At 70.1% G+C, this 82,819-nt stretch carries 77 protein-coding genes, 8 pseudogenes and 1 riboswitch (1 of these 86 running past the window's edge); of the genes and pseudogenes, 40 read left to right on the top strand and 45 right to left on the bottom strand.

Annotated elements, in window-relative coordinates; all coding sequences use genetic code 11:
• Together ACZ68L_RS27700 and ACZ68L_RS27705 are read left to right on the top strand one after the other, a co-directional pair.
• Positions 1-541: the 3' portion of a DUF4158 domain-containing protein gene (locus tag ACZ68L_RS27700; RefSeq protein ID WP_469581702.1), read on the top strand. The gene continues 359 nt to the left of window position 1, outside the view; 541 of the gene's 900 nt are visible here — the last part of the coding sequence; its start codon lies beyond the left edge, outside the window; the stop codon is at positions 539-541.
• Between the two features lie 34 nt (positions 542-575).
• Positions 576-2,087 (top strand): transposase, encoded by a 1,512-nt coding sequence (locus ACZ68L_RS27705; RefSeq protein ID WP_469581704.1) that lies wholly within the window; start codon positions 576-578, stop codon positions 2,085-2,087.
• Positions 2,088-2,159: 72 nt separating this feature from the next.
• Here the strand turns inward: ACZ68L_RS27705 and ACZ68L_RS27710 are convergent, their stop codons facing one another.
• The gene (locus ACZ68L_RS27710) at positions 2,160-3,497 is read right to left on the bottom strand and encodes an MFS transporter (RefSeq protein ID WP_469581706.1); all 1,338 of its coding nucleotides are present in this window, start codon (positions 3,495-3,497) and stop codon (positions 2,160-2,162) included.
• Positions 3,494-4,159, bottom strand: coding sequence for an ArsR/SmtB family transcription factor (locus ACZ68L_RS27715; protein ID WP_469581708.1), 666 nt, complete (start codon positions 4,157-4,159; stop codon positions 3,494-3,496). Before ACZ68L_RS27715 ends, ACZ68L_RS27710 begins: the two co-directional genes overlap by 4 nt.
• Positions 4,160-4,391: 232 nt before the next feature.
• On the opposite strand from ACZ68L_RS27715, the gene ACZ68L_RS27720 reads away from it, so the two are divergent.
• Positions 4,392-5,081 carry a recombinase family protein gene (locus tag ACZ68L_RS27720; RefSeq protein WP_469581711.1) on the top strand — a complete coding sequence of 230 codons (690 nt, stop codon included), beginning with the start codon at positions 4,392-4,394 and terminating at the stop codon, positions 5,079-5,081.
• Positions 5,082-5,327: 246 nt separating this feature from the next.
• Here ACZ68L_RS27720 and ACZ68L_RS27725 read toward each other — a convergent pair whose 3' ends face one another.
• On the bottom strand, positions 5,328-6,200 hold the full coding sequence (locus ACZ68L_RS27725) for an undecaprenyl-diphosphate phosphatase (RefSeq protein ID WP_469581714.1): 873 nt from the start codon (positions 6,198-6,200) through the stop codon (positions 5,328-5,330).
• A 215-nt stretch (positions 6,201-6,415) separates the two neighbouring features.
• A complete protein-coding gene (locus ACZ68L_RS27730; protein ID WP_469581716.1) occupies positions 6,416-7,129 on the bottom strand; it encodes a TVP38/TMEM64 family protein in 714 nt (237 codons plus the stop codon).
• Positions 7,130-7,320: 191 nt separating this feature from the next.
• Here ACZ68L_RS27730 and ACZ68L_RS27735 point away from each other — a divergent pair, with 191 nt between their 5' ends.
• From ACZ68L_RS27735 to ACZ68L_RS27750, 4 genes are all read left to right on the top strand, one after another.
• Positions 7,321-7,461 carry a hypothetical protein gene (locus ACZ68L_RS27735; RefSeq protein WP_469581718.1) on the top strand — a complete coding sequence of 47 codons (141 nt, stop codon included), beginning with the start codon at positions 7,321-7,323 and terminating at the stop codon, positions 7,459-7,461.
• Positions 7,462-7,553: 92 nt separating this feature from the next.
• On the top strand, positions 7,554-8,723 hold the full coding sequence (gene tuf / locus ACZ68L_RS27740; protein ID WP_469581721.1) for an elongation factor Tu: 1,170 nt from the start codon (positions 7,554-7,556) through the stop codon (positions 8,721-8,723).
• Positions 8,724-9,243: 520 nt separating this feature from the next.
• On the top strand, positions 9,244-9,435 hold the full coding sequence (locus tag ACZ68L_RS27745) for a hypothetical protein (RefSeq protein ID WP_469581723.1): 192 nt from the start codon (positions 9,244-9,246) through the stop codon (positions 9,433-9,435).
• A gap of 22 nt (positions 9,436-9,457) precedes the next feature.
• Positions 9,458-10,303: a spermidine synthase gene (locus ACZ68L_RS27750; protein WP_469581725.1), complete on the top strand. Its 846-nt coding sequence runs from the start codon at positions 9,458-9,460 to the stop codon at positions 10,301-10,303.
• Positions 10,304-10,463: 160 nt separating this feature from the next.
• Here ACZ68L_RS27750 and ACZ68L_RS27755 read toward each other — a convergent pair.
• Both ACZ68L_RS27755 and ACZ68L_RS27760 read right to left on the bottom strand, forming a co-directional pair.
• Positions 10,464-10,619: pseudogene (locus ACZ68L_RS27755) on the bottom strand (MFS transporter); the annotation flags it as partial.
• Between the two features lie 63 nt (positions 10,620-10,682).
• On the bottom strand, positions 10,683-11,738 hold the full coding sequence (locus ACZ68L_RS27760) for a DUF8017 domain-containing protein (protein ID WP_469581728.1): 1,056 nt from the start codon (positions 11,736-11,738) through the stop codon (positions 10,683-10,685).
• Positions 11,739-11,892: 154 nt separating this feature from the next.
• On the opposite strand from ACZ68L_RS27760, the gene ACZ68L_RS27765 reads away from it, so the two are divergent.
• Both ACZ68L_RS27765 and ACZ68L_RS27770 read left to right on the top strand, forming a co-directional pair.
• Entirely contained in the window at positions 11,893-12,330 is a 438-nt protein-coding gene (locus tag ACZ68L_RS27765) for a DUF4442 domain-containing protein (protein ID WP_469581898.1), read from the top strand.
• 160 nt (positions 12,331-12,490) lie between these two features.
• Positions 12,491-13,150 carry a DedA family protein gene (locus ACZ68L_RS27770; protein WP_469581732.1) on the top strand — a complete coding sequence of 220 codons (660 nt, stop codon included), beginning with the start codon at positions 12,491-12,493 and terminating at the stop codon, positions 13,148-13,150.
• Positions 13,151-13,238: 88 nt separating this feature from the next.
• Here the strand turns inward: ACZ68L_RS27770 and ACZ68L_RS27775 are convergent, their stop codons facing one another.
• Positions 13,239-13,769 carry a gamma carbonic anhydrase family protein gene (locus tag ACZ68L_RS27775; protein ID WP_469581734.1) on the bottom strand — a complete coding sequence of 177 codons (531 nt, stop codon included), beginning with the start codon at positions 13,767-13,769 and terminating at the stop codon, positions 13,239-13,241.
• A gap of 153 nt (positions 13,770-13,922) precedes the next feature.
• Here ACZ68L_RS27775 and ACZ68L_RS27780 point away from each other — a divergent pair, with 153 nt between their 5' ends.
• The gene (locus tag ACZ68L_RS27780) at positions 13,923-14,678 is read left to right on the top strand and encodes an acyltransferase (protein ID WP_469581737.1); all 756 of its coding nucleotides are present in this window, start codon (positions 13,923-13,925) and stop codon (positions 14,676-14,678) included.
• A 20-nt stretch (positions 14,679-14,698) separates the two neighbouring features.
• Here ACZ68L_RS27780 and ACZ68L_RS27785 read toward each other — a convergent pair whose 3' ends face one another.
• Positions 14,699-15,565 (bottom strand): EamA family transporter, encoded by an 867-nt coding sequence (locus ACZ68L_RS27785; protein WP_469581740.1) that lies wholly within the window; start codon positions 15,563-15,565, stop codon positions 14,699-14,701.
• 92 nt (positions 15,566-15,657) lie between these two features.
• Between ACZ68L_RS27785 and ACZ68L_RS27790 the strand changes: the two genes are divergently transcribed.
• Entirely contained in the window at positions 15,658-16,230 is a 573-nt protein-coding gene (locus ACZ68L_RS27790; RefSeq protein ID WP_469581743.1) for a helix-turn-helix domain-containing protein, read from the top strand.
• 44 nt (positions 16,231-16,274) lie between these two features.
• The gene (locus ACZ68L_RS27795; RefSeq protein ID WP_469581745.1) at positions 16,275-16,835 is read left to right on the top strand and encodes a YbaK/EbsC family protein; all 561 of its coding nucleotides are present in this window, start codon (positions 16,275-16,277) and stop codon (positions 16,833-16,835) included.
• A 2-nt stretch (positions 16,836-16,837) separates the two neighbouring features.
• Here the strand turns inward: ACZ68L_RS27795 and ACZ68L_RS27800 are convergent, their stop codons facing one another.
• Together ACZ68L_RS27800 and ACZ68L_RS27805 are read right to left on the bottom strand one after the other, a co-directional pair.
• Positions 16,838-17,695: an AAC(3) family N-acetyltransferase gene (locus tag ACZ68L_RS27800; RefSeq protein ID WP_469581748.1), complete on the bottom strand. Its 858-nt coding sequence runs from the start codon at positions 17,693-17,695 to the stop codon at positions 16,838-16,840.
• Positions 17,696-17,768: 73 nt separating this feature from the next.
• The gene (locus ACZ68L_RS27805; protein WP_469581751.1) at positions 17,769-18,179 is read right to left on the bottom strand and encodes a CoA-binding protein; all 411 of its coding nucleotides are present in this window, start codon (positions 18,177-18,179) and stop codon (positions 17,769-17,771) included.
• Between the two features lie 58 nt (positions 18,180-18,237).
• Here ACZ68L_RS27805 and ACZ68L_RS27810 point away from each other — a divergent pair, with 58 nt between their 5' ends.
• The 4 genes from ACZ68L_RS27810 to ACZ68L_RS27825 all read left to right on the top strand — a co-directional run bounded on the left by ACZ68L_RS27810 (position 18,238) and on the right by ACZ68L_RS27825 (position 24,408).
• Positions 18,238-18,864: a YigZ family protein gene (locus ACZ68L_RS27810; protein WP_469581753.1), complete on the top strand. Its 627-nt coding sequence runs from the start codon at positions 18,238-18,240 to the stop codon at positions 18,862-18,864.
• An 82-nt stretch (positions 18,865-18,946) separates the two neighbouring features.
• Positions 18,947-19,894, top strand: a complete 948-nt coding sequence (locus ACZ68L_RS27815; RefSeq protein ID WP_469581755.1) for an ornithine cyclodeaminase family protein — start codon at positions 18,947-18,949, stop codon at positions 19,892-19,894.
• Positions 19,895-20,071: 177 nt separating this feature from the next.
• Positions 20,072-21,238, top strand: a complete 1,167-nt coding sequence (locus ACZ68L_RS27820) for an exonuclease SbcCD subunit D (RefSeq protein WP_469581758.1) — start codon at positions 20,072-20,074, stop codon at positions 21,236-21,238.
• A complete protein-coding gene (locus ACZ68L_RS27825) occupies positions 21,235-24,408 on the top strand; it encodes an AAA family ATPase (RefSeq protein WP_469581760.1) in 3,174 nt (1,057 codons plus the stop codon). Before ACZ68L_RS27820 ends, ACZ68L_RS27825 begins: the two co-directional genes overlap by 4 nt.
• On the opposite strand, the gene ACZ68L_RS27830 is transcribed toward ACZ68L_RS27825, so the two are convergent.
• Positions 24,398-24,844, bottom strand: coding sequence for an Lrp/AsnC family transcriptional regulator (locus tag ACZ68L_RS27830; RefSeq protein ID WP_469581762.1), 447 nt, complete (start codon positions 24,842-24,844; stop codon positions 24,398-24,400). The two genes, ACZ68L_RS27825 and ACZ68L_RS27830, sit on opposite strands and share 11 nt — an antisense overlap.
• 94 nt (positions 24,845-24,938) lie before the next feature.
• Between ACZ68L_RS27830 and ACZ68L_RS27835 the strand changes: the two genes are divergently transcribed.
• Positions 24,939-25,424 carry a rhodanese-like domain-containing protein gene (locus ACZ68L_RS27835; RefSeq protein WP_469581765.1) on the top strand — a complete coding sequence of 162 codons (486 nt, stop codon included), beginning with the start codon at positions 24,939-24,941 and terminating at the stop codon, positions 25,422-25,424.
• 103 nt (positions 25,425-25,527) lie between these two features.
• On the opposite strand, the gene ACZ68L_RS27840 is transcribed toward ACZ68L_RS27835, so the two are convergent.
• Positions 25,528-27,213 carry a DUF885 domain-containing protein gene (locus tag ACZ68L_RS27840; protein WP_469581768.1) on the bottom strand — a complete coding sequence of 562 codons (1,686 nt, stop codon included), beginning with the start codon at positions 27,211-27,213 and terminating at the stop codon, positions 25,528-25,530.
• 48 nt (positions 27,214-27,261) lie between these two features.
• Positions 27,262-27,759 (bottom strand): Lrp/AsnC family transcriptional regulator, encoded by a 498-nt coding sequence (locus ACZ68L_RS27845; RefSeq protein WP_469581771.1) that lies wholly within the window; start codon positions 27,757-27,759, stop codon positions 27,262-27,264.
• A 59-nt stretch (positions 27,760-27,818) separates the two neighbouring features.
• On the opposite strand from ACZ68L_RS27845, the gene ACZ68L_RS27850 reads away from it, so the two are divergent.
• A complete protein-coding gene (locus ACZ68L_RS27850; protein WP_469581773.1) occupies positions 27,819-28,973 on the top strand; it encodes a trans-sulfuration enzyme family protein in 1,155 nt (384 codons plus the stop codon).
• Positions 28,974-29,210: 237 nt separating this feature from the next.
• Here the strand turns inward: ACZ68L_RS27850 and ACZ68L_RS27855 are convergent, their stop codons facing one another.
• From ACZ68L_RS27855 to ACZ68L_RS27875, 5 genes and pseudogenes are all read right to left on the bottom strand, one after another.
• Positions 29,211-30,647 (bottom strand): GNAT family N-acetyltransferase, encoded by a 1,437-nt coding sequence (locus ACZ68L_RS27855; RefSeq protein ID WP_469581902.1) that lies wholly within the window; start codon positions 30,645-30,647, stop codon positions 29,211-29,213.
• A gap of 457 nt (positions 30,648-31,104) precedes the next feature.
• Positions 31,105-31,953, bottom strand: a complete 849-nt coding sequence (locus tag ACZ68L_RS27860; protein WP_469581776.1) for a hypothetical protein — start codon at positions 31,951-31,953, stop codon at positions 31,105-31,107.
• A pseudogene (locus ACZ68L_RS27865) lies at positions 31,952-32,122 on the bottom strand (SWIM zinc finger family protein); the annotation flags it as partial. The gene ACZ68L_RS27860 and the pseudogene ACZ68L_RS27865, both read right to left, overlap by 2 nt.
• A gap of 95 nt (positions 32,123-32,217) precedes the next feature.
• Positions 32,218-33,798, bottom strand: coding sequence for an alkaline phosphatase D family protein (locus ACZ68L_RS27870; RefSeq protein WP_469581779.1), 1,581 nt, complete (start codon positions 33,796-33,798; stop codon positions 32,218-32,220).
• 298 nt (positions 33,799-34,096) lie between these two features.
• Positions 34,097-34,927, bottom strand: a complete 831-nt coding sequence (locus ACZ68L_RS27875; protein ID WP_469581781.1) for an alpha/beta fold hydrolase — start codon at positions 34,925-34,927, stop codon at positions 34,097-34,099.
• 154 nt (positions 34,928-35,081) lie between these two features.
• Here ACZ68L_RS27875 and ACZ68L_RS27880 point away from each other — a divergent pair, with 154 nt between their 5' ends.
• A complete protein-coding gene (locus tag ACZ68L_RS27880) occupies positions 35,082-35,966 on the top strand; it encodes an RNA polymerase sigma-70 factor (RefSeq protein ID WP_469581784.1) in 885 nt (294 codons plus the stop codon).
• A gap of 307 nt (positions 35,967-36,273) precedes the next feature.
• The gene (locus ACZ68L_RS27885; RefSeq protein ID WP_469581787.1) at positions 36,274-37,041 is read left to right on the top strand and encodes a GntR family transcriptional regulator; all 768 of its coding nucleotides are present in this window, start codon (positions 36,274-36,276) and stop codon (positions 37,039-37,041) included.
• A gap of 49 nt (positions 37,042-37,090) precedes the next feature.
• On the opposite strand, the gene ACZ68L_RS27890 is transcribed toward ACZ68L_RS27885, so the two are convergent.
• From ACZ68L_RS27890 to ACZ68L_RS27900, 3 genes are all read right to left on the bottom strand, one after another.
• Positions 37,091-38,248, bottom strand: a complete 1,158-nt coding sequence (locus ACZ68L_RS27890; protein ID WP_469581790.1) for an ROK family protein — start codon at positions 38,246-38,248, stop codon at positions 37,091-37,093.
• Between the two features lie 100 nt (positions 38,249-38,348).
• Entirely contained in the window at positions 38,349-38,999 is a 651-nt protein-coding gene (locus tag ACZ68L_RS27895; RefSeq protein ID WP_469581793.1) for a response regulator, read from the bottom strand.
• A gap of 4 nt (positions 39,000-39,003) precedes the next feature.
• Positions 39,004-40,176, bottom strand: coding sequence for a sensor histidine kinase (locus tag ACZ68L_RS27900; protein WP_469581795.1), 1,173 nt, complete (start codon positions 40,174-40,176; stop codon positions 39,004-39,006).
• Between the two features lie 108 nt (positions 40,177-40,284).
• Here ACZ68L_RS27900 and ACZ68L_RS27905 point away from each other — a divergent pair, with 108 nt between their 5' ends.
• The 3 genes from ACZ68L_RS27905 (at position 40,285) to ACZ68L_RS27915 (ending at position 42,499) form a co-directional block, all read left to right on the top strand.
• Positions 40,285-41,223 carry an ABC transporter ATP-binding protein gene (locus ACZ68L_RS27905; RefSeq protein ID WP_469581798.1) on the top strand — a complete coding sequence of 313 codons (939 nt, stop codon included), beginning with the start codon at positions 40,285-40,287 and terminating at the stop codon, positions 41,221-41,223.
• 2 nt (positions 41,224-41,225) lie between these two features.
• Positions 41,226-41,963 (top strand): ABC transporter permease, encoded by a 738-nt coding sequence (locus ACZ68L_RS27910; RefSeq protein WP_469581800.1) that lies wholly within the window; start codon positions 41,226-41,228, stop codon positions 41,961-41,963.
• Positions 41,964-42,061: 98 nt separating this feature from the next.
• On the top strand, positions 42,062-42,499 hold the full coding sequence (locus ACZ68L_RS27915; RefSeq protein WP_469581803.1) for a hypothetical protein: 438 nt from the start codon (positions 42,062-42,064) through the stop codon (positions 42,497-42,499).
• Between the two features lie 231 nt (positions 42,500-42,730).
• Here the strand turns inward: ACZ68L_RS27915 and mug are convergent, their stop codons facing one another.
• Together mug and purB are read right to left on the bottom strand one after the other, a co-directional pair.
• Positions 42,731-43,294: a G/U mismatch-specific DNA glycosylase gene (gene mug, locus ACZ68L_RS27920; protein ID WP_469581806.1), complete on the bottom strand. Its 564-nt coding sequence runs from the start codon at positions 43,292-43,294 to the stop codon at positions 42,731-42,733.
• Between the two features lie 19 nt (positions 43,295-43,313).
• Positions 43,314-44,756 carry an adenylosuccinate lyase gene (gene purB / locus ACZ68L_RS27925; RefSeq protein WP_469581809.1) on the bottom strand — a complete coding sequence of 481 codons (1,443 nt, stop codon included), beginning with the start codon at positions 44,754-44,756 and terminating at the stop codon, positions 43,314-43,316.
• Between the two features lie 1,277 nt (positions 44,757-46,033).
• Here purB and ACZ68L_RS27930 point away from each other — a divergent pair.
• From ACZ68L_RS27930 to ACZ68L_RS27940, 3 genes and pseudogenes are all read left to right on the top strand, one after another.
• A pseudogene (locus ACZ68L_RS27930) lies at positions 46,034-47,328 on the top strand (transposase).
• Positions 47,329-47,396: 68 nt separating this feature from the next.
• A pseudogene (locus ACZ68L_RS27935) lies at positions 47,397-47,537 on the top strand (hypothetical protein); the annotation flags it as partial.
• 77 nt (positions 47,538-47,614) lie between these two features.
• The gene (locus ACZ68L_RS27940) at positions 47,615-47,767 is read left to right on the top strand and encodes a zinc-binding dehydrogenase (protein WP_469581905.1); all 153 of its coding nucleotides are present in this window, start codon (positions 47,615-47,617) and stop codon (positions 47,765-47,767) included.
• A gap of 1,016 nt (positions 47,768-48,783) precedes the next feature.
• On the opposite strand, the gene ACZ68L_RS27945 is transcribed toward ACZ68L_RS27940, so the two are convergent.
• Positions 48,784-50,376: an ISL3 family transposase gene (locus tag ACZ68L_RS27945; protein WP_469581812.1), complete on the bottom strand. Its 1,593-nt coding sequence runs from the start codon at positions 50,374-50,376 to the stop codon at positions 48,784-48,786.
• Positions 50,377-50,679: 303 nt separating this feature from the next.
• Here ACZ68L_RS27945 and ACZ68L_RS27950 point away from each other — a divergent pair.
• Positions 50,680-50,856, top strand: a pseudogene (locus ACZ68L_RS27950) (HAD domain-containing protein); the annotation flags it as partial.
• 82 nt (positions 50,857-50,938) lie between these two features.
• Here ACZ68L_RS27950 and ACZ68L_RS27955 read toward each other — a convergent pair.
• Positions 50,939-51,889: an SDR family NAD(P)-dependent oxidoreductase gene (locus tag ACZ68L_RS27955; protein WP_469581814.1), complete on the bottom strand. Its 951-nt coding sequence runs from the start codon at positions 51,887-51,889 to the stop codon at positions 50,939-50,941.
• A gap of 208 nt (positions 51,890-52,097) precedes the next feature.
• Here ACZ68L_RS27955 and ACZ68L_RS27960 point away from each other — a divergent pair, with 208 nt between their 5' ends.
• The 3 genes from ACZ68L_RS27960 to ACZ68L_RS27970 all read left to right on the top strand — a co-directional run bounded on the left by ACZ68L_RS27960 (position 52,098) and on the right by ACZ68L_RS27970 (position 53,801).
• The gene (locus ACZ68L_RS27960) at positions 52,098-52,895 is read left to right on the top strand and encodes an ATP-dependent DNA ligase (protein ID WP_469581817.1); all 798 of its coding nucleotides are present in this window, start codon (positions 52,098-52,100) and stop codon (positions 52,893-52,895) included.
• A 231-nt stretch (positions 52,896-53,126) separates the two neighbouring features.
• Positions 53,127-53,417, top strand: coding sequence for a hypothetical protein (locus ACZ68L_RS27965; protein WP_469581908.1), 291 nt, complete (start codon positions 53,127-53,129; stop codon positions 53,415-53,417).
• 186 nt (positions 53,418-53,603) lie between these two features.
• Positions 53,604-53,801 (top strand): hypothetical protein, encoded by a 198-nt coding sequence (locus ACZ68L_RS27970; protein ID WP_469581820.1) that lies wholly within the window; start codon positions 53,604-53,606, stop codon positions 53,799-53,801.
• Between the two features lie 14 nt (positions 53,802-53,815).
• Here ACZ68L_RS27970 and ACZ68L_RS27975 read toward each other — a convergent pair.
• Positions 53,816-54,729: pseudogene (locus tag ACZ68L_RS27975) on the bottom strand (IS982 family transposase).
• Positions 54,730-54,863: 134 nt separating this feature from the next.
• Between ACZ68L_RS27975 and ACZ68L_RS27980 the strand changes: the two are divergent.
• The gene (locus ACZ68L_RS27980; RefSeq protein ID WP_469581911.1) at positions 54,864-55,286 is read left to right on the top strand and encodes a pentapeptide repeat-containing protein; all 423 of its coding nucleotides are present in this window, start codon (positions 54,864-54,866) and stop codon (positions 55,284-55,286) included.
• Between the two features lie 96 nt (positions 55,287-55,382).
• Here ACZ68L_RS27980 and ACZ68L_RS27985 read toward each other — a convergent pair whose 3' ends face one another.
• Positions 55,383-56,198 carry an SAM-dependent methyltransferase gene (locus ACZ68L_RS27985; protein WP_469581823.1) on the bottom strand — a complete coding sequence of 272 codons (816 nt, stop codon included), beginning with the start codon at positions 56,196-56,198 and terminating at the stop codon, positions 55,383-55,385.
• Positions 56,199-56,952: 754 nt separating this feature from the next.
• On the opposite strand from ACZ68L_RS27985, the pseudogene ACZ68L_RS27990 reads away from it, so the two are divergent.
• Positions 56,953-57,294: pseudogene (locus tag ACZ68L_RS27990) on the top strand (site-specific integrase); the annotation flags it as partial.
• Between the two features lie 96 nt (positions 57,295-57,390).
• On the opposite strand, the gene ACZ68L_RS27995 reads toward ACZ68L_RS27990, so the two are convergent.
• The 6 genes from ACZ68L_RS27995 to ACZ68L_RS28020 all read right to left on the bottom strand — a co-directional run bounded on the left by ACZ68L_RS27995 (position 57,391) and on the right by ACZ68L_RS28020 (position 65,077).
• Positions 57,391-58,239 carry an SGNH/GDSL hydrolase family protein gene (locus tag ACZ68L_RS27995; protein WP_469581826.1) on the bottom strand — a complete coding sequence of 283 codons (849 nt, stop codon included), beginning with the start codon at positions 58,237-58,239 and terminating at the stop codon, positions 57,391-57,393.
• 162 nt (positions 58,240-58,401) lie between these two features.
• A complete protein-coding gene (locus ACZ68L_RS28000; RefSeq protein WP_469581829.1) occupies positions 58,402-59,058 on the bottom strand; it encodes a LysE family translocator in 657 nt (218 codons plus the stop codon).
• 235 nt (positions 59,059-59,293) lie between these two features.
• Positions 59,294-60,313 (bottom strand): hemolysin family protein, encoded by a 1,020-nt coding sequence (locus tag ACZ68L_RS28005; protein ID WP_469581832.1) that lies wholly within the window; start codon positions 60,311-60,313, stop codon positions 59,294-59,296.
• Entirely contained in the window at positions 60,310-61,644 is a 1,335-nt protein-coding gene (locus ACZ68L_RS28010; protein WP_469581835.1) for a hemolysin family protein, read from the bottom strand. The genes ACZ68L_RS28005 and ACZ68L_RS28010 overlap by 4 nt, the downstream gene beginning before the upstream one ends.
• A 175-nt stretch (positions 61,645-61,819) precedes the next feature.
• Positions 61,820-62,245, bottom strand: a complete 426-nt coding sequence (locus tag ACZ68L_RS28015; protein ID WP_469581838.1) for a GNAT family N-acetyltransferase — start codon at positions 62,243-62,245, stop codon at positions 61,820-61,822.
• A 147-nt stretch (positions 62,246-62,392) separates the two neighbouring features.
• A complete protein-coding gene (locus ACZ68L_RS28020; RefSeq protein WP_469581841.1) occupies positions 62,393-65,077 on the bottom strand; it encodes a SpoIIE family protein phosphatase in 2,685 nt (894 codons plus the stop codon).
• A 449-nt stretch (positions 65,078-65,526) separates the two neighbouring features.
• Here ACZ68L_RS28020 and ACZ68L_RS28025 point away from each other — a divergent pair, with 449 nt between their 5' ends.
• On the top strand, positions 65,527-65,754 hold the full coding sequence (locus tag ACZ68L_RS28025) for a hypothetical protein (RefSeq protein WP_030921856.1): 228 nt from the start codon (positions 65,527-65,529) through the stop codon (positions 65,752-65,754).
• A complete protein-coding gene (locus ACZ68L_RS28030) occupies positions 65,751-66,122 on the top strand; it encodes a fic family toxin-antitoxin system, toxin component (RefSeq protein WP_469581843.1) in 372 nt (123 codons plus the stop codon). Before ACZ68L_RS28025 ends, ACZ68L_RS28030 begins: the two co-directional genes overlap by 4 nt.
• A 78-nt stretch (positions 66,123-66,200) precedes the next feature.
• On the opposite strand, the gene ACZ68L_RS28035 is transcribed toward ACZ68L_RS28030, so the two are convergent.
• The 4 genes from ACZ68L_RS28035 to bioB all read right to left on the bottom strand — a co-directional run bounded on the left by ACZ68L_RS28035 (position 66,201) and on the right by bioB (position 70,124).
• A complete protein-coding gene (locus ACZ68L_RS28035) occupies positions 66,201-66,875 on the bottom strand; it encodes a class I SAM-dependent methyltransferase (protein WP_469581846.1) in 675 nt (224 codons plus the stop codon).
• A 94-nt stretch (positions 66,876-66,969) separates the two neighbouring features.
• Positions 66,970-67,659 (bottom strand): dethiobiotin synthase, encoded by a 690-nt coding sequence (gene bioD, locus ACZ68L_RS28040; RefSeq protein ID WP_469581849.1) that lies wholly within the window; start codon positions 67,657-67,659, stop codon positions 66,970-66,972.
• 1 nt (position 67,660) lies between these two features.
• A complete protein-coding gene (locus ACZ68L_RS28045) occupies positions 67,661-68,965 on the bottom strand; it encodes an adenosylmethionine--8-amino-7-oxononanoate transaminase (RefSeq protein ID WP_469581851.1) in 1,305 nt (434 codons plus the stop codon).
• Positions 68,958-70,124: a biotin synthase BioB gene (gene bioB, locus ACZ68L_RS28050; RefSeq protein WP_469581854.1), complete on the bottom strand. Its 1,167-nt coding sequence runs from the start codon at positions 70,122-70,124 to the stop codon at positions 68,958-68,960. The genes ACZ68L_RS28045 and bioB overlap by 8 nt, the downstream gene beginning before the upstream one ends.
• A gap of 142 nt (positions 70,125-70,266) precedes the next feature.
• Between bioB and ACZ68L_RS28055 the strand changes: the two genes are divergently transcribed.
• On the top strand, positions 70,267-71,409 hold the full coding sequence (locus ACZ68L_RS28055) for an 8-amino-7-oxononanoate synthase (RefSeq protein ID WP_469581857.1): 1,143 nt from the start codon (positions 70,267-70,269) through the stop codon (positions 71,407-71,409).
• 164 nt (positions 71,410-71,573) lie between these two features.
• Here the strand turns inward: ACZ68L_RS28055 and ACZ68L_RS28060 are convergent, their stop codons facing one another.
• Positions 71,574-71,780, bottom strand: coding sequence for a DUF397 domain-containing protein (locus ACZ68L_RS28060; RefSeq protein WP_469581861.1), 207 nt, complete (start codon positions 71,778-71,780; stop codon positions 71,574-71,576).
• Positions 71,781-71,805: 25 nt separating this feature from the next.
• Positions 71,806-72,666, bottom strand: a complete 861-nt coding sequence (locus tag ACZ68L_RS28065; protein WP_469581864.1) for a helix-turn-helix domain-containing protein — start codon at positions 72,664-72,666, stop codon at positions 71,806-71,808.
• A 204-nt stretch (positions 72,667-72,870) separates the two neighbouring features.
• On the opposite strand from ACZ68L_RS28065, the gene ACZ68L_RS28070 reads away from it, so the two are divergent.
• On the top strand, positions 72,871-73,302 hold the full coding sequence (locus tag ACZ68L_RS28070) for an ATP-binding protein (protein WP_469581867.1): 432 nt from the start codon (positions 72,871-72,873) through the stop codon (positions 73,300-73,302).
• Between the two features lie 368 nt (positions 73,303-73,670).
• Here ACZ68L_RS28070 and ACZ68L_RS28075 read toward each other — a convergent pair whose 3' ends face one another.
• The 3 genes from ACZ68L_RS28075 to ACZ68L_RS28085 all read right to left on the bottom strand — a co-directional run bounded on the left by ACZ68L_RS28075 (position 73,671) and on the right by ACZ68L_RS28085 (position 75,671).
• Entirely contained in the window at positions 73,671-74,144 is a 474-nt protein-coding gene (locus tag ACZ68L_RS28075) for a C40 family peptidase (protein ID WP_469581871.1), read from the bottom strand.
• Between the two features lie 3 nt (positions 74,145-74,147).
• A riboswitch (cyclic di-AMP (ydaO/yuaA leader) is annotated at positions 74,148-74,320 on the bottom strand.
• A gap of 399 nt (positions 74,321-74,719) precedes the next feature.
• A complete protein-coding gene (locus tag ACZ68L_RS28080) occupies positions 74,720-75,028 on the bottom strand; it encodes a hypothetical protein (protein WP_469581874.1) in 309 nt (102 codons plus the stop codon).
• 7 nt (positions 75,029-75,035) lie between these two features.
• A complete protein-coding gene (locus tag ACZ68L_RS28085; RefSeq protein ID WP_469581914.1) occupies positions 75,036-75,671 on the bottom strand; it encodes an ATP-dependent Clp protease proteolytic subunit in 636 nt (211 codons plus the stop codon).
• A 117-nt stretch (positions 75,672-75,788) separates the two neighbouring features.
• Between ACZ68L_RS28085 and ACZ68L_RS28090 the strand changes: the two genes are divergently transcribed.
• From ACZ68L_RS28090 to ACZ68L_RS28100, 3 genes and pseudogenes are all read left to right on the top strand, one after another.
• Positions 75,789-76,073, top strand: coding sequence for a type II toxin-antitoxin system Phd/YefM family antitoxin (locus ACZ68L_RS28090; protein ID WP_469581877.1), 285 nt, complete (start codon positions 75,789-75,791; stop codon positions 76,071-76,073).
• 901 nt (positions 76,074-76,974) lie between these two features.
• A pseudogene (locus ACZ68L_RS28095) lies at positions 76,975-77,747 on the top strand (urease accessory protein UreD).
• A gap of 157 nt (positions 77,748-77,904) precedes the next feature.
• Positions 77,905-79,482 carry an alpha/beta hydrolase gene (locus tag ACZ68L_RS28100; RefSeq protein ID WP_469581880.1) on the top strand — a complete coding sequence of 526 codons (1,578 nt, stop codon included), beginning with the start codon at positions 77,905-77,907 and terminating at the stop codon, positions 79,480-79,482.
• Between the two features lie 75 nt (positions 79,483-79,557).
• Here the strand turns inward: ACZ68L_RS28100 and ACZ68L_RS28105 are convergent, their stop codons facing one another.
• Both ACZ68L_RS28105 and ACZ68L_RS28110 read right to left on the bottom strand, forming a co-directional pair.
• Entirely contained in the window at positions 79,558-80,607 is a 1,050-nt protein-coding gene (locus ACZ68L_RS28105) for an NAD-dependent epimerase/dehydratase family protein (RefSeq protein WP_469581883.1), read from the bottom strand.
• A gap of 64 nt (positions 80,608-80,671) precedes the next feature.
• Positions 80,672-81,391: a lysophospholipid acyltransferase family protein gene (locus ACZ68L_RS28110; RefSeq protein WP_469581885.1), complete on the bottom strand. Its 720-nt coding sequence runs from the start codon at positions 81,389-81,391 to the stop codon at positions 80,672-80,674.
• 424 nt (positions 81,392-81,815) lie between these two features.
• On the opposite strand from ACZ68L_RS28110, the gene ACZ68L_RS28115 reads away from it, so the two are divergent.
• Positions 81,816-82,406: an HAD domain-containing protein gene (locus tag ACZ68L_RS28115; protein ID WP_469581919.1), complete on the top strand. Its 591-nt coding sequence runs from the start codon at positions 81,816-81,818 to the stop codon at positions 82,404-82,406.
• 45 nt (positions 82,407-82,451) lie between these two features.
• Here ACZ68L_RS28115 and ACZ68L_RS28120 read toward each other — a convergent pair whose 3' ends face one another.
• Complete coding sequence (locus ACZ68L_RS28120; RefSeq protein ID WP_469581887.1) at positions 82,452-82,724, bottom strand: superinfection immunity protein; 273 nt, start codon at positions 82,722-82,724, stop codon at positions 82,452-82,454.
• Between the last annotated feature and the right edge of the window lie 95 nt (positions 82,725-82,819).

Here is an 82,819-nt window from a genome sequence, read left to right on the forward strand (position 1 = left end):
GGAGTACCTGGCAGAGCACGTCGCGCACAGGGAACGCAGGCCCGAGCAGGTCCGGGTGGAACTGCTGGCGCGTTGCCGCACGGAGAGCATCGAGCCGCCCACGACGGGCCGGTGCGACCGCATTGTGGCGGCTGCCCTGCGGACGGCTGAGGAGTCGCTGACTGTTCTGATTTCCTCGCGGCTGACCGCGGAGAGCGTGGAGCGGATCGTGGCCTTGGTGTCGGGTGGCACCGACGACCAGGACGACGACGGAACCGCGGGCGGCGGCGCGGAGGGCGAGGACGCGCCGCCGGTGCTGGCGAAGGTCAAGGAAGCGCCGGGCAACGTGAGCCTGGAGACGATGCTCACCGAGATCGACAAGCTGCTGGCGGTGCGGGCGATCGGTCTGCCACGGGATCTGTTCATCGACGTCGCGCCGAAGGTCGTGTCCGGCTGGCGGGCGCATGGTCTACGAGGTCGGCGCCTTCCAGGCCCTGCGCGACCAGCTCAAGTGCAAGGAGATCTGGGTGGTCGGCGCCGACAAATAACGCAACCCGGATGAGGACCTGCCGCAGGATTTCGAGGCCCGGCGGGCGGTGAACTACCGGGAGCTGCGCAAGCCACTGGACGCCGCGGTGTTCGTCGACGAGCTGCGCGAGCAGATGACGGCCGAACTGACCCTGCTCCACGACAAGATGCCCAAGCTGTCCTGGCTGGACATCGCGGAACGGAAGTCCGGGGCGATCCGGCTCACGGCGGCCGAGGCCCAGCCCGAGCCGCGCAACTTGCGCAGGGTCAAGGGCGAGGTACAGAGGCGGTGGGGCATCGTGCCGCTCGTCGACATGCTGAAGGAAGCGGTGCTGCGGAGCGGCTGCCTGGACGCGGTCACCTCCGTCTCCGGCGGCGGCAGCCTCTCGCCGGAGGTGCTGGCCGAAGGCCTGCTGCTGGTGATCTACGCCTACGGCACGAACACCGGGATCAAGGCCGTCGCCTCCGGCGGCCACGGCCCCACCGAGGACGAACTGCGCTACGTGCGCCGCCGGTACCTGTCGGCGGAGGCCGCCCGCGCCATCGCCGTCCAGATCGCGAACGCCACCTTCGCCGCCCGCAGCACCGAGCTGTGGGGCCAGGGCTCCACAGCGGTCGCCTCCGACTCCACCCACGTGCGCGCCTACGACCAGAACCTGTTCACCGAGTGGCACTCGCGCTACGGCGGTCGGGGGGTGCTCATCTACTGGCACGTGGAGAAGAAGTCGCTGGCCATCCACTCCCAACTGATCAGCTGCACCGCCTCGGAGGTCGCCGCGATGATCGAGGGCGCCTTGCGGCACGGCACCACCATGGACGTCGAGGCCAACTACACAGACAGTCATGGCCAGTCGGAAATCGGGTTCGGCATCACGACGCTGCTGAACTTCGACCTCCTGCCGCGCATCAAGCGGATCAACAAGGTAAAGCTGTACCCGCCCGTGGCCGGCGAGCCGGACGCCTACCCGCAGCTGACCCCGGCGCTGACCCGCCCGATCCGCTGGGAACTCATCACCCAGCAGTGCGACCAGATGATCAAGTATGCGACCGCGATCCGGACCCGTACCGCCTCCACCGAGGCGATCCTGCGCCGCTTCAGCCGCAACGCCTCCCACCCCACCTACGCGGCGATGCTGGAGGTCGGCCGCGCCCAGAGGACCATCTTCGTGGCCCGCTACCTGCGGCTGCGGGACCTCCAGCGGGAGATCGAGGAGGGCCTGAACGTCATGGAATCCTCCAACGGCGCCAACTCCGTGATCGCCTACGGCAAGGGCGGGGAGATCGCCTCGAACCGGCGCGACGAGCAGGAGATGTTCGTACTGTGCCTGCGGATTCTGCAATCGGCCCTGGTCTACGTGAACACCCTGATACTTCAGGACATCCTCGGTGAACCGGAGTGGGCCGACTTCCTTACGCCTGCCGACCGGCGCGGCCTGACCCCGCTGTTCTGGTCGCACGTGCGTCCGTACGGGGAGGTCAACCTCGACATGGACACCCGCCTCGACCTTGCTGCGGTCAAACTTCCGGGTCCGCGAGTTCCGACGGACGCCGCCGACCAGCAGTCATCTGAGCGTGCGTGAAGCGTGGGCGAGGTCAGAAGGAGCGTTGAGAGGGAGGAGAAGGCCAGATGGTCCGCCTCCCTCCCGTAAAGGTTATGTCGCTACATTTGCACTGTCCTGTGAGGCGTCTTCCTTGGAATGCGGCTTCAGGACGCCCCGCCCGCGCGTTCGGTCTATCTCGCGCCATTCCGGCCGCAGTCCAGCCAGATTCGTGGTGAGGAAGTACGCAACCCCGCAGGTGAGCAGCACCGGCACGAGTCCGACAGCGGTCACCGCCGCCCCGGCGATCAGTCCGCCGAGAGGGATACCGGCCCACGCCAGCGAGTCACCGAGCGCGTTGACCCGGCCCAGCATCCGGCGCGGCACCCGCTCGACGAGGACGGCCCCCAGCACTGGGTTGACGAAGCCGGCACCGAACCCACTGACCGCGAAGACGGCCAGTACCACCCCCAGTGGGGCGTCGAAGGCGAGGATCAGGAACCTCGGTGCCCCGGCCAGCAGGAAGCCAGTGAGAACCACCACCCGCCGCCGCAGCCGGTGCGCGACCACTGCGGCGATCAGGCTCCCGCCGACCCCCGCGGCCCCCATCATGCTGCCCATCAGGCCGATCGCGGTCGGCCCGTTGCCGGACTCCTTGGCCCAGACGGGTACGAGCACCGAAGTGATCGCCGCGTCCAGCAGGTTGGTGATGCCGACCATGACGATGACGGTGAGCAGCAGCGGCTCACCGCGCAGGAAGGTGAAGCCCTCGCCGAACCGCCGCCAGTAGCCCGGTCCCGTCTCCCCGGCCGGCGAGGGGGCTTCCTCGGCCGCGTGCCCCATGCCGCGAGGCAGCGCGAGTTTGATGATCACCGATCCGAGGGCGAAGCAGCCCGCGTTGACGGCGAGCCCCGTCAGGGGACCGAGCAGTGCCACCAGGGATCCGCCGACCGCCAGACCGACGGTAGAGGCGAGCCGCTCGATCACGCCGGACAGACCGGTGGCCCGCTCCAGCGGCACCCGGCCACGTTCGGCTGCCTCCGGGACCATCACCTCCTTGGCCAGGTCGCCGGGTCCCCGGGCCGCGCCGATCAGCGCGACCAGGACCAGCAGAAGGGGAAAGGAGAGCAGGTTCAGGGTGTGGAGCAGGGGAACTGCGGCGGCGGCGGTCGCGCTGGCCAGATCGGTGGTCCAGGAAATGGCCCGCGGGCCGATCCGGTCCACCAGCGGTCCGGTGAACGCCTTGACCACCACGTAGGGAGTCATCTCGCAGAAGGCGACCAGTCCGGTCTGGGTGGCGCTGCCGGTGGTGACGAGGACGAACCAGGGCAGTGCCACAACGGAGATCCGGGTGCCGGTCAGCGATACGGCCATGGCCGCCAGCACTCCGCCCAGCGGCCGTAAGGACCTCTTGCCGGGTATGCCGTCGGCCTCCGAGGCGTCGTCGGTCATGACGTCGGGCTTCCTTCCGCTTCCTGAGGGCCAGAAGGGAGCGACGACGCGGCAGGCGCATCCAGTTCGGGCAGGATCTGCGTGATCACGGCGACCCGTTCGGCTCCCTCGGGGGCACTTGCCGCCGAATCCGGGTCGTCTCGCCGGTAGCGCGTGATGACTTCCGTCAACTCACGTTCCAGGGCGGCGGCTTCCTCGGGCGTGAGCCGAAGGGCCCAGTCGCTCATGTCGAAGGTGTTCCGCCATGCGCCGGGCATCGTCTGAAGCCCGTTCAGGGTCTGCTGCGTGCGCAGGGTGTAGATGGCGGCGACGGACTGCAGGTAGGCCAGTGCGGCCTCGGGCTCCCGCTCGGCCAGCTCCGGATCGTTGAACCAGGTCGTCCGATGCACCGAACGCCACCAGCGCTCTCGCGCGTTGCCGCGTTCGGTGTCCTCCTCGACGAAACCGGCCGCGCCGAGCTGCCGGAGGTGGTAGCTGGCCGTACCGGAATTCACGCCCAGCCGCTCCGCGAGGCGGGTGGCAGTCGACGGGCCGTACTTCCGCAGCAGCCCGACCAACTGCACGCGCACCGGATGCGCCAGGGCACGCAGCCCCTTGGCATCCAGGACAACCGAGTCCTCTTCAACGTTCGGGCCATCCGGCCTCTCCACTGCATCAGCCATGCAACACACCGTAGTCCGCAAAGGGTTCTTCGCAAAGGGTTCTTCGCGAAGAACCCTTTGCGGTTCAGCTCGCTTGCGATGTGCCGCTGCTCATCTATCGACCGATTGATGCGCAAGATCGGTAAGCGGCAGTGCGCGGCCGGATCGACGCCGGATCATGCCCATAAAACGGTGTCAGAAAGTCGATGTGCTCAAGAACTTGAGGAGCACCGTTTTCTGTACGATCTGGCGGGTGCAGCCACCCCAGGACGACGACACCGCCGATCTCCTCGCCCCCGTCCCGGCCGTACGGACCGGTGGCCTTGTGGGATACGGACGCGTGTCCGCCAAGGGGCAGTTGCTCGACCGGCAGGTCCACGCGCTCACCGAAGCAGGGTGCATCCGGATCTTCGCCGACAAGAAGTCCGGCAGGAACGCCGAGCGCGAGGAGCTATGGAAGGCCCTCGACTTCCTCCGCGAGGGCGACACCCTCGTCGTCCCGTCGCTGGACCGGCTCGGCCGCTCTCTCCAGGACCTCATCGCCATCGTGTCCGGCCTGCGGAAGCGCGGCGTCGGCTTCACCTCGCTGCACGAGGCGCTCGACACGACGACGCCCGGCGGGCGCCTGGTCTTCCATGTTTTCGCGGCCCTCGCGGAGTTCATCCGCGAACTCATCGTCCAGGGCACCAACGAGGGCCTGGACGCTGCCCGCGCCCGAGGTGCCCGGCTCGGCCGCCCGCCGGCCATGACCGACGAACAGGTACGTCACGCCCGCGACCTGCTCGCCCGCCCGGAGAACACCGTCACCTCGATCGCGAAGCTCCTCGGGGTCTCCCGCAACACCATCTACAACTACGTGCCCGAACTGAAGGGCGGCCGTCTCGCGCTCGCCGAGGCGACCAACACGGCAGAACTGCCCCGACCCTCCAGGTCAAAGGACTGATCACCGCCGTTTGCGGCTGGTGACACGGTTCTTACCAGCACCCCAAAAGACCGGACCGTACACAGCGGCGGCAGCGCCTACGTGCCCCGCCGATGCCGACCTGCTTCCCGAAAGCTACATCTGGGCCGACCACCAACTCGACGCGGAGCAGACCGAGGCTCTCGGCACAAGCTGACACCGCCGGACATCAGCAGGGCGAACGCTGCCTGAGGCGACACTGGCACCGAGCCCTGGAGCGATCCCCGGCTACCCCGCGGACTCGCCCGCGTGCGGGCTCAGCACCCCGGCCGCCACCAGCGCGAACAGAACCAGCCCGAGAAGCACGCGGTAGATGACGAACGGCATGAAGCTCTTGGTCGTGATGAACTTCATGAACCAGGCGATGACGGCATAGCCGACGCCGAACGCGATGAGTGTGGCGAAGATGGTCGGCCCCCAGGACACATGTCCCTGCCCCGCGTCCTTCAGCTCGAAGACTCCCGAGGCCAGCACCGCCGGGATCGCCAGCAGGAAGGAGTAGCGGGCCGCCGCCTCGCGGGTGTAGCCCATCAGCAGACCGCCGCTGATGGTGGCGCCGGAGCGGGAGACACCCGGAATCAGCGCCATCGCCTGGCAGAAACCGAAGATCAGGCCGTCCTTGACCCCGAGTTCCTTGAGCGTCTTGCGCTCCTTGCTGGCCCGGTGCCTGCCGCCCGCCTCGTCGCGGGCGGCGAGCCGGTCAGCGATGCCCAGGACGATGCCCATCACGATCAACGTGGTGGCGATCAGCCGCAGATCCCGGAAAGGGCCCTCGATCTGGTCCTTGAAGGTCACGCCCAGCACACCGATGGGGATCGAGCCGACGATGACCAGCCAGCCCATCTGTGCGTCGTGGTCGCTCCGCATGGACCGGTCGACCAGCGAACGGAACCAGGCCGAGACGATCCGGACGATGTCTTTGCGGAAGTAGATGAGGACTGCCGCCTCCGTGCCGATCTGGGTGATGGCGGTGAACGCCGCACCCGGGTCGTGCCAGCCGGCGAACGCCGCGGTGAGCCGCAGATGCGCGCTGGAGGAGATCGGCAGGAACTCGGTCAGTCCCTGAACGAGGCCCAGGACGAACGATTCGAACCAGCTCATGGGGCTTTGGCCATCCCGGAGGTGATCGTGCATCGGCCGACGGCCGTGAGAGCCGTCGGCAGCGTGCGGATGTGGAGTCGAATGAGGGCAGGGCCGTGCCGCGCCCGGAGATCTTCGGTCGGTCGCGGGCAGGGTATCGCCCTCAGATGAACAGCATTACGCGTACCCCTGCGCCGCCCACCGCACCACTGCCCGCCACCTCCGCGCGTACCGGATCACTCGGCGGCGAGGCGGTGGCGCTTGCGCCAGGCGACGACGGCCGCGCCGACCCCCGTCAGCACGATGAACCCCGTGGCGGCCAGGAACGCGGGCGACGTCGGTGACGAGGCCTCGCTGCCCGCGACGACATACGCGGCGGTGTTCGGGACCGAGCCGAGCCCCGTGGCCATCAGGAACGGCGAATACCGCATGCGTGAGACCGCCGCGCAGTAGTTGGCCGCGGCGAACGGCACACCGGGAAACAGCCGCAAGGCCAGCATCGAGCGGAATCCGTGCCGGCTCAACTGGCCGTCCGCCGCCTTGAGCCAGCGCCCGCGCAGCAGCGTACGGAGCGCGTCCTGCCCCAGTACCCGGCCCAGCGCGAACGAGATGCCCGCGCCGAGCACCGTGCCCGCCAGCGCGGCGGCCAGCCCCGACTGCGAACCGAACAGCGCACCGGCGGCGAGATTGAGCAACGGCCGCGGCACGAAGGCCACGGTGCACACGCCGTATGCGACGCCGAACAGCACGACCGCGGCGGCGCCCCCGCTCAGCCGGGTGGGCCAGCCGGTGGCGAGCAGCCGTTGGGGATCGAGGAGCAGCGTGGTCGCCGCGGCGCCCAGCAGCACCGCCACGAGCAGCGAGAACCGGGACCAGGGCGAGAGCAGAGCCCTCGTGCAGCGCACGGCGAGGCCAGTGGCGGGCCGGGCGGCGGGGACGGGGTCGAGCATGCGGGGAGACTAACCGACGCCCGTGCGCGATCGCCGCAATGCGAACGATACGTACAGGGTGACCCGCGCCGATGTCGTGAGTGCGACGCGGCCGAGACGCCGGAGCGGAGGCCGAACTCCCGTGTGCGCCCGCGCCGTCCGCGCCGGAAAACCATTCGACGTCACCATGTTCCTCGGCCATCATCGGAGCCATGTTCCGGTACGCCTTCCTCGCAGCGTCGTCCGCAGTCGCGGACGCGCCGAAGGCTGCCGTGAGCCCCGTCACCGCAGCGGCAGTCGTCGCAGCAGCGTTCACCGCTGCCGCAGCGTCCATCGGCGGCGCCCGAAGCTGACCCTCCCCCGACAGTCCGGCGGACCCCGCAAGGGGAGGGTCGGCGGGGCCCTGGGGTCTTCTCACTCAGCTTCGAATTCCAAGGAACGAGCCATGCCCAAGACGGCATACGTGCGCACCAAGCCCCACCTCAACATCGGCACCATGGGCCACGTCGACCATGGCAAGACCACCCTGACCGCGGCCATCACCAAGGTCCTCAGCGACCGCGGAACCGGGACGTACGTTCCGTTCGACCGGATCGACCGGGCGCCGGAGGAGACGCAGCGCGGCATCACCATCAACATCGCGCACGTCGAGTACGAGACCGACACCCGTCACTACGCGCATGTCGACATGCCGGGGCACGCCGACTACATCAAGAACATGGTCACCGGCGCCGCCCAGCTCGACGGGGCGATCCTCGTCGTGTCCGCGCTCGACGGCATCATGCCGCAGACCGCCGAGCACGTACTGCTCGCCCGCCAAGTGGGCGTCGACCACATCGTCGTCGCCCTCAACAAGGCTGACGCGGGCGACCCGGAGCTCATCGACCTCGTCGAGCTGGAGGTCCGCGAGCTGCTCTCCGCGCACGGCTACGGCGGCGACGCCGTCCCCGTCGTCCGGGTGTCGGGCCTCAAGGCCCTGGAGGGCGACCCGCGCTGGACCTCGGCCGTCGAGGCGCTGCTGGACGCCGTCGACACGTATGTGCCGATGCCGGTCCGCTACACGGACGCGCCGTTCCTGCTGTCGGTGGAGAACGTCCTGACCATCACCGGCCGGGGCACCGTCGTCACCGGGGCCGTCGAGCGCGGCACCGTGCGGGTGGGCGACCGGGTGTCGGTGCTGGGGCCGGACATCGAGACGGTCGTCACCGGCCTGGAGACCTTCGGGAAGCCGATGGAGTCCGCCGAGGCCGGCGACAACGTAGCCCTGCTGCTGCGCGGCGTGGAGCGTGACCGGGTCCGCCGCGGCCATGTGGTGGCGGCGCCCGGCAGCGTGACGCCGAGCCGCCGCTTCACGGCGCAGGTGTACGTCCTGTCGGCGCGGGAGGGCGGCCGGACCACCCCGGTCACGACCGGCTACCGACCGCAGTTCTACATCCGCACCGCGGACGTCGTCGGAGACGTCGACCTCGGCGCGGTGGCGGTGGCGCGCCCCGGTGACACGGTCGACCTGACCGTCGAACTGGGCCGTGACGTCCCGCTGGAGACCGGACTCGGCTTCGCGATCCGCGAGGGCGGCCGCACCGTCGGCGCGGGCACCGTCACCGGACTGCTCTGAGACGTGCCGCACCGGGGGCCCGCCTCCCGTACCCCACGGGAGGCGGGCCCGATCCTTGCGCAAGACTGACGGCATGGCAGGAACGGCACTGGTGCTCGGTGCCTGCGATGTCAGCAGCAGCGCCTGGGAGACCGGAATTCTCCACGGGCTCGCGAAGGCGGGCGTGGGCCTAAGGGCTGTCCCGTCATCCCTGGCAGGCGCGCGACGACAGCTACTTCCCCAAGCTCTCGGCTGCGCTCGAACAGGGGAGGCCCCATCCTCGCCGCGTTGTCGGAACATCCGCATACATCCAGTATGCGGACGTCCCTCCGCCTTGCGATGCACCGCATCTGACGCCGCGCGCTGATCCACCACGGATTGCGGGACAGCCCTTAGGCGGCGTCGACGTGATCACCGGCAGCTCGGCGGACGTTCCTGGATCGACGGAGGAGCGCATGCCACGGCCGACGCCCGTCTCGCCGAGGGCTACGGGCGTGTCTTCGTCATCGCTCCGACGGCCAGCGGCAGCAAGGCCATCGTCTTGCCGTGCTCGCAGGCGGCCGAGCTCGCCGCGAAGGGCGCCCGCGTGGAGGTCATCACCCCGGACGCGGCGGCGAAGAAGGCCTTCGGCCGCAACCCCCTCGACCCGGCCTGCCGGGCCGCGGCGGCCCGCGCCGGGCTTGCGCGGTCGGCCGCGCACACCGAAGCCGTCGCCGCGGTCATGAGCGGCTGATCGTTCACCGCACAATGGGGGAGTGAACGAGTCGATACCCGTCATCAGGGACGTGGACCAGGGCACCGCCAGGCTCCTGCCGGACGTCGACCGGGACAGGGCCTGGCTGCTCACCGTCGACGGCGCACCCCAGTCGTACGTCGACCTCGATGCGCCGGACCATCTCGAATTCGAGTACGTACGACGCCTCGCGCACGTCGTGGACTGCGCCGCGGCACCGGGCGCACCGCTGGATGTCCTGCACCTCGGCGGCGGCGCGCTCACCCTGCCCCGCTATGTGGCGGCGACCAGGCCGGGCTCTCGCCAGGACGTCGCCGAGGCCGACCTCGGGCTCCTCGCCCTGGTCGCCGAGCGGCTGCCGCTCCCCGACGGCAGCGGGATCGCCGTGCACGGCGAGGACGCGCGCAGCCGGCTGGAACGGACGCCGCCCGGGTCTCTCGACGTCCTGGTCGCGGATGTCTTCGGCGGCTCCCGGGTACCCGCCCACCTCACCACCGTCGAGTACGCCGGGGCCGCGCGCCGTGCGCTGCGCGACGGCGGGACGTACGCCGCCAACCTCGCGGACGGCGCGCCGTTCGACTTCCTCCGCTCCCAGCTGGCCACCTTCGCGGCCGTCTTCGAGGAGTTCGCGCTGATCGCCGAACCGGCGGTGCTGCGCGGCCGGCGCTTCGGCAACGTCCTCCTCGTCGCGTCCCGAAGCCCCATCGACACCGCGACGCTGACCCGCCGCTGCGCCGCCGACGCCTTCCCGGCCAGGGTCGAGCACGGCCCGGCGCTGGACCGGCTCACCGGCGCCGCCCGGCCGGTCGGGGACGGCGAGGCGGTCGCCTCACCCGAGCCGCCCGACGGAGCCTTCGGCATCGGCTGAGGGCGGCCGCGGAGCCTGGCCGCCACCACCTCGGTGGTGGCGGCGCGGGTCGGATCGCGTACCTCGGGCACGAACAGCACGGCGCCGGTGACCAGGACGATCAAGGCCGCGCGGCCCCCCAGGGCCTGACTGCCACCGACCAGGGCCTTGACCGGACCGAGTCGCCGCCGTCACCGCCCGACTCCAGAACGGCGAACGCCGCCGCGATCAGCGCGCCATGGGTGCCCAGGCCCGTGATGATCGCGGCGGTGGTCAGAAGCCGATAGTCGCGCCCGGGGTGGCGCCGAGGGGGAGCGGGGGCGGAAGCGTCAGTCACCAGGGGACCATCGCCGCCGCGACCCCACCGTGCCGACTGCTTTCCCGGCGGCGGTGGTGAGGGTCAGGAGGACGGGGCGACGTCCACCAGCCGCACGGTGCTCAGGATCTGCTGGATCGTCGCGTCCGGGAGTTCGCCCTTGACGTTGTGGGCTCCGTAGAGGACCCAGGAAGCGAAGTCGCCCTGCTTGTTCCTGAAGGTGAAGGCGATCGTCTTGCCGTCGCTGTCACACTTCTTCCGCTTCGTGACGTTCGGGGCGGTGGCTGTGACCACCTGGCCGGTGAGACCCGACTTGGTGGTGTACTGCTTGGCCTCGGTGAACTTGATGGTGCTCTCCGGCATGTGCTGCGCGTAGGCGGCCCACGCCCAGGTACCGGCCTCGCTGTGGGCGTTCTTGGCGGCGTCGGTGGCGCCTTGGGCGCCCCTGGTGCCGGCGCTGGCCAGGCTCATGTCCTCCTCCTTGTCGGAGTCGGCCACGCACCACTTGCTCCGGTAGTGCGACGGTGCGGAGAAACCGATGAGGGGCGAGCCGTCACCCTTCTTCTCGTCCTCGAAGTACGAGAACGTGCCGGGAGACCTGACCTCCCAGTCCCCGGGCACGTCGAACTGCGTGCCCCACTTGGGGTTGGTGACGACCTTCCAGCCGGCGATCAGGGGCTTGGCGTCCCCGTCGGTGCCGCGCGGGTTCGCCTCGGACGAGGACTCGGAGTCGGACGGCTTGGCGGGCGCCGAGGAGTTCTTGTCGTCCGCGACGTCCTTGCCCTTGTTGTCGTCCTTGTTCATCACGACGACACCGGTGACCACGGCAGCCACGACGACGGCGGTGGCCGCGACGATCGCGACGGCGGTGGTCTTCTTCCTTCCGCCGTCCGGCTGCGGACCACCGGGCGGACCGGGGACCGCGTACTGCGGCACGGTCGGCTGCTGGTACGGGTTCGGCTGCGGGTAGCCGGGCTGCTGGCCCTGCTGCGGATACCCCGGTTGCTGTCCGGGATGACCCTGCTGATACCCCGGCTGCTGATAGGGATTCGGCTGCTGGTACCCCGGCTGCTGATACGGGTTCTGGTTCTGGTCCTGCGGGTTCTGCTCGCCCCCGGGCGGCTGCTGTCCTGGCCACATGGCGAGTAACGATAGAGGGGCGGTGACCGCTGGGCCATGCCCGCCCCCCGTGAGCGGAGGGTGAAGGCGGCGACCAGGTGAGGGGGCATGGGGATCCCGCGGATGGCCAAATCCATTTACTGGTGAGTAACATCTGGTCATGAGCGCTGAACAGATGACCGTCGGCGAGATGCTCGCCGCGACGGTTCCGATGGCCCGGACCCTCAATCTCGAATTCCTGGAGACGACCGCTGAGCGCGCGGTGGTCCGTCTGCCGGACCAGGCCGACTACCACAACCACCTCGCCGGACCTCACGCCGGTGCGATGTTCACGCTCGCGGAATCGGCGAGCGGCGCGATCGTCATCGCCGCCTTCGGCGACCAGCTGTCACGCGCCGTACCGCTGGCGGTGAAGGCGGAGATCGCTTACCGGAAACTGGCCAAGGGCGTCGTCACGGCGACGGCCACCCTCGGTCGCCCGGTGGCCGACGTCGTCGCCGAACTGGACGAGGGCAAGCGGCCCGAGTTCCCCGTGCTCGTCGAGATCCGGCGCGCGGACGGCGCGGTGACCGGTGAGATGACGGTCGTCTGGACGCTGCGCCCCAACGCCTGATCCCGGGCGGCTCCCCGAAGGGCCGACCGCGCACCCCCACCTGGGCGAGCGCGGCGGCCCTTCGTGCTGTCCGGGCCGATGGCGGGCCAGGTAGCATTCCCGCCGTGCGCCGAGGAGTTGACCGGCGAGCCACGAGACATCATCACGGGAGGAACCAGCGTTGCACATCCAGGAGTGGCTGGAGACCGTTCCCGCGGTCAGCGTGTACGTCCTGGTGGGCGTCGTCATCGGACTTGAGAGCCTCGGCATTCCGCTGCCGGGTGAGATCGTCCTGGTCAGCGCCGCACTCCTGGCGGCCGGGCACGACGGGATCAACCCATGGGTCCTCGGGGCCTGTGCCTCGGCCGGCGCGGTCATCGGTGACTCGATCGGATATGCCATCGGCCGCAAGGGCGGACGGCCGCTCCTGGCCCGGCTCGGCGGGAAGTTCCCCAAGCACTTCGGTGAGAGCCAGATCGCCATGGCGGAGCGGTCGTTCCAGAAGTGGGGCATGTGGGCGGTGTTCTTCGGCCGCTTCGTCGCACTGCTGCGCATCTTCGCGGGGCCCCTGGCCGGCGTGCTGCACATGCCGTACTGGAGGTTCCTGATCGCGAACGTGCTCGGCGGCATCGTCTGGGCCGGCGGCACCACGGCCGTCGTCTACTCGGTGGGCGTCGTCGCCGAGGCCTGGCTCAAGCGGTTCTCCTACCTCGGCCTGGTGGTCGCGGTCCTGATCGGTGTGAGCTCGATGCTGATCCTGAAGAGCCGGGCCAAGAAGGCGGCGGCACAGTCGTCGGCCGCACCCGCGCCCGACGCGGGGGCCGTGCCGGCCGGGGACTGACCGGCGGCGAACTGCCGACCGGACGGCGGGGATGCCGACCGATGGCGAGGCGGGCCGGCGGAACCGTCCGCCGCGCCCTCGGCCCCGTTCAGCTCTCGTGTGCCTGTCGGTGCGCCTTGGCGAGCTCCACGTAGCCGACCGCGTTGAGCTTGATGCCTTCGAGCTCCTCCTCGGTCAGCTGCCGCTTGACCTTGGCGGGGACGCCCGCGACGAGCGATCCCGGCGGCACCTGCATCCCCTGCGGGACCAGTGCCTGCGCCGCGATCAGTGAACCGGCCCCGATGCGGGCACCGTTGAGGACGGTGGACCCCATGCCGACCAGAACGTCGTCCTCGATGGTGCACCCGTGGAGCACGGCGTTGTGCCCGACGGAGACACGCGCGCCGACCGTGATGGGGAACCCGGGGTCCACGTGAACACTGCAGTTGTCCTGGATGTTGCTGTCGGCGCCGATGGAGATGGGACCGCAGTCGGCGCGCAGTACGGCGTGGTACCAGACGCTGGAGCCCGCGGCCATCGTGATCTCACCGATCACGACCGACGTCGGTGCGGTGAAGGCATCCGCATCGATGATCGGCTCCTTGCCGCCCATTCCGGTGATCAACGCCTGCTCTGACATCGCCCGTTCCTCCGTGCTCAGGTGTGGTGCGGTCGCGGTCGTCCGATCGCTCAGGGGAACGGTATGCGACGGGCGGCGGGCTGCCGCCGAGTGGGGTGAACATCACAGGAGGTCGCGGTGATCGTGCCGGGCGCCGCCGACTACCGTGGGCGAGTGCCGAAGAACAGGAACACGTTCTCTTCCCTCGCCGCCTGGCGGCGGCGCGCCCTGTCCAGAGCCGTCCACCGCGGCTGGCGCCGGCTGCAGGAGTCGGGCGCGGTCACCGCGGAACACCCCGGCCCACTGCGGTTCGGCCGGATCGGCGCGGGCACCCGGCTGGCCTTCCCGCAGGGCACCGTCTTCGGGGAGCCGTGGATCGAGCTCGGCGCCCACTGCGTGATCGGTGAACAGGTCACGCTGACCGCCGGACTCATGCCCGACCTGGATCTCGGCCCGGAGCCGATCCTGACCCTGGGGGACGGAGTGGTGCTCGGTCGTGGCAGCCATGTCGTCGCCGACACCAAGGTGACCATCGGCTCGGACACCTACTGCGGACCGTATGTCTACATCACGTCCACGAACCACAGTTACGACGATCCGCACGAGCCGGTCGGCAAGCAGTGGCCCCGCATGGAGCCCGTCTCCATCGGACCGGGCTGCTGGATCGGCACCGGAGCGGTGATCCTCCCGGGGGCCACGCTCGGGCGCAACGTGGTGGTCGCGGCGGGGGCGGTGGTGCGGGGGGAGGTGCCCGACCGGGCGGTGGTGGCCGGCGCTCCCGCTCGTGTGGTGCGCAGCTGGGATCAGGAGAAGGGCTGGCAGCCGCCGCTGCGTACACCGGCCCCGGTGCCGATCCCGTCGGGTGTCACGCCCGAGCAGCTCCTCGCCCTGGCGGAGCCGGGCGAGGCGTCGGGCCCGTCGGGGGACTGAGGCGGTCGGGATCCGGTGCCTCAGCCGGTTGCCAGCAGCACCGTGCCGACCAGGGCGAGGCCGGCCCCGGCCGCCTGTACCCCGCGCAGCCGTTCCTTGAGCACTCCGCGCGCGGCCAGGGCCGTGACCACGGGGTAGAGCGAGGCGAGCACGGCGGCCACGGTGACCGGGCCGTGCTGTGCGGCCAACGAGTACGTGCCGTTGGCCGCGACATCCGCGAGCCCGACGAACGCCAGGGCGGGCAGCGCGGCCGACACCGCGGCACCCCCGCCCTCCTCCGGCAGCGCGCGTGCCCCGCGGCGCACCGATGCGTACAGGGCCGTACCGCCCACCGCGATATTGGTGAGGCGCTGGACGAAGAGTGCCAGGAAGAGTCCGGTGACGTCGGTGGACGCCTCCGCGATCAAGGACATCACCGACCCGAAGCCGAACGCGGCCACCAGCGTCAGCAGCACTGCCCGGCGCTGCACGGGCGCCCCGCGCAACTGCGGACCGCCGGCCAGCACGATGCCCACCACGGCGACGGCGACGCCCGCGAACTGCAGCAGTCCCGGTCGTTCCCCGACGATGATCCCGACGCTCACCGGCACGGCGACACCCAGTGATCCCAGCGGGGAGACCACGCCCATCGGGCCGAGTGCCAGGGCCTTGTAGAAGCTCAGCATCGCGACCGGTCCGACTGCCCCGGCGGCGACGGCGAACCAGAGCCGCGGTCCCGCCTCGCTCCAGCCGCCGGTCGCGATCACGAGGGCGCCCAGCACCACGGCGGCCACGGTCTGCGAGACGACCACCACGGTGAGCGCGGGCGTGCGTCGAGTGAGCAGCCCGCCGCCGAAGTCGGCCAACCCCCAGAGCAGGCTGGTGGCCAAGGCGAACACTGCTGTCATTGCATGCCTCGCAGTACAGTGCGGTGAACAGTGGGTGCACCACACCGTAGTGCAGTATTTTCGACCCTGTCATCCAAAATATTGGACGGAATGTGTCTGACCTCGATCAGCTCACCCAGTCGCTCGCGCGCAATCTGAAGCGCTGGCGCGGGGAACGCGGCTTCACTCTGGACGCACTCGCCGCCCGTGCCGGGGTCAGCCGCGGCATGATCATCCAGATCGAGCAGGCCCGCACCAACCCGAGCGTCGGCACCACGGTCAAGCTCGCCGACGCGCTGGGCGTCAGCATCACCACCCTGCTCGACTACGAGCAGGGCTCACCGGTGCGGCTGGTGCCCGAGAACCAGGCGGTACGCATGTGGTCGACGGAGGCGGGCAGTTCGACCACCCTGCTCGTCGGTACGGAGGCCAGGGGGCCTCTCGAACTCTGGTCGTGGCGCCTGATGCCGGGCGACGGCAGTGCCTCCGACCCGCACCCCGAAGGCACCGTCGAGCTGCTCCACGTCACCGCGGGCGAGCTCACCCTGGTCGTCGACGGGACCTCGTACGCCGTACCCGCCGGCAGCTCCGCCACCTTCGAGGCGCACCACCCGCACGCCTACCGCAACGACGGCTCGGAGCCCGCCGAGATCACCATGGCGGTGTCCATCCCGCCCGTACGGTGAGACGCCCGGCCGACGGCCTGCGGGACGCTGTTAGCGTGGCGCGCATGCGCGCACCCATCGGATCCTTCGAGGACGCCGGTCCGGCGGCCGACCGCCTCGACCTGCTCACCCCGCCCGTCGCCGCCGCCGTGAGCGAGGGCTGGGGCGGTGTCCCCGCCGAGCAGATCATTCATGTCGACACGGATCCGGCCATCGCCGACACGGCGGTCTTCGTCGAGCACCACGGTGCGGAGCTGCTCGACCGGTCGGCCAACTGCGTCGTGGTGGCGGGCAAGCGCGGTGGCGAGGTGACACTGGCGGCCTGCCTCGTCCTCTCCCACTCCCGCGTCGACGTGAACGGTGCGGTCCGCAAGCACCTCGGCGCCCGCAAGGCGTCCTTCGCACCGATGGACACGGCGGTCGGCGAGACCGGCATGGAGTACGGCGGAATCACGCCCATCGGACTCCCGGCCGCATGGCCGCTGCTGATCGATCCCGCCGTCGTCGACGAGGCATGGGTCCTGATCGGCAGCGGCAGCCGACGGGGCAAGCTGATCGTCCCGGGCAAGGCACTGGCGGCGCTGCCGGGAGCGGTGGTCGTCGAGGGACTGGGCGTCCGGGGCTGAGCTCAGCGGGGCGCGCGGCCGGTCGCCCGGACCGGTACGCCGCCCCGGTGCGACGGCAGCCAGCGGGACGCGAAGTCGACGGCGTCGGTGATGCGGAAGAGACGGCTCGTCGACGAGCCCACAGGACCGGTGCGCACGGCCGCGCCGTCGTCCGCGCGGGCGAAGTCCGCTCCCAGGGCCGCGAAGTCGCTGTCGTCCAGCGCGACGTCCTCGTACTCCCACCATTGGCGCCGTCCCGCAGCGGTCACCACACAGCGGTAGGTGCGGCGGAGCGGGGCTGGCATCCGGTACTCACCGAGATGGAACGCGGTGCAGGTGTCGAACCCGGTGCCCAGCAGCAGCACTTGGGCCCGCAGTTCGTAGAGGCGGGCCAGTGGGGAGTCCTCGCCGAGATGGCAGTCGGGGCGGTGGTGCGCCAGCAGCTCCCGGGCCGAGGGACCGAGCGCGGCGAAGGACGTCTGGGGATGGTCGCTGCGGGCGGCCCCCTCGGTGAGCCGTACGGTCTCCGCGAGACGTCCCATCGACGGTGCGGGCGAGGCCGCCGGGTCGAAGGGCGGCATGCTCGCACGCACGGCCTCCCGGGCCCGCTCGGTGAGAGCGCGCACGCGGTCGAGGTAGTGCGCGGAGGTGTCGGAGTTCTCCGGGGTGAACGCCGGAACGACGAGTGTGCCGCGCACTCCGAGGGCGTCCCGCAACGCATCGACCACCGCCCCGGCCCCGCCGCTCACCGACCCCACCGCACGCATCGACGCGTGCACCAGCAGAACGCCGTTCCGCTCCACGCCCAGATCGGTCAGTTGCCCGGACAGCCCGGCGAGGCCGTGGCGGAGGGTCGTCGCACGCGCAGTCGTAGTACCCACAGCCCGTCATTCTCCCAGCTGGGCGCCGGATGTGACACCACGCACATCCGCACGGGAGACGGTTGTGCCGCCGCTACCGGTCCAGCGCGGGAATCTCGATCGCGGGACACCGGTCCATGACCATGTCGAGCCCGGCCGCGCGCGTGCGTTCGTACGCTTCGGTGTCGACCACCCCGAGCTGGAACCAGACCGCCTTCGCCCCGGCCGCCACCGCCTCGTCGGCCACAGCGCCCGCCAGTTCGCTGTTGACGAAGACGTCCACCACATCGACCGGGAACGGTATGTCGGCCAGCGAGGCATAGCCCTCCTCGCCATGGACCCGCTCCGCCTTCGGGTGCACCGGGACCACGCGCTTGCCGAAGCGCTGAAGCACCTCGGCGACGCCGTAGGCCGCGCGCGACCGGTTGTCCGACAGGCCCACCACGGCCCAGGTCTCGCCCGAGTCCCGGAGAATCCTGCTGATCGTCTCTGCGTCCGCGTACATGATCCGGACAACGGACGGGGGCCCGGGACCATTCCCGGCCGGGGCATAGGGTGGCCGGATGCAGGAGCAGTACCGGACCGTCGCCCGAGCGGGCGCGCACGAGACCGAGATCAATCGGTCGCGCTTCATCTGCGCGCTCGCCCCCGCCGCCACCGAGCAGGAGGCGCAGGACTTCGTCGCACGCGTCCGCAGGGAACACCCGACCGCCACCCACAACTGCTTCGCCTACGTGATCGGCGCCGACGCCTCCGTGCAGAAGGCGAGCGACGACGGAGAACCCGGTGGCACCGCCGGCGTACCCATGCTGCAGATGCTGACGCGCCGGGAGATGCGATACGTCGTCGCCGTCGTCACCCGCTACTACGGCGGTGTGAAGCTCGGCGCGGGCGGACTGATCCGGGCGTACGGAGGAGTGGTCGGCGAGGCCCTCGACGAACTCGGCACCGTCACCCGCCGGCGGTTCCGCCTCGCGACGATCACCGTCGGCCATCAGCGTGCCGGCAAGCTGGAGAACGATCTCCGAGCCACCGGACGGACCGTGCGCGAGGTCCGCTACGCGGAGGCCGTCGTCATCGAGATCGGGCTGCCGGAAGCCGACGTGGAGTCGTTCCGCGGCTGGCTGGCCGACGCCACAGCGGGCGAGGCCGAGCTGGAGCTGGGGGGCGAGGCGTACGAGGACGCGTGACCGGACCTGTCCGCACGCTTCCACAACGCTCCGCGGCAGGGGCATCTGCGGGCCGTGACCGGCCGCACCGGACAATGGGCCCATGACCCGTCTCCTGACCAGCAGTGACCTTCTGGCCGTGCTCGATCCGGAAGCCACCCTGGCGGCCCTGCGGGAGGGCTTTCGCCACGCCGGCCCCCCGACGGTCGCCGGGCAGCGCGTGCGCACGGATCTGCCGTTCCCGGGCACGGCGACGGCTCTCATTCCCGGACTGCTGCCCGGCATCGACGCGTACACCGTCAAGGTCAACGCCAAGTTCCCCGGCGCCCGGCCGGCGCTGCGCGGTGTGGTCTGTCTGCACAGCGGCCGGGACGGCGAACTCCTCGCCCTTCTCGACTCCGCCACCGTCACGGCTTGGCGCACCGGACTGGCCGCGGCCCTCGGCACGCACGTCCTCGCCGTACCCGACCCCACGGGCGAAGCGGTGCTGGGCATCGTCGGCGCGGGGGCACAGGCCGAGATCATGGTTCGCGGACTACGGAGTCTGCGCAGCTTCCGCGAACTCGTGGTGCACGACATCGATCCGGAACGCGCCACACGATTCGCCACCCGGCATCACGGCCGGGTCCTCGGCTCGGCGGCCGGGATCGCCGCGGTCGCCGATGTCGTCCTGCTCTCCACCTGGTCCCGCACACCCCTGCTGAGCCTCGCCGACAGTCGCCCCGGGCAGCATTTCACCGCGCCCGGCGCCGATGAGCCCGGCAAGCAGGAACTCTCCGCCGATCTGTTCGCCTCCGCCCTCCTCGTCGTCGACGACCGCGAACAGGCTGCGGCGACGGGTGCCCTGGCCGCGGCGGGGCTTTTGGCCACGGCCGCGGACGCCACCCTCGGTGAGCTGCTCGGCGGCGCCCATCCCGGCCGTACCCCGGGCACGAGCCGCTCCGTCTACGCACCCGTCGGGCTCCCCTGGCAGGACCTCGCCGTCGCCTGGGCCGCGTACCGCCGGGCGGAACAGCTCTCCGTCGGAACGCGGATCGATCTTCTGGCCTGAAGGCCACGGCGGCGGTCGGTGGTGATGGGACACTGTGGTCGGTGAGGAAAGAGGGGCTCACCGCCGTTGATGTGGCCGATGCGGACAACGAGGTCCGCGCCGGACGGACCGAGCACGGCGCGACAGACCCGGGCCCCGGGGGTGGAGGAAGAGAACAATGCAGGCCGGAGCCGGCTCTTGAGGATTCTGCACACGTCGGACTGGCACCTGGGGCGGTCGTTCCACCGGGTCTCCCTGCTCGAAGCCCAGGCCGCCTACCTGGACCATCTCGTGGCGGCGGTGCGCGCGCACGAGGTGGACGTGGTCCTCGTCGCGGGTGATGTGTACGACAGGGCCGTCCCTCCGCTGTCCGCGGTCGAGCTCTTCGACGACGCGCTGCACCGGCTCGCCGCCGCCGGTGTGCCCACCGTGATGATCTCCGGGAACCACGACTCGGCACGCAGGCTGGGCGTCGGCGCGGGGCTGATCGGGCGGGCCGGAATCCATCTGCGTACCGACCCCGCCCACTGCGCCACCCCTGTCGTCCTGCCCGACGCCCACGGCGATGTGGCGTTCTACGGGCTGCCGTACCTGGAACCGGCCCTGGTGAAGGACGTCTTCAAGGCGGAGCGTGCCGGGCACGAGGCGGTGCTGACCGCCGCCATGGACCGGGTCCGCGCCGACCTCGCGAGCCGCCCCGACACCACCCGGTCCGTGGTGCTCGCCCATGCCTTCGTCGCGGGCGGCGAGCCCAGCGACAGCGAACGCGACATCACCGTCGGCGGGGTGGCCGCCGTGCCCGCCGGAGTCTTCGACGGCGTCGACTACGTCGCACTCGGACACCTGCACGGCTGCCAGACGGTCACCGACCGGGTCCGCTACTCGGGCTCGCCGCTGGCGTACTCCTTCTCCGAGGTCGCCCACCGCAAGACGATGTGGCTGATCGACCTCGACGCCTCGGGCACGATCGCCGCCGAGCGCATCGACTGTCCGGTGCCCCGTCCGCTCGCCAGGCTCAGGGGCCGCCTCGACACCCTCGTCGACGACCCCGCGCTGGAACGGCACCGGGAATCCTGGGTGGAGGCCACCCTCACCGACCCGGTGCGTCCGGTCGAGCCGATGGCCCGCCTCGTCGAGCGGTTCCCGCACACACTCAGCCTCGTCTTCGAACCCGACCGGGCCCCCGACGACCCGCTCGCCTCGTACGCACAGCGCCTCAAGGGGCGCGACGACCAGCAGATCGCGGAGGACTTCGTGGCGCATGTGCGGGGCGGGTCCGCAGCGGATGAGCAGGAGCGCGCGGTACTGCGCGGCGCGTTCGACCACGTACGGGTGGACGACGGCGTGCGCGAGGTGAACCGTTGAGACTCCACCGGCTCACCCTCACCGCCTTCGGACCGTTCGGTGTCACCCAGGACATCGACTTCGACGCCCTCTCCTCGGCCGGGATCTTTCTGCTGCACGGGCCGACCGGAGCCGGCAAGACCTCGGTCCTGGACGCCGTCTGTTACGGCCTGTACGGCGCGGTGCCCGGCGCCCGCCAGAGCCCCGGCACCTCGCTGCGCAGCGACCACGCCCCCGCGGACCTCCCCACCGAGGTCAAGCTGGAACTGACCGTCGGCGGACGGCGCCTCGAAGTCACCCGGCGCCCCGCACAGCCCCGCCCCAAGAAGAAGGGCAGCGGCTTCACGACGGAGAAGGCCCAGAGCTGGCTCCGCGCATACGACCCCGACGACGGCTGGCGGCAGCTGAGCCGCTCGCACCAGGAGATCGGCGAGGAGATCACCCAGCTCATCGGCATGAGCCGGGACCAGTTCTGCCAGGTGGTCCTGCTCCCGCAGGGCGACTTCGCGCGCTTTCTGCGTGCCGATGCCGAGGCGCGCGGCAAACTGCTCGGCAGGCTCTTCGACACCCGCCGTTTCGCCGCCGTCGAGGAGCGCCTGACCGAACTGCGCCGCACTGCCGAAGCACAGGTGCGGGCCGGGGACGAACGCGTTCTCGCGGTTGCCCAGCGGATCGCCCAGGCCGCCGGTCCGGCCGCGCGTGAATCGCCGCTGCCCGACATCCAGCCCGGCGAACCGGGGCTGGCCGACGGCGTGCTGGCGTGGGCCGCCACGGCCCGTAGCGCCGCCCGGGAACGGCTCGACATCGCCGCGGCCGTGCTGACCACGGCCGACGACCGGCGGACGGCCGCCCGACTGGCCCTCGACGCTGAACGCGAACTCGCCGGCCTCCAGCGGCGGTACGAGGAGACGCGGCGCCGCGCCACCGCACTCGAAGCCGGCCGCCCTGACCACGACCGGCACCGGGACCGGCTCGCGCAGGCCCGCGCAGCCGACCTCGTGGCCCCCGCGCTGGAGCTGCGGGACGAGGCCGAGCGCGCCTACCGCACGGTCCGTGAGGCCCGTGACCGCGCTCGTTCGCTGCTGCCCGACACGCTGGCCGACGCCGGTGCCGAACACCTGGCGGAGCTGGAGCGAAAGCTCCGGCAGGAGCTCGGCGGGCTCGACGCCGCACAGCGCGCCGAGCGGCGCGGCGCGGAGATCGATGCCGAGCGGGCCGGACTGGAGCGCCAGGCCCGCGCGGACGACGAACTGATCCACGAGGCGAAGGGCCGGCTGGCCGACTGGGAATCCATCCGGTACGACCTGCGGGCCCGCATCGAGGAGGCCCAGGAGGCGGCGACCCGCGCCGAACACCTCGCCGGCCGCCTGGAGCCGGCCCGCGCACGGCTGGACGCCGCCCGCCGCCGCGACGCGCTCGCCGTCGAGGCGTCGGCCGCCGCCGAGCGGCTTGCCGTGGCCCGTGAGCGGGCCGCAGGCGCCCACGAGTCGTGGCTGGAGCTGCGCGAACGACGACTGCGCGACATCGCGGCGGAGCTGGCCGCCGAGCTGGTGGACGGCGAGGACTGCAAGGTCTGCGGCTCGGCCGAGCACCCCAGGCCCGCACGCGCGGCCGACGGCCATGTCGACCGGGCGACCGAGGAGAGGGCGCTGGACGCCTACCGGCGGGCCGAAGAGGCGCGCACGGAGGCGGACCGGGAGCTGGGGGTCGTACGCGAGAAGCACATGACGGCCCGCGCCGCCGCACAGTCCGTGGTGCCGCAGCCCAGGGACGGCGCCGACGTCGCAGAACCCGCCAGGATTGCCGCTGCCGGTTCGGCCGCGTCCGGGGCGGTGGCCGGAGCCGAGGCGATGGACGACGGTGCGGGCCGTTGTGAGCAGCCCCCTCCGGGTTCGGCCGCCGAGCCCGCCATCGACCCCACGGTCGTCGAGCTCGGCACCCTCGTCGACGATCTGACACGCCGGCATGCCGACGCGCACCGGACGGCGGCCGGTATGCACGCGGCGCGTGAGGCCCTCGCGGTCGCCGAGCGGGAACAGGCCGAGCGTCTTGAGGGTCTGCGGCTGGCCGAGCGCCGGGCTGCGGCCCGCACCTCTCTGCGGGAGGGCCTGGACCGTGAACAGGCTTCGCTGGAGGCGGAGTTGGTGAACGCCCGGGGTGACTGCGGCAGTGTCGCCAAGCATGCCGCCCTGCTGGAGCGCCGGGTCGGTCTGCTGGCCGAGGCCGCCGGGGCGGTACGCGAGGAGGAGACGGCCGCACTGCGAAGCAAGGAGGCCGACGGCCGGCTCGCGGACGCCGCGTTCCGGGCCGGGTTCGCCACCCCGCAGGCCGCTGCCGCCAACCTCCTCACCGATACCGGGCAACGCGAACTCCAGCGTCTCGTCGACGCCTGGCAGTCCGAGTCGGCCGCGGTAGCCGACCGACTGGCCGAGACCGCGACCCGTACCGCCGCGGAGAGCCTCCCGGCCGCGGTGGATGTCGCCGAGGCCGCGTACGACACGGCCGAGAGGCTGCTGCGGGACGCCTCCGCGACGCTGGCCGCCGCACGCGAGCGCTGCGCCGAACTGGGCAGGCTGTCGCGCGCCGTCGCCGACGAGGTGCGCGGGCTCGGTCCGCTGCGCGAGGAGTACGACCGGGTCGCACGGCTGGCCGGGCTCACCGCGGGTACGTCCGCGGACAACGAACGCAAGATGCGGCTGGAGTCGTACGTGCTCGCGGCCCGGCTCGAACAGGTCGCATCGGCCGCCACCGCACGGCTGCAGCGGATGTCCGCCGGCCGCTACACGCTGGTCCACTCCGACGCCCGCACCGGCGGCCGCAGATCGGGCCTCGGCCTGCATGTCGTCGACGCCTGGACCGGACGCGAGCGCGACACGGCGACGCTCTCGGGCGGCGAGACGTTCTTCGCCTCGCTCGCCCTCGCGCTCGGCCTCGCCGATGTCGTCACGGACGAGGCCGGCGGCGTACGGCTGGACACCCTGTTCATCGACGAGGGCTTCGGCAGCCTGGACGACCAGACCCTCGACGAGGTGCTCGACGTACTGGACTCGCTGCGCGAGCGGGACCGCAGCGTCGGCATCGTCAGCCATGTCGCGGATCTGCGCCGCCGCATCCCCGCTCAGCTCGAAGTGGTGAAGGAGCGGCACGGATCGGCGGTACGGCACCGCACACCGGGGGCGGTCAGCGGCTGACGGCACGCCGGGGGAGCGGGGAGGAGTAGACGACGCTCGTGGTCACGGAGCCGAGCGCGCCGATCTTCCCCGAGATCTCCTCCAGATGACGCATCGAGCGGGCGGTGACCTTCAGTACAAAGCAGTCGTCGCCGGTGACATGGTGGGCCTCCACGATCTCCGGAGTCGTACCGAGCAGGTCGTGGAACGGCTTGTAATGGCCGTTCGGGTAGCGCAGCCGTACGAGAGCGAGAATCGGCAGCCCCAGCCGCTCCGGGTCGACCACTGCGGTGTAGCCGCTGATCACCCCGGCCTCCTCCAGTCTGCGCACCCGCTCGGTCACGGCGCTCGGGGACATCGCCACCTCCCGCGCCAGCTCGGCGAACGTCGCACGGCCCGCGCGTTGCAGGACATCGAGGATGCGCCAGTCCGTGGCGTCCGGGGAATACTCGGTCATGCCCGGAAGACAACAGGGAAATCACCGGCGGATCAAGAGTTGTGCCGGGGATCTCGTCTTCCAGGGAAAGGGCACCGACCATAGATTTCTGAGCATGACAACCCAACCCACCACCGCGGCCAACTCCGTCCTCCGTGTCCCGCCGGCCTCCCCGGCCGCGGCAGCCGCCCACTTCGGCGCCTCGCTCGCCTTTCACACCGATGTCTCCGACGTCGAGGCCGCGCTCTCGGCCGACGGCGACCCCGGCTTCGCACTCCTCGACTCGCGCTCCACCGCCTCCTGGGACCAGGGGCACGTCCCCGGCGCCGTCCATCTGCCGACCGCCCTCATCCCGGCACAGGCCCGGAACCTTCTCGACCCGGCCGTGCCCGTGGTCACCTACTGCTGGGGACCCGGCTGCAACGGCGCGGCGCGTGCCGCGCTCGCCCTCGCCGAACTCGGCTACCAGGTCAAGGAGATGCTCGGCGGCTTCGAGTACTGGGTCCGGGAGGGCTTCGAGTTCGAGACCTGGGACGGGCATGCGCGGCGTGACGCCGACCCGCTCACCGCACCGGTCGACTCCGGCGACTGCGGCTGCTGACCGGCCGGACCGGGGAAGTGCCCCCTCCCGCCCGCTCCCGTCCGGGCGTTCCATGGCGGGGGGACGCGCGTGCGGGAGGGGCCGGGAAGGGGCGGGAGCGGAGTCAGAGCCTGGACAGTTCGTCCACGAGGTCGTCGAGCCCGAGCGGCCCCTGCGACAGCGCGGCCATGTGCCAGGCCTTGGCGTCGAACGCGTCACCGTGTGCCTTGCGGGCGTTCTCCCGCCCGAGCAGCCAGGCGCGTTCGCCCAGCTTGTAGCCGATGGCCTGCCCCGGCATCGAGAGATAGCGGGTGAGCTCGCTCTCCACGAAGTCGGCCGGACGGCCGCTGTGGTTGCCGAAGAACTCCTGGGCCAGCTCGGGAGTCCACCTCTCACCGGGGTGGAAGGGGGAGTCCTCGGGGATCTCCATCGCGGCGTGCATGCCGATGTCCACGATCACCCGGCAGGCCCGCATCATCTGCGCGTCCAGATAGCCGAGCCGGCGCTCGGCGTCCGGCAGGAAGCCCAGCTCGTCCATGAGCCGCTCCGCGTACAGCGCCCAGCCTTCCAGGTTGGCGCTGACGCCGCCGATCGACGCCTGGTAGCGGGAGAGGCTGTCGGCGACATGAGTCCACTGGGCGATCTGCAGGTGATGGCCCGGCACGCCTTCGTGATACCAGGTGGAGACCAGGTCGTAGACCGGGAAGCGGGTCTCCCCCATGGTGGGCAGCCAGGTGCGGCCGGGACGTGAGAAGTCCTCGGACGGCCCGGTGTAGTAGGGGGCCGCGGCGCCGCCCGGCGGGGCGATGCGGGACTCCACCTTCCGTACCCTTTCGGCGAGTTCGAAGTGCGTGCCGTCGAGCGCCTCGATCGCCTCGTCCATCAGGCCTTGCAGCCAGGCCTGGACCTCGTCGACACCCTCGATGTGCTTGCCGTGCACATCGAGATGGGCCAGCGCCTCCCAGGGACCGGCGCCGGGCAGGACCTTCTCGGCCTCGGTCCTCATCTCGGCGAGCAGCCGGTGGTACTCGGACCAGCCGTACGCGTACGCCTCGTCGAGATCCAGGTCGGTGCCGTTGAAGTAGCGCGACCAGCGTGCGTACCGCTCACGGCCCACCGTGTCCGGTGCGCCCTCGACCGCGGGGGCGTACACCTCGCGCATCCAGTCGCGCAGTGCCGCGACGGACTCGGTGGCCCGCCGGGCGCCGTCGTCCAGATCGGTACGCAGCGCGGCAGGGCCGGCGGCCGCGAACGCCTGGAAGAAACCCGTTCCGTCGGTGGCGGCCCACTCGTCGAGCTGGTCGATGAAGGTGGCGGTGGCCCGCGGCCCGCCGTACAGCCGGCGTTCCAGACCGAGCGCGAGCGACTCGCGGTAGCCCTCCAGCGCGGCCGGAACGGCGCGCAGCCTGTCCACGACCGCCGCCCAGTCCTCGTCGGTCTCGGTGGGCGTCACCGTGAACACCTCACGGACGCTGTGCGCCGGGGAGGAGATGTTGGAGACCGCGCGCAGCCCCTCGTCGGCTTCGTGGACGGCGAGTTCCGCCGTGAGGCGCTCGCGCAGGAGGCGTCCGCAGCGACGCTCGGCATCGCTGTCCGCGCCGGGCAGCCGCTCGGCGGCGTCGAGCTTCGCCAGGGTGGCGCGGGCGAGTTCGGCCACTGCTTCCTGCCCCGAGGGGGAGAAGTCGGGAAGGCGGCGCGAGCTCTCCGCGACACCGAGATAGGTGCCGGCGATCGGGTCGAGTTCGATGAACGCGTCGACGTAGGCGTCGGCGACTTGGCGGGGCAGCGCGCTGCTGGGAATGTCTGACATGCGGACATCCTCGTACGGCGGAGGCCTCCGCGTCACCATCATCCTGACTCAGGGGCCTGTCCCGGCCGGTCCGACGGTCGGTGGCAGCAGCGGTCCGCACTCCCACTGCTGAAATATCAGGCGGGTCTCGACCCGGGCCACTTCGCGGCGCGAGGTGAATTCGTCCAGCACCAGTCGCTGCAGATCCGCGGTGTCGGTGACCGCGACATGGACCAGGTAGTCGTCCGGCCCGGTCAGATGGAAGAGCGCGCGGGACTCGGGCAGCGACCTGATGCGTTCGACGAACGGCCCGATGAGCTCTCTGCGGTGCGGACGGACCTGCACGGAGAGCAGCGCCTCCAGGCCGCGGCCGAGCCGCGCCGGGTCCAGACGGAGTTGGTGGCCGAGAATGACGCCGGAGCGGCGCAGCCTGGCCACCCGGTCCAGACAGGTCGACGGTGCGACACCGACCTCGGCGGCCAGCTCGCGGTAAGTGGTCCGGGCATCGTTCTGCAGCAGCCGCAGAATGTGCAGATCCACCGGGTCCAGAACGACGGAATCGGCCATCTGTCGAACGTAGCACGGGACATGCGCATGAAGGCCCGATGTTTGTTCAGAGTGGTGTCATGGACACAGAAGCCTCGACGGCGCCCCGGACGACATCCCGGTCCAGGGCGCTGGCCACCGAAGCCGTGCACGCGGGCCGCGACGATCTCGCGGCGCTCGGCCTGCACGCCCCGCCGATCGACCTGTCCACCACGTACCCCTCGTACGACTCCAGGGGTGAGGCCGAGCGGATCGACACCTTCGCCGCCACCGGCGCCAGACTTGAGGGCCCGCCCGTCTACGCGCGACTGGACAATCCGACGACCACCCGTTTCGAGACCGCGCTCGCACGACTCGAAGGCACCGAGAGCGCCGTGTCGTTCGCCAGCGGAATGGCGGCGCTCACCGCTGTCCTGCTGGTCCGGGCGAGCATGGGGCTGCGCCACGTGGTAGCCGTCCGTCCGCTCTACGGCTGTAGCGACCACCTTCTCGGCGCCGGTCTGCTGGGCACCGAAGTGACCTGGACCGACCCGGCGGGCATCGCGGAGGCGATCCGTCCGGACACCGGGCTGGTGATGGTGGAGACGCCCGCCAATCCGACACTTGCCGAGGCCGACATCCGTGCCGTCGCGCACTCCTGCGGCTCCGTGCCGCTGCTCGTCGACAACACTTTCGCCACCCCCGTACTGCAGCGGCCCGTCGAGCACGGCGCACGGATCGTGCTGCACAGCGCGACCAAGTACCTCGGTGGGCACGGCGATGTGATGGGCGGCGTCGTCGCCTGTGACGAGGAGTTCGCGGCCCGGCTGCGGCAGGTGCGCTTCGCCACCGGCGGGGTGCTGCACCCCATGGCGGGGTATCTGCTGCTGCGCGGCCTCGCCACACTTCCGGTGCGGGTACGGGCCGCTTCCGCCAGCGCCGCCGAACTGTCGCGCAGACTGACGGTCGATCCACGCATCGCCCGGGTGCACTATCCGAAGCTGGGCGGGGCGATGGTCTCGTTCGAGGTGTACGGGGATCCACACCAGGTGATTTCGGCCGTACGGCTCATCACACCCGCGGTCAGCCTCGGAAGTGTCGACACCCTGATCCAGCATCCGGCCTCCATCAGCCACCGCATCGTGGACGAGGGGGACCGGCAGGCATCCGGCGTCGGGGACCGGCTGCTGCGCATGTCGGTCGGGCTGGAGGACGTCGAGGACCTGTGGGCCGACCTGTGCCAGGCACTGAGCTGACGGGACGAGACGTATCCGTGGGCGAGCCGTAAGGGACGGGGATTGCGGAAGCGGGCTCTGAGGGGCGGGTCCGGTTCCGGGACCGGGGCCTTCGGACGGAGATTTCGGGTTCGGTGGTCCCGGGTCCGGAGATCTTCGGATCGATGGCCCGGGGTTCGCAGGCGCCGGGTTTGGAGGCCTCGGGGTTCGTAAACCTCGGGTTTGGATGCCTCGGGCCGGAATTCCCGCGTCGGGAGGTCAGCGACCAGCCTGTTCGTACGGTGGCAGCGAACGGACCGGGGCCGCGTCCAGTCGGGCGGTGACGACGAGCGTGCCCTCCTCGATCTGGTAGTCCAGCGGCAGGGACAGCGCCCGCATGGCCGCGGCCATGCCGATGTTGGACGCCTGGGTGACGGCGTACACGCTCTCGCAGCCCGCCTCGATGGCGAGCGCCACCAGACGGCCGAGGAGCTCGGAGCCGATCCCGCGGCGCTGCCACTCGTCCTCCACCAGGAGAGCCACCTCGGTCTCGTCGCCGTCCCAGAGGAGATGGCCGAGGGCGACCAGTCGGCCAGAGGCCGTCTCCACGGCCAGGGTGCGGCCGAACCGGGGACTCAGCAGGTTGTCGAGGTAGCGGTCCGCGTCGTGGACAGGGCCGTGATAGCGCAGCCGCAGCGTCTGCTCGGAGCAGCGGTCGTGCATGGCGCGCGCTGCTTCGAGATCGCTGCGATCCACCCGGCGCACGGTGATCTCGTTGCCCTCGGGGAGGGTCAGTACGTGCTCGCCGCGCGGTACGCGGGGACCGAGCCGGGCATCCAGTTCGACCAGGGCGCGGGCTCGGGCGAATTCGGTCGGCGTGAACGGAAGGTAGGGCCGCTCGACGGTGATGACGCCTCCGGACGGGTCGCGCAGCCGCATCACCGTCTCCTCCAGCACGCCCTCGACGGGCGCCGTCTCACCGGTGGAGCGGCCGGTGATCGAGACTGCGGGCAGCGAGTGGATGGTGCAGCGGCCCAGCAGCTGACGCAGAGCGAGGGGGAGTTCGGCCGCGTCCAGGGCCGTGCGCGTGGCGAGGCCCAGGACGCGGGTCGGAGCGTCCACCAGGTCGTGCGCGTCGGCCCGCTCGATCCACGTCGAGCCACCCCCCGCGGCGGAGATCGTCCGGCTCAGCTGCTGGGCCTGAAGGGATGAGGGCGCACGCAGCAGAAACTCGTCGACGGTGCCCTGCGCCAGCGGGTGCGTCTGCAGGGTGAGGATGTCGATCCGGTGCTGGGCCAGTGCCGTGCACAGCTCGGCCAGACTGCCCGGGGCGTCCCGCACGGTGGTACGCATCCGCCACAGCACCGTGTCCTCGGGGAACCGGGCCCGGCCCGCGGCGGTGGGTGCGGTCACGAGCGTGTTCGCGGCGGGGGTGGTGCGGTGGGACGGGGCCGCGCCGTCGCTGTCGCTGTCCGTGATGGGGTCGACGGCGGTCGGAGGCGGAGCGTGGCTGTGCCGCCGCGCCCACCAGGTGTGGAAAGCGGCTGTCACGGCCAGGGCCACGGCGGAGGCGATCAAGAGATACGGTCCGTCCGGCTGGTGTCCGATCAGGTTGGCGATCGCGTCGGCCACCGCGACCGCGGTGAACAGCGCGGCGAGTTCGGTCACGTCCCGCCGCCAGTGGTGGGAGCGGCGGGCGGACTTGGCGGATGTCACATCAGTCATGCCAGCACTGTGACGGAGCGGTGTTGCCTGACCACGAACGCTTTGTGACTGATGGGTTAAGTGTGGATCTGGTCCTCTATCGTCGGTTTTGGCGGATTATTGTCTTGATCAATTGCGGATCGACCGGTAAGGGGTCCTGCTGGCCGGGGCCGTGCGGCGGGGGTGGGGCCGGGGGCGTGCGGCGGGGGTTACGGCAGCTTCCGTCCGGGCCCGCTTCGAGAAGCATCGCGCCCGGACGGTAGTCATCGGTCGGGACGGCGCTGGTCCGACCCGGTCCGACCCGGTCCGGTTCGGGCGCGACCCATCGGACCCGGGCAGGACCCTGCGGGTTACGCCACGGTGTCCTCGCCGGCCTCGCCTCGCCTGGCCGCGCGGTCACGCCGGGCCGCACCAGCCACGCTGGCCGCACCGGTCACGCCGGTCATGCTGGTCACACCGGCCGCACCGGTCACGCCGATTTCTGTCGGTCCGGAGTCCGACGGTCCTGACCCGTCGGCGCGAAGGTCATCGGTCCGGAGCCTGCCGGTTCGGCTGCCTGCTCCCAGGCCGTCTTCAGGCGCATCGCTTGACGTACCAGCTGCGAGGATCCGCCACGCGCGGCCACTTCGGTGAGGCCGGGTATCGGCTCCGAGCTCAGCGGACCACAGTGCTCCACGCACTCGGCGGCCACGGAGACCAGGTTGCTCAGCCCGCGAGGCGCCTTCTCCTGAGCGAGCAGCCCCGGCAGCACGGGGGCCAGTACGGAGAGCACCATCCGGTATGCGCCCGTGGCGGCCGCGGTACGGGCGGAGTCCGCGAGCCGGTTGGGCTTCACCAGCTTGTGGTCGAGGAGGACTGCCAGGTCCTGGCCGACCGATGCCGCGTCCAGCCGGCCTTGGGTCGCGAGCATCAGCAGGGCGTCCACCGCCGACAACCGGTCCTCCGGATGGCGGGCCCCCAGTCCGTATGCCACGGACAAATGGATGGCCTCGGGGGCGGCCGGCCCGCCGAGTTCGACGAGCCCGGGCAACGGTTCGGTCGTGCCGCGCAATTCGTCCGTCGCGCAGGTCGCTGTGGTCGGCAGCAGCCACGCGGCCAGTGTTTCGCCGTCCTCGGGCAGCGTGGCGAGCCACGTACCCGAGTGGTCGCCCCAGTGGTGACAAACGCGGTGGTCCGGTGAATGCGGATGGCCGAGCCAGTGAAAGGAACGGGGGAACTCCTGCTGGATGACCGGGCGTTCCTCGCTCGCCATCAGGACGCGTCGCGTCCAGTCGGTCGGTTCCCGCAGCGGCCGGCCCTGTGTCGAGGCACTGCCCATCTCCAGATCGAAGCGGAACGCGCGCGGCGATCCTCGGTGAGGTGAGGAACCCGGAGAAGAACCGGGGGTGGGGCTCGGTGCCCCGCGGCGTGAGGCCACCGGCGGTCTCCAGACCGAGGAGCCGCCCGGTCTGCGAGGACTCCAGTGCCGACGGGCGTGAGTAGGCCAATGCCTGAACGGATTCGGGTCATGCAAGAACCGTAGAACCCACCACTGACAATCGGCCCCGGCCCACTGCGCGGGGCCGATCGGCGGTGAGCCGGTTCACTGTCCGACGAGCCCCGGCCGCAACACCTTGCTGAACAGCACGGAACCGCCCTGGGCCCGCAGCCGGACGGTCAACTCGCCGCTGTCGCCGTCGATGTCGACCTCGCCGAAGAACTGCGGGGACTCCATCGGCGACACGTTGGCACGGTCGGGTGCCCGCACGAAGACCTGGTCGGGACCGAACGTCGCATCGAGCGCGTTGGCCGGGAACTGGCCGGCCGCGAGCGGTCCGGACACGAACTCCCAGAACGGCGCGAAGTCCCTGAACGCCGCACGCTCGGGCCCGTAGTGCTGCGCCGATGTGTAGTGCACATCGGCCGTCAGCCAGACCGTGCCGGTGATCCGCCGGTGCTTGATGTGGCGGAGCAGTTCAGCGATCTGGAGTTCACGGCCGAGCGGTGCTCCGGGATCGCCCTGGGCGACCGCTTCGAAGTCCGTGGCGCCGTCTGTGACCACCAGTCCGAGCGGCATGTCCGCGGCGATCACCTTCCACACCGCGCGGGACCGCGACAGCTCGTGCTTGAGCCAGCGGAGCTGCTGGGCGCCGAGGATGCCGGTGGTGTCGTCGGGCTGTCGGCCGGGGGAGTTGGCGTTTCGGAAGGACCGCATGTCGAGGACGAACACGTCGAGCAGCGGTCCGTGCCGCACCACGCGGTGCACCCGGCCCTCGTTCGCCGAGGCACGCAGCGTGGACACCGGGAAGTACTCGCGGAACGCCCGCATGGACCGGGCCGCCAGCAGGTCGACGTTCTTCTCGGTGTAGCGGGGGTCGTCGAGGATCTGCCCGGGATACCAGTTGTTGCGCACCTCGTGGTCGTCCCACTGAATGATCGAGGGCACCTGTGCGTTGAACTCGCGGAGATTGTGGTCGAGCAGGTTGTAGCGGAAGTTTCCGCGGTACTCGGCAAGGGTCTCGGCGACCTTCGACTTCTCAGGGGTGGTGATATTGCGCCAGACACGCCCGTCGGGCAGGGGCACGCTCGGCTCGATCACCCCGTCCGCGTAGATGTTGTCGCCACTGCACAGAAAGAAGTCAGGGTCCAGGCGACGCATCTCGTCGTACACCACATAGCCGCCGATGTCCGGGTTGATGCCCCAGCCCTGGCCGGCGATATCGCCGGACCACAGGAAACGCACCCCGTCCCGGCGGCGGGCGGGCGAGGTCCGGAAGGTTCCGTACACCGGCTCGCCGCTGCGGTGGGGGTCCCCGGGATCCGTGAGCGTCACCCGGTAGTGCACCTGCTCGCCCGGCGGCAGCCCGTAGAGCGGTGTGGTCCCGGTGAAGTCGGTACCGGAACCGACCAGTGGACCGTGCCACGTACGGGACCGGCGGAAGGACTCCGTCGCCGATGTCTCCACGACCATCCGGGCCGGACGGTCCGACCGTACCCAGACCAGCGCGGACGACGCGGTGACGTCGCCGACCTGCACACCCCATGCGGCGCGCGGCCGGCCGGACAGGGCGAGGGCGGGGGCCGCGGCGCCCGCCACGGGAAGTGCGAGCGCGGCCGATGCGGCGAGCGAACCGCGCAGCACACCGCGGCGGTCGAGGGACGGAATACGCGGACGGTACGACATCGAGGCGCCTCCGGGGCAATGATCGGCGGACGACGGGTGGCTGGTCGACCGACCCCACCTTCGTGCCCGTCGACGGCGCACACACCAACCTCAGATGAACACCCGGCCGCGGCCCCGACCGATGTCCTGTCCTTCCGCATCCCGCTGGGCCGCTGCCGGCGGCCGGACAGCCGGTGCGATGTCCTGGCGATGGATGCGCGTAGTGGACGTCATGGAAGTGGGCCCCGGACCGGGCCACCCGGCTGCCCGTCGGCGTTCCTCGCACGGCGCGGCTCGGACATGCGGCGGGGGCGCCGATTCAGCGGCTGGTGTCGAGAACCACGCGGGCCACGAGCGCCGGGTCGTCGTTCATCGGAACATGTCCGCAACCCGGCAGTCGGACCAGTCGCGCGCCGGGAATGGTGTGCTTGGCCCTGATTCCCTGACGGCGCAGCAGAATCCGATCCCGGCTGCCCCAGGCGATGGTCACGGGCAGCCCCGGCACATCGTCGGTGAACGAGACAGTCCGCCCGACGACAAGTGTCTGACGGAAACCGGTCGCCTCACGCAGGGCGACGGTCTCGGCGACCACCGCGCCGGGTGAACGGCGGCCGGGCCGGGCGTAGATGGTGCTGGTCAGGGCCGCGCGTCCGGCCGAACTGCGAGAGAGCCGTTCGATCACCGGCATTGGCATCGACAGTGCGCCCTGCCGCATCGCCCGCAGCGTTCCGAACGCATAGCGGCGCTCGCTCTCCGTCCAGAACCCGGCGGGCGACAGAGCCGTCACCGACCGCACGAGCTTCTGCCTGCCCAACTCCAGCGCCAGCAGCCCGCCGAGCGAATTGCCCGCGACGTGGGGCCGGTCCAGACCGACTGTCTCGCAGAACGCCCCGAGCACGGGGACCACGCTCGCCAGATCGTAGGGAACGGCGCCGGGCAGCCCCGGGGAGGCGCCGAAGCCCGGTAGGTCCACGGCAACCACATCCCGTTCCGCGGTCAGGGCGGACAGCACCGGATCCCAGGCCTGACGGTGGTGGCCGATCCCGTGCAGCAGGAGCAACGGCTCTCCGGAGCCACTCCGTCCATACGCCACGGACACGGTCCGGGGCCCTCGCGGCGAGTCGACGCTGAACGAGACCGTGGTGGCCATGCTGGTGCTCCCGGGGTGATCCGGCATGAATGAGCCATGCCTGAGGGCGACTTAGACGTCTCGTCAATAACAATTACCGCTCGGTAGCTTGCAGTTCAAGGGGGCTGGGCGATTCGTGCTGGACAGGGTGCGACGCGTCGGCTGGGATGGAGGGGTGACAGGCGATACTGCGACCGACGTCTTTGAGGGCCACCGTCCCGTGCTCACCGGGGTCGCCTACCGCATGCTGGGTGGGATCGCCGACGCCGAGGATGTGGTGCAGGAGGCGTGGCTGCGCTGGTCGTCCGCCTCGCGCGAGGGCGTACGGGAGCCGCGCGCCTTCCTTGTGAGGGTCGTCACCCGCCTGGCCATCGACCGACTGCGGCAGGTGCAGTCGCGGCGTGAGTCGTACGTCGGGCCGTGGCTGCCGGAGCCTCTCGTCACCGACTTCGGCCCGGCCGTACCCGATACCGCGGAACGGGCCGTTCTCGCCGACTCCGTATCGGTCGCCGTGCTGGTCGTTCTCGAATCGCTGTCACCATTGGAACGGGCCGTCTTCGTCCTGCGCGAGGCATTCGGCTTCCCGTACGCCGAGATCGCCGCCGCCCTGGATCGGTCCGAGACGGCGGTGCGCCAGCTCGCGGGACGTGCGCGGCGCCACGTCGAGGAGCGCAAACCGCGTTACGACGTCGACCCGGCCCGGCGCCGTGACCTCACGGAGCGGTTCCTCGCCGCGGCGGCGGGTGGCGACATCAAGGAGCTGCTGGCGCTGCTGGCACCTGATGTGCGGCTCGTCGGGGACAGCGGCGGAAAATCCAAGGGGCCGCTGCGGATCATCGAGAGTGCCGACAAGGTCGGCCGCTTCCTGTTCGCCGTCGCCCAGGATCAGCTCCCGGACCTCGGCTTCCGGTTCCTGGAGCTCAATGGCGGGCCGGGCCTCCTGCTGCTCTCAGGTGGAAAGCCCGACTCTGTCTTCCAGGTGGACATCAGGAACGGACTCATTCAGTCCGTATATGTCGTGCGCAACCCCGACAAGCTCGTCGGTCTGGCCGCAGAGTAGCCGGATTCCCCGGCCTTTCGGCGCGCTCGCAATCGGCGCGATTTCCTCCGGTTCGCCGGCAGGAATACCTGCCGCCTCCTGCCCGGAGCCCCGCCTCCCGTCCCGTCGTGACGCGTTGTGCTGCGGGCGGCTCACGGCACCACGAACGTCCTGTGAACGCTCTGCGGCAGAGGCCCGTTTCGCTGCGTGACCGATGGAGGATTGGTCTTGACCAAGGGGGTGTCCCGTCCTATGGTCTCAACGTTAAGACAGGAACCTTTAATAAATAACGTCGCGGAAAAGCCGCTGGGCGATTGCGGAGGACAGGGTGGGGACCACGCAGCTGGAAACGGTGCAGGAGCCGAAGTACTGGCACCTCAAGACCGTGCTCAGTGAGGCACTCGACTCGGACTTTGCGGTGGGCGAGATCCTGCCCAACGAGCGCGAGCTCGCCGCCCGGTTCGGTGTCGCCCGAGCCACGCTCCGGCAGGCTCTGGAGCAGCTCGAACTCGAAGGCAGGCTCCAGCGTCGCCGCGGCGTCGGGACCACCGTCGCCCCGCCGCGCGTGGGGGTCGCGGTCTCCACGGCACAACGGGACTGGTCCGGTGGCGGCACCGGCGAGACATGGCAGCCCGTGGACTGCACGACAGCGCTCGCACCGGCGTCGGTGGCGGCGGTGCTCGACGTGGACCCCGACGAGCCGGTGCACATCGTCCGCAGGATCCGGGTCACTCACGGACAGGCCGTCGCGGCGGAACTCCTGTACGTCCCGTCGTCGTCCGTGCCCGACCTCTCCGCGATCGACGCCCCCTCCGGCCCTGCCCGGGCCCGCAGCGTCCTGCGTGAACTGCACCGTCTCGGACTCGACGGCCAGGACCGTTCGGTGGAGCTCGGCTCGGCGCGCGTGGACGACGCCAAGGAGCTGGACCGGCTTCCCGGCGCCCCCGTGCTCGTCGTCACCACCCGCTACCTCGTGGCCGGTGGCACGGCAGCACTCTCCGTCGCCACCTACCGGGCCGACACGTGCCGGCTCACCTTCGGTGATTCGGGCGACCTGGAGATCAGCCATCACAACGAGGAGCGCCAGGCCTCCTGAGCCCTGCCGGCTCCACCTGTCCGCGATGTACACGTACGGCCCGTCGCACTCAGCGGCGGGCCGTCACCGTGCCCTCCACCGCGAAGAGCTGCTCCTCGACATGGCCGAGAGCCAGCCGCAGGGCGCCCGTGGCCACAGCCGCCTCGCCGAGCAGCGACAACGTGACCCGGGGCGGCCGAAGACAGTACCGGGCCAGCTCATGGCGGAGCGGGTCCAGGACGCCGTCCAACCCCGCGGCCCAACCGCCGATCACCACCAGCTCCGGGTCCAGCGCCAGCGCCAGCGCCGCGACATCGTGCACCAGACGCTGGATGAACCGCTCGACCGCGGCCTGAGCCCGGACATCGCCACGCCGTGCCTCCGCGAACACGGTGGCAACCGCGGGCTCGTCCAGCGGGTCCAGTGGGGTGTCCGTCGTGGACAGAAGCTTTTCGGGTGTCGCCTCACGGCCGAGGAGGTGCAGGGCGCCGATCTCACCCGCCGCCCCACCGAAACCACGGTGCAGCCGTCCGCCGATGAGGGAACCGGCCCCCGGGCTCAGCCCCGCCAGGACGAACACGATGTCGTCGGACTCGGTGGCCGCCCCCTTCCAGTGCTCCGCGACCGCCGCGGCATTGGCGTCGTTCTCCACGAGGACAGGGCAGCGGAAGGAGCGTCTCAGCCGCTCACCCAGTGCCAGACCCGTCCAGCCCGGCAGCGCGGTGCCCAGCCGGACCGTCCCGTCGGCCTCCACGATGCCCGGACTGCCGACCCCGACCGCACGCAGACTGCTCCGGGCCACACCGGTCCGCCGCAGCACATCGGCGACCACGGCCCTGACCTTGTCGAGCCGGTCGTTGGTGCAGGCCGTCTCCGACACCTCGCGTGAGCCCGCCCCGATGATCCGGCCGTCCAGGCCCGACAGCAGAGCGGAGATCCGATGCGGTCCGATCTCGATACCGAGCAGATGCCCTGCCTCGGCACGGAAGCGGAACCGGCGGGCCGGCCGCCCCTGACGTCGCGTCCCACCGTCGTCGGGAACCGACTCGACGACCAGTCCGGCCTCGAAGAGCCCCTCCATGACGCCCTCGACCGTGGGTCGGGACAGACCGGTGATCCGGGTGAGATCCGTGAGGGTCGGGGAGTCGGCGCCCCGGAGGGCGTGCAGAACCACCGCGGAATTGATCCGTCGCAGCAGCGACGGATCCCCACCGGTCAGCCGGCCCACGGTGTGTCCTCCCAGCTCGTGCGCATGTCAGCGGGATCGTACTCGCTGCCCGGGTGCAGGGCGACTGCGGGCGGGTACGGGCACGCGGAGGCGACGGTGATCAGCTCGGAGCGACGAAGCCGGACTCGTACGCGGCGATCACCGCTTGGGTACGATCCCTCGCACCCAACTTTGCGAGTACGGCGCTGACATGGGTCTTCACCGTCTCGACACCGATCACGAGCTTCGTGGCGATCTCCGCATTCGACAGTCCGCGGGCCATCAGCCGCAGCACGGCAGCCTCCCGCTCGGTGAGCGAAGCCCGTTCCATGGCGGCCCGTGCCTTGCTCGTTCCGTACTCCGCGGCAAGTTGCCGGACCGCCGCGGGGAACAACAACGACTCGCCCTCCGCGACCAGTCGCACCGCATGCACGATCTCGGCGGGGCGGGCACGTTTGAGGAGAAAGCCGTCCGCTCCGGCCCTGAGCGCCTCGTACACGTACTCATCGTTTTCGAAGGTGGTGACCACCAGGATCTTCGGCGGATCCGGTACGGTCCGCAGCACCACCCGGGTCGCCTCGATGCCATCCATCAGCGGCATCCTGACATCCATGGCCACTACATCGGGGCGTAGCCGACGCAGCAACGGGATCACCGCGGCACCGTCGCCCGCCTCGCCCACCACTTCGATATCGGGCTGGGCCTCAAGCACCGCACGCAGCCCCGCGCGGACGAGAGGCTCGTCGTCGACCAGAAGAACGGTAACCGGCATCCGGTCAGCCTAGGCCGTTCAACGGAAGACTTGCGTGCACTCTCCATTCGCCGTCGTACGGACCTGTCTTGGCGTTCCCGCCCAGCAGCGCGGCACGCTCGCGGATGCCCCGCAGCCCGCTCCCACCGCCCGGCGCACCCAGAGAATCAGTGAGTGGATTGGTCACCTCCATCTCCAGCCGGCCGTTCGTGACGCTGATCCGCACCCGGACGGGAACCGCGCCGGAGTGACGGAGCACATTGGTGAGGGATTCCTGAAGGATGCGGTACCCCTCGCGGGAGACAGCTCCCGGAACCTGCTCCAGCGGACCGGAAACGCTCGCATCGATCTTCGCCCCCGAACCGCGCGCGGAGTCCAGGAGCCGGTCCGCTTCCGCGAGCGTCGGCCGCTGCCCCACCGGTGTTCCCGATTCGCGCAGTACCCGCAGAACCCGCTCCAGATCGTCGAGTGCGTCCCTTCCGGTCTCCTCGATCGCGGCCAGTGCCCGCTCGGTGAAATCCGGATCGTTGGCCGCGCGGGCCGCGCCCGCCTGTACGACCGCGACCGTCAACGCGTGCCCGATCGAGTCATGCAGTTCCCGTGCGATGCGATTGCGCTCCAGCAACTGCTCGGTGCGCTCCTCCAGAGCGGTCAACCGCTGCACCGGCGAGGGACCGAGGAGTCGACGGGCGGTCGCAGTGATCAGCTCTCCGCTCGCCGCGACCACGGCAAGCAGCACCAGGATGGGCAGAGGTGCCAACAGGGCGTACCACCAGTGCGGCTCCACTCCGCGGACCAGCCATTCGCCGCTCGGGCCTGCGCCCGCTGCGGTGAGGACGAGGTCAGCTGCGGTCGCCGGCAGCCACACCGTTGCGAGCCCCATGCCGACGCAGAGCAGCAGTCGTATCTCCAGCCACAACACGGTTCGCCAGCGATCCGTCCAAGTGGCGGCAGCGCTTGTGGAGATCGCCGCGTGAGGGTTGCCCCGCTCCGCAGGTGTGAGCAGGAGCTGTGCCTGAACACCCTCGGCCAGCCGCATGGCGGGCAACAATCCCACTGGCACAGCGAAGACCATGGGCGCCCACGGTGTGTCCGGGGAGATGAACAGCCACACGCTGCAGACCGCCCCCGGGATGAGGAGATGCAGCCACCGGCTGTAGGTGGCAGAGGTGGCCAGTGGGCGGAGAAGGCGGAACATGCTGCCATCGTGTCAGTCCGCCCGGCCCGGGCGGCTCCCCCGAGCGGGGGAGATGATCCCCACCTCCGGGGGAGGCCAGGCACCGGGCGCGACAGCGAGGCTGAGGACATGACCAGCATCGACGTCCATGAGCTCACAAAGGAATACGGCATGACCCGCGCCGTGGACTGCCTCACATTCAGCGTGCGACCCGGCCGCGTCACCGGCTTTCTCGGCCCGAACGGTGCCGGGAAGTCCACCACCATGCGACTCGTTCTCGGCCTGGACCGGCCCACCGGCGGCACCGCCACGATCGGCGGACAGCCCTACGCCACACTCGACGATCCGCTGCGTCGGGTGGGCGCCCTACTCGATGCCCAGGCCGCCCATGGCTCGCGGACCGCGCGGAACCACTTGCTGGCCCTTGCAGTCAGCAACGGCATGGGTGCGCGCAGAGTGGAAAAAGTGCTTGAGGAGGCAGGCCTCGGCGCGGTCGGCGGAACGCGCATCAAGACGTTCTCACTCGGTATGCGGCAGCGGCTGGGCATAGCGGCCGCCCTGCTCGGTGACCCGGAGATCGTGATGCTGGACGAGCCGTCGAACGGGCTGGATCCGGAAGGCATCATCTGGATCCGCGAGCTGATGAAGCGGCTCGCCCGAGAGGGGCGCACGGTCCTGGTCTCCAGCCATCTGATGAACGAGACGTCATCGTTCGCCGACCACCTGGTGGTCCTCGGCCGGGGCCGGCTCCTCGCCGACCTGTCGATGCAGGATTTCCTCGACTCCCGCAGCCGGCCCCGAGTACGGGTGCGAACGACCGAGTCCACTCGGCTGCGTGATGTCCTGATCCGCAAGGGATATGAGCCCGCGCAGGGCGACGACGGCCGTTGGAGCATCGAGGGCGCCAGGGCCGGGGAGATCGGTGCGATAGCCGCCGCCGAAGGTATTGCCGTCCTTGAACTCATCGACGAACAGGCCACGTTGGAACAGGCCTACCTCGACCTCACCTCCGGCGCCATGGAATTCGCGTCCGCGGGGACCTCATCCACCAACCGTCAGGAGGCCTGACCATGTCGACCACCGCAGTGCTGCGTTCCGAGTGGATCAAGATCAGATCGGTGCGGTCCGTCGCCGGATCCTTGATAGCGGTCCCGCTCGTGACGCTTGCCATCACGGTGCTCGCATTCGCCACCGTCGGCCAGGCAGAGGCGGACAACGCGGACGCCGAGCCGCTCTTCAACGCCTTCTACGCATTGAACTTCGGCCAGATCGCGGCCATCAGCTTCGGGGCAACTGCGATCTCTTCCGAGTACCTCAACGGTGCCCTGAGGACCTCGCTCGCCGCCGTGCCCAGCCGCAATCTCTTCTACGCGGCCAAGATGGCTCTCGTCGGTGCGCCGGCACTCGTCGTCGGCCTTGTCGCCAGCTTCAGCGCCTTCCTGGTGGGACAGATGTTCATGGGGGAGTACGCGATCGGTCTGGGGGAGCCGGGTGCCCTGCGGGCGGCCTTCGGCGGAGGGATTTATCTGGCCCTGATGGCCCTGTTCGCAGCCGGATTGACGGTGCTGCTCCGCAGCACCGTGGCCGTGCTCAGCCTGCTCATTCCGTTCATCCTCATCGTCTCCTTCGTGATTGGAGACGTCGCAGGTGGCGCGGCACAGTATCTGCCCGACCGGGCAGGACAGTTGGTGCTCCACCAGAACCCAGAGGGCAGTCTCGGACCGTGGAGCGGACTCGCGGTGGCAGCGGCGTGGGCAGTGGCTGCACTGCTGGCAGGCTGGTGGGCGATCCGGCGCAGGGACGCATAGCCCGCTGCCACATCCTCAAGGCGTAGCAAGACGGCTGAAAGCCCCTCAAAGCTCATGACGCGGAGCGGCTTGTCAGTGCTGGGAGGTTTACTGACGGCATGACCACCGCACTTCACCTCCGTCTCATCGACGGGATGCGCACCCGGGACTTTCCCGCGGAGCGCATCCGGTCAGGATCGGGAGTCAGTGGGCCCGGTTATCACACAGCGTCCTTGCACGCGGACATCGAGCACTGGAACGACGACGAGGTAGGGCGACTGGCGCATCGGGCCCAGTGCCTCGCGGAGCATGACGCGCTGCTGACGCTGCTCACCGTCTGCTGGGGGGAGCCCCAGACGATCAGTCTGTGGAGTGCGCAGGAGCGGATGATGGCCGGTGAGGAGATTCCGGAGGCGTGGGCCGAGACGATTGCGGGCTGCGAGTACCTCCAGCTCTGGCGGATCGAGGACCGATGGGTTGCCATGGGTCTCTACCTGGAGGAGGAAGGCCCCGGTTGCGAGCTGAGCGTTGTGGTGACGGAGATCGATCCGCCGTGACATGAGCAGACTGCTGCCCGCTGAGACAGAACGCGGCAGCCGTCCACTGCGTCCGGTTCGGGTGTCCGCCACCTGCGGACGGGCCCCTGTCACCAACTTTCCGCGACGGCCAACTTTCCGCGACAGCCCCGCCGCCGCTTGCCGTGATGGGCCAGGCATCAGCCCTCTGCCAGTGTCACAACCACAAACAGACGGCCACCGGCGCGAAACCGCCGTGCAGGCGCTCGGGCGTCAGGTTCCTTCGGTGGTGCTGATGCCGCCGCATTCGACAGAGGCGCGGAGGCGTCCGTACTCCTCCGCCATCGTCTGGACGGTCCAGTGGGCATTCAGACCGCTGGGGTTGGGGAGGACCCAGACACGGGTGCCGGCGATCACGTGGTCCTGTGAACCGATCCGGGCGGTTCGCCTGCCGAAGGCCGTGCGGTACGCGGTGACCCCCACGACCGCCAGCCACTGCGGCTTCAACTCCTCGACCTTGGCCGCGAGGATCTGTCCGCCCTCGCGGAACTCGTCGGCGGACAGTTCGTCCGCTCGTGCGGTTGCGCGGGCGACGACGTTGGTGATGCCCAGGCCGTATCGAAGCAGTTCGGTCTGCTCTGCCGGCTTCAGCTGCCGTGAGGTGAAGCCGGACCGGTGGAGTACGGGCCAGAAGCGATTGCCGGGGTGGGCGAAGTGGTGGCCGGTCGCCCCGGTCATCAGGCTTGGGTTGATCCCGCAGAACAGCACACGCAGGCCGCCCGCGACCACATCGGGAACGGTGCGGTCACGGGCGGCTCGGAGCTCTTCGGAGGTCATCCGGCTATGGCGCCGGGCGTCAGAGGATGGAGCCAGGCGTGTACCCGGCGGCCTCGGGATGCTGCTCGATGATCTCTTCGATGCGGGAGATCAGCGCGGTGACCTGGTCACCCGCCGCTCCTGTGAAGGAGAGCTTGTCGGCCATCAGCGCGTCCAGCTGTGCGCGGTCCAGCGGGATGCGGTCGTCGGCCGCCAGTTTGTCGAGCAGCTCGTTGCGCTCGGCGCCCTGCTCACGCATGGCCAGGGCCGAGGCGACAGCGTTCTCCTTGATCGCCTCGTGGGCGACCTCGCGGCCGACACCGGCGCGCACCGCACCCATCAGAACCTTGGTCGTGGCGAGGAACGGCAGGTAGCGGTCTAGCTCGCGGGCGACGACGGCCGGGAACGCGCCGAACTCGTCGAGCACCGTCAGGAAGGTCTCCAGCAGACCGTCGAACGCGAAGAACGCGTCCGGGAGCGCCACCCGGCGGACCACGGAGCAGGACACGTCGCCCTCGTTCCACTGATCGCCCGCAAGTTCGCCGGTCATCGACGCGTAGCCGCGCAGGATGACCATCAGGCCATTGACGCGCTCACAGGAGCGGGTGTTCATCTTGTGCGGCATCGCGGACGAGCCGACCTGGCCGGGCTTGAAGCCCTCGGTCACCAGCTCGTGCCCGGCCATGAGACGGATCGTCTTCGCGACGGACGAGGGCGCCGCGGCGAGCTGCACCAGTGCGGTCACGACGTCGTAGTCGAGCGAGCGCGGATAGACCTGCCCGACCGACGTGAAGGCCTGCGCGAAGCCGAGGTGTGAGGCGATGCGCTGTTCGAGGTCGGCGAGCTTTCCGGCGTCGCCACCCAGCAGATCGAGCATGTCCTGGGCCGTGCCCACGGGGCCCTTGATGCCACGCAACGGGTAGCGACCCAGGAGGTTGTCGAGCCGCCCGTAGGCGACCAGGAGCTCGTCCGCCGCAGTCGCGAAGCGCTTGCCGAGCGTGGTCGCCTGCGCGGCGACGTTGTGGGAGCGGCCGGCCATCACCAGCTCGCGGTACTCGCCCGCCAGCCTGCCGAGCCGGGCCAGGACCGCCACCGTGCGGTCGCGCATCAGTTCCAGAGAGAGTCGGATCTGGAGCTGTTCGACGTTCTCGGTGAGGTCCCGGGAGGTCATGCCCTTGTGGACCTGCTCATGGCCGGCGAGGGCGTTGAACTCCTCGATCCGGGCCTTGACGTCGTGACGGGTGACCTTCTCGCGCTCGGCGATCGAGGCCAGGTCGACCTGGTCGACGACACGTTCGTAATCGGTGAGGGCGGCGTCCGGCACCTCGATCCCGAGGTCCTTCTGAGCGCGCAGCACCGCCAGCCACAGCTGACGCTCCAGCTTCACCTTCTGCTCGGGGGACCAGAGGACGGCCAGCTCCGTGGAGGCGTAGCGGCCGGCCAGGACATTGGGGATGCGAGGCTTCGCAGACACAGCAGTCACGTGTGCAGAGCTTACCTGTCGTCTTCAGCGGTTCGTGAGCGTCCACCAGGTCCATGAGGTCCAGGTCAGAGGCTCCTGGACCACCGTCTCACACACAGCGTGTGAGACACGAGTGAGACGAAACGGCCCCGGGCCGGTGATTCCAGCACCGCCGGGGCCTTGAGGCGAAACCCTTCTGATCAGGGGAGCCGAACCCATGCAAGACCGTAGCCTGAGCGCCGAGCTGGGCGGCCTCCTTGCGGCTGTCCTCGAAGCACTCGCCATGCCTGCTTGCGTCGGCCACAAGAAGACGTCCGTCCACATCCCGACCGCGTCGTGCACGCCCGGGTCGCCCTGGAGGGGGTCCAACAGAGCGACGACTTTGGTTGGTCTGCGGACTACCTGCGGGCCTGTCGTGCCGAGCACCCCTCCTCTGGGCACTGCCACTGGGGTGCTGCGGGGAAGGAGACAGGCAGGCCGATGAGCGCGCCGCGCACCATCACGGTGCCGGCCCTTGACCATGGCCTGGTCACCTCACCTGTCCGGCTTGGTGTACCGGCCACACCGAGTACCCGGTCGAGTGCCGGGCCGTCCTCGCCCGCGCCGGCGCCGAGGGCGTCATGACCCAAGACGGCGAACTGCTCCACTTTCGCGGAGCTGGTGCAGTACCCGTACGGTCGGTGCGCCCGCCGGCACGTCGGTGTCTACGTCGAACTGTTCGGGTTCGCCCGGACACTGGCACCCGGCCGAGCTGGACGCGCCGGCCGCGGCGCTCGTCGACCACTCTGCGCAGTTGCGGGCCCTCGCTCGCCATCTCAGCCCCCTCGGTGTTGCCGAGGGGACCAGTGAAGCGGATCGACGCGGTCGCCGCTCTCACGGCCGCGGCCGTGAGCGTTGTCCTCACTGGTGCCGGATTCTGGCAGAGCGCGTGAGACGACGAAGCCCCGGCGGACTACGACGGCGTGCAGCATCCGGAGAGGGCACCGTTGTGCTCCGGCTCACCGCTTTCGAGCACGCAGAGCAACGATGCAGTGACGACACGTGTCGTGCGGGCGATGCGCAGCACGCGGCACGGGGACTCCCTGCGGCGAACCGGGTTGTAGCCCTTCGTCGGCGAGAACCCCAACGCCCTGGAAGTGTCCTCCCGGTTCGGCCCCAGGTGGCGCGGATGTGCGAAGAGCTGTGCTGGGTGCCCTGCACCTCGTTAGCCTCGCCGTTTCGTTTGGGGACGGCGACTGTTGGGGCGGAAACGCGAAAATGCCTTCCTGACCTGGGACGATGAACCTTGCTGAGGGGTTCTGTCGGTCCAGGCGGAGGGCACTTTCTACGTGCAGGCTATCGGGTTGCGTCCCAAGATCCAGGTCAGTGCCGATGGTTCGGGGGTGGTCGGTCATGCCGGGGCACGGTTACTGGCTGATCTCGCTGATGCCACAGGGCTCACCGCCGCGTACTCCACCGCGCTCAGGCCGCTTCGGCCGCGTGGGACCGGACATGATCCGGGCTGGACCGCCACCGGCCTGGCGGTGATGCTCGCCGATGGCGGCGAGGCCATCGCAGACCTGGCCGCGCTGCGGGACCAGGCAGAGGTGTTCGGCGCTGTCGCCTCGACACCAACGGCCTGGCGGCTGCTCGCCGACACCGACTCAGGACACTGGCTTCTGTGCGCTCGGCCCGTGCCCATGCCCGGGAAGTCACCTGGCTGCAGGCCGCCGAGCACGGTGAGGGCATACCCGCAGTCCGGACCGCGGGACGCACGCTGCCCGGCCCGGTCCTGGGAACGCCGGCGCCAACACCGCCACCGACCACATCGCGGTTTTCGGCCAGGCACTCGCGCAGATCCCCGACGCCCACCGGCACGGCACCGACATCCTGGTCCGCACCGACAGCGCCGGATCCGCGAAAGCCTTCCTCGTCCACGTCCGTGACATGCGGCAACAAGGAGTCCGTACCTTCTTCTCGGTCGGATACGCCATCACCGAGCCGGTCTGCCGCGCTGTCCGGGCCATACCCGACCGCCTCTGGCATCCTGCCCTCAACCAGGACGGGACACTGCGAGAGGGAGCCGAGACCGCCGAGCTGACCGGCATGGCCGACCTGGACGGCTACCCGGCCGGCACCCGCATCATCGTGCGCCGCGAACGACCGCACCCCGGAGCCCCACTGCCACTGTGCGACCAGGACGAGGGCCTGCGGCATCAGGTGTTCCTCACCGACGCCCCGCACGCCGGTGGCGGTTCCGCCCAGTTCCTGGAGGTCCGTCACCGCGGGCATGCCACTGTCGAGGACCGCCCGGTGCGGCAAGACCACCGGCTTCGGCCGCTTCCCCTCCCGCGACTTCAGTATCAACGCTGTCCGGCTCGGACTCAGCCTCACAGCGATCGATCTGGTCGCCTGGATGCGCGTCCTGCTGCTTGACGGCGAACGCGCGGCTGCCGGGCCGAAGAAACTCCGCTACCGGCTGCTGCACGTCGCCGCCCGCCTCACCCACGGCGGCCGCCGTCTGTGCTTGCGGATATCAGCAACCTGGCCCTGGAGACACGAACTAGCCACGGCCTTCCACCACCTTGCCGCACTACCCCGTCCCGCCGACTGACCAGCAAACCCCTGACCGCCCTGACCCGAAAGACTTTGGAGTACCCGACCCCGCGCCGGGACTCCGGCATGCCCAAGCAACGAAATCACCCCGCCCACCCGACAACAGACGAACAGCGGCGTCTCATCACCCCAACCGAATCGGCGAGGCTAGTGCTCGGCCTGGAGGGCGCGGGAACGGTCGAAGCGCTCGGCGAGGGCGTCACCGAGCTCGCCGTGGGGCAGCGCGTCGCCTGGGAGGACACCCCGGGAAGCTATGCGAGCACTACCTCGCGACGCGCGAGGGGCTGTTGGAGCGGGTCGACGCGGTGCTGGGCTGGATCGAGGAGGGCGTGCTCGACATCCGTATCGGCGGCCGTTATCCGCTGGTCAAGGCGGCCGAGGCCCACACCGACCTCGCCTCCCGTCGCACCACCGGAAAGCTGCTCCTGATCCCCTGACCGGCATGCGGCGGCCCGCATCGCATGGTGCGGGCCGCCGCCGCAGGCAGGCACGATAGGCGCGAATCTGTGCGCACGGCGATGCTGCGGCCCTGCGACTGGCGTCGTGGTGCGGCGAGTTCCGAAGAGATGCAGCAGACGTGGGTGAGGCTTTTGTGACCACTGCCGGGAACACTGTGGAGGACCCCGGCGACACCATCCTGACCTCCGTCGGGGCGATCCTCGTCGCCAACTTCCCCCTCGCGCCGGGACCGTGGCTTCCCGCGCACAGCCACACTCACCACCAGTTGGCCTGGACCCGCAGCGGCGTGCTGGGCATCGGCGTCGCGGACGACTACTGGGTCCTGCCGCCCAACCGGGCGGTGTGGGTGCCGGCCGGAGTCGCACCGCGCACCCCAACCACCACAGGCATGAGGCCGCCCTGTTTGACCTGGAACATATGCTGTCGCCACGGAACTGAGATTCTGAAACTGGAGGGCCAGCGGGCTCCGTCTCCGTCAGAAACGGCCTCCATGGGTGGCTCAGCGCTCGCGCATTCTGGTCCACCACCAGCCGTCCATTGCCCACCCGACGTTGTTGGGTTCCGGCAGGGTACGGCGCTCGAACTCCTCATCGATGCACCTGATCAGTCGGCCCAAGTCCCTTCTGGCTCCGCGAGGAAGGTGCCGCATCGCCCACTCCAGGTCATCACGGGCATCTTCCACCTCTATACCGGGCGAACATGCCTCGGAGGCGTTCAGATACCGTCCAGGCTGCTTAAAAGCCCACTCGAAGCGAGAGAGGGCAGCCGCGACCGCGTTGGGCCACATCTCCTGGTCTTCCACCCGGCGGATCGCTGCACGAGTCCGCGCGGTGACACCACGGACCCTCAGGACCGGATACTGCCATCGTGGCCGCCACCGCTCTGCACGGACGGCCTTGGGACGCCTACGCGGCATCGCCCTTTCGGATCAACATGAGGCCATCCTGACACGGGCTGGCACCTTCACACACGTCCTTGGGGGCGTCGCGGCGTATTACTGGAGCAGGATCATTTTGCGGAGTAGTTCGAATCCGGCTCGGCCGTAGAGCTGTCTCTTGATCTTCTTGATGCGGTTGACAGCGCCCTCGATGCTGCCGGAGCTCCAGTCCAGGGTGAGCCCGGCTGTCACAGCGTCGAGGTCCCGTAGCAGGTGGAGTGCGAAGGTTGTGAGGCCGGGTAGCCGGCTGGCATCGGCTGCGCCGATCCAGGCAGGGAGCGTGGCGCCGAGGCGGTCGGTGAGTGTCTCACCGAAGTTGCGGACGTGTCCGGCGGCCATGTCCAGTTCGGGGCACCGTGTCAGAACGTCTTTCAGGCCGTCGCGGTCTTCCTCGTCAAGGGCGGCGGGGTGTCGGGTGAGCCAGCCGGTCACCTGCCGCACCGTCGGCGGCCGCGGCGGTGCTCCGGACGGACCCCCGCGCAAGGTGGCGATGTAGGCGCGGGCCATGGCGTAGGTGACGGGAGAATGCTCGGCAACCAGTTCGCTGTGCAGTCGGGTGACGCTGGTGCATCCCGCGGCGAATCGCCGCTCCAGGTAGGGCTTGTAGGGGTCCAGCCTGCTGGGCCGGGGCTGATTCTCGCGGATGGTGTCCTGCCAGCGTGCGGCGTTCGCGTATCGGAGCCCGGTGTTGAGGCCCCAGCCCAGGTGCCGGGCGATCGCTCGGCGTGAGTGGCCTTGGGCAAGCAGCTCGTGGACCAGTGTGTGTGCTGCCTTCTTCCGCTCGGCCCGCCGGCCGACGGGCTCCGAGTCCTCCTGCAGCCGGCCGGAAGCCAGTCGGGTGGTCTCCGGCAACATGCCGCTGGGCGAGGGCCCACGCAGGCAGTCGCGGTGGGCGGCGACGCAGGTCTCCACGGCCCGGCTGAGGCCCTGCCGCAGGTGGAATCGGTCTGCGACCTGTAGAGCGTCGGGGGCACCGCGTCGGGCCCCATCGGCGTAGGCGCCGGCCCGGTCCCGGCAGATGACCTCCACACCGGGGTGGCAAATCAGCCAGGCGGCCAGCGGCCCGGCTTCACGCGTCGGGAGCACATCGACCACGCGATGGTCTTCGACGCTGGTCAAGACGGTGGAGTAGATCGGGCTGCGACGGATCGCGAAGTCGTCCACACCCAGCACACGCGGAGTACTGAACTGCGGATCGGGCAATGCCATGACCCTGCGTAACAAGGTCATCCTTCCCGCGCCGAAGCCCAGCTGAGCAGCCAGCCGAGCGCCGGCCCGCCCGGCCAGGGCGAGCCCTACTCGCTCCAGGGCGTGGTTGAGCCGAGTGGTGAACCGTGCGTGCGGGGCGGCCAGCCGGGAGAACGGCTCGGCGAACGTACGGCGCTGGCAGTCAGCCGCCCCGCAGATGAAGCGCCGGACCATCAGCCGGATCACGAAACCCTGCTCAGCGAGCGGAAGGTCTTTCAGCTTGCGCTGGTAACGGTCGTGAACTCGGTCCGAGCAGCGGCCGCAGTCCGGACATGCAGCCCCGGCCGCTCGGCCTCTCGCCACCACCTCGACCGTGCCGAACACGGCCGTGACCGCCTCGACATGCACATCGTCGATCCCGTCGAACACCAGCGAGTCCCAGAACGGTGCATCGGTCTGCATGACCAGCACCATCACCGTCCACAGCCGACTGCAGCACCGGACGGCAGGCACCTGATGGAGCGTCAACTCCGACCGTCGGACGGCAAGGCGTACGCGGTCTCACTCGAACCGTCTCCTCACAATCGAACATCGGCGTAACGCTCTGCGACGACTCGCCAAGATCTGTGCCAGAGCCGAGAAATAGCGGCACGGTCTCCGACGAGGCTCGGTCGTCTCGCCTGAGTCAGCAGACAACAGGGGCGGAGCTCAGCCCCTCCTCATCGAGGCGACCGATGATGATGTCCGTCGCTATCCAGTGCTGCTGTGACTGGCTCCGTGCGGCGTCCGCCGCTGTTCCTTGATGTCGATGGACCGCTTATCCCGTTCGGTGCGGAGCCGCAGCAATATCGGACCTATGCGGCAGGTCTCGATCTGCGTGAAGCCGACTTGAATCCGCACCTGACCAGGATCAATCCTGAGCACGGGCCCAAGCTGGCCGCGCCGGTGTGACCGAGCGTCCGAGTTGGCCGGGCTGAGCACCGCAGTTGGCCACTGGATGGCTGCCCTGGGGGCAACTGCACGCCTACCGGAAGCCGAGGTGCGGATCGGTGCCGACCAGCTCACTGCTGGCCGCCCAGAGGCGAGCGGCGGCGGCCGGGTCGGTCATATGAGAGGGGACGGGCTCACGCCGTGGTGCGCCACGAAGCCCGAAGACCCTCGGCCCCCAGAGCTGCCCTCCCTGCACCTCCGAGTCGAGGACGGCACGGACGACGGGCCATGCCCCGGCGTCCTTGCCCTGCACCACGAGTCCGGCGGGCAAAGCGCGCAGCCGTTCGCCGGAGGTTGTCACGCGTACCGGCGGGCGGGACGGGGTGAGGGAGTCCAGTGCGCCGCCGGGGTGGGCCACCACGCTGAGCACCGTGCTGCCGACTGCGCGCAGACGGCGATCGAGTTCGAAGCCGAAGCACATCTGCGCCAGCTTCGATCGGCCGTAGGTGCGCTTGGGCCGATAGTCCTGGGTCGACTGCAGATCGCCCAGATCCAGTCGCTCGGACCGTGCCGCGAAGCTTCCCACCGTCACGATGCGGCCTGCCGGCGCTGCGGACAGCAGTGGGGCCAGCCACCGGGTGAGCGCGAAGTGGCCGAGGTGGTTGGTGCCGAACATCAGCTCGTGGCCGTCCTCGGTCTCTCGACGCGGCAGGTCGTCGAGCGCTACCCCTGCGTTGTAGACGGCCGCGTCGAGATGGTCGAGGTCCAGCCTGTCCACGGCGGTGTTCAGGGATGACAGGTCGGCGAGGTCCAGTTGAAGGTGCCGCACGTGCGCGCCGGAGACGCGCGAGCGGATCGAGGCCATGGCGGCGTCGGCCTTCGCGGTGTCCCGGCTGCCGAGTACGACGACGGCGCCGGTGGCGGCGAGCTGCTCCGCGACGAAGTAGCCGATCCCGGCGTTACCTCCGGTGACCAGGAAGATCCTGCCCTCGGCAGACGGCAGCCACTGAACGTTCCACGGTCGGCTCTGGGATGCGGAAGACACGATGACAGGCTCCTTGCGCTCGGGGCAGCGTGCTCATGGGGAGCACCAACCCGACCAAGGTCGCAGCCTCCACCGACACACCGCCGACAACTCACGTTCACCGCCGACAGGCATCCGATACCCTTCCGGACAACTACGGAGGGCGAGGAGGCCGCTACGCCGTGCCCGGCGCAGAACTGAGCGCGAGCGCGGCCAGGCGAAGCACTCAGTGGCCAACTCGGACGGGCACCGGGCCGCCATGGTGCGCACCGAGGACACGGTGATCATCTACGCCCGGTCGGGCCGCATCGTGACGAGTCACTGGATGGACCTCGCGACCGTCGGCATGCCCCTATTTCCGGGCACGGTTGTGGATGGCGAGGCAGTCATCTGGCATGGCGGCAGGCTCGATTTCTCGGCGGTCCAGTCCCGCGCCACCTCGTCCGTCCGACGGGCCCGGGAGCTCGCCGCACGGATGCCGGCCTCGTATGTCGCATGGGATGTGCTCCAGCCCCCGACGCTCGGGGACGTACGGTCACAGACCTACGTCGAGCGGCGCGGGCTGCTCCTGGACCTGCTCGCGCAGATCGGTCCCCCGATCCAGGTCACGCCCGTGACCGACGACCGGGACACGGCCCTGCTCTCGTATGAGGCCCTGGTAGACCAGGGCATTGAGGGCCTGGTGGCCGAATTCGCAGGTCAGGGGTATCCGGGAGGGCGGCGCTCCTGGGTGAAGGTGAGGCACGCGGACACTCAGGACGCGGCGGTCGTCGGGTTCACAGGCCCCCGGGCGCGGCCCCGGAACTTGGCCCTGGCACTCGTCGACGACGACCGGCCGCGCATGTCGGCCCGACTCGATGCGCGCCTCTCGACGCAGCTCGGTGCGCTGCTCGCCGACGCCACGGTGACCGGCCCGGCAGTGGCGCGGGGCGGGGAGCGGTACACCGGGCTCGGCTCGGGTGTCGTGGTGGAGGTCCTCGCCAGGACGGGTCGGCACGGGACACTCACGGTGACCCGGGTGCGGTAGCAAGCACGGCGGGATTGCAGGACCTCACGCCGGCGTGGCCGGCGAGGAGTCCGGCCAGGAGCACTGGAGCGCAAGGCGCTGACGGGATGGCTGGCCACCGCAAGCCATGGTGCTGTAGCTCACAGTGGCCGCGCGGCACAGGTGTCGACTTCGGGATTACTGGACGGCCAGGAAGAAGCCCGAGTGGACCTCGCCGGGATCCCACGCCGCGCCGCCGACCGCACCCCCGGCGTGCACCCGCTCGTCATCGGCGGCCAGGGCAGCCTGGCCAACCCCGAAGTCCTTGCCGACTACCTCGACGTCGTCGCCCTCGGCGAGGCCGAGAAGTCCCCACCCCAGCTCCTGCGCACCGTCCACACCCACCGCTGGGCCCCCGACCCCGGCACCTTGCTGCATGAGCAACTCGCCCGGATCCCCGGCCTGGAGCCTGGATGTGCCGTCCTTGTACGAATGCGACCTGGTCCACGGAGGAGGGGTCAGCGCGGTCCGGCACAAGGTCCCCCGACGAGCCGGCCGAGGTGACCGCCCAGTGGCTCGCGCTGACCGAACTCCACGACGCGCACTTCGTCCACCCGCTCACGGACGGTACCGAGGCCGGGGTGATCCCGCTGATCGGATGCCGCCACACCTTCCTCTTCCGCACCCTGCGGACCCCACCGGGGCCGTGCCTGGACCACCGATGCGCTGTACCGGGAGAGCGCCACAGAGGTGCAGCAGTACGCCGCCGAAGGGGCCGTTGTCGCCGACATGGAAACGGCCGAGGTGTCAGCCGTCGCCCGCTACCGGCAGGTCCCGGCCGCGGCTGCGCGTGAACATCTGGGCCGGTTCCTCCGCGAACCGGTCACAGGCCAGCGCTGCGTGTGGCAAGACCGCGGTCTCGCACGAGACGGCGGTCTGTCTGGATGATCGATTCCAAGGGGTCAGTGATCGAAGGCGGTCAGTGATCGCAGTACTGGCTGTCCGGTGTGGTCGTTGTGCCAGATCGCGGCGGTCAGCGCGAGGATTCGCTGCATGACGCGGGCGACGACACCGCGGGGCGTGCGCCCTCGGTGCTGTTCGAGGTCGAGCTGCCCCTTGAAGCTCTCGTTGACCGATTCGATGACCTGCCGCAGCGGCTTGAACAATGGTGCCCCGGGCCGCTCCGGCTCGCCTTTGCGGGCTGGTCGCAGCAGGCGGACGTCCAGTTCGGCCAACTGGTGCTCGAAGTCACGGCCGAAGTAGTTCTTGTCGCCGATCAGCGTCTGTCCGGGCCGGGAGGCCACCAGTTCCGGTTCGGCAGCGAGCAGGTCCAGCAGCGTCTCGCGCTCGTCGGCCTTGGCCCCGGTCAGGGCGAAAGCGATCGGCAGACCCTGAAGGGTGCACACCAGGTGAGTCGAAGGCCCCAGAACAAGCGGCTGTGGCTGGCGCAGTAGCCGTACTCGGCCCATCCGGCCAGGTCGGACCGCTTGACGGTCTCGCGGGAGCGTCCGCATTCGACCGGCGTGGTGTCGACGATCCACACGTCGTCGCTCCATACGGTGGTGTCGGTGGCCAGCACCCGGGTGACCCGACGAAGTAGTTCGGCGGCCTTGCGCAGACGCTTGTTGTAGCCGGGATGCTTGGGCAGATACGGAAACAGGTGCCGCAGGTGAACACGGGCATGCCGCAGCCAGCGGGCCTCGGAGGTGAAGCCGAGCGTCGCCTGCATCATCGCCCAGGTCACCAGTTCAGCGACGCTGAGCTGGGGCGCGATGCCCACGGCTGGCCGCCACGGGGCCAACTGCGGCCACTCCTTCAGCAAGTCGTCGGTCTTCATATGGAGTGCGGTGGCGAGGGAGTCCAGCTCTGTCTTCACACACCGAGGTTGGCCTCCTTCGCCACGGCCACGGGCTCTTCCAGCACATACAGGCCCTGCGGCACCGGTCAGAGCAGCCCGTGCCAGCTGTCCAGCAACGACAGCCCCATTCAAGAGCTGGCACGATGTCCAGCATGAGCCGACTGGTATTGCTGAGGGAGAGCCTCGCATCCCGCCGTCAGTACGCGACTCTCCAGCGGGAGTCCTTTGACGGCGCGGATCTCGCTTCGGTGCGCTTGCGGTCGTTGTGGTTCACGCGGTGCACATTTCGCGAGACGGATCTCCGCCAAGCCACTCTCGATGGCTGCCACTTCAAACTATGCGATCTCCGCGGAGCGAATCTGAGCGGTGCCTCCATGCGGGGGGTCACTCTGGCGGGCTGCGATCTGACTGGCGCCGACCTGCGCGCCGCGGATCTGACCGGCGCCCGTTTCGGCCGGGTCCTGACCGGTGCCCCACCCCACGGGCTGACGAATGCCACCGACGCCAAGCTCGACAAAGCTGTTCTCCGCGATCTCCAACTGGAAGAGGTCATCGGCTGGCCCATCATCGGGTGAGCGGCTCGCGCCGGAAGCGCGAACACATGCAGTGGGCGTCGGCCAAGCCTTGGAATCGATCATCCAGGTCGTAGGCGGGGTCTGGTCCGTCAGGGCTCACGGCTTGCGGGCGAGGCCGCCGTGCTCACCGATGGGTCGCGGGGCGGGCGAAGTAAGGTCCGGGCGCCAGGAGGGGACCGACACGACCCCGGGGTCCAGAAGTTCCAGGCCGTCGAAGAACGCCGCGATTTCGTCGACGGGGCGCAAGAAGTACGGTACGGCGCCGGTCTCGTTGTACGCGTCCTGGGCCTGTTCGTAGTCGGCGTCGGTGCCCCGTGAACCGTCGTTGATGGAGAGGTAGCTGCCGGACGGCAGTCCGTCCATCAGGCGAGTGACGGTGTCGTGCGCCTGGTCGTAGTCAGCGACGTGGCCCAGGACGTTGCTGAGAATCAGGGCGGTGGGGCGGGTGAGGTCCAGCGTCTCGGCAGCGGCCGCCAGGATGCGATCAGGGTCGGACAGGTCAGCGTCGACGTAGGCGGTCGCCCCCTCGGGGGTGGAGGTGAGCAGGGCACGGGCGTGCGCGAGGACCAACGGGTCGTGGTCGACGTAGACGATCCTGCTCTCGGGGGCGAGCCGCTGGGCGACCTCATGGGTGTTGTTCACGGTCGGCAGGCCGGTCCCGACGTCCAGGAATTGCCGGATGCCCTCCTCGGTGACCAGGTACGTGAGGGTGCGGCGCAGGAAAGCACGGCTGCTGCGGGCGATGGTGACGATGCCGGGGAAGACGGCGCTGTATGTGTCGCCGGCTTCTTCGTCAACGGGGTAGTTGTCTTTCCCACCCAGCCAGTAGTTCCAGATCCGGGCCGAGTGCGGCACCGACGTATCGATCTTCTGATGCACCGCCGGTCCGGGCGACGTCGCGTGGTCGGTCATGGGTACCGTCCGTCTTTCAACCGAGGCGTGAACTGTCAACGCACAACCTACGTCCCAATAACCTGGATGCGTACATGAGTTCACCTCTCCGGCGAGTTCGATCAGCGCTGATTCCCCGAACAGGTCTCCACCCGGTCGTTATGAGAGCCCGCCTCTGGCGGCCTCGCGGCCGGTCAGATCCAGGTGGACTGGATCCGGCCCGGTCCGCCGTCACCGACGGCGTCACAGCCACCACGGTCCTCGAACCCGACTCCGCAGTCCGACCGCCCCGGCTGACGGGTGGGGTCCTCGCCGTCGGACGCGCGGCCATGGAGCAGGTCGGACGGCGGCCCAGTCGTGTTGCTGTTCGCCCCCCACCGCTTCCGGCGGGCAGTCGTTGCCGTACCTCGAGTGTCTGGCCTGTGAACTGGTCGACACTCGGGCCGTGGACCAACCGGAGGCCCTGCGCTTGTGGAGCGGATCCTGACCGCGCTACTGGAACGCATCACCAGCCGACCCGGGCCGGTGAGCCCGGTACGGGGCTGGCTGTGTCCACCGTCGAGGGCATCCTGACTCGGCTCCGGGAAGCCCTGGGGCGCGCAGTCGTGCGCAAGCTCGTCGCGACGTCGCCCAGTACGTCAAAATCTCGCTGCAGGACAAGAAGAAGGACAGGAAGAACCGCGGACGCGAGAAGCCGTGGACTGTCGCGGAGGTCCAGAGGTTCATCAGGGGCATCGAGCGAGACCGGCTGTACGTGCCCCTTCTGCCGAGCCTCATGGGCCTACGGCCTGCTGAGGTCTGCGGCATGCGCTGGACGGCCGTCGACCTGAAACCTTGGACTCTGGAGACGGCCGATACCCGGACCATGGCCGGGAACAAGACCGTCCTGGAGAAGGACACCAAGACATTGGCGGGTGAGCGCGTCCTGCCGCTGCCCAGCAAGGTCGCAGAGGCCCTCAAGAAGTTCCGCGCGCGGCAGGCTCGCGAGAAGCTGAGCGCGGGCGAGGGCTACACGGACTCTGGATACGTGGCGGTGAACGAGCTGGGCGAGCCGTTGAGCACACGGCACCTTCGCGAGCGCGCCTACCGGCTCATGCGCGAGCTGGAGATGCGACGGGTGCGACTCTACGACGCGCGGCACTCGTGCCTCAGCTACCTCGCCGTGAACGGTGTGCCGGACGTAGGCCGGCGCCGCGGTCCTGATTGTGGGTTGCTACGAGGGCGGCGGCGCGTCCACCCGGCGCCAGGTCGCCACCGGGCCGGGATCGCGGGAATCTTCGGGGGTGACCCAGAACGCCCTTCCCTGTTCGGCGCTGTACTGGGCGCCCGTTCGCCCGTCCCCGGACGAGCGGCCGGTCAGGCGGCGCCCGATCCACGGCATCAGGTGCTGGCGGGTGAACCGGAGGTCATCGACACGTCGTATCGCCCATTTCGGTGGGACCGAGGTCGGGAGCGGCGTCCGCCAGTCGTCCTCGGCGGGCAGCCCGAGCGTCTGCCAGACCGCCTCCGCCACCCTCCGGTGCCCGTCGGCCGTCAGATGCAACCGGTCGACGTCCCACAGGCGGGGATCGCCCAGGGCCGGCGCCCCGTACAGATCGACGACCGACGCTCCGTGCCGTGCCGCCAGTTCGTCGACCAGGGAGAACAGCTCCTCCACCCGCGGACGGAACCGTTCCATCACCGGGCCGTTGCGCCCCGGGCTGCGCATCAGCACAAGCTTCTTGCACGAGGGAGCGAGACGTTCGACGGCCTCTTCGAGCCGTCCGCGGACCATGGCCATGTCGCACTTCGGCCGCAGGGTGTCGTTGAGACCGCCGACGAGCGTGATGACATCCGCCCCCATGGCGGCGGCCACATCGATCTGTTCGTCGACGATCTGGCCGATCAGCTTGCCGCGTACGGCGAGGTTCGCGTAGCGGAACCCCGGCGTACGGACCGCGAGCCGTCCGGCGAGGACATCGGCCCAGCCCCGGTACGAGCCGTCGGGCAGCAGGTCCGACATGCCCTCGGTGAACGAGTCGCCGACCGCGACAAGACTGGTGTACGAGGCATTCAATTCCATGGCGAAGCGATCGTACCGTGGCACGGCCTGCCCCCTTCCGGACAGCCCGAACGGCTCGGGAAGGCTGTGAACGGTTCCGGGAGGCTCCGCATGGGCGCCGAAGGCTCTGGGGGCGGGGGATCCGTACGGAGCTGTGGCAGCGCGCTGCGAGCGGAGGCGCCCTCAGTCGCCGAGGGCCAGCCGCAGACCGAATCCGGCGATCACGGTTCCGGTGATCCGGTCCAGCAGTCTGCGGGCCCGCGGGCGTTGCAGCCCACCCCGCAGGGCCTGGGCGAACGCGATCAGCAGTGCCGACCAGAGGAGGCCGAGTGCGATGTGTACCCCGGTCAGCAGCAGGCCCGTGGCGAAGTGCGGGGCGCCCGCCGGGATGAACTGGGGAAGGACGGCGACGTAGAACACGCCCATCTTCGGGTTGAGCAGATTGGTCAGGGCGCCCTGCCGCCATCCGGCAGCGAGGCTGTCGGTCCCTTGCGGAGCCACGGCACGGGCTTCGGCCCCCTGCGCCTCTTCCCCCTGGGCGCGCCCGCCGCGCAAGGTGTCGACGATCAGGCGTCCACCCATCCAGAGCAGATAGGCGGCTCCGGCGTAACGCAGTGCTTCGTACGCCACGTGTGAGGCCGTGAGCAGCGCTGTGACACCGAGCGAGGTGAGCGCGCCCCAGGCCAGAGTGCCGCTCTGGATGCCGAGGACGACACCGAGCGCACGCTTGCGGCGACCGAGCGCCGAGGTGCGCAGGATGAGAGCGGTGTCGAGGCCGGGAGTGAGAGTGAGGAGCCCTACGACCAGGGCGAAAGACCATAGTGCGGTGCTGATTGCCATGGACCGTCAGCTTAACCGTGCCGCCGGCGCTGCCTTCTGCGGGGAGGGGCACGGCCGAACCGGGGAGGGGCACGTGCGAGCCGGGGAGGGGCACGGCCGAACCCGCACCGCGCCCCCGTGGCGGCTGGTCACCCTGCCCGCGGTCGGATTCGCACGTGCCCCCTCGCGCCCCGTCGGCCGGCCTGCGGCCGGATCCGCACCGCGCTGCCGGTCACCCGTAGGCCCCGCCCTCCGGTCAGCGCGCCTGTGACCGTCCGACCAGTTCGCGCAGCACGTCCTCCATCGTGACCATGCCGGCCAGCCGGCCGTCCTCGTCCACCACCGCCGCCAAATGCGTCCGGCTGCGCCGCAGCGCGGTCAGTGCGTCGTCCAGCGGCGTGGCGGCCCGCACCCGGGCGATGGGGCGCATCGCCGAGACGGGGAACGGCACATCGCGCGGTGTGGCGTCCAGGGCGTCCTTCACATGGAGGTAGCCCAGGATGCGCTCCTCGCTGTCCATCACCGGAAAGCGCGAGAATCCGGTCTCGTACGAGAGCTGTTCCAGCTGTTCCGGCGTCGTCCCGACCTTGGCGTACATCACCCGCTCCACCGGCATCACTACATCCTGTACCGGGCGACGGCCCAGCTCAAGGGCGTGGTGCAGCCGCTCCGCGGCGCGGTCGTCGACCAGTCCGGCGTCCCCGGCGTCCTTGACCAGCCGGGCCAGTTCGTCGTCGGAGAACGTGGCGGACACCTCGTCCTTCGTCTCGACCCGCAGCAGTTTCAGCAGTGCGTTGGCGAAGGCGTTGATGGTGAAGATCACCGGGCGCAGCGCCCTGGCGAGGGCGACCAGCGGCGGTCCGAGCAGCAGCGCGGCCCGTACGGGCTCGGCCAGGGCGATGTTCTTCGGCACCATTTCGCCGAGCAGCATGTGCAGATAGGTCGCCACGGACAGCGCGATCACGAACGAGATCGGATGGATCAGTCCGTGCGGCACACCCACCGCGTCGAAGACGGGCTCCAGCAGATGCGCGATGGCCGGTTCGGCGACGATGCCCAGGACCAGCGTGCACAGTGTGATGCCCAGCTGCGCCGCCGCGAGCAGCGCCGACACGTGTTCGAGGCCCCAGATGACGCTCCGCGCCCGCCGGTTCCCCGTATCGGCCTCGGGCTCTATCTGGCTGCGGCGCACGGAGATCAGCGCGAACTCCGCGCCGACGAAGAAGGCGTTGACGACCAGGGTCATCAGTCCGATGAAGAGCTGGACGGCGATCATCGTGCGTCCTCCGTCCGCTCGTCGTCGGGCAGCGGTGCGTGGAGCAGGGCCCGCGCGGCACGGCGGCCGGAGGCGTCCACCACATCGATCCGCCAGCCGTCCAGCTCGATCGAGTCACCCACGGCGGGGATGCGGCCGACCTCGGTGGCGACCAGCCCGGCGAGCGTCTCGTACGGTCCGTCCGGCACGCGCAGTCCGATTCTCTTGAGCTGGTCGAGTCGGGCGGCGCCGTCGGCCGACCACAGGGTCCGCCCGTCGGCGTCCTCGCCGGCCGGAGCCAGGTCCGGCGTCTCGTGCGGATCGTGCTCGTCGCGCACCTCGCCGACCACCTCCTCGACGATGTCCTCCAGGGTCACGACCCCGGCCGTGCCGCCGTACTCGTCGATGACGACGGCCATGGCGAGCTTGCCGGACAGCCGGTCCAGGAGCCGGTCCACGGTGAGGGTCTCCGGTACGAGCAGGGGCTCGCGCAGCATCTCCGAGACGCGAGTACGGGGCCGCCGCTCGGCCGGGACGGCGAGCACGTCCTTGATGTGTGCCACGCCGACGACGGTGTCGAGGCTGCCGCGGTAGACGGGGAAGCGGGACAGGCCGGTCGCGCGGGTGGCGTTCGCGACGTCCTCCGCGGTCGCCTGCACCTCCAGCGCGGTCACCTGCACCCGCGGGGTCATGACGTTCTCCGCCGTCAGCTCCGGCAGGTTGAGGGTGCGGACGAACAACTCCGCGGTGTCCGCCTCCAGCGCCCCCTCCTTCGCGGAGTGCCGGGCCAGCGCCACCAGCTCCTGGGGGCTGCGGGCCGAGGCGAGTTCCTCGGCCGGTTCCATGCCCAAACGGCGCACGATCCGGTTCGCGGTGTTGTTGAGGTGACTGATGAACGGCCGGAAGACGGCGGTGAAGGCCCGCTGCGGGGTCGCCACGGTCTTCGCCACCGCGAGCGGGGAGGAGATCGCCCAGTTCTTCGGGACGAGCTCGCCCACGACCATCAGGAACACGGTGGACATCGCGGTTCCCAGGACGAGGGCCACGGAGGACGCCACGCTCGGGGACAGGCCCACGGCCTCCACCGGACCGCGGATCAGCTTCGCGATCGACGATTCGGAGAGCATGCCGACCACCAGGTTGGTGACGGTGATGCCGAGTTGTGCGCCGGAGAGCTGGAAGGTGAGGCTGCGCACGGCCTTCATGGCGCCCGTCGCGCCGCGTTCACCCCGCTCCACGGCCCGTTCGAGCTGACCGCGCTCGACAGTCGTCAGGGAGAACTCAGCCGCGACGAAGGCGCCGCAGGCGAGCGAGAGCAGTACCGCCACGAGCAGCAGAAGCACTTCGGTCATCGGTTCACCTCCGTCCCATGATCGGGCAGGGGAAGGAGGATCGCTCGATGTCGGCGATGTCGACTACTGGGAGGCTCGCCCATGGGCGGACGCTCACACCTTTCGGAAGGATCGGTCAGGACTCCGTCCATCGTAAAGGATCGGCAAAGTCGACCACTCTTCCGGATGGTCGGCTTCAGTCCGTGAGCGGCTTCACCCAGCGCCGCCAGTGATCCTCGCGGCGGTAGCCGGCCGCGGCCCAGGTGTGGTGGGCCCGGTCGTTGGCCTCCAGGACCATGGCGTCGACCCGGCGCCCGCCCAGGGCGATGAACCGCTGTTCCGCCGCTGCCGTCAAGGCGGTGGCGATGCCTTGCCTCCGGCGGTCCGGGTGTACGGCCAGCCGGTAGGCGGAGCATCGCCAACCGTCGAAACCGGCTATGACCGTTCCCACGAGAAGACCGTCACGTTCTGCGAGGAGCAGAGCCTCAGGGCCTCTTGAGATGAGCCGGGCCATCCCGTCGTGGTCGTCGCTGATGCTCGTACCCTCCGCGGCTTCCCGCCAGAATCGCAGCACCGCGTCGATATCGGAGAGGTCGGCGCAACGGATGTGAAGATCGCTCATGGTACGAGCCAAGCAGAGCGCCGACCCGTTCGGCGAACGATTTCCGCGCAGAGGAATCGCGAGGCAGCGGACAGGACGCACTGCCCACGCTTCGGCCTGGAAGCCCCGTGGCCCTCGGATCCCAGCCTTCAGAGCTCCGTGTCGAATTCAGAGCTCCGTGTCGAACATGTCCAGCAACGCTGTGCCGTCCGTACCCTCCTCGGGTCCGGGCAACGGCAGCTCGGCCCAGATGACCTTCCCCTGGGGGGTGTAACGGGTGCCCCAGCGCTCGGTCAGTTGCGCGACGAGGAACAGACCGCGACCTCCCTCGTCCGTCGCGGCGGCATAACGCAGATGGGGTGAGGTGCTGCTGCCGTCGGCCACCTCGCAGGTCAGGCCGTGATCGTTCAGCAGCCGCATCGTGACCGGTGCGGAGCCATGGCGGATGGCGTTGGTGACCAGCTCACTGAGTACCAGCTCCATGGCGAACGAGAGCTCGGACAGACCCCAGTCGTCGAGCTTCTCGGTCACGGCGGCGCGCATCCCCGCCACAGCGGCGGGATCGAACGGTACGTCCCACTCGGCGACACAGTCGGGCGGGAGCGCCCGGGTGCGGGCGATGAGCAGCGCCACATCGTCCTTCGGCCGGCCGGGCAGGAGCTCGTCGAGCACCGCCTGGCAGGTCTCCTCCGGCGACCGGCCGGCATGGGATGCCAGAGCCCGGCGCAGCAGCTCGATGCCTTCGTCGATGTCCCGGGTACGGTCCTCGATGAGCCCGTCGGTGTACAGGACGAGCTCCGTGCCCTCCTCCAGTTCCATCTCCGCGCTCTCGAACGGCATACCGCCCAGGCCCAGGGGCGGTCCGGCCGGGAGGTCGGGAAACGTCACGCCGCCGCCGTCGGGCCGGACCAGTGCGGGCAGTGGATGCCCGGCCCGCGCCATGGCACAGTCGCGTGAGACGGGGTCGTAGATCGCGTACAGGCAGGTGGCGCCCGTCACCCCCGCGCCGACGGTCGTCTCCACCTCCTCCTGGTCGATGCGCCCGACCAGGTCGTCGAGGTGGCCGAGGATCTCGTCGGGCGGCAGGTCGAGGGTGGAGAAGTTGTGCACGGCGGTCCGCAGCCGTCCCATGGTGGCGGCCGCGTGCAGACCGTGACCGACGACGTCTCCGACGACCAGCGCCACCCTGCTGCCCGGGAGGGGGATCACATCGAACCAGTCGCCGCTCACCCCGGAGACCGCGGGAAGGTAACGATGGGCGACCTCAAGGGCGCTCTGCTCGGGCAGCTCCCTGGGGAGCAGGCTGCGCTGCAACGTCACGGCCAGGGCGTGCTCACGGGTGTAGCGACGGGCGTTGTCGATGCTGACCGACGCCCGGGCGACCAGTTCCTCGGCCAGGGACAGGTCGTCTCCGTCGAACGGCTGGGGCTTCTCCGAGCGCCAGAAGTTGACCACGCCCAGGACGACGCCCCGCGCCCGCAGCGGCACGGTGATGAGCGAATGGATGCCGTAGTCGACGATCGACCGTGTCCGCTCCGGGTCCTGGGCGAGCCAGTGGGGTGCGGCGGACAGTTCGGGCACCAGCTCCGACCGGCCGTTCCCCAGAGCCCGTGCCTGCGGCGTGGAGGGGAGGAAGTCGTTCAGCCGGCCGCGTTCGTAGAGGGGGTGGTCGTCCCGGATGCCGTGCACGGCGGCGCGGCGCATGTCCGTGGTCGTACTGGTCGGCTCGTCCCCGTGCAGGACCGGGCCGGCCAGATCGACGGTGACGAAGTCGGCGAGACGGGGGACCGCGACCCGAGCCAGTTCCTCGGCCGTACTCTCCACGTCGAGGGTCGTACCGATGCCGAGCCCGGCGTCGTACAGCAGTCTCAGCCGCTGGCGCGCGCTCTCGGCCCTGCCCGACAGCGCTCGCAGCTCCGTGGAGTCGCGCAAGGTCGCGACGGTCCCCTCGCGGGAGCCGCGACGTTCCGTGGGGCGCTGACTCACCGCGAGCAAGCGGTCTCCCGCGAGATGCACTTCGTCCGTGGCGGCTCGGCCCGAGGCGAGCAGTTCCACCGTGCTGGGATCGAGGCCGGGCAAGTCCGAGACGTGCCGTCCTTCGGCGTCGCGCGGCAGATTCAGCAGCCGTCTCGCCTCGTCGTTGGCCAGCAGAAGCCGGCCGTCGTCGCCGATGATCAGCACGCCTTCGCGCACCGCGTGCAGCACCGCGTCATGATGCTCGTACATGCGGGTGATCTCGGCGGGGTCCAGGCGGTGGGTCTGTCGCCGCAGTCGCTTGGCCACCAGCGCGTTTCCGCCCGTGGCGACGGCGAGCGCGGCCGCTCCGGTGCCGAGGATGATCGGAATCTGCCGGGCCACCACACCGGTCACGTGGTTGACCTTCAGGCCCGCGGCCACCACGGCGACGACCTTGCTCCCGCGATCGTGGACGGGGACGAGCGCCTGCACCTCGTGGCCCAACGGGCCATTGACGCTCTCGGTGTACACACGGCCGGCCAGCGCCGGTTCGATGGTGCCCACGAACGTCTTCCCGATCAGGCCCGGCTGGGGATGCGTGTAGCGGATCCCCTTCGTGTTCATCACCACGATGAAGTCGACGTCGGCGGCCTTCCGCGCGGCCTCGGTGTGCGGCTGGAGCACCTTGGAGGGATCGGGCGCCTTCAGCGCGGCCAGAATGCCGGGTGAGTGCGCGAACGTCTCCGCGACGGCGATCGAACGATTTCTCGCCTCCGCGTTGTTGTCGTGCTGGGACTGGAGTACGAGAGCCAGCACCGCGGCCGCCACGAGGAGCACGACCACGACCACCTGGAGGGCGAAGACCTGCGCTGCGAGGCTCCAGGGGCGCCTGTCCATGAGTGACCGAACCGGTGTGATCCGGAATCGGCCGAAACGGGTGGCCACACTGACCTTTGTAGCACCGCACGGCCGTTGTAGCAGCGCACGGCCGTCGGCGCGTGAGGCGAGCACGGCGCAGGGCCTCCGGGCGGTAGCGCGCGGCTGCCGCGAGAGGTCCTCTCGGAGCGTCCCGAAACAGGGCCGTCGTCATTGCTCCGGGCGGCGCCCGCGCGGGCGTGCAGTCATGGGCGAGCGGGGATGTTCGAGGGCGGCCGGGGCGTCGGCTTCCCGGCGAGGGGGCGTCGCGTGAGGATCGAGTCCACTGACGTTTGATTCCCTCATCGGCCGCACGCGTGACCCGGCGACCGGAGTACGGCGACCGGTGTAGGGGGCACCAGGCGACCGGTGTATGGGGCACCATGGTGCTCCCCTTGCCGGTGCTAGCGAACCGGCGCTAGCGTGTTGTTGTGCCCAAGACTCAGCTGAACGTGAGAGTGGACGAGGCGACCGCCGAGGCCGCGCGACAGCGCGCGCTGCAGAGGGGGATGAGCGTGAACCGTTACATAGAGGAGCTCGTGAAGCAGGACGCGGGCGAGGTCGGACACACCTTTGTCGAGGCCGCGGCCGACTTCATGAAGCAGTACGAGTCGGTCTTCGCCGAGGAGTTCGGCCCGGAGCGCAAAGGCACGCGTTGAACCTCCAGATCGACCTTTCCTGGCTGCTCATGGTGGCCGAGCACAAGACCCCCGGCGATCCGCAGGTCGTCGACTGGGGGGCGCTCGTTGCCGCGGTGGCCCGCCATGAGGCCGAGATCTTCGGCAGCCCCGTCTACAGCGACCCACACTCCAGGGCCGCCGCCCTGCTGCAGCTGCTGCTCCATGTCCCCGCGCTCGAACACTCCAACGCGATGTTCTCCTCCGCTGTCGCGTACGGCTATCTCGTCGCCTCCGGGCTGAAGGTGATCACCTCGCCCGAGCAGGTGCGCGATCTGGCCCGGCTGGTGAAGGAGGGCAAGGCGGACGTCCGGGCCATCGCCGACGAACTGCGCCAGTGGTGCCTGTGACGGCTCTGTACGCCGTGGTGGCCGGTTGGCGCCGGTGGTGCCTGTGACGGCTCGGGTATGCCGTGGTGGCCGGACGCGTCAGTCCACCACGGTCGGCCGCCGCGCCACGCCCAGCACACAGGCGGACGTGGGCAGCCGGATTCCCCAGTCCGGCATCCTGACCCGCCGGTAGGCCTCGACCACGAATCCAGCCCTCTCGATGGCGGCCAGGGTGTCGCGCGCCGTGTGACACCCGCCGGTCACCAGCGGCCACACCGTGTGGTCCAGTGCACGCTGGACGGCTGCCATGGCCCGGTCGTCGGCCCGCACATGCTCGAAGAAGCGCAGCTCACCGCCCGGCCGCAACACCCGAACGATCTCTGCGAGCGAACGCTCCACACTCCGTACGGTGCACAGCACCAGTGAGGTGACCGCCCCGTCGAACGCCTCGCTCTTCACCGGCAGGGCCTCCGCCGTGCCCGGCACCACATCCACCGGAATTCCGGCGCGCAGTGCCGACCGCACCGCCAACTGCCGCAGGACGCGCTCGGGTTCGACGGCCACCACCTCCGACACCGCGGGCGGGTAGTGCGCGAAGTTCAGGCCGTTTCCCGCACCAATTTCGACGACCCGGCCGGACAGGCCGGCCAACAGCTCCGAGCGCACCGCGGCCAGCCCCGCCCCTGTCTCCGCGGCCACGCTCATCCGGGCGTAGAACCGGGCGAAGACGGGGTGGTGCACCGTGTCCGGGATCTTCGTGTCGCGCAGACGCATGACCGACCTCCTCCACACGGCGCCCGGCTGCACGGCGCTCGACCAGAAAGGTACGACTACTTCGATTCTCCTCCGTCCCGCGCGTCTCAGCCGCTCATCCGGCGGGCCGGTTTCCTCCCAGCTCCGCCGTCAGCCAACTCCTCGCCCGGTAACGGAAGTCGGCGGGCTCCAGCGCGCCCGCACCGGCCGGCACCGCACCCAGCAGCGGGGCGTCCGCCACCACCGGGAGATCCTCCAGATTGCACCGTGCCGCCAGGTCGGGCTCGGCGGGCATACTGCCCACCACCACACCGAGGCACTCCAGCCCCCGCGCCCGCAGGGCCTCCGCGGTCAGCGCGGTGGTATTGAGCGTGCCCAGTCCGGCCGGCGTCACCACCACGACCGGTGCGGCCAGCAGCCGGGCCGCGTCGGCAAGGGTCGCGCCCTCCTCGTCGAACCGTACGAGCAGTCCGCCCGCGCCCTCGATCAGCACCAGATCATGTTCGGTCGCCAGCTTCCCGGCCGCCTCGGCGATCTCGTACGGCCGTACCGGTGGGAGTCCGGCCCTGCGGGCGGCCGTGGCAGGGGCCAACGGATCGGGGAACCGGGCCAGTTCGACCGCGGTCACATGGCCGCCCGATAGCCGTACCACCTCGGCCGCGTCCCCCGGCTCGCCGGGCGCCAGCCCCGTCTGCGCGGGCTTGAGCACCGCGACGGCGCGATCCCGGTGCGCCGCCGCCACGGCCGCGGTCACGATCGTCTTGCCGATCTCCGTGCCCGTACCCGTCACTACCAGAACCGTCATCTCAGCCCTCCCGCGCAGCCGCGCACACGGCGCGGCAGATGCGCGCCACGTCGTCATCACCGGTCACATAGGGCGGCATGGTGTAGATGAGATCGCGGAACGGTCGCAGCCACACGCCCTCCCGCACCGCGGCCCGGGTGGCGCTCTCCATGTCCACCTCATGATCGAGCTGTACGACACCGATCGCGCCCAGCACCCGCACGTCCCGGACCCCGGGCAGCGCCGCCGCCGGGGCGAGACCGTCCCGCAGCCCCGCACCGATCCGCCGGACCTCCCGCTCCCAGTCCTGGCCGAGCAGCAGGTCGATGGAGGCACACGCCACCGAGGCGGCGAGCGGGTTGGCCATGAACGTCGGTCCATGGGCCAGCACCGGCACCTCGCCGCTGGAGATTCCCTCCGCGACCCGCGAGGTGCACAGCGTCGCCGCCATCGTGAGATAGCCGCCGGTCAGCGCCTTGCCCACGCACATGACATCGGGCGAGATCCCCGCGTGACCGGCGGCGAACAGCTTCCCCGTACGGCCGAAACCCGTGGCGATCTCGTCGAGGACCAGCAGCACGTCATGCGCGTCGCACGCCTCGCGCAGCACGCGCAGATAGGCGGGGGAGTGGAACCGCATCCCGCCCGCGCCCTGCACCACCGGCTCCACGATCACCGCGGCCAGCCGGTCGGCGTGCTCCGCGATCAGCTCCCGCAGATGGCGCACGTACGCGGGATCCGGCTCCGTGTCGTAACCGGCCGGCGGCTCGTCCGCGAAGATCTGCCGCGGCAGCACGCCCGACCAGAGCCCGTGCATGCCGCCCTCGGGGTCGCACACCGACATCGGCTGCCAGGTGTCCCCGTGATAGCCGCCGCGCCACGTCAGCAGCCGTTGTTTCTCGGGCCGCCCGGCCGATCGCCAGTACTGCAGACACATCTTCACCGCGACCTCGACCGACACCGAGCCGGAGTCGGCCAGGAAGACATGCCGCAGCGGCTCCGGGGTGATCTCGACCAGCCGGGTGGCCAGCCGTACGGCGGGCTCATGGGTGAGCCCGCCGAACATCACATGACTCATCCGGTCCAGCTGACCGCGCGCCGCCTCATTGAGCACCGGGTGGTTGTAGCCGTGTACCGCGGACCACCAGGACGACATGCCGTCGACCAATTCGTCCTGCCCGTGGGCCGGTTCGGCGAGCCGGAGCCGGACCCCGGAGGCTGACTCCACGACCAGCGGCTCCTGACGCCCCGGCATCGGACCGTACGGATGCCAGACATGAGCCCGGTCCAGGGACCGCAGCTCGGCCGGGGAGAGGAGCTCAGGCATTGGGGGCGAGCTCCGTTCCCGCACCGCGCCGGCGGACGGCCACCAGATCCGTGCGCGCCGCCGGAACCTCACCGGTCTCGGCTACAGCCTCCTCCGGCCCGTCGCCACAGGGAGCGCACCCGCCGTCGGGCGCACCACAGCCCCCACCCGGCTGCGCGCGGTGCGCGGGCAGGGTCGTCGTCCCCGCTCCCTCCACCTCGAAACCGGCGTCCGCGATCATGTCCAGATCCGCCTGCCCCGCCTGGCCCTCACTGGTGAGGTAGTCACCCAGGAAGATGGAGTTGACCAGGTGCAGGGCGAGCGGCTGCATCGAACGCAGATGCACCTCGCGCCCGCCCGCGAGCCGTACCTCCACATCCGGACAGACGAACCGGACCATCGCCAGAATGCGCAGACACCGCTGAGGGGTGAGATTCCACTCCTTGGCCAGCGGGGTTCCCTCGAACGGGATCAGGAAGTTCACCGGCACCGAGTCCGGGTCCAGCTCGCGCAGCGAGAAGACGACATCGACCAGATCGGCGTCGCTCTCACCCATCCCGGCGATCAGCCCGGAGCACGCCGAGAGCCCGGCGGCCTGCGCCTGCTGCACGGTCTCCACCCGGTCCGCGTAGGTGTGGGTGGTGGTGATGTCGCCGTACGTGCCCTCGGACGTGTTGAGGTTGTGGTTGTACGCGTCCGCGCCCGCCGAACGCAACCGCTCGGCCTGTCCGTCGGAGAGCAGACCGAGGCAGGCACACACCTCGACGCCCTCGTGCCGATCCTTGATCGTCTCGATGGTCTCCGAAACCCGGTCGACATCACGGTCCGTCGGACCACGACCGCTCGCCACCAGACACACCCGCTTGGCGCCACCCGCCACGCCGGCCGCGGCGGCCTTCGAGGCTTCGTCCGGTTTCAGCCAGGTGTACTTGAGGATCTCTGCCTTCGAGCCCAGCCGCTGCGAGCAGTACGAGCAGTCCTCGGGACAGAGCCCGGACTTGAGATTGACCAGATAGTTCAGTTTCACCCGCCGCCCGAACCACTGGCGGCGCACCTTTCCGGCCGCGGCCACCACTTCGAGCAGATCGTCGTCCGAGGTCGCCAGCACGGCGAGAGCTTCTTCACGGGTCGGCAGCTCGCGCCGCAGCCCCTTGTCCACCAGCGTGTTCAGGAGGTCCATGGTGTTGATCCTGGCCTACGGCACGGCCCACGGCCAAGGAGGAACCGGACAACAGAGCGCGTCGCGGGTGTGTGTATTGCCACACCATGACCGGCTGCGCCCCCGGTTAGCCTCTGTGAGCTGCCTACAAAAGGGACCGCTCATGCCCTTCGACCCGTTCGACTGGATCGACGACGAGGCGCGCCGCCGCGCGGACGCCGGACTCGTCCGTACGCTCCGCCCCCGGCCCGCCGAACCGGAGCTCCTGGATCTCGCGAGCAACGACTATCTGGGGCTGACCCGGCACCCAGAGGTCACCGCCGCCGCAGCCGAGGCCGCGCGCCGGTGGGGTGCGGGCGCGACCGGATCACGGCTCGTCACCGGCTCCACCGCGCTGCATGCCGAACTCGAAGACCGACTGGCCGATTTCTGTGGCTTCGAGGCGGCGCTGGTGCTGTCATCGGGCTACGCGGCCAATCTCGCCGCCCTCACCGCGCTCACCGGCCGTGGCTCGCTGATCGTCTCCGACGCCGGCAACCACGCCTCGATCGTGGACGGTTGCCGACTCTCCCGGGCCGAAACCGCCGTCGTGCCGCACGCCGATCCCGATGCCGTGCGCAAGGCACTGCGGGCGCACGAGGGGCGCGCGCTGGCGGTCACCGACTCGGTCTTCTCGGTCGACGGCGACGCCGCGCCACTGCCCGAACTGGCCGACGCCTGCCGGGCGGAGGGTGCCGCACTGCTCGTCGACGACGCGCACGGCCTCGGTGTGCTGGGGGAGGGCGGCCGGGGTGCGCTCGCCGCCGCCGGTCTCGCCGGCGGCGAGGGAATCGTCTGCACGCTCACGCTCTCCAAGTCCCTGGGCAGCCAGGGCGGAGCGATCCTCGGCCCGGCCGAGGTCATCGAACACCTGGTCAACACGGCCCGTACGTTCATCTTCGACACAGGCCTGGCGCCGGCCGCCGTGGGCGCCGCCCTGGGCAGCCTGCGGCTGCTCGGCCGCGAGCCGGAGCGCGCCGCCAGGGCCCGGACGGTGGCCACCGCGCTGTACGAGCGGCTGACGGCGGCCGGACTGACCGCCGCACGCCCCGACGCGGCCGTGGTCTCGGTGCGGGCACCCTCGGCGGAGGCGGCGGTGCGCTGGGCGGCCGACTGCCGCACCGCGGGCATCGCGGTGGGTTGCTTCCGCCCTCCGTCGGTGCCGGACGGCGTCTCCCGGCTGCGGCTGACGGCGCGAGCGGACCTGACCGAGGAACAGATCGTCATGGCTGTGGCGATCGTGCGGCGAACCGCCCCCGTCGACTGACCCTTCCGGTCGATCGACCGCTCCGGCCGACCGACCTCCTCCGCGGGTGGTCCTGCCTGCCGGCCGCATGCAGGGGGCGGACTCCCTCCCCGGATCACTCCCTGCCTGGATCGCCCCCGTCGGCGGGCCGATCCCGCAGGCGGACCATCTCCGCGAGTGGTCCGTCAGCCGCCCGCACCCCGGTGCAGGCCGGAGACGAAAGTGGTCCAGGCCGCCGCGGAGAACCGCAGTGGTGGCCTGGACACGTCCTTGGAGTCCCGCACGGCCAGCCGCCCGTCACCGAACGGCGCGGCCTCCACGCAGTTGTTCATACCCGTGCTGCGGCTGCTGCGCCGCCACCGTAACTCGTGCTGTGCGAGGCAATCCGACATGACGCCCCTCTCGGGCAGACCGGGGTCACTGACCGTCGCGGTCGATCGCGGCGATGAGGTCCAACGAGTGCTGCGGCGACAGCGCGTGTGCCTGCATGGTGCGGAAGGCCGAGCTGTACGCCTCAAGGTCTTCTTTCCGCTCCAGGTAGAGGCTACTCGTCAAATGGTCGAGAACTACCACGTCCAGATCAGAAGTGTTCGGAAATGAGAAGATAACGAAAGGCCCGGTGAGGCCGGCGTAGCCGCCGACGGAGAAGGGTAGTAACTGGAGTTCCACATGAGGAAGTTGAGCCACCCGGGTCAGATGGCGCAGCTGGTTCCTCATCACCAGGCGCCCGCCGACATCGCGCCGCAGCACCGCCTCGTCGAGCACCGCGCTCAGTCGCAGCGGCGGATCGGTCCGCAGCACCCCCTGCCGGGCGAGCCGCACCTCCACCAGGGAGTCCAACTGGCCGGCGGGTAACCCGTCCAGCGACGCCCGGGTCACCGCGCGTGCGTAGTCCGCCGTCTGCAGAAGTCCCGGCACCACCGAGGTCTCCAGGGTCCGCGCGGTCCGCGCCTGCGACTCCAGACTGATGAAGTCGCGGTACTGCGGCGGAATCAGACCGCGATAGGCATGCCACCATCCGGTGCCGCCACCGCCCGCCGAGCCCGCCAGCGTCTCCAGGAGCGTTCGGAGCCGGGTGTCGTCCACGCCGTACGCGTCCATCAGCCCGGCCACGTCGGCCGGCCGCACCCCACTGACACCGGTCTCGATCCGGCTCACCTTGGACTGGTGCCAGCCGAGCATCCGCGCGGCGTCCCGACTGGTCAGTCCCGACGCTTGGCGCAGACTCCGGAGCTCCTCCCCGAGCTTGCGGCGTCGTACCGCAGGGCCGTACTGCATGCGCGGCCTCCCTCCCTCTCGTGCCGAGCGGACAGTGTGGCGCCCGCCTACGGTTTTGCGTGGCAGGGTTCACCGCATTGAGCGACAGATATATGCATATCTTGGTGGATCGCCGTCGCAGGGGGCAGCATCGATGGCAACCTGGCGCGAAGCACAACCGGGGCCGATCCCGCGTCGGTCCGGGTGGGAAAGGGACGGCTCGCCATGGCAGACCATCAAGAAGCAAGCGTCACTCTGCCGAGCGATCCGGCCTCGGTTTCGGCGGCCCGGAGGCATGTGGCCCGGGTGCTCACCGAATGGGGCCTGACCGCCAACACCGAGTTCTCCGACAGCATCCGCCTCATCGTCTCCGAGCTCGCGACCAACGCCGTTCAGCACACCTTCGGGCAGTCGCCCACCTTCACCGTGGACCTGAGACTGGAGCGGGAGGAACAGCTGCATCTGGGGGTGACGGACAGTCACCCGCGCTGGCCCCGCCGGCTGCCCGCCGCCGTTCAGCAGGACAACGGGCGCGGCATGGTGATCATCCGGTGTCTGGCCAAGGAGTGCGGCGGCCGACTCACCGTCACCCCCACCGCCGACGGCGGCAAGACGGTCTGGATCGCGGTTCCCTGGGGCATTCCCGAGCAGAGCTGACCGGCCGTCGATCCGCCCGCTCCCCGTCCGGTGCTCGCTCGCGGTCGCCCCGTCGGCTTAGCCCGTCCGAACCCGTCGCGCAACCGTGCCCGGAGCGTCGCCGAGACGACACTCGCCCGCTCGCGCCGGTGCACCACCCGAGTTCGTGCTCCGGAACGGGACGGGCGCTGGCCGCCGTACGCCCAGCGGCGTCCGGTCCACCGACGCCACATCAAGGCGGGCGTGACGGAAGGCGCAGCCCGTCGGGTTGGGTGACCGGTCCCACAGCACCGATGACGAGCCGATCAGCGGCACGGGACGGTGTACCTCCGGAGGATCAAGGCCGGAGGGCGGCCTTGATTCGCCGGACGGGAATCACCGGACGGGAATCAGCCGACCCGCCCGTAGTAGACGCTCTTCGTCCAGATCTTCTCCAGCCGGACCACCGCGCCGGTCCTCGGCGAGTGCCAGATCTTGCCGTGGCCGGCGTAGATCCCCACGTGGTAGACGCTGCGGCCGTAATGGAAGAAGACCAGATCGCCGCGTTGCCTGTGCGAGGCCGAGACATGGCGGGTCTTGTTGTACTGCTGCTGGGCGGTGCGGGGGAGCTTCTTGCCCGCCTTCTTGAACGAATAGACCGTCAGCCCCGAACAGTCGAAGCGGTTGGGGCCGGTGGCCCCCCACCGGTACGGCGATCCCTTCTTCGACGCGGCGATGTTCAGCGCCTTCATCGAGGGAGTCGCCGCCTGGGCCTCCGGCGCGGCGCCCGGGGCGAGCATGGTGCCGCCGACGGCGGCCAGAGTCAGAACGGAGGCCGTACCGGCCCGGACGAGCAGAGACGGGACATGAACCTGCGCAGTCATGCGCAACCCTTCGTCAGCCGCCTGTGAAGGATGACCTGTCGGGTTCGGGCTGGCGAAGTTGCCCGGCCGCGCTCGGCGGCTTCACCCCGAGGGTCGACCGTTGATCCGGTCGACCCGTTGTGCTCGGGTCCTCCACTCCTGCCGATCCACTTCTGTCGACCAGGCATCCGGACGGCGGCAGGACTCGGCGTCCGCCCGGACCGCCCCGTCGCGGTGGCGGGGGCTTGTCGTCCCAGGGATCTTGACTCACCGACTGCCGGATTTCCGAGGGGAAACAGCGATTTGTGAGGCTCCTCACGACTGACCCGTTCGGGTGGAGGTGACGAATTCGAGGGCGGGGTCGCTCACCGGAACCGGTCCCGTACCAGCACCGGAATCATTGATTCCGGTCACTGGTCATCAGAAAAGCGCAAATTGAGATATCCCTCACGAGGGGGACTTCCTACGCCGAACGAGCGAGGAATTTCGATGCGCCCACCGGGCGTGTCGAGTACGGGAGTTGGCCGAATCCCGGCTGCTGGCAGGGTCGGGGGAGTTGACCGGACCGTGCCGGCGGCGGTGACGGTGGCGGCTGATCAACTCGGCGGAGCAGGCGGTACGGTGACCCGTCCGGCCCGCCGCTCCCCGTCCAGTACGCGCAGGGCCCGCGCCAGGGTTCCCGCGTGGATCTGCGCCTCGCCGCGTTCATGCATCAACGCGAGGGCGTCTCGCAGCGCGCCCGCCCGGGACGCCAGCGCCTGTGCGGCGCGCAGCGCGCCGTAGGTGTCGCTGCCGCGGGCGGGGTTGATCCGGCCCAGTTGGTCGAGGACTTCGAGGTAGCGGTCGATGAACTCCCCCTCGGCGCGGGTCAGTGCGGGCAGTTGCGGCAAGTGTGGCGGCTGCACCGGGCGTTCACCTCGGGCCGTGCGGGGGGAGCGATGACTTCCGGTTCTCCGTGAGGTGGTCCACCAGGCCGTACTCCTTTGCGCCCGGCGCGTCGAGAATCAGGTCGCGTTCGATGTCGGTGGCGATCTGTTCGGCGCTGCGGCCGGTATGGCGGGCCAGCAGTGTGATGAGCATCTCGCGGACCCGTTCCAGCTCCCGGGCCTCGATCTCCAGGTCGGAGGGCTGACCCTGTACCGGCTCGCCGAGTGCGGGCTGCTGTACGACGACCCGGGCTCCCGGCAGCGCGTGCCGCCGGCCGGGAGCGCCCGCGGCGAGCAGGACCGAGGCGCAGGAGCCGGCCTGCCCGAGGCAGAAGGTCTCCACGTCGCAGGTGAGGTACTCCATCGTGTCGTAGATCGCGGACATGGCTCCGAACGAGCCCCCGGGGGAGTTGATGTAGAGGGAGACGGGTCGGTCCGGAGCGTCATGTTCCAGATACATGAACTGGGCGATCAGGTCATTGGCCGCAGTGTCGTCGACGGGGGTGCCCAGGAACACGATCCGCTCGGCGAGCAGCTTGGAGTACGGGTCGAGGGTGCGGGATCCGTTGGTCGTGCGCTCGGTGAACTCGGGCAGTACGTAGCGGGCGCTGGGACGGAACAGCATGGGCGATGCCTCTCCTCCGGGTCTGTACGCAGTCCGCTTGTCCGGCTCTGTGCGGGGTCTGCGCGAGCTTCAGTGAAAAATGTACAGGACGTACAGAAGGTTATGATGGGGAGCATGGCCTACGAGATTCCGGTGACGCAAGCCCGAGCTGAGCTCGCCGAACTGATCAACCGCGTCGTCTACGGCGGTGAGCGAGTGGTCGTGACGCGGCACGGCAAGCCGCTCGTGGCGCTCGTCTCGGCCGCTGACCTGGAGCGACTGGAAAGCGATGAGGCGGCCGCAGAGGAGCAGGTGATCAGCTCCGTCTCCTCGATCGGCTCCTCGGTGTCCGCTCCCGGCGAACGGCGGCGCTTCGGTATTGCGGCGGAGCACCAGGAGCCTCACGAGCCGGGCCGCTGAGCACCGACTGACAGTCCGTGGCGCGGAGACGCCGTGCGCCTTCGTCGGACGCGACAGGGGTGCACGGCGCGCTTGATCGGGGGTCGGCCTGCCAGGACCTGCCGCTGGGCGCGCATGGTGCGGGTGCGGCCGGAGGCTGGGCCTGCCGTCGGCCTCCGATGGGCACCGCGGACAGTGCGAGCGCTGCCCACAAGGTCAGGGCAGACATGCGATGCCCGCGCCGCCGCCGAAGAAGGTGGCCGGACGTAGGCGCGATCCCCCACGCCAGGTGGCGTCAGCCGCCCGGCCGCCCCGACCGGACCGGGCGGCAGCTCGGGCGCGTCGGCGGCGCCGGAGAACGGGTTTCCGAGCGGCACCGCCAGCGGGGGGCCGAGGCCGCCCCCGACCGGACCGACCAGTGCGGCGAGCCTCGCTGGTGGCCCGCTGACGCCCGGCACGATGAGTCCGCACCTTCCGGATTCGGCCCATCGGTCGCGGTGATCACGCCGAGCCAGGTGTCGGTGGGCGCTGCCGCGCCGATCCCGATCAGGGCACCCGCGCCGATGAGCGTCAGTACCGCCCACCCCGCGGCGGCGTCGTCACGGCGGATGCCTGGAGGCCACCGGTGGTCGCAGGACGGCAGGAGGTTCGCGCCGAAGGCCGCTGCCCCGCCGATCCCGCGCAGACGCCGCCACCGCACCCGTGACCCGCGCCCCGGCCCCGTCGAAAGCCTGGGCTGTGACCGCCTGGCGCGGCGAGCGCGCCACCGCTTGGCTTCCTGCGGAGACGAAGTCGACAGCGCGGTGCGCGCGGTCAGCTCACCAGCGCGGCCAGCTCTCCGTGGTCCTCACCTCGCTCACCTCCGGGGAAGGCGTGGGGCCCGTCGCGGACTGGGTGCGGGGCGGCTCGCCGCCTGGACCGCATGAGCGTCCGGGCCGTCGCCCGGATCGGCGCGGCCAACGACAGCCGGGGCGTCACCTCGCTCCCCGTGCTGGAGAGCGACGGACCGCTCGCCCTGCGCCGGACCAGGGCCCCGCGCGGTGCCTGCGCCCAGGTCGCCGTCGTCGGTGCCATGCGCGCGCCGCTCGGCGGCGACCGGCTCGCCATCGAGGCTCGGGTGAGGGAAGACGCATGGCTCACCACCGACTCGGCGGCGGCGAGCATCGCGCTGCCGGGGACGGGCAAGGGAGCCGAACCCGCCACTTACGACATCGAGTTGAGTGTGGGGGAGCGGGGCCTGCTCCACTGGCTGCCGGAGCAGCTCGTCGCGGCGCACGGCAGCGTCCTGCGCATGACCACGCAGGTCGAACTCGGCCCCACCGCACGGCTGGTGCTGCGCGACGAGCAGATCCTCGGCCGCCACGGCGAGAGCAGCGGCACCCTCGCCAGCCGTCTCACCGTGTACCGCGGCGGCCGTCCGCTGATCGACCAGCAGACGGCGTACGGACCGGGCGCGCCCGGTGGCTGGGACGGTCCGGCCGTCCCGGGCGGCCATCGTGCTGTGGTCAACTCCTCCTCCTCGAAACGTCGTTCGACGGAAAATGCCCCGAAGTGTGCCTGCTGGGACCGACCGCCGTCCTCACCCCGCTCGCCGGACCGGCCGTGCTGGTGACGGCCCTCGCTCCTGACGCCCGCCTGCTGCGCGGCACCCTGGACAGCGCGATGAACGACGTACTCGGAGCCTCAACGGGGTGAACACCGCTCAGCGGGACACCGGTGTCCGGTTATCGATTCGGTAAAGAAGTGTGTGTACGGCCTGTTCTCAGGAACCTCACAGACGACAGGATCCGCGGGAGGTCCTGAATGAAACGCGCTGCCACCGGCGGCGCTTCAGATATGGGGGAGGTTCCACTTGAGACGCACAGCAGTGCTCGGCTCGGCCGGCGCTCTGATCGCGGGCACGCTCATAGCGGGCGCGGTAACCGCACCGGCGGCCACGGCCGAAGGCCGTCATCACCACGGTTCCGAGGCGCGTGGCGTAGAGATCGCCACGACGCGGGCGGCCAGGTCCGGCATCGACTGGAAGGACTGTCCGGCCGACTGGGCCATAGCCAAGCCGATCCAGTGCGGCTGGGTGACCGTGCCGCTCGACTACGCCAGGCCCGACGGCAAGCAGATCAAGCTCGCCGTCGACCGGCACGTCAGCACCGGCACGAAGGACGAGCGACAGGGCGCCCTGCTCTACAACCCGGGCGGCCCCGGCGGTTCGGGGATGCGCTTCCCCACCCGGATCACGAACAAGAACCCGCTCTGGGCGAACACGGCGAAGGCGTACGACTTCGTCGGCTTCGACCCCCGCGGCGTCGGCCACTCCGCGCCGATCTCCTGCGTCGACCCCCAGGAGTTCGTCAAGGCCCCCAAGGCCGACCCGGTGCCCGACTCCGAGGCCGACAAGCGCGCCCAGCGCAAGCTCGCCGCCGAATACGCGGACGGCTGCGCCGAGCGCAGCGGCGACATGCTGCCGCACATGACCACGCCGAACACCGCCCGCGACCTGGATGTCATCCGCGCCGCCCTCGGTGAGAAGCAGCTCAACTACCTGGGCGTCTCCTACGGCACCTACCTGGGCGCGGTCTACGGCACGCTCTTCCCGACCCACGTCCGCCGCATGGTGGTCGACAGTGTCGTGAACCCGGCCAAGGACAACATCTGGTACCAGGCCAACCTGAACCAGGACATCGCTTTCCAGGGACGCTGGGACGACTGGAAGGCATGGGTCGCCAAGAACGACTCCGTCTTCCACATCGGCGACACCCCCGCGAAGGTCGAGCAGGCGTGGCTGAAGCTGCGCGCCGCCGCGAAGAAGAACCCGATCGGCGGCGTCGTCGGCCCTGCCGAGCTCATCGGCTTCTTCCAGAGCGCGCCGTACTACGACTCCTCCTGGGCGCCCGTCGCTCGGACCTGGAGCGACTACCTGGGCGGCGACACCCAGGCTCTGGTCGACGCGGCGGGCCCGGACATGTCCGACACCGCCGGGAACATCTCCTCGGAGAACGGCAACGCCGTGTACACCGCGGTCGAGTGCGCGGACGCCAAGTGGCCCACCAACTGGCAGACGTGGGACCGCGACAACACCCGGCTGCACAAGGACTACCCGTTCATGACCTGGGCCAACGCCTGGATGAACCTGCCCTGTGCGACCTGGTCGGCGAAGCAGCAGACCCCGCTGAACGTGAAGACCGGCAAGGGCCTGCCGCCGGTGCTGATCGTGCAGTCCACGGGTGACGCCGCCACCCCGTACGAAGGCGCCGTCGAACTGCACAAGCGCTTCAAGGGCTCGCGCCTCATCACGGAGCGGGATGCCGGTTCGCACGGCGTCACCGGTCTGGTCAACCCCTGCATCAACGAGCGGGTGGACACCTACCTGCTCACGGGCAGGACCGACCGCAGTGACGTGACGTGCGCCCCGCACGCCACACCGAAGCCGTAACGGTCACAGCCGACGGACACGGGCGGCCGGTGGTCTCGGACCTCCGGCCGCCCGTTCCCGTGCACGGGCTCCGTCTCATGCCTTCCGGTCGTACGTCTCTAGCCAGGCATCCTCCGCCGCGTAGTCGAAGAGCTTCTCCCCGTACGCCCGCAGCATGACGGGATAGGCCTTCGTCCAGTCCCTTCCTTCCAGCTGTGCGGAGATCCACTCGACCGTCGCCGGAACCGACTGCGCATAGTCCGTCACCGGCCGGTAGCCGAGCTCCTGCTCCGCCGCCGTCATGTCGTACACGATGGGATGGGCAGCGCTCCACGGCGTCGAGCCGACGCCGTCCTCACCGGGCGCGCCCGTCATCAGCACGGTCTCGGTCCTCCGGCCGAACACCGCGTCCACGGCCTCGCCGATCTCCATGACCGTCGGTGCCTGCGGGTCCCCGGCGTTGAGCACCCGCGAACCCGGCCGGCCGGCGGCGAGCCGGATCAGCTCGGCCAGATTGGAGACATGGACCGGGTGAAACCGGGATGTCCCGCCGTACGAGAGCACCCGCCGCTCGCGGCCGTCCAGAAGCCGCTTCACGAAATACAGCTCGCGCGGCGACCGGCAGTGCACCCCGTGAATCGCACCGGCCCGCAACAGCGTCACCGGCAGCGCGTCGCCCGCCGCCAGCAGATCCCGCTCCAGTTGTATCTTCCGGGTCCCGTACGTGGCGTCGCCGGCCGCCACGGTGCGCTGGGTCTCCGGGATCGGCACGGGATACCGCGGAGCCCCGTCGGGTTCGCTCTGGGTGTCGAAGCCGCGGCCTCGATCGTCCTCGTACACCGCACCGCTGGAGATGACCACCGCCGAACCGATCCGGTCCGCGAGGCCGGTCAACTGGCGGGCGTGGCCCTCGCCGTAGGCCACCATGTCGACCAGTACGTCACAGCCCTCGCCCAGTGCCGCCGCGAGCGCCCCGTCCTCGTCCCGGTCGAGAGCCGTCGCGCGCACCGAACCATCCCACAGGGCGTCCCGCCCGCCGCTCCGCGAAGCGGCCGTCACCTCCCAGCCGTCCTCGACGAGCGCCTGCACGGCGGCCCGCCCGATCTGTCCCGTCGCTCCCAGAACCCATGCGTGTCCCTTGCTCATGAGGAGCACGCTAGGACGAGGCCGGAACCCGGACCAGCGGAGTTCACCCAGCGCGGATTCGCCGTCAGCGTCGCGGCTTCGGGAACTTCTTCGGCTTGGCGCCCTGCTCGCTCTGTGCGGCCTTCACCTTGACCGCGTACTCGTCGACGTACTCCTGCCCGGAGAGGCCGAGGATCGCATACATGATCTCGTCGGTGACGGCCCGGATCGCCGCCTTCTGGTTCTCCAGACCGGCGTAGCGCGAGAAGTCCAACGGTTCGCCGAAGCGGATGGTGACCCGTCTGATGCGCGGGACGACCTGTCCCGGCGGCTGGATCTCGAACGTACCGACCATCGCGCACGGCACCACCGGCACCTGCGCTGTGATCGCCATCACGGCCACGCCGACCTTGCCCTTGTAGAGCCGTCCGTCGTGCGAACGGGTGCCCTCCGGATAGATCCCCAGCAACTCGCCCCTGTCCAGCACCCCGAGCCCTTCACGGATCGCGGCCTTCCCCGCGTCCTTGCCGGACCGGTCCACCGGAATCTGCCCGATGCTGCGGAAGAAGGCGGCGGTCAGCCGCCCCTTCACCCCCGGTCCGGTGAAGTACTCGGCCTTGGCGAGAAACGTGATGCGCCGTTTCAGGATCGCGGGCATCAGGAAATGGTCGGAGAACGACAGATGGTTACCGGCCACGATGGCCGCGCCGTGCTCCGGGATGTGTTCCAGGCCCTCGATCCTGGGTCGGAAGAACAGCCGTAGCAGCGGCCCGATGATGACGTATTTGAGCACGTAATAGAACACGGGACGGCTCCTAGCTCTGCGGAATCGGCTCCACGGCTGTGCTCTGCCGTGCCGGTGCACATCTACAGGGGACGACAGCCTATGTGCGGGTGTCGTCCCCTGTAACCGACCTCGGCCGGGGCGGCGCCGCCCCGGGACCGACGCTGCTGACAAGGCGCCAGGGGAGGAACGCCGGTCGAGGGGTCGGTCGATGGTCGGACGAGTGGGTCCGGCCAAGGGCCGTCCCACAAATGACCTCTGGATGTGCCGGGCATTCCGGTGAACGGGCCCGCCCAAGAGGGGCTCCGGCACCGTGACCACTGCTGTCGTATCAAGATCGTCCCACCCCGGAGCTCAGATCCACGGCGACCGCTTCCTGCCGGAATTCCGCTGGGCGGTCTCGTCATCGGCCGGTACCGTGCGAGGCGGGATCAAGGGAGGTGGGCTGGTGCGCCCGGTGCTGTTGGTGGATGTGGACGGACCGCTGAATCCCTATGCCGCCAAGCCGCACCGACGGCCCGACGGCTATGAGACGCACCGGCTTCTGACGCCCCGCTGGAAGGCCGCCGAGCGGCGCCGGCTGACGGAGTGGGGGCTCCCGAACAAGCCGGTGAAGCCGCTGCGCGTGTGGCTCAATCCGAATCACGGCCCAGCCTTGGACGCGCTCCCCTTCGACCTGGTGTGGGCGACGACGTGGGAGGAAGAGGCCAACGCTTTCGTCGCGCCGGTGCTGGGATTGCCCGAGCTGCCCTTCATCCCCTGGTCCTCGCCTCGGGCCGATCCCGGGGGCGGTGTGTTCTGGAAGACGCCGGAGATCGTCGCGTGGGCGAAAGGCCGGGCGTTCGCCTGGATCGACGACGAGATCACGGAGGCGGATCGCGCCTGGGTGAAGGATCACCATGACGGCCTCGCTCTACTGCACCGGGTCGACCCTCGATGCGGCCTGGCCAGCGGCGACTTCGCCGCGCTGACGGCATGGGCGACCGGCCTGGACCGACTCCTCAGCCAGCCGACAACCGACTCCTCAACCAGTTGACAACTGCCTGCGACGCCGTGCTTCACGCCCGCTGCGGCGCACCCCTCAGGAACGGGGAGCGGACTGATTGCTTCCGGCGGCCATCGCGAGTGCGGTGATCCAGCCGATCAGTGTCCACCCCAGAAGCAGGTTGATCACAAGCACGCTTCCCCGGTTCGCCATGCCTCGGCCGAATGCTATGAATGTCGGAATGAAATAGGCGACGATCAACAAAACGGCAAACACCAAAACAATGGGTCCCAGGTTTCCCAGGTCCATATCAACCGCTCCCGCAGGCAGGGCTTCGGCGTAGTCGTGTGACGTCCGGTTCGTGATCATCCGAGGCCGAGGAGTGCCAGGGGGCGGAGTGGGTCGCGGGCGTTGTGGTGGAGGCCGGCCGCGGTGTTCTTCACTCCGGCCGTGCGGAGTGCTCC

The organism is Streptomyces sp. NPDC104309 (genome assembly GCF_055584025.1).

Bases quoted from the DNA above. Each gene is read 5' to 3' on its own strand.
- ACZ68L_RS27710 (WP_469581706.1), bottom strand. From the start codon at position 3,497: ATGACCGACGACGCCTCGGAGGCCGACGGCATACCCGGCAAGAGGTCC.
- ACZ68L_RS27715 (WP_469581708.1), bottom strand. From the start codon at position 4,159: ATGGCTGATGCAGTGGAGAGGCCGGATGGCCCGAACGTTGAAGAGGAC.
- ACZ68L_RS27725 (WP_469581714.1), bottom strand. From the start codon at position 6,200: ATGAGCTGGTTCGAATCGTTCGTCCTGGGCCTCGTTCAGGGACTGACC.
- ACZ68L_RS27730 (WP_469581716.1), bottom strand. From the start codon at position 7,129: ATGCTCGACCCCGTCCCCGCCGCCCGGCCCGCCACTGGCCTCGCCGTG.
- ACZ68L_RS27735 (WP_469581718.1), top strand. From the start codon at position 7,321: ATGTTCCGGTACGCCTTCCTCGCAGCGTCGTCCGCAGTCGCGGACGCG.
- tuf (WP_469581721.1), top strand. From the start codon at position 7,554: ATGCCCAAGACGGCATACGTGCGCACCAAGCCCCACCTCAACATCGGC.
- ACZ68L_RS27760 (WP_469581728.1), bottom strand. From the start codon at position 11,738: ATGTGGCCAGGACAGCAGCCGCCCGGGGGCGAGCAGAACCCGCAGGAC.
- ACZ68L_RS27765 (WP_469581898.1), top strand. From the start codon at position 11,893: ATGACCGTCGGCGAGATGCTCGCCGCGACGGTTCCGATGGCCCGGACC.
- ACZ68L_RS27775 (WP_469581734.1), bottom strand. From the start codon at position 13,769: ATGTCAGAGCAGGCGTTGATCACCGGAATGGGCGGCAAGGAGCCGATC.
- ACZ68L_RS27785 (WP_469581740.1), bottom strand. From the start codon at position 15,565: ATGACAGCAGTGTTCGCCTTGGCCACCAGCCTGCTCTGGGGGTTGGCC.
- ACZ68L_RS27795 (WP_469581745.1), top strand. From the start codon at position 16,275: ATGCGCGCACCCATCGGATCCTTCGAGGACGCCGGTCCGGCGGCCGAC.
- ACZ68L_RS27805 (WP_469581751.1), bottom strand. From the start codon at position 18,179: ATGTACGCGGACGCAGAGACGATCAGCAGGATTCTCCGGGACTCGGGC.
- ACZ68L_RS27810 (WP_469581753.1), top strand. From the start codon at position 18,238: ATGCAGGAGCAGTACCGGACCGTCGCCCGAGCGGGCGCGCACGAGACC.
- ACZ68L_RS27815 (WP_469581755.1), top strand. From the start codon at position 18,947: ATGACCCGTCTCCTGACCAGCAGTGACCTTCTGGCCGTGCTCGATCCG.
- ACZ68L_RS27830 (WP_469581762.1), bottom strand. From the start codon at position 24,844: ATGACCGAGTATTCCCCGGACGCCACGGACTGGCGCATCCTCGATGTC.
- ACZ68L_RS27835 (WP_469581765.1), top strand. From the start codon at position 24,939: ATGACAACCCAACCCACCACCGCGGCCAACTCCGTCCTCCGTGTCCCG.
- ACZ68L_RS27840 (WP_469581768.1), bottom strand. From the start codon at position 27,213: ATGTCAGACATTCCCAGCAGCGCGCTGCCCCGCCAAGTCGCCGACGCC.
- ACZ68L_RS27845 (WP_469581771.1), bottom strand. From the start codon at position 27,759: ATGGCCGATTCCGTCGTTCTGGACCCGGTGGATCTGCACATTCTGCGG.
- ACZ68L_RS27850 (WP_469581773.1), top strand. From the start codon at position 27,819: ATGGACACAGAAGCCTCGACGGCGCCCCGGACGACATCCCGGTCCAGG.
- ACZ68L_RS27860 (WP_469581776.1), bottom strand. From the start codon at position 31,953: ATGGGCAGTGCCTCGACACAGGGCCGGCCGCTGCGGGAACCGACCGAC.
- ACZ68L_RS27870 (WP_469581779.1), bottom strand. From the start codon at position 33,798: ATGTCGTACCGTCCGCGTATTCCGTCCCTCGACCGCCGCGGTGTGCTG.
- ACZ68L_RS27875 (WP_469581781.1), bottom strand. From the start codon at position 34,927: ATGGCCACCACGGTCTCGTTCAGCGTCGACTCGCCGCGAGGGCCCCGG.
- ACZ68L_RS27895 (WP_469581793.1), bottom strand. From the start codon at position 38,999: ATGCCGGTTACCGTTCTTCTGGTCGACGACGAGCCTCTCGTCCGCGCG.
- ACZ68L_RS27900 (WP_469581795.1), bottom strand. From the start codon at position 40,176: ATGTTCCGCCTTCTCCGCCCACTGGCCACCTCTGCCACCTACAGCCGG.
- ACZ68L_RS27905 (WP_469581798.1), top strand. From the start codon at position 40,285: ATGACCAGCATCGACGTCCATGAGCTCACAAAGGAATACGGCATGACC.
- ACZ68L_RS27910 (WP_469581800.1), top strand. From the start codon at position 41,226: ATGTCGACCACCGCAGTGCTGCGTTCCGAGTGGATCAAGATCAGATCG.
- ACZ68L_RS27915 (WP_469581803.1), top strand. From the start codon at position 42,062: ATGACCACCGCACTTCACCTCCGTCTCATCGACGGGATGCGCACCCGG.
- mug (WP_469581806.1), bottom strand. From the start codon at position 43,294: ATGACCTCCGAAGAGCTCCGAGCCGCCCGTGACCGCACCGTTCCCGAT.
- ACZ68L_RS27945 (WP_469581812.1), bottom strand. From the start codon at position 50,376: ATGCAGACCGATGCACCGTTCTGGGACTCGCTGGTGTTCGACGGGATC.
- ACZ68L_RS27980 (WP_469581911.1), top strand. From the start codon at position 54,864: ATGAGCCGACTGGTATTGCTGAGGGAGAGCCTCGCATCCCGCCGTCAG.
- ACZ68L_RS27985 (WP_469581823.1), bottom strand. From the start codon at position 56,198: ATGACCGACCACGCGACGTCGCCCGGACCGGCGGTGCATCAGAAGATC.
- ACZ68L_RS27995 (WP_469581826.1), bottom strand. From the start codon at position 58,239: ATGGAATTGAATGCCTCGTACACCAGTCTTGTCGCGGTCGGCGACTCG.
- ACZ68L_RS28000 (WP_469581829.1), bottom strand. From the start codon at position 59,058: ATGGCAATCAGCACCGCACTATGGTCTTTCGCCCTGGTCGTAGGGCTC.
- ACZ68L_RS28005 (WP_469581832.1), bottom strand. From the start codon at position 60,313: ATGATCGCCGTCCAGCTCTTCATCGGACTGATGACCCTGGTCGTCAAC.
- ACZ68L_RS28010 (WP_469581835.1), bottom strand. From the start codon at position 61,644: ATGACCGAAGTGCTTCTGCTGCTCGTGGCGGTACTGCTCTCGCTCGCC.
- ACZ68L_RS28015 (WP_469581838.1), bottom strand. From the start codon at position 62,245: ATGAGCGATCTTCACATCCGTTGCGCCGACCTCTCCGATATCGACGCG.
- ACZ68L_RS28020 (WP_469581841.1), bottom strand. From the start codon at position 65,077: ATGGACAGGCGCCCCTGGAGCCTCGCAGCGCAGGTCTTCGCCCTCCAG.
- ACZ68L_RS28035 (WP_469581846.1), bottom strand. From the start codon at position 66,875: ATGCGTCTGCGCGACACGAAGATCCCGGACACGGTGCACCACCCCGTC.
- bioD (WP_469581849.1), bottom strand. From the start codon at position 67,659: ATGACGGTTCTGGTAGTGACGGGTACGGGCACGGAGATCGGCAAGACG.
- ACZ68L_RS28045 (WP_469581851.1), bottom strand. From the start codon at position 68,965: ATGCCTGAGCTCCTCTCCCCGGCCGAGCTGCGGTCCCTGGACCGGGCT.
- bioB (WP_469581854.1), bottom strand. From the start codon at position 70,124: ATGGACCTCCTGAACACGCTGGTGGACAAGGGGCTGCGGCGCGAGCTG.
- ACZ68L_RS28055 (WP_469581857.1), top strand. From the start codon at position 70,267: ATGCCCTTCGACCCGTTCGACTGGATCGACGACGAGGCGCGCCGCCGC.
- ACZ68L_RS28060 (WP_469581861.1), bottom strand. From the start codon at position 71,780: ATGTCGGATTGCCTCGCACAGCACGAGTTACGGTGGCGGCGCAGCAGC.
- ACZ68L_RS28065 (WP_469581864.1), bottom strand. From the start codon at position 72,666: ATGCAGTACGGCCCTGCGGTACGACGCCGCAAGCTCGGGGAGGAGCTC.
- ACZ68L_RS28070 (WP_469581867.1), top strand. From the start codon at position 72,871: ATGGCAGACCATCAAGAAGCAAGCGTCACTCTGCCGAGCGATCCGGCC.
- ACZ68L_RS28075 (WP_469581871.1), bottom strand. From the start codon at position 74,144: ATGACTGCGCAGGTTCATGTCCCGTCTCTGCTCGTCCGGGCCGGTACG.
- ACZ68L_RS28090 (WP_469581877.1), top strand. From the start codon at position 75,789: ATGGCCTACGAGATTCCGGTGACGCAAGCCCGAGCTGAGCTCGCCGAA.
- ACZ68L_RS28105 (WP_469581883.1), bottom strand. From the start codon at position 80,607: ATGAGCAAGGGACACGCATGGGTTCTGGGAGCGACGGGACAGATCGGG.
- ACZ68L_RS28120 (WP_469581887.1), bottom strand. From the start codon at position 82,724: ATGATCACGAACCGGACGTCACACGACTACGCCGAAGCCCTGCCTGCG.